This window comes from Streptomyces sp. NPDC006997 (genome assembly GCF_040635175.1).
Taxonomy (GTDB): Bacteria; Actinomycetota; Actinomycetes; order Streptomycetales; family Streptomycetaceae; genus Streptomyces.
The window spans coordinates 80,040-193,134 of the sequence record NZ_JBEYHH010000002.1; the positions used below are offsets into that span (position 1 = coordinate 80,040).

Genomic DNA, 113,095 nt, shown 5'->3' on the forward strand with positions numbered 1-113,095 from the left:
GGTCCTGGGTGGTCTCGGTCCCGGACTGCGGGGTTGCCGGTCCCCGGCCCTCGGGGGTCGCGGTCCTCGTCTGCGCGATGCCCGGTCCCCGATGATCCGGGTCCTGAGCTGCTACTTCTCGCGTGCTGTGGCCGGTCCTCATGGCCGCTGCGTCCCGAGCTGCGGCTTCCGGTCCGGCGAGTTCGGTCCCTGGGACCGCACCGTCTTCAGAGGGCTTGGTCCCCGCGGGCGTTCCCGATTCGTCGCCCCCGGTCCTTACGCCGACCTCGGCTTCCGGGTCGGCCTTCTCGGGGACCGGTCCCCGAGGAGCCCTCGGTCCTCGGTCCCGGACCGGCTCGTCGGAACCGTCGGAAGTGGGGACGGGGACCGGCACAGTCGACGTCACCGTGGCCGTCGATGCGCTGCTGTGCGCCGGGGACCAGGGAGAGGGGAGCGGGACCGTGGCGAGCGCCAGCGCGTGTCGCCGGGCGGCGAGCTGGTCGAGCAGCTGCGCCCGCTGGAGAGGGTCGGTGCCGACCGAAGCCCTGCCGACCGCCTTTGATAGGCGTCGCGTCAGCCGCCGGCCGCGACGGCTCTGCTGCTGCTCGGGTGTGCGCTCGGCGAGGCGGGCGGCGAGGGTGACCGCACGGGCGGTGGCCCGGTCCCGGGTGATCTGCGCGGCGTCACGGTCCCGCGCGGCGATGCCCAGGCGGGACAGCAGCCGCTCGCGTGCCTCCCGGCCCAGGACGGCGAGCAGTCCGTTGGAGGCTGCACCCGGGGTGCGCAGGCGCAGCTCGATGCCCATGGCCAGGTGCCACAGCATCGCCGCCATGACCGGGCCGACGAAGGCACGGACCGTGCCTCCGACGGGGCCGCTCTCGGCATAGGCGGGGATCACCTGCACCGTGGTGATCACCCAGACCAGCGTGCCCGGCAGGCCGGGAGCGCCCTGGACGGCCAGATTCTGCCGTGCCATCAGCGCGGTGGCGAACAGGGCGAGTTCGGCGGCGGCGAACATGCCGGCACGCTCGGCGGTGCCGGCCATGTCGAGGTAGTCGGCCGCGAAGCGCCAGCTGGTGTCGGCGCTGTAGGCGGTGCAGCCCAAGGCGGCGACGGCGGCGACCTTGACCGCCGGGCCGCCGAGACGTTTCTGCGAGCGGGCCCCCCGGCGCCGGATGGCCCAGGCGGTCAGCACGAGCGCGAGGGCAGCGGGCACGACGGCGGCGAGGAGGAGAGGGAGGTCCGAGGTAGCACCGAAGGCGAGGACAGGGTGGGTCATGCTGCCTTTCCGAGAGGGGCGCGCGCCGGGGTCGACGCCGCCGGGCGGCCTGTCGGCTGCTGAGTGCCGGGAGCTGTGGGCGCGGTGGTGCCCTTGGCCTTGGAGGTCTTCTTCCGCTTCTTCTTGGAGCGGGGCACGCCGTAGTTGCGGTCGCGGTCGAAGACCTTGTTGGCCGCTTGCCGGAGCAGGTCGCGGGCGTGCTTGTGGCTGATCTGCAGGGCGGCGGCGAGCCGGTCGGGCTGCCAGCCCCGGACGTATGCGTGGTCGATGGCCACCTGCCGCTCGGCTTCCGTCAGGTGCACGTCGCGTCCCTGGAAGAAGGCGGTCACGCGCCGGTAGTCCAGGCGCCGGTGCAGGTTGTCGTGCAGCGGGCGCCGCTCGGCTTCGGTGAGCCCGCCCCAGACACCCTCCTTGAGGACGTTCTCCAGGGCGAAGTCCAGGCACGCGCGGCGTACGGGGCACCAGCCGCACAGCTCCTTCGCCTCCGCGATCTCCTCGTGATCCCGAGGGCCGGGGAAGAACACGGCGTCGGCGTCCTCGACGTCCATGCCGTGGCAGGCTCCGCGAACGTGCCAGCTGGTGTCTCCGATGCCGCGCAGGCCGGTGGCCGGCGCGTCATGGGTGGTGATGTGGCGCAAGGCGAGTCTCCGATGTGCTGCCACACCGGCCGGCTAGCGCAGTGCTCGGCGGGTGCGGCGTCGGGTGCCGGCTGCGGCGCGTGGGCGTGCGCCGCAGCCGGTGCGGGGTGAGGTTGCGGCGGTGCAGCGGACGGGATGCACGCGCCGGAGGCGCCGGTCAGGCCAGGGCGGGCTGCTGGGCCTGCTGGGCGGCGAGGTCCACACGGCCGGGGTGCGGGGTGGCGCGCGGCGTGATGGCGCGTACTCCGTCGTTGGGGCCGATCCGGCGGCGCCGGCATGGCTCGCCGACCGGGGCCAGGCACCACTCGCACCGCACGCTCAGTGCGTCAGGCAGCCCCTGCGCGACGGCGGCTTCGCGTGCTGCCCGGGCGGGCCGGAACGGTGCGAGAGCGGCTCGGGCGGCGGGTGGTATGCAGGAGCCGATCTGCTCCAGTCGAGCCTGCAGCCTCGGGTTGATCTCCTCCTGGCCGCTGGTGATGGCCCGGGCCTGTGCGGGTTGCGCTATGCCGTTGGCGACGGCGCGGCGGGTGCCGACCAGCTCGGCGGTCCAGGCGGCCTGGTCGTCCGGGTCCGCGGACGGTGTGGGGTCGGAGTGGAGGGCCAGGCGGTTGCGCCGGTAGCTCTCCCAGGGGCGGACCACGTCCGCAGGCTGGATCTGGTACGGCGAGGCGCGGTAGTGCTGGCGGACGGCGACGCGGGCGTCCCAGCCATGCGGGGTGGCCATCGGCACGTCACCGAGCAGCTCGTTCCACTGCGCGAGCTGGTCGCGGGCCTCGCCCTCGTCGGTGCGGATGCTGCGGGGGTCGAGCCTGCCGATGTAGGCCAACAGGGCAGCGATTTCACGGCGGTCCACGGTCAGCCCTCCGTTCCGGTCGGCTCGTCCAGGGCGGCGAGAAGGGCAGCGGTGTGCTTCTCGGCCCGCGTCATGCCACCGGGCGCGGCGGAGTTCTGGCCGGGCACGGCGTAGAGGTTCGGGCGGCTGGGGGCGTGCTCCCGGGTGATCCAGGCTCGCCAGTCGGCCGCCCAGGCTTCCGCCGGCCTCGGAGCATGGCCTGCTCGATGTGCACGCCACTTCGCGTCGGCGGCCTGCAGGCCCTGCTCGCCGAGGCGGTCGAGGTGTCCCTGCTGGCGGGCCCAGGTGTGGGTGGCTGGGGCGACCTGCCACTCGGCAGCCGAGGTGACAGCAGCACCACCACTGCTGTACCTCCGGTTCAAATCAGGTTCACTACGGTTCTGTGTGCCGGTGGCCGGTACATCGCTGTGCCGGTGGCCGGTACGCCGCTGTGCCGGTTTCCGCCTGGACCTGCCGGTTTCCGGTACTGCCGGTTTCCGGACCCTCGCGGGGGATTCCGGCACCTCACGCGGGCGGATTCCGTACCGCCGCAGGGCCGACAGCCGGAGCTTGGCAGGGCCAGCGGGCTCGTCCGGCGCCGCCGTGTCACCCGCTTCCTCCTGCTGCTCTCGCAGCGCCTGGGCGACCGCTTCGGCGGCGAGAGGCAGGCGGTAGACCGTGCTCCGCTGCGGGCCCACCAGGTCATCGAGCTGTTCCAGCTCGCCGGCGAGGACGAGGCGCTCGACGGCTTCGCGCACCGTGGAGACCGAGGCGCGCGTGCGCTTGGCCAGGCTGGACAGCGAGGCCCAGGAGATGCACTGATCGTCGGCCACCCGGTCGGCGATCGACAGCAGGACCAGACGCGCGGCCCCTCGGCTGGAGCTGTGCTCCCACACCCACTCGCGGGCTTCGCTGCTCATCGGCCGCTCCCGGCAAGCGGGCGGAAGCGGCGGCTCGCAGGGGCCTGGATGGTGCGGTCCGGCTCGGGGCGCTGAGGCGCCGAGGCGGAGCTAGCTGCCGCGCAGGCCGGACGGTAGGGCCTTTTGCGCAGGGCGGAGCGCATGCAAGAATCTCCTTTGGTGTTGCCACGCTGAGACGCCCCGTGGAAGGGATCAGCGTGGTGATGGTGGCGATCTCCGCCCTTGCCGGGGCGGTACAGCCGTTAAGCGTCCGGCGTCCGGGAGTTGCCGCTCTCGGGCGCCGTCGCTGTGTCCAGGTCCCTATGAGGCCCGGAGGTTGTGCACGTCATTGCTCCTGTGCTCGTCCATGCGGGCGGTCTGCCCGGCGGGGGACGACGAACATACGCACGGCTCCGCGTCAAGGTCCAGAGTTGGTTCTTAAACCCTGTAGAAGTCGCGTGAGCTGCTGCGACGGGGGTGGAGCGATCATGGGCGGTCCTAGCGCGTACGTAGGTCACGAAGGCCGGGCAAGGAGCGCTCACCGCGCTCTGCTGGCGTCGCAACACTTCAGTGAAGCTGTGATCGAGAACCTACGCCAAAGTGATCCCAGTCTGTCAACACTTAAGTGAAGCGTCTCGGCCTTTGGTCCCGGGAACTACACTGCAGTACAGTCCGGAGTCGGCGTCTAGATGAGAGGAGTCGGTGATGGTGGAGTCCAGCGGACCGGCGGAGGCGCCCGGCGGCGCGGCCGACGCTCGGCGCTCATTCGCCGACAAGCTCAACCACCTATTCGAGACCAAGAAGAACCCGGGGACCGGCAAGCGCTACACCAACGCCGAGGTCGCCCGGGCGATCTCCGTGTCCGAGAGCGCGATCTCGCAGCTGCGGACCGGCGCGAAGCCCAACCCCACCTACACGACGGTGGAACGACTTGCCGGCCACTTCCACGTCAAAGAGCAGTACTTCTTCTCGGACTACGACGCCGAGGAGGCCGAGAAGGTGCGCGCCTCCCTGGAGCTGATCGAGGCCGTAGCCGACAGCGACGTCCGCGGCCTTGCGCTTCGAGCCAACGGCCTCTCGGCGGACAGCTTGAGGATGATCACGGATGTGATCAATCAGGCGAGACGGTGGGAAGGGCTCGACAAGCCCGGGCAGTGATGTGACCTCCCTCACCTGCTGGGTGGATTTGACTGGTATGCCGCGCATGGATCATCAAGATCGCCTTGGGCAACCATCTGTACCTATGCAAAGCTCCGCTAGAACCACGCGGAATGGTGGGTTCCGGTTAGCGCAGGCCGTGTCAGCGCTCATTCGGGGGCTACAGCAAGGATCTCGTCCATGTTCAAGCGGCAATTCGCGCGCAGAGAGGCGCAGCTGAGGCGACTGTGTGAGGAGCAGTTGCGGGGGATCGAGATATCCGATCCCTACGCGGTGGATGAAATATGCCGGCAGCTCGCCGTCAAGCGTGGCCGCCCCCTGCACCTCCACGAATTGCCTGAGACCGGAGGGGCCAACGCTCCCTGCGGAATGGTCCTCTCGTTCGACCACGGGGATTACGTCTTTCACGTCGCGGCTACCAGCGAGCGGCATCGTGCACAAATCGTGCGCCACGAGCTAGCGCACCTGCTGCTCGGGCACGCCGGGAAGAACGAGAGCGTCGTCAGGTCTCTACTGGGAGTCCTGCCTGACGGGGTCGACCCCTCTGCCGTGCTCTCCGCTCTCGGCCGGACGAGCTACGACAGCGAGACCGAGTACGACGCCGAAATGGCCGCCTCCTGCCTGGGAGAGCTCTTTCACGATCTTGCCCACTCGGGCCGGGAACGCGGTCGGTCCGGTGCCGTGGCGCGGCTCGACGACGCCCTGGTCCACCCACGGAGGAACCGCCGCTCATGAGTACATCCACCCTCATCGCCGGCGTCCTCTGGCTGGTGGCTCTGTGGCGACTGCCGTCCCTCCGGCACTCTCGCAAGCAGCGAAGTCTGGCGCTGACCCTGGTGGCTCTCGCAGCTGCCATGACGTTCGAGGTTCCGCCGGTCAAAGAGGCAGTCGATGCCGCCGTCGGCGCAGACGCCAGGCTGTCGCCGCTGCTGAAGCACCTGCTCGGCGTTACCTCGGCGGCATATCTGCTCGACTTCGTCATCGCAGTCGTTCGACCGCAGGGCCTGGCAAGTCGCACCCGGCTGGTGGCCGCCGGCGTGACGTTGCCCCTCATGCTCGCCTTCTACGCCCTGGCCAACTGGACGTCAGGAGGGCCCGTCAGGCTTGGGGAGGGCCGTGGCGCCCTCTTTCCCGTCCTCTACATGACGGTCTTCACGCTGTACATCGGCATCGCCATGGTCGTCGCTACATGGCTGTTCCTCGGCGGCGTACGCCACAGCCGGACTCTCCTGGGGAAGGCCGGCCTCGGATTTCTGGGCTTGGGAACCCTGCTCGGAAGCCTGTACGCCCTCCAGCGCATCGTCTTCGTGACGGTTCAGCTTGCCTCCGGCACCAGCTATCCAGCCTTGGAGAACCTTCTCTCCACAACGCTCAAGCAAGCCACCGTCCTGTCGGTCGCAGTCGGCGTCTGCTTGCCTCCTCTCTCCGTCGCCGTGGAATACGTCGCCGCGTGGAGCACCCTGCGGAAACTGCGTCCGCTCTGGGTGCAGCTCACGGAAGCAGCCCCGTATGTGGTGCTGGCGACATCTGTAGGCAGGTGGCGTGTCCGCTTCCGGCTGGAGCGGTGCGTCATCGAGATCGAGGATGCCTGCCTGGCGCTTCGCGAGTACGTGTCAGTCGACATGCACACAAAGGCCCGGAGATTCGTCCGTCAGGAAGGGATCGCTGCGCAACTCTCTGACGCAGTGGCGGAAGCCTGCTGGTTGCGTGCAGCCGTCCAGAGCGCACGAAATGGGGAACGGCTGCGGGGAGTTGAATATCCACCCCTCGGCGTCACTGGCCGAGACAGAGCGAGCGAACTGTCATGGTTGCGCACCGTTGCCCGCGCGTACCTCTCCTCGCCAGTCGTTTCCGAATTCGTCCGGCAAGAACATTCGTCCGTTTCCCACGAGCAGGGCGCTTCGGAAAGGATCTCCTCAGATGACAACTGATGTCCGCCCCAGCGAGTCGCGGCTGGCCCGCCGCATTACAGACTGGCTTGAGCCGAAGAACTGGATCATCGCTGTCACGCTGCTGGTCGGCTGGCACACCGCAGAATGGACAGGTGTTGCTTGGGGTGTGGTCGGCGCCCTCTTCGCGGCCGTCATCCCGATCACCTTCATCAAGTACGGCATTCGCAAGGGTCACTGGGGCGACAGACACGTCGGAGCGAAGCCAGCACGGCTAGTCGTGATGGCCGTCATCCTGCTCTCCGTAGCCACCGGCATCGTCCTGATGCTTGTCGCGGGGGCGCCGCGCACCATGGTTGCCCTCATCGTCTCGATGCTTGTGACGCTCGCGATTCTCACCGCGATCACCTTCGCCTGGAAGATCTCCGTCCACCAGGCCGTGTCCGCAGGTGCCTGCGCGATGCTCGTGCAGACCTACGGCCCGTGGATGGCCCTTGGCTTCCTGTTGGTCGTCGTCGTCGGCTGGTCCCGCGTCGAGCTGCGGGACCACACACGCAACCAAGTGATCGCAGGCACCATCCTCGGCACCATCGTGGCTGCAGCCGTCTTCCACCTGGCGCGCTGATCCGAAGGAGGGGCGTGGTTGAGAGCGACCGCTACGGCTCCCAGGTATCTCACCCGGCTTTCGGGCCCTGCATCCCCGAGCTCGCGGGCCGGCAGGATCGGGTTTCAGTGCTCGTAGGACCAGGCCCGTCCGGTCTGCCGGTACTCGGTCACGGAGATGGGCTGCACTCCGGGGCGCATCCGGGCGGTGTACAGGTGGCCGTAGAGGTGGTCGATCTCGTGGTGGACCAGACGGGCGAGGCCGCGTTCGTAGTCAGTGGTCACGGTCGTCCCGTCGAGTGTCGTGGTCTCGACCGTGATCCGGAGGGGGCGAGGGACGAGGCCGCGTACGTCGAAGAAGCTCAGGCATCCCTCGTACTGGTCGTCGGTCTCCTGCGAGGCGGCGATGACCCGGGGGTTGAGCAGTACGATCGCGCCCGCTCCTGGCTCGGCGGGCTGGACGACGGCCGCGGCCCGGCGGATGCCGATCTGTGGGGCTGCAATGCCCATGCCCTTGGCGAACGTGTGGACGCCTGCGATGCGCGCCATGGAGGTGAACAGGCTTTCCACGGCTTGCTCGGCGGCCTCACGTTCGGCAGGGAGTGAGAAGGGGCGTGCTGGCTTGGCAAGGACGGAGGCGCCTTCCTGGACTACGCCGAGGTTGCGCATCTGCTCGCTGGGCCGCATCTCGTTCACGAGAACTCCTGTTGATTCGCGTGGTGTTCGCTCGGCCAACCGCGGTTGCAGTGGACATACGACGGGGTGCGCCGCTCGGGGTGCCGGTCATGCGGGCCAGGCGTTAGCTCGGCAGCTAGCGTGGCGTTGCCAGACATCCGCTGCGACTGTTGAAGCGTCCCGTATGGCCTGATCCAGAGGGTCGGGGATGCTGCCCCGTCCGAGGCCGGCGGAGGCGACTGCAGTGGAGAGCGTTCTGCGCTCGTCCTGGCTCAGCCCTTCGCGGCACACAGAGTGGGCCAGGACGTCTCGTGCGACGTACCCGTCGGGATGCGTCGTCGCTTCGCTGGTGAGGCGGCGCATCAATTCGGCTTGTCGGGGCTCTGGGGAGAGGTCGAGCACAACAAGTCCTACACGAGAGCGGAAGACGGCAAGGTCGGGGGCCGAGTCGAGAGCCAGGTAGTGCTGCACCATCTTGTTGATCGGCTCGACTGGCTGCTCGTCGGCTGCCCTGTGGCAGAGGACGGCAAGGGCTGCCGCGACGGCGTGCTCCCATGGCTCCACCAGGGTGCTCTCGTGTAGGAACTTCAACGCATCGCTGGGCTGCTCGCCGAGGCAGCGGACGAGCACCTCGACTTGGCGCCCGTCGAAGAGGCGCTGTCCCACGCCCCGGTGTTGCCTACTGTGCGCCCGGGCGTAGTCCCATTCGCCTGCTGCGACGAGGGCACGGGTTCCGTCGCCGAGGAGTACGGCCCACAGCCATTGGCATACCTGTTGATGGTCGGAAGCCGACTTCGTGAGGCGCTGGAAGGACGTGGCGCGGTCGTCGATGACCGCTTCCGTCTTCGATCTGACTGCTCGGTGCAGGGAATCGAGCAGATGATACGCGCCAGTCCCGTCGCCGTCGCGGATGCGCAGTCGGGCCAGGTTGACCAGGGGTTCCAGGGCGTACCGGGCTTCCTGCGCGCCCAAGGGCTGGGCGCGCAGGACGGCCTCGGCGTGGCGCCAGCACAGAGAGCGTGCCAGGTCCGGCATGCCGCAGTCGCTTGCGATCAGTGCCGCCTTGTTCAGGGCGACGGTTGCGGAGGTCACGTTGTCGTCGCGCTCGGCGGCGGCAGCGAGGTCGGTGATTTCGCGGATGCGTTCAGCGAGAGGCGGGCACGCTGGACGTGGACGGGCAACGAGCGGGAACCGCTTCGCTATCTGGCTGACGTCCATGTCACTGCCATTCGATGACGATGCGGTTCAGCGGGTTGTCGAAGGTGAAGCGGCCGGGCTTCGGGGCGAGCGGGGTCGCGTCGAGTGGTTGGATTTCGAACCCGACGTCGAGCGCCCGGAAGCCCTGGTTCCAGGTGCGGACCTGGTCCGCGACGTCCGAGGCGAGGGCTTCGGCGTCAGGGCCGTGGCCGATGACGCCGAACTCGTACAGGGTGGCGCCATCGGGGGCCTTCTTCGCGTAGGGGCGCCGGGTGAGGTAGGTGAGCGTGCCACCCTCGAAGACCGCGGTCGAGGACGGGTAGGGCGCGGTGACCAGGCCCTTCTCGATGGCCTCGTTGTTGGCGGGCATCCGGCTCAGGCCGTTCGGCATGGCGCAGGCGAGCCACAGCTCCAGGTACTCCGCCGATTCCGGGCCCCGGAAGGTGACGTCCGTCCACGCCTCGGCGCGCGGCTGGCGGAAGATGTCGCGCAGGGCGTCCGCGTCGACCTTCTGGTCTCCGTTGGTGACGAGCGTGACGGTGTTGTCGGTGTCCAGGGGAACGAAGACGCGCGGGTCGTCGGCGATGCCCCTGCGCAGCGGCATGAACGTGTTCATCTGGCTGCCGACGCTGCGCCAGGCTCCGTCCTGGTTCTCGAAGGCGATCGAGCGGGAGACGCTGCCGCGCAGGCGTAGTGGCGAGAGGAGTCGTCCGCCGGGGGCGAGCTGGTCGAGCCAGGCGTGCGGAACGCCGTGGGCGCCGACGGTGGCTTCGATCCGGTCGTACGGCGCGTTGGAGGCGTGGCCCACGGCTCCGTCTCCGAGGACCACTTCGACGTTGTGGATGCCGGCGGCGGCCAGCCCGCCGCGCGCTCCGTCCACGATGTCCTCGTCCACGTCGATCGTGGTGACGTGTCCCGTCTCGCCGACGAGGTAGCCGAGGAGTCCGGCGTTGAAGCCGGTGCCGGCCCCCAGCTCCAGGATCTTCTGGCCGGGCTGGACGTCGAGTTGTTCCAGCATCATGGCGACGATGTCGGGCTGGGAGGCGCAGCTGATGGAGCGGCCGGATCCGTCGAACTTCGTGTCCACGGGTGTGTTGCCGTACGCCTTTTCCAGGGGGGCGTTGGGGACGAAGAGGTGGCGGGGTACGGTCCGCATGGCCTCCTCCACCCGGGGCGTGCGCACGCACCCGGTCTCGACCAGGTGGTCGATCAGCTGGGCGCGCAGACGGTCTGCGGAGGGGGCTTCGATGGTGTCACTGTTCACCCCGTTGACCGTAGTGCTCGCCGTCCCCTCAGCTCGGGTGGACGCGGTGTTGTCGCTCGTTCCCATGACTACCTCTTTCGCGAGTGTTGACAAGGTGCGCTGGTCCTGGGCGGCAAGGCCCAGGCGGTTGAAGTGGAAGATGCCGTGGTGGGCGATCACGGCCCGCAGCCCTCGTTCCAGGCGGCCCTGACGGTTGAGGTCTGCGAGCTGCTGGCCAAACCACTCGAACGTGGCTATCCACTCGGCCAGCGGCGCGAGTCGGCCCTGGGTGACGCTGCGGCTGGTGGTGCTGACGTCGACGGTCATCAACCGGTGGACAGCGGCCCGGTGCCGTTGCGGACTGCAGACCTCGTCGCCGGGGCGCTCGGCCGCGATCCTCGCCCAGACGTCGCCCTGCTCGTACCAGTCGAGACCCGCCGCGCGCATCGCCACGCTGAGCAGGAGCACCGCCAGCTCGCGGCGGCCGAGCTGGGGACCGGTGACTGCCTGCTGGCGGGCCGCCTCCTCCAGCAGGTGACGGCTGTCGTAGTGGAACAGGGTGTGGGCGATCTTCATCGCGGCGGGGCCGCCGAAGGCTGTCTCTTCCGGCTCGTAGATGCCTCGCGTCCAGGAAGCGAGGACGCCGGCGTCGACCAGCTCGTCCAGGGCAGCGTCCAGGGCCTTCGCCGTGTCCGGGCCCGCGGCCCGGTATCGCAACCGCCACCAGGGGAACTTTCGCAGGAATGACCACTGGGCCAGTTCCGACTCCTGGGCGATCAGCACTGGGAGCAGATGCTCCACGGCGGTGGCCTCCGCGCGGCTCCAGTCGGTGAACCGGATGAGGCGTTGCGGCCATTCGTCCGCTGCCATGTTTCCTCTTCTCGTCGGCTAGTTGATCAGGAAGCAGGTGTCCCACCCGGACGCGGACGGCGTTCCGGTGTGGAAGGAGTGCAGGGCGAGGGCGGTGCCAGCGGCACCTTCGAGGAGCCCAATGTCGCCGCCGCCGGGAGGGTTGATCAGGGAGTCCGCCAGGGCGCCGGGTGGGGTGTCGGTCATCGGTGCCAGGAGCCGGGGCAGGCATTCGGTGAGGCCGGGAGTGCGGGCGTCGTCGGCAGCGAGTTGTGTGATGTGCGCCAGGCCGGCGAAGCCGTGGCACAGGGAGACGTCCACGGTCGCGTCGAGTTGTCCGGGGTTGGTCATGGCGCGCAGGAGGGCGAATTCGGCGGCGTGTTGGCGCGCCGGGTCCTTGAGGGCGAGGGCGGCGAGCTGCTGGGCGCGGGCGAATCCGGCGGTGCCGTAGCACCAGGACGGCCGGGATGGTCCGGGGCCGATCGTGCCGGAGCGTAGTTGCTCACGGGTGATCCAGTACGGCCACCACGGGCCGGCGGGGCCGTCCTGCTGCCAGTGGTCGAGCCAGGCCAGTATGCGGGTGATCGCGTCGAGGTGGCCCTCGACGGTGACGCTGCGGCGGGCTGCGAGGGAGAGCACAGCGAAGGGGCCGCCGATGCCGTGGGCGACGCCGTTATTGGCGTGCCCTTCCGGATACTCCGGGGAGATCGTGCCGGAGGGAGCTAGGGAGCTCCACCAGCCGGGCAGAACTTCCCCGTCCTGCTTGACCGGCTCGGTCAGGCGGACCAGGTAGGTCAGGATCTCGCGGACGACGTCGGTATGGACGTCGCGGTGCAGCAGGAGCCCGCCCAGCCCGCTCAGGCCGCGGATCGCGTCGAACTCCGCCAGCGCGGGCATCTCGCCGCGGTCCATGCGTGCGTGGGCGTCCGCGAGCCGGTCCCGGATCGCCTTCGTGACGTACCGGTCGAGGGTGTCCAGGGCGCGGGCGTAGCGTCCGGGGCGGTCGGCGGCGGCGTGCAGGGCGAAGGCGAGCGCGGGCGCCCCGTAGTAGAGGTGGCTGTCCGGGCCGCCGACAGCGGGTTCGGCTGCGGCGCAGGCGAGCCAGTCGTGGGCGCGCTGCCACGGACCCAGCTCGGTGCGGGCCCGCTCGATGTGCAGCAGCGCGACACCGACCGCGCCGTGCGCGAGCGACTGCGGCCACCAGCCCTGGCGGTGATGCAGCCCCCGTACATCCTGCGGCGAGGCAAGCCGCTCGGCGATCGTGTCGGCGGCTGCCCGCGCGCTTTCACGCAGATTCATGGGGATCTCCTCGGTGAGTCCAGGCCATGGCGGCGGCGTGGGCCAGCCGTACGCACATCCGCTCGTCGTCCTTGTCGATGCCGGCGGCGCGGATGTGGTGGGCGTGCAGCAGCGAGTCGAGAACGACGTCCGGGTCGATGCCACCGAACGCGTCCAGCTTCTGCCGGTAGCGGGCCAGGGCCGCGTCGCGCTCGCTCCAGGCGCTGGCGATGGCGTCGCCGCCGGGAGCCGCGCGCAGGGCCGCCCAGCCGTCGGCCGGGTCGGCTAGGCGCAACGCCTGACCGCGCACGGTCCGGTCCATAGGACGCGGGTCAGTGATCCGGCCGTGGGCGATCAGCCAATTCATGCCGCCTGCGGTGCTGCCGGTGAAGGCGGCGGCGACGGAGACGAAGTTCGCTGCGGCGAGGACCTGTTGGTGCGGACGGGAGCTTTGGGCGAACTGGACGGCCAGGGCTCGGGAGTCAGCGGCGAAGACGTCCTCGGCCAGGCTCATCAGCGGCCCGGGGGCCCACCGGCCGGTCTCCGGGTAGGAGGTCGCGAACTGCATGTCGGTGAGGAGCCCGGCACGGCGCAGTCCGTTCGCCCAGGCGCTCACGCGTTGTGCGGTGAGGGCGAAGTCCTCCTCGCTGGGGACCGCGATGCGCAGGCGCAGGTGCCAGCGGGGATCGCGGTAGCGCATGTACCACCAGGTCGGCGGCTCGTTCCACTGGCCGAGCAGCGCGGGCAGGTGGTCGGCAAGGATCTCGGGCTGCCGTTCGACGTGCCCGTACAGCTTGACCAGCAGCCAGGAGGCGGCGCCCGGAAGGTGACCGTGGTCGCGGGTGACGAGCTGGTCCGCGGTGACGGGAGGGACGGCCGGCCACTGCGGCGGGCGGACGGCCGTCATCGGGGCGATGATCTCGTGGGACCGTCCGTCGAACCAGCCTTCCTCGGATTCCGCTTCCGTCAAGATCACCGATTCATGAGTGTCCAGGTGGGCGCGCAGCAGCGCGAGGTGCGCGCGCTCGGAGAGGTCCAGCGGCAGAAGCTGGTCGCCCTCGGCCAGCTCGACTTCGTCCGGAACTCGGCGGCGTGCGCGCCACTCGTCGGCTGCCTTGTGCCACTCCCCCCAGGAGGCGCGGCGGTCGGGCAGCTCCGACCGGTTCAGTCGCCACCTCGCCGGAGAGAGGATCGCGCGGCCGTAGCGCACCCGCGGCAGGTACGGCAGTGCGGTAGCGGACGCCCAGGGGAAGACGGTCAGGACGGCGGTCTGGGCCCGGCTGATCTCGGTGAGGAAGCGTGCGAGCGGCGGCGTGTGGCCGCGCAGGTCCAGCGCGTGCAGCGTCATGGGGTCCAGCAGGCAGGCGCGGGAGAGGGAGACGAGGTAGAGCCTGCGGCGGTCGCAGCCCACGGCGAGGTCGTCGAGCGGGATGGTGCGCGCGTCGACCGGACGGTGCTCCGCCAGGCTGATGACGGCCGGCAGGAGTTCTGTAACGCGGGTGACGTTGGTGTCGCCCCGGTCGAGTGGGGTGAAGGAGACCTGCGTGGGCACCGCGCCGGGCGTGTTGACCGGCAGCTCTTCCAGCATGACGGCCACGCGGGCCTGATCGTCTGATGCGAGCAGCCCCAGGCTGCGGCCGATCGTGGTGCCGATCCCGCGGGACGGGGCGATGCCGTGGAGAACGAAGTCTCCACTCTCCAGGGCCTCTTGCGAAGCGGCACGGATTCGAAAGCGCAGCTCCGTGTGGGCCGGTACCTGCGGGGCGTTGCGATCTCCGACCGTCAACGTGCGGATCAGGTCCTCGTCCAGGCGGATCTCGTCGCGGCCGTCGAGGACGGCCGCTTGGGCGAGGGAGAGCAGCCGCTGTTCACGGGCGGTCAGGGCCTCACCCTGTTCAGGTTGCGCATCGCGGTATCCGACCGGGAACCCGAGGCCGACATCGGGGTCCACCAGGTCCCGGACCGGGACGAGTGAGTTGATGCCGTACCGCTCGAAGAATCGGTTGTGGAAGTCCTTCCATGCCGGAGTGCCGAAGGGGTACGCGCTCAGCCGGGCCAGCACTGTGGCGGCCTGCTCCGCCTCGCGGGCAACCTGTGGGGGCAGAGTGAGGGAGCAGTCCATGCGAAGGTCCAGCGTGAACGGCTGAGCCTTGACGCTACTCAAAGCGGTCATTTTCCGACGTAAGGCGGTATGCAGGTGCCGGCCGTCCGCCGGGGCCAGTACCTGGTTGTGCCGGGCGATGGCGTCGCGGACCGTCCGCAGGTCGGCCACGAGGTCCGTGGCTGATGAGGCGGCGGCTGCTTCGGCCTGCTCGACCAGGTGGTCCAGGGCGTCGAGGGTGGCAGAGGGCGCGTGCAGGCTGCTGATGAGCACACCGCGTTCGACGAGGCTGCTGACGAGCCCTTCCACCCGGTCCGCGGGAACGTCGGGGAACTCGCTCCTCATCAGTGCGACCACCGCATGGACGGGGACGGGCGAAACGGTGGCATCAACGGCGATACGTACGGCGCTGGTGTACCGGAGGGACACTTCGGCCGCTGGGCTGCCGTCGGTACGGCATGAACGGGGCGGGTAGGGCACGATCAGCCGATCGCCCCGTACGAAGATGGTGTTGTTGGCCATCACATGCAGGTGCCGCAGGAGTTCAGGATCTGCTTCCAGACGGGCGACCAGGTCCGCGATCCAGTCGCCGTCGGCACGGATGACGGGTCGATGCCACTCACCCCAGGACCATCCCGGTCGTTCCCCGAACGAGGCGGAGGCGATACCGGCGAACAGACCGTTCGGGGTCGCCCGGCCCGTCATACGCAGCAGGTACCGCATGACCGACACCACTGCGCGGCGCAACTGACGGGTCTCGGGACTGGCCACCGAGCACAGGGTCTGAACCTGCTGCGCGAGCAGAGGGCTGGCCTGCTCGATGGAGTCGGCGGCCTCGGACAGCGACCAGACGTCGCGCAGCCACGTCTGCCACCGCACCTCGCAGTCCGGGGTGTCGTCGGTGAGGTCCGGCCACGCGGGAAGCCGCAGCCTCGAGGAACGGGAGGCGCGCACCAGCGCAGTATCCGCGCACCGGTACAGCGGGCCGTCCTTCCGGGTACCCATGCACCCTCCCTGGTTGTGGTGTGTTGGGGTGGGTGCCAGCCCGCGCGGCGCAAGGCCGCGCGGGCTGGCAGATCAATGCGCCGAGGTCAGGCCACGTTGGTGGCGCAGGACCCCTGGCAGCTCGGCTTGCAGCCGTCGTCCGTCAGGTTGATCACCGTGGCGGAGCCGTCGCCGGACTCCAGGACGCTGATGTCCAGATCGAACGCGTCACCGCCCGCCGTGGCGGCCGGGGACTGTGCCTGGCCCTTGATCGTGTTCGCGTTCATGCGGGTTTCTCCCTACTCGTCGTGCGGTGGAAGATGATCAGGCCACGTTGGTGGCGCACGGGCTGGAGCAGGTGCTGCCGCAGCCGTCGTCGGTGAGGTTGATCAGCGTGGCGGAGCCGTCGTCGGACTCCAGGACGCTGATGTCGAGGTCGAATTCGTCGTTCTGCATGTGGTGATTCCTCCGTTGTCGTGCGCGGCTCCGATCGAGCCGCGAGGGACGTGCCGCGTGGGCGGCGCCGACAGGACATGGGCGTCGTGCCGGTGGTCTGGTGCGGTCAGGAGCCGCTGGAGATACAGGCGTTGCCACCGCAGGTTGAGCCGCAGCCGCCGTCGGAGGCGATACTCGCCCCGACCGTGCCACCCGATTCGATGACGCTGATGTCGAGGTCGAACGGGTCCTGCGCGGCAGAGGCCGAGGCGGTCCTCATGCCCTGGTCGGTCACCCTGGGAGTCACGGGAATCCTCCTGATTGGTCCGGTGGAACACTTCGATTCGGTGTGTTGCGGTACGGCCGACCCCGGTGGGCAGCAGCTGTGTGGCCTGCGCCAGTCGGGTCCTCGCCGGCCACCTCTTCAGACACGAGAACTGCTGTCCGGAAGAGGAGTTGGGGACGGGACACGGAAGTCCGAAAGGTGAACCGAGATACGCCGTCAGGCTGCCGCGGGCTGCGCTTGAGGATGGTTCTTCGCGGCCTGGTCCAGCACCCGGGTGAAGTGCTCGGCCCGCTTGTCGCCCCTCGGCCTCCTGAGCGCGGAGGTCGCCGAAGCGCTGCCAGTAGCGCCGGCAGACGTCACTGCTCATGACCATCTCTGCGTAGAACGGCAGCTGTCCGTCGCGGACGCGGCCGAGGCAGTGTCGGAGGCTGAGGGCGCAGATGAGTCGGTTGGCCGACATGAGCTGCATGTACTCCTCGGCCTTCATGTCCTCGGGCTTCCACAGCTCGGCGAGGTCGGCGTTGGTGGACACCCGGTTCAGCCAGTCGAGCTGGTTGCCCGCGAGGAGCGCCTCGTGCTGCTCGGCCTGGTGCCGTGCGTTCTGCCTGAGCCGGGCGGCTCCGACCACGGCGGTCGTGAGGGACAGGGCAACACCGGCAGCGAGGACGGCGGTAGGGAGCTTCATCGATCAACAACCCTTTCGCAGAGCGGATGTGCGGCATGAAGGCCGAATGGTGGGGACCGCGGTGTTCCGCGTGTTCACGCGGCTTCCGCGAGGACGATGCTCGGGACTTCATCGGTAGAGCCGTTAGGCATGTACCGGCTACGCACCGTCTCCAGTGCGACAGCGATCGGCGGCAGACCGACCGTGGCCCTTCGTTTGTCGACGGATCCCGGCGCGCGCAGTGGGCACAGCTCGATGCGGTCGGAGCTCAGCAGGAGCTGGGTGCCGTACTCCTGGTCCTGGCCGGTGTTGATGAGGGTGCGGTCGTGCAGGTGTGCCCAGTGGTGGACGAGCGCGTCGCCGACCTCGACCGCACGTCCGAGCAGGATGGTGGCGGCGCGCTGGAAGACGAGATCGTGGTCGCTGTGCAGGGCGATGCTCCAGGCGGCTCGGGCAGCAGCAGGGCCGACGAGGCGGTGGCCGGGCCACTCGTATTCGCCCAGGACGCGGTGCAGAAACTTGGCGTTGGCGTAGTCGGTGTGCCGACCACGGCCGAGTTGGACGCCATCGAGCTGGTTGCGCACGCGTGTGGCCCGGTGCGCTGCCGATTCCGTGGCGCGGGCGATCAGCTCGCGGGCGATGTCGGGCCGCTGCGGCTTTTCGGTTGTCACGTGCTGCTCCCTTCTTCCGCGGCAAGATGGGGAGCTTGGGTTTGGCAGCTGATTAGTGTGCTGAGTCGGGGGCGGTGCTCGGCGGCCAGTTCGAGGCGGGCCACTCGGTCACCCTCCCGTCCCGGACCGGAACCCCGCACGTCCCAGCCCATGTCCGTGAGCCGACGCAGCAGGGCGGCGATGGGTTCGGCTTGCAGGGTGTGGCCTGCCAGGATTTCGGCCCGTACGAGCGGGAAGCTCTGCCGGGCGGCGAAGTCGGAGGCCCACAGGGTGATCAGCCGGGTGATGTCGTCGGGCTGGTCGGGCAGGGTGTGGACGTGGCCCAGGCGGAGGCAGGGGCCTTCGCCCCAGCTGAGTCCGGGGTCGCGCGCGGGGACCATGCAGGCGAGCAGCTTTCCGTCCTCGAACAGACCGGCCGACGTCGTGTGCGGGTCGCGGAACAGGGCCGGCACGTCGGCTTGGGCGGGCACGGGGAGGCCGCGCAGGGTGAGCCAGCGCTGCCGGTCCTGCACGAGGGCAGCGGCTTCCGCGCGCTCGGCGTCCGTACGTAACCTGCGCACCGCGTACACGGCGCCCGGGTACTTCGCTGCGAACGAGGTGGAAGCCGGAGCCTCCTCGTTGGCCAGGGGAGTGGGGGGCCTTCTCACTGGCTCGCTCCGCTCCGCGCCGCCGGGTCGGTCGGCAGCAGCTTCCAGCCGTGGGCAAGGATCACCAGGTGGGTGGTGTCCCGCGCGCCCGTGTCGGCGAGGAGTTGGTCGAGTGCGGCGCGCTGGTCGGCGGGGGCGAGCTTGGCGGCGACGGCGATGTCACGGGGGTCGCTGTGCTCGGCGACGGCTCGGAGCAGCAGCCGCTGGTCCGGGGTGAGGGATGGCGCTGGCCGGTCCGCCGTGGGTGAGGCCACCTGCTGGGTGGTGAACAGGCGGTGCACGATCACCGGGGGCTTGCAGCGGGGCGGGCAGTGCAGGCTCTCACGGATGTCGCGCATGTACTGGCGGACGGTCACGGCCGACAGGCTGGTCTCTGCCGCAATCTCCTTGGCCGTGAGGCCGTTCGCGAGGTGCTGGGCGACGCGCTGCAGGGTCGGCGTCAGGGGCGTGATCGGTGCGCTGGTCGTCACGGGCGGGGTCACGGTGTCTCTCTCGGCTGAGTGGATGGTCACTGGGAGGGGTGCCGCCGGTCCCCGCGGGGGACGGGGGCCGGCGGCACGGGCCCGTGCGCGGCGGTGGGGAGTCACGGGGTGCCGCGCACGGGGGCTCATGCGGCGGTCGGATCGGGTCGTGCCCAGGCGGCTTCGGCGGCGAGGCGCTCGGACCACTGGATGTGGTCCTCTGCGAAGGCGGCGTCGGCCAGGCGTATGCGCTGGACTTCGCCGGTTCCGGCCGGTGGGTAGGTGTGCTGGATGTCGCGCCACAGGCGCTGGACGATGTAGTCGCCATCGAGGGCGTTGGCGCCGTGCAGTTCCATGGCGTCCTGGGCGGACTGGACGGCCCACTGGTGGCCGAGGTATTTCGAGTTGATCAGGTCGGCGTCGCAGGGCAGGCCCTGGTCGAGGAGGTGCACGGCCTGGTAGGCGAGTATCCGGGCGGCGCGCAGGCGGGCTTCCATGTCGCCGACGCGGTCCCGCAGGACGGGCAGGTCGGACAGGGCGCCCTGGTAGCGGGGGCGGGTCTTGAGCCGGGCGGTGGTGGTGTCCACGACGGCTTCGTGGATGCCGAGGCTGACGGCGGCCAGGTTGGGGCGGCCGTAGAGGATGCTGCTGCTCTGGGCCACGGCCAGTCCCTGGCCGATCTCCCCGACCACGTTGTCGGCGGGGACGCGGACGTGATCGAGGTCGAGGCGGCCGGCGGAGAAGCCGTGCAGACCGAGGCCGGCACGGTGGTCGGGGACGGAAAGTCCGGGGCGGTCGGCTTCGACCATGAACGCGGTCAGCGCCTGCGAGGTGCTCACTCCGGCCGTTGCGGTGCGGGCGACGACGAGGTGGGCTCCGGCGAGGTGGCTGTTGCCGATATGGATCTTGCTGCCGGTGATCACCCACTCGTTGCCGGAACGTTCGGCGGTGGTTTCGATGCCGCCGATGTGTCCGCCGGCGAGCGGTTCGGTCACGGCGATCGACAGCAGCACGGACCCGTCCGCGACCCGGGGAAGCCAGTGGCCCTTCTGCTCGTAGGTGGCGTAGTGCAGCAGGGCGCCCACGGGGATCAATGTGGCCTGCAGGATGGCCGCGGCAGCCGCCGAGACCCGTGCGATGCGGTGGACCAAGACGGTCCTGGCTACGTGTCCGGCGCCCAGCCCGCCGAAGACGGCCGGGACGGTGACGGCGAACCACCGCCGGGCGGCCATCAGGTCGGCGACCTTGCGCTCCACCCTGCCCGGAGCGGCCTCCATCCGCGCGGCGCGCGGCGCGACGTGCTCGGCCGCGAAGGCGTCCGCCTCCTGCCACAGCAGATGGTGGCGGGCGGTGAGGTAGGGACGCAGCGCCGGTGGAGGCGTGGTGGGTGTGGCGGACATGGTCTCCCTCTCCCTGGATGAAGGTCGCAACGCGTGGAGCGGCCGGGGATCGCCTACGGCTCCCGGGTGGGGGTTGTGGAACGGCCTAGCGGACGGGGGCGCGGGCGATGTGGTCCATCACCTGTGCACTGGCGTTGATGACGATGTCCCGCAGACGGCGGGCCTCGGCCAGGGGCCGCTTCTCGGGGTCGATCACACACACCGTGCCCAGCACCGTGCCGCTGTCGTGGATCAACGGAGCGCCGAAGTAGGAGCGGATCCCGACGGCGTCGACCACCGCGTTGCCGCTGAAGCGCGGGGACGCGTGCACGTCGTGCAGCGGGAGGGCCTTCCTGCGGGCCATGACCTCCGGGCACCAGCCGTGGTTCCGGCTCATGGTGCGGCCGACGATCACGAACCCGCTGTCCGCCGGCGGCTGGTGCAGCCCGACGAAAGTCTGCTCCTCCAGGAACAGGTTGACGAACCCGTACAAGAACCCGGCCTGTGTGGCCATGTCGCGGGCCAGCTCGTCGAAGTCCTCGTTGGCCACCGGGGGCACGCCCAGGCGGTTGAGCAGCTCGTCACGCTGAGCCAGTTCCAGCGACTGCTGAGGTCGCTGGCTGGTGAGGGCGGTGCCGGGTGGGGTGAACGGGCCGGGGGTGGTGTCCCGCATGTCGCGCCGAGGCAAGGACCGGGCGGGCGGGGCAGTCTGCGGCGTGCGGTAGGGGTCGCTGGGGTGCTGTGACATCAGACGTCCTGGAGGGTGGTAGAAGGGGTGTGACCAGCGCGATTGGTGGTGGCGGCGCAATTGACGGCGTGGTCGACGAGGGCCAGCAGAACGCCGGCGACGTGATTCGTGTCGCGGGCGTCGCAGGTGACCACCGGCACGGCAGCGGGGAGTTCGAGAGCGGCGCGGACCTGCTCGGGGTGGTAGCGGTGCGCCCCGTCGAATTGGTTGACCGCGACGACGAAGGGCAGGCCGATGTCCTCGAAGAAGCTGACGGGCGTGAAGCTGCTCTCCAAGCGGCGGGTATCGACCAGGACGACCGCGCCGACGGCGCCGCGGGAGAGGTCGTACCAGAGATCGACGAACCGGTCCTGGCCCGGCGTGCCGAACAGAAACAGTTCCAGCGGCACGGGCGCATCGGGCAGGCTCAATCGGCCGAAGTCGAAGGCGACCGTGGTGGTCCGCTTGGACGCCAGGCCAGCCAGGCTGTCGACGTCCGCGCTCGCCTCGGTCAGGTACTCCTCCGTACTCAGCGGCGTGATCTCGCTGACGGCGCCCACTGCGGTGGTCTTGCCCGCGCCGAAACCGCCGGCAATCACGATCTTCAGCACAGTCGGCGCACCGGCCTGCGAGTGCGGCGAAACCGTGGATGGGTCATCCGGCCTGGGGATAGGCGACGGCATCAGGCCACTTCCTCTTCAGGCCGGCGGAAACCGCTGCCAGCAGTTGGACAGACGGACCGGATCCTGCGCCGGTATCGGCATAGGACTGGGTCAGGGGGACGACGAGGGCGCCGGCGTCCAGGAGGTCGGAGATGAGCACTTTGACGGCGGTCACGGGCCGGCCGAGGCGACCCGCCAGCTCGACCACCGACCGCCGGCGCTCCCGGCACAGGGCGAGAATCTCCCCGCACTCCTCGGCCTGCGCCGGGCCCGGCCTTCCCTGCCCGGCCTCCAGGACGGTTTCCAGAGCGAGCAGGTGCCGCGGCTTGGTACGCCCGCGCGTCACGGCGTAGGTCCGCACGAACGCCGACTCCTCGGCCGCGCGGCCGTACGTGGTCACCGGACCTCTCCGCCCGTGCCAACGCGGACGGGGATCAGCATGTACGGGGCGAACTTCTGGACCAGGCGCCCCATCTCGAAGCCGACGGTGCCCACGTCGGCGTCCCTGGTGGCGATGACAGCGAGGATCGTGTCCACCTCACCGCGTTCGGCCCCGGGGTGGGTGTCGAAGGCCGCGCTGCGCCCGGCGCTCTGGACGAAGAACAGGCAGTCGTCTCGCTCGATGATGACCTGCCGGGCCGGCCTCTTCTTGTGGCTGGGGCCGGTGATGTTCGCCGCGAGGGAGGCGACCCCGCTGAAGGCGGCCGACAGTTCGTCCGCCCAGTCCTTGTCGACGTCGCTGTCCAGCAGCCGCAGTCCGTCGCGCGAGAGCAGGACGGCGTGCGTGACGCCCGGCGTCTCGGAGGCGAACTGACGCAGCAGCCAGGCCATGTTGTCCCGCTGTCCGCTTGTCGTCGCGGATGCGGGCGTGCCGTCGGTCACGTTGTTCATCGCGGGGTGGGTGCTCATGGGGATCGCTCCAGAAGGGGGGAAGGGCCAGTGGGTGTACTGGGCCGCCGACAACGCGGAAGAAGCGGGTCAGGGGGTGGGGTGTTCTGTCGAGGCGGGAGGGGGACTGGCGGTGCCGCCGGCCTGGAGGCCGCTGCGGAAGGCGGCTGCGAGCCCTGGCGTCGCCGCGGACACGGGGGCTTGCTCCCGCTCCTGTGGTGGACGGAAAGGTTCCGACCGACGCGTGCGCGTGGGAAGAGCGGGCGCGTCGGCCGAATGACCCGCCGAGGTCGATGCCCCAGCGGCGCCGGGGCGTGCGACCTGCCCCACCCCTGGGGCGGCAGGAGCCGCGGCCACCTGATGCGGCTGCTGCCCGGACATGCGAGCTTCCTCGGGCTGCGGCGCACCAGCGTCCTCGACCGATGGAATGGCTACCAGGAGCCGTGCCGGTATGACGACCAGGGCGGTGGTGCCTCCCGTCGCGTTCTCCTGCAGGAGGACGGACAACCCGTGTGACTGGGCGATCTTCGCGGCGACCAGCAGGCCGAGCTGTCCGGCCCGGACCTGGCCGCTGACGTCGACCTCATCCGGGGCTTTGAGCAGGTCGTTCATCTGTGCCCGCGTCTGCGGGTGCATGGGAATGGCGCGGTCCTCGACCTCGATGGCCAGCCCGTGTGGCACCCGCTGCGCGCGCACCATCACCCGCGTCGCTGGATCCGAGCACTCGCAGGCGTTCTCGATCAGCTCGGCCAGCAGGTGCGTCAGGTCCGGCCCCACATGGCCGGGCAACCCCAGCTCGGCGCCCACGGATCCGGCCGCGACGGCCACCCGCGGATACTGCACAACCTCGGAGACAGCGCCACGCAGGGCCGTCGTGACGGGAACGGGCCGGCGCACGCTGCGCAGGGACTGCCCGCCCAGGACCGCCGTGCTCTCGACCTGCCGGCGCATCCGCGTCACGAGGTGATCGATCTCGAAGATCTTGGCCAGCAGTTCCGGGTCGTCGGTCAGCATCTCCAGCTGGCTCAGTGCCTGGAGTGCCTTGCTGACCAGGGCGTGCTCGCGCATGGCCAGGCGGCGAAGCACTTCCAGGAGGACCACGGACTGGGACTCGTCGTGCACGCGGATCAGCGACATGATGGCCTGCGCCTGGAGGGCACTCAGCGCGTTGTCGATCCCGGCGTTCGCAGTGGGCGACTGCGCGGTGTGCGGGTCCGGCAACGCTGGACGTTTTCCGCGGCACAGCTCGTCCGCCGACCACTGCACCGACTTCTCAACGGCTGCCGCTGCCCCTGTGACCGCTGTCAGCGCTGCTGACTGGGACTCCTCCACTGCCGACCGCACGGCACTGGCCACGGTGCGCGTTCCGTGTGCCGCCACCGCGACGACCGCCGCCAGTCCGCAGACCAGGCCGGCCAGGACCCAGCCGGGGCCTACGACGGACCCCGACCGGAGAGCGAAGGCGGCGAGCAGCAGCGCGGCTAGGAGTGCCAGGGGCAGTGCCACGGCGCGACGGGCGAGGTACAGCGTGGTCGCGTCGACCGGGGGCCGCCGTCTGCGGTGGCCGGTCGCGGCCGGCCGTGCCGTCAAGGCGCTGTCAGGCATGGGAATCCTCGTCAGGGGTGGGGTGGCTATGCGTGCTGCGGCGTCAGGTCGGCGGTGGACTGGCGCGTGCTGCGGGAGGTTGAGCGGGGTGCGGGGACCGCGAGCGCGGCGTGGCGGGGGGAGGACTGCGCCGCCATCTGCTGAAGGAGCAGGGCGCTTTGGATCAGGCCCATGTGGCTGAACGCCTGCGGGAAGTTGCCGAGCTGGCGCTGCTGGACGGGGTCGTACTCCTCCGCCAGGAGCCCGAGGTCGTTGCGCAGAGCCAGGAGGCGTTCGAACAAGGCACGGGCCTCGTCGGGGCGGCCGGTCAGGGCGAGGCCGTCGACGAGCCAGAAGTTGCACAGGAAGAAGGCGCCCTCGTCGCCGGTCAAGCCGTCCACCCCGACGTCCTCACCGCAGGTCGGGTACCGGTACACGAGCCCGTCCTCCGTGGAGAGTTCACGACGGACCGCATCCACGGTGCCGATGACGCGCGGGTCGTCGGGCGGCAGAAAGCCGGTGCGGGGGATGAGTAGCGTGGCAGCGTCCAGCTCCTGCGAGCCGTAGGACTGGGTGAAGGTGTTGCGCACCGGGTCGAAGCCCTTGTCACAGACCTCCCGGTGGATCGCCGCCCGCAGCTCGACCAGCGGGGCCACGTCCATGTCGAGCGCGCCGGCCTCGGCCAGGCGGATGGTGCGGTCGACCGCCACCCAGGCCATCACCTTGGAATGGACGAAGTGCCGGCGGGCCCCGCGGATCTCCCAGATGCCCTCGTCGGGCTCCCGCCAGCGCTGGACCAGGTGCTCGATGAGCCGCTGGTGCAGGACCGCGGTGTCGGCGCAGTGGGCGACTCCGCTCTGGTGCGCGAGGTACAGGGTGTCGATGACCTCGCCGTACACGTCGAGCTGCAGCTGGTTCGCCGCCCCGTTCCCGACCCGTACCGGAGCCGATCCCTCGTACCCGGGAAGCCAGGGAAGCTCCCGCTCCCGCAGGTCACGCTCCCCGGTGATCCCGTACATGATCTGCAGGTTCTCCGGGTCCCCGGCCACAGCGCGCAGCAGCCATCGCCGCCATGCCTGTGCCTCCTTCCGGTATCCGGTCCCCAGCAGCGCGGCAAGCGTCGTGGCTGCGTCGCGCAGCCAGGTGAAGCGGTAGTCCCAGTTCCGGTCGCCGCCGATCTCTTCGGGCAGCGACGTGGTCGGCGCCGCGACGATCCCGCCGCTCGGCCCGTAGGTCATGGCCTTCAGCGTGATCGAGGACCGGACCACGGCCTCGCGGTAGGGCCCGTCGTAGGTGCTCTCCTGCGTCCAGTCCTGCCAGAAGGCGAGCGTCTCGGCGAGCGCGGCCTCCGGGTCGGGAACGTCCGGTGCGGGGGCGTGGGACGGGCACCAGCTGAGCACAAACGCCACGCTCTGCCCGGCGCTGATGGCGAAGGCGCTGACGACCACACCGTCCTTCTCCAACTGCGGGACGCAGGTGTCGAGCCACAGAGCGTCCGCGCCGGCCTCCGCGACCATGCGCCCACCGACCTCGTGGTTCCACGGGCTGACGCTGCCGTACCCCGGCCGAGGACGCATGGCCGAGACCATCTCCACTTCGCCAGTCAGGCCCTCAGCGATCCGGATCACCTGTGGGGCCCCGTCGCGCGGCGGCATGAAATCCAGGACCCGGACCGAACCAGTCGGGGTGCGCCACAGCGATTCGAGAACGAGCGAGTCACCTCGGTACCGGCGTTCAGCCACTCTTCCGGAGCCGGACCCGCCTGCGGACGAAGCCGGGGCGATCTGCCAGGTGCCGTGCTTCTGTGTGCCGAGCAGACCGGCAAACACGGCCGGTGAGTCGAAGCGGGGCAGACAAAGCCAGTCGATCGTGCCGTCGTCGCAGACGTGGGCGCTGGTCTGTGTGTCGCCGATCAGGCCGTACTGCTCGATACGCGGAAGGCGTTTCATCGTGTGTGGATCTCCGTTAAGCCCCGCTGGTCTGGGGGTGTTATCGGGGCCGCCGAAGCGGCCGGGGACAGGCCGGGAGTCAAGGAGTCAGCGGTCAGCGCGGGGACGCAGGCTCGCTCGGAGGTGGTGTAGAGGCCCTGTCTGCGGGATCGAGGCCAGTCGCACGAGTGCCTCGGCACACCAGCCACGCCATCGCGACGAGGATCAGTCCGATGAGGAGCGCTCCGGTGAGGGTCATGTCCGGGGCACCGAAGCGGCCCACACCAGGCAGGTGAGGGCGACGGCGAAGACCGCACCGCGCAGCACGTTGATCTGCGGCGTCCATCGGGCCAACCTCCGTGCCGGTCGACTCACTCCGACGTCGTCCAGCCGGATCTTCGCGATGAGTTCCTGCGTGGCCTCGGCGAGTCTGACGAGGTGCACCCGGCTGGGCAGATACCCCTCCGGGAGCCCGACCGAGCAGAGTTGCTGCGCACGGAGCAAGGCCGGCTCCTGCGAAGGCATCAGGGTTCCGAGCTGGTTGACGTGCCCTCGCAGCCGCAGGACGAGGTCCTCCACATCGGCGGCGGTCTCGGGCACCGGGGAGTCCTCGCCCAGCACGAGCGTCACCGTCTCCGTCGCGGACACCGCTTGGTCACGCCCGGCACCCGGATCACCGAGTCTCCGGCCCTGACCACTGCGCTGGCAGAACGCCCGGCGAGGGGCCAGCGAGAGACGCATGACACAACTCCTATGTGAATCAAGCCAAATTGAGTGAGAGACGCCGTGCACCACAGTCGGTCGGCGTGCATGGTGAGTGATCCGGCCGCTACGTTGAGCGAACCGCGAATCCCCGCTGGGGGGTATGCCTGTGCGGCCCGCAAGGCCGTCAAAGGCGTCAAAGATCATTTCGGACCTGAGGGGCAGCCCATGGCCCGTGAGCGAAACGTCGCCCTCGCCGCACTCCTGCGCGAAGCGGGCTGGTCCCAGCCCCAAGCAGCCGCCGCGGTGGCTCGTGTCGCCGCGGAGAGCGGTGCTCGCGAATTGGAGGCCATCTCGCGCTCGCACATCGCCATGTGGGTCCAGGGCACCAAGCCCAGCGGACGAGCGCCTCATATCCTGCGTGAGACGCTGTCCCGCAGGCTCAGTCGCCCCCTCACCCTCGCTGACCTCGGGCTGGAAGACGGGCCGACAGGCTCGCCCGACAGCAGTTCCGACTGGAGCGTCGACCCTCTGACCGTGCTGGCCGAGCTGGGAAGCGACGACCTGGACATGCACCGACGCAAGCTGCTGGCGACCGCCGCGTACTCGGCCGCCGGCCTCACTCTGCCCGCGAGTTCGTGGTGGACGACCGCCCCAGCCGCTGCAGCATCGCGCCCAGCAGTCTCCCCACGGTTGGTGACCCAGGCCGACATCGATGACGTCCGCAACCTGACAGCCTTCTACTCCGCACGGGACCAGCAGCGTGGTGGAGCCTCTGGGCGCTCGGCTCTGGCCGGCCACCTTCGCGACGAAGCGGTGCCCCTGCTGGGCAGCAGGTTTCGAACGGAACGGCACCGACGGGACACGTACTCGGCCGTGGCAGAGATGACCTACATCGCCGGCTGGATGGCGTTCGACGCCTCGGAGCACCGCACCGCCCAGCGCTACCTCACCCTCGCCGCCCGCATAGCGGCCGAAGCCGGAGACGGACCACTGGGCGGCCACATCCTGCGCGCCCTCGCCCACCAGGCAGTCGACCTCGGACACCCACGCAGGGCCCTCGACCTGGCCGATGCCTCCATGGCCCGCACTCACTACGGCCAGGCCAGCTCGCGCGAGAAGGCCCTGCTCTCCATCGTCCACGCCCGCGCCCTGGCCGCCGACGGCGACAGGCCCGGCACCCTCGCGGCCATCAGCCGAGCAGAGCGGGACCTCGCCCGCGCCGACAACGAGGACGCCCCCGACCGCGTCGGCTTCTTCCAGGAAGCCTCTCTCGCCCACGAAACTGCCTGCGCCCTGCGCGACCTGGGCAACCCCGTCGAGGCGGAGATCCATTTCCAGCGCAGCGTCCGCACCCGCCGCCGGCAGCAGTACGCCCGCACCCACAGCGTGACACTCGGCTACCTGGGCGCCGTCCAGGTCCAGCAAGGGCGTCTCGACGAGGCATGCGGTACCTGGGGACAAGCTCTCGATGCCATGGTCGGCGTCCAGTCCGGCCGCGCTCGCGACGTCATCGTCCGCATGCAGAGCGACCTGTCGCCCGTCCGGCAACGCGGAGGCCGCCACGTTGTTGAATTGGACCGCCGGGCACGGGAAATGCTGCGCGCCATAGGCTGACCATAGGGCAGGTCCGCAGGTGTGGCTGGCGGTTGCTGCACACGCGACTTCATGGGAGAGGAACGAGCGCCGATGGCGACGTACGAGGTCGGATCGATCGCAACGGTCGTAGGGGGCCACACCCGCGTCCAAGACGACTACCAGGGCGGAGTGGAATCGATCATCCGACTGAACGACGCGTTCCCGCTCGAAACGCTGCAGGGCATTGAGGAGTTTTCCCACCTCACGGTGACCTGGCGCTTCCACCTGGCGCGTCCCGAAGACGTGCAGCTCCACGCCCGCAGCCCAAGGGGAAACCCGATCTGGCCGGCGACCGGAACCTTCGTCCACCGCAACCACCGGCGCCCCAACCAACTGGCGATCAGCTATCCGCGACTGCTCAAGACGGACGGCCGGGACCTCGTCGTCACCGACCTGGACGCTGTAGACGGCACTCCCGTCCTCGACATAGCGCCGTACTTCACCCAGATGGGGCCCCGAGGACCGGTTCATCAGCCAGCCTGGCCGGCCGAAATGCTTGCCACGTACTGGCTGGATGTCTCGGAGCGTCCGTAAGCCGACCTGCCGTAGTGATCTGTCGCTCGCGGCAGCGCTCATGAGGGCCCCGCTCGCAGAGATGAGAGGGGCGCACCAAGTAGTCGGCCGTCCTCGCTGATACTCCGCTCCCCGAACGGGAATTCGGTCAAAGCCTCCGGCCGGTACCGGCAGAACGGACCAGGCGGCTGTGCGAGCGCCACGGCTGAGGAGGTTCACGACGTAGTCCCTTCACCGGGGACGTCCAGCTCCATCCAGACCGTCTTGCCCCCGCCCGGGCCAGGTCGGACTCCCCAGTTCGCGGCCAACGCGTCGACCAGGAGCAGGCCCCGGCCTCCCTCACACTCGTCGCTCGGTAGGCTCTGGAAAGGCTGTCTGCCGGAGGGGTCCTGCACTTCGGTCCGGAGACGTCCGCTGGAGTGGGTGACCTTCAGCGTGAACGCCTTCACCGCCTGGTGACGGCACCCGTGGGTCACTGCATTCGCCATCAGCTCATGGGCTCCCAGAGCAACTGCGTCCGCGATGGCCGCCAGTCCCGTTAGCAGCATCAACTCGTGAAGTTCGCGCCGGCCCCGCGAGACTGCTGCCACCTCCGCCGGGTACACCGCCACAATCTCGAAGGCACGCCTCCGATCCGCGATCGGCACGGTTTCGACGGGGGCACTGGGATGGGGACCCACGAGGTTGTGAACCGCCACGTCAAGAACTTCGTCCGGCCGCTGAAGAGCGGCGTCGGAGAAATGCACGTTCATCAGCTCCCCTAAGCGGTCCCGACAAGGCACAAATCCGGTCACCATCTGTGCGTGAAGGCGTTTCTCGACCGGCACCGGGTGAGCTGGTCGACGTCGAAAGTCACGTCGCGCTCCTCCAGGCGGTTTTGGACTGAGCAGGGCGGCCGGGGACTGCACCTGCGGCGAGACCGTGTCGTGCGGGTCGCTCCACGGCAGCGTTCGGCCGTTAGGCGCCGACGGGCCCGTTAGTCACGGCGCGGGCCAGTGGATCTGAGACGGGAAGCCTGGGGGTATCGGGGTGCGGGGGTCGCCCAGGGCCCGCAGACACACACGGTCGCCGGAGAAGCCGGTGCGGGCGTGGAGCCAGCGGCTGTTGTCGATCAGATAGCCCTGGCCGGCGTCGAGAGTGACGCGCTGCTGGAGCGCTTCGATCGCCGTGCGGAGGTGGGGCAGGTGGGGGGTGAGGAGGGGGCTGAACGCGGCGAGGGCGTCCTGGCGCAAGCGGATGGAGACCCGCTCGCCTCGGTGGCGGGTGAAGATCCGAGAGGGGTGTCCGCCGCCGTCGCCGTAGAAGGCGGTACCGGGCACGGCCATCACTTCCAAAGCCCGGGGCGCGCGTTCCATGAGGAGGGCGTGCAGGGCGCGGCCGTCGGTCAGGAGCACGTCTCCACCGGACGCGGCGGGCTGCTGGCAGACCAGGAGCATCAGACGGGGCGGACGGGGAAGACTGGAGCGCTCGGTATGCGCGAGGAGTTCCCCGGTGCCCAGCCCCGCCAGCCCGGGGCGTCGGGAGGCGGCGCCTCTGTCACGGATAGTGGTCAGCGCATCCGGGTCGCTGTCGGGGTGCGGTACCAGCGTCATCACCTGCTGGGCGAAGGCGAGAACCTTGGCCCGGGTGTCCAGTCCCTCGACGGTGGCGACACCCCGCGCCCGCAGGAGTTCCATCACGGCGGAGGTTCGGCCGAAACCGCCGACGAGGGGCGTGACGTGTGCCTCGAACAGGGTGAGCGAACGGGTCGTCATCGACGTGCTCCTCTGAAATCGGGCTGGACGTCCAGCGTCCGGACGAATAGCGGGCGGCGTAAAGCGACAAACTGTCGACCCGGACAAAGGCGGCAAGCCCGACTTCGTCTTGCGGACGGGTGCTACGTTCCGGAGGACATGCCCGCCCTCACGACTCAGGGACAGCCCATGTACAAGCCGTCGTTGTGGCCGGTGTCCGTCAAGGGTGTTGCTCTCGATGCCCGCGAACGCGTGTTGCTGCTGCACAACGAGCGCGGCGAGTGGGAACTGCCGGGCGGCCGACTGGAGATCGGCCCCGCAGGTAATGGGTCGGCGCCGGCCGACGTGAGTCCCGGTGCGGCGCTGGAGCGCGAGGTGGCGGAGGAGAGCGGCTGGATGGTGAAGGCCGGGCCTTTGCTCGACGGCGGGACCTGGATCTACGAGCCGATCCCCGACCGTCGGGTCCTGATCGTCACCTACGGCTGCACGGTCCTGTCCCCAGACCGTGTGCCGGTCCTGAGCCACGAGCACAAGGAGATCGGGCTCTTCGACCGGCACGAGGTCGATGGCCTGACCATGCCCGAGGGCTACAAGCAGTCGATCGCGGCCTGGTACGACCACCCCGGAAGGTGACCCGGCATGGACGCCTTCACTCCTGTTTCCGGGCCGGCCACGCGCCGGTCGTCGCGGCTGGTCTCCTGGCGCTGGGCGACGCCGGAGGCTCAGGCCGTCCTCGCTACGCGCGACCTTGCTTCGATCCTGAAGTACTACCGGCACGTCCACGGCACCAGCCAGTTGGAGACCGGTGAGCTCCTGGGCTATGACAAGACCTACATCTCGGCCCTGGAACTGGGCAAACGGCATCTGAGCGATGTCGGGAGCTTGCGTCACGTCGCCGAGCGACTCGCTTTGCCCGCGCATGTCCTGGGCGTCACCGATCCGGCCGACACCGACCACCGGGCGATGATCCAGTTCGGCACCTCCACCGTGCGGCTCGCCGAAGTCGCCCGCCAGTGCGGGCGAGCGGCCGAGGCCGTCGCCGAACTGTGGCCGCTTGTGGCTCGCTTGGAAGCCCGCGCCCGGGACGGGAGCACCGAACGAGGTGTCCTTCGGCTCCTTGCGCACGCCCGGCTGAGTCTCGGGACGGCTCTGGGAAACGTGCTGCCCGAGGAACGGCTGGCCACCGCCGCGCTCTGGACCGCCAAGAGCCTGGACGTGGTGCGCGCCTTCGATGACCGGGCTTTGACTACCACCGCTCTGCGCATGCACGGCAACGAGCTGCGCAAGGCCGGCCTGCTCGGCGCGGCCGTCGACCGGCTCAACCAGGCTGCGGTCACCGCACCCGGCACCGAGCAGCGAGCCGCGGTGCTGCCGCTTTTGGCCCGTGCTGCCGGTGCCCTCGGCAATGCGGTGCTGTTCGACCAAGCCGTCCGTGAGGCCCACCAGCTCCTTGACATGGTCGAGCACACCAGCCTCGTCAACCCCAGTGCTCTCTACGAGATCCATCTTCGGGGCCTTATCTCCACCGGCCGCACCCGCGATGCGATACGGCATGCTGAGGCGGCTCCGCCCGCCCCAACCATCGCGGTCGCACCCCAGTGGCGTGTCATCGAACTCATCACCACGGGCCGCGTCCGCCTTCTCGCCGGCGACAGTCATGGTGCTACCCAGCTTCTGGCCGCGGCTGTACGGGAAGCACAGGCCCAGCGCCTTCCGCACCAGCTCCAGCGCGTCCAGCGCACCACCGTTGGCAGGCTCCCCGATATCCATGACGCCGCCACCTGTGCCCTGGCCCAGCTCCGCACGGAGATCGCGGCATAGCCGAGGGCAGGTGCCATGTGACGGGTACACAGCCAGGTGTCCTGTTCCCATCGGGCGTCTCCTCTCCGAGCCGGCGGTTCAAAACGGCTTGCCACCAGCGCAGTTGGACGCTGAGTGGCCGGTGCAGTGTCATGAGTTTGAAGCCGCGTCGGCTTCGAGGGCATCGCTGTGGCGATATCGCTGCAGCGATATCGATCTCCACCTAGCCTGGTTCTCACGGCTGGGGCGAGCTGGATCGCGAGAAGGAGAGCCGAGGTGACCATGTCAGGGGGACCAGGGCGCACGTGCGTGCGGTGCGGACTGCCGATCAGCCGGTACAACCCGGAGACACGCTGTTCCACCTGCGCCCGGACCGATGCGACACCGACGATCCCGGACCGGGCCTGGCGCGACGAGGAAGTGCACAGGGCCCTTGCTGCCTGGGATTTCGGGACGGTTGTACGTCTGGTCCGCCGCCGCTCCGGGCTTTCGCAGAAGGTCGTACGGGAGCTGACCGGACTCACTCAGGGCTTCATCTCGGACCTGGAGCGCGGCCTCAAACAGGTCAACGGCCGCGAGACGATCATCGACCTCCTGACCGGACTGGGGCTTCCCGCCGACCTTCGCCCGCTCCTCCTCGCCCCCTTCGCGCAGGCCGAATCGCAGCGACTTGTCGAGGTCATCGACCCGGCTCTGCCATGGACGGCGGCTCGTATGGTGACGTCACTGGAAGCAGCAGTCGGAGGAGCCATGACCGGATTGAACCGTCGCAGCGTGATCGCCCTGGGCGGGGCCGGCCTCACGCAGTACATCCTGCAAGCAGCCGTCGCCCCTCCCGAGGCCGTCGCCTCCACCGCGCGGAACGGAATCAGCGTCTCCGAGCAGCTCCTCACCAGCCTGCAATCCACTACTGACGCTCTGCGCCAAGCCGACGCCAGTCATGGCAGCGGTAATCTCGCCCGAGCAGCCACAGCGCACCTCAAGGTCCTCCTCCGGTTCCTGAAAGAAGGGGACTTCAACGAGGCGACCGGGAAGCGCCTCGCAGCGGTGACCGCGGACACCGCCATCCAGACCGGCTGGTACCACTTCGACAGCGGCGCCCACACCGTCGCCCACAACCTCCTCGTCGGAGCCCTCCGCGCCGCTCATGCCAGCGGCGACAGCAGGCTCCGGGCCGGGGCGCTGTCCTTCATCGCCATCCACGGCTACTCCGCCGGCGACCCCCGCGACGCAGTCACCGCCGCGCGCACCGCCCGCCAGGTGATTGCCGACCAAGATGCGCCCGCCCTGAACGCGATGCTCCTCACCCGTCAGGCCCGCGGGCACGCCCGTCTACGCGAAGACTGCCAGGCTCGCACTGCCCTGGAAGAAGCACAGGCACTGTGCGCCCGCGGACGCGGAGAGGACGACCCACACTGGCTCTACTGGATCAACCCCGGCGAGATCATGGGTCAGACCGGCAGCTGCTTGCTCGACCTCGGCCGCCCCAACCAGGCCGCCCAGGCGTTCGCCGACGCCCGCAACGCCTTCAGCCCGGACGAGATCCGCACCCGCGCCCAGTTCCTCTCCCGCGCCGCCACCGCCCAGATGCGCGCCGGCGACGTCGACGCCGGATCTGCCACCGGACACGAAGTCCTCGCTCTCGTCTCCGGAGTCCGCTCCGCACGCTTGGACGACAACCTAGACACGATGCTCGCCGAGGCCCGCCGCTACTCCTCGGCGACTTCCGCCCGGGAGCTTTTGGAGCGTGGTCAGGCCGTCATGGAGGAACGCGCCGCATGAAGCGCACGATCCTGGTCCTGTGGGACATCGACCGCACTCTCGTCTACACCGGTGACATCGACCGACGTGTCTACAAGGAGACCTTCACCAGCGTCGTCGGCCGTTCCCCGATAGCCCTGCCGGCCCGGGGGACCGGAGTCACTATGCCCCTGGCCGTCCGTGAACTTCTACGCGCCAACCAGGTACCCGAACAGGACGTGGAGACGTTCGCAGCCCGCATCGTCGACGAACTCCCCGAACGCCTCGCCGGCCACCGGGAGCTGCTGTTCAACGACGGGGTCATCATGCCGGGCGCCATGGACGCGCTCGCCGCGGTCCAGCAGGCGGAGCACCTGATCCCAACCGTCGTCACCGGAAACCTACGGGGCAGCGCCGAGACCAAGCTGTCCGCGCTGGGCCTCATCGACCACCTCGACACCACCATCGGCGGCTACGCGTCCGACGACCCTCACCGCCCGGCTCTCGTACGCATCGCACAAGAGCGGGCTACCGCGAAGCATGGCTACTCGTTTAACCGGGACAACACCGTGATCGTAGGTGACTCGCTGGAAGACGTGCGAACCGGCTTGGAAGGAGGCGCCAGGGTGATCGCGGTCGCCTCGGGCACCACCACCGAACAGCAACTACGCGCTGCAGGTGCACAACACGTTCTGGCCGACCTCACCTCCACCACCTCCCTGCTCCGCCTCATCGACCAGGACGAGGCTCTCTAGGTCTCATCTGACCGGGGTGGTTCCCTGCGGACCGTGTTGTCGCGCCAGTCGAGCCACGGTCCTTCCTTCGTGACCGGCCAATCATTGGTGAGGCAAGCAGCACGCTTCCTCATCGCTGTGACCGGCACACGCGTCCACACAGGGGAAACTCGCTGCGGCGTTGAGGAGCTCGCGAGCAGTGATGTCGCGCCGCCGGGAACACCGAGTATTCCGGGGGCCAAGTAGAGCGCAGCCGCTCCGGTTTCGCACATCCTGGCTTTTCGGACGGTCTGTTCAGGCAGAAGGATTTGCCGGGGGATCACGATCGTCTGGCGGACCCGGTCGAGGCGCAGTCCCCGTCGGGAGCGCTGCGCGGCAGGCGGTTAACGGACGCCGAGCCCGGCTTGACGCCCCGTGTCCAGCACGGGAAGTGCTTGTTCTTGTAACCGAAGCGGGCTTCGTGGGCGGTCCGGCAGACAGTCATAGCTGGTGATGTCGTGCACGGACATCCGTCCGGCTCGGCCGAAAGCGAGGGCGGGCTCCGCGTGCTCGAAGAACACCCGGGAGGGTTTCCAGCCGAGCCGGGAGTGACATTCGCCCACGGCAGACAGCTCCTCACTGCCCAGCGCTGGTGAAGCTGGCAGTACCCCAACGCGGTGCTGGATTGTGCTGATTCGCCGACGGCAGACACATTGAGGGCGCATTTGACTGGAATGACGCGTCGAAGCAAGCAAACCTAGAACAGTCCGCAGCAGCGCGACTACGCGCCGCTTTCACGCGTGTGCGTCAGGGGGGGGCGAGGGCATCGAGCCGGGCGCAACATAGCCGACGATCGCCGGTTAGCCAAACCGGCGTTTCTCCAGACCATTGAACTACCCGCTGATCTGCCGGGCGTGTTCCGTCGTTCCCGCAAGGAGTTCAAAAGTATGTCGGTCGAAGTCATGGAAGAAGAGTGGCTGTATTCCGAGGAGCAGGTTCGAGCTCTGCTTGCCCTGACAGGGTTGACTGACCGCCCCTTACACCGGCCGACGTTCTGATAGCCGTCTCGCCGGATGCCCAGCCCTTCCCCCAGTACTTCGAGGCCCCCGCTATGCCCGCACGCCTGCTGTCCATACCCACCGTCGCCGCTGCCCTGGACGTCGACCGTCGGACCGTCTATCGCTTCATCGCAGCCGGCGACCTGCCTGTCGTCGACCTCCGCACCGGGCCAGGCCGCTCCCGTGTGCGGGTCCCAGCGGCCAGCTTGGACGAGTTCCTCAGCCGTCGCGCCGTTGTCATGCCGACGACACGCCGCTGATCCCGATCACGGCAGCCCCGTAGTCGAGCAAGGAGTAGAACCTGTACCTCCGCAAGTTGAAGTCCGGCAACTGGCAAGTAACCGTACGCAACCGGGCAGGAGGCCGGTACAGCGAGTCGTTCCCCCTCAAGGCGCAAGCCCGCGCCTGGGGCACCGAGATGGAGACACAGTCCGCCCGCGGAGGCATGCGCGACCCACGCGCCGGCGAAATCACCTTCCGTGAGTGGCACGATCGCTGGTGGGATGCCCGCATCGTTGAGCCCCGCACCCTGCGCGGCGACGCCTCCACCATCAAAAACCACGTCATGCCCCACTGGGCGGATTGGGAGATGCGGGCCGTTACTCGCATGGACGTCCAGAGCTGGATCCGCTCCCTGGTGGAGAAGGGCGTGGGCGCCGCCGCGATCAAGCGGGCGTACAACCTGACCTCGTCCATCATGCGCGCGGCCGTGGATGACGATGTGATCGCGTTGAGCCCGTGCCGCCGCATCGACCTGCCTCAGATCGCCGTCAAGCCGCCGCAGTGGTTTACGACCGACCAGGCGCAGAGCATCCTCGACGAGCTTGCCGCCCCCTGGAAGACGATGTGCCTACTGGGCGTCTATACAGGACTGCGATGGGGCGAACTTTCCGGCCTTCACCGTCACCGCATCGACCAGCGTCGCTCGCGCCTCTTCGTGGTCGAGGTCAACACCAAGCGGGGCATCAAGGAGTATCCCAAGAGCTCCAGGAGCCGCCGGGAGGTCCCACTCCCGGCCCATGTCCTTGAAGCACTTGAGCGTCACATATACCGGCTCGACCGGGACTCCGTGGTGTTCACCACCGTCACCAAGGGCCGGTCCGGACGGCTTCTCGACGACGGTAACTGGCGCCGACAGACCTGGTGGCCAGCCATCGAGGGAGCCCGCTACTTCGATGACGACGGCGAGCAGCAACTCGTCCCGCACTACCCGCCCCACTCCATGCGCCACACCTGCGCCTCATGGCTGGTCCAGAAAGGGGTCTCCCTCTACGAGGTCCAACACCTCCTTGGCCATGAGAGCTTCCAGACCACCCAGCGCTACGCCCACCTGCAGCCGGATGCGCACAAGGCCGTCCTCGGGGCCTGGGAACGGATGGAAACCCCGCTCACGATCGCCGCATAAACGGTTCCTTAGCCCCTGTCCTGCTTGGACAGGGGCGAAGCCGGTTGCGAGCGGAACATGGACACGATCACGCTCACGATCGCGACTTCGAGTCGGGCGGCTCATCGTGGGGGAGCACCCTGAGGCCGACAGCGCCGAACGGCCACGGATAGGCGTAGGCATCGACGTCGTCTCTATGCCCCGCACCCGCAACCGAGCCGCGCCGCTCAGGCGCGGCAGCGAGCGACCCGGCCGAGCGGGAGAGCAGGGGCCGAAGGCGACGTTCGTCTCCCGCGGAGTCATCTATGCTCGCGCCCAGTCGGTATGACCAGTTCGCTTCAGGGGGCAGAGAGCCGCATGGCCGATGAGATCAAGTACGAGTACAAGGCCGTGCAGACCGTTCGGGGCACCGACGGTTTGGTGATCTCGAAGATGCAGAAGGACGGATGGGAGCTCGTGGAACAGCTCCCAGGCAGACTTCGCACCACCCTCAACTTTCGTCGGCCGAAGAGGCCACTGCCTTGGCGTCTGATCGGGGCGGGGGCCGCCGCCCTCGTGGTCTTGGCCGCCATCATCGGCACAGGCGTTGCACTTGGCGACGGCGACGAGGAGAAGGGCGCGTCAGCCAGTTCGCCGGCCGCCAGTGAGAAGTCTTCCGCTACGCCGCCCGCAGACGCCCCGACCACCGCTGAGGTGATCACGGCGCAGAACAGCCCCGAGTTCGCGACATTGTTGAAGGCGGATCCGTGTGGCGGAGCGAACGTGAACTTCGCCACCAAGCGCGCGGGGCAAACGGTCGCCTTCGACGGGTCAATCAGGCACATGGCGGCCCACGCGGATGACCGGACCCGCTACGACTTTCTTCTCGGCCCGGGCGACAGGGGGCCGCAGACGACGGACGGCCCGAACTTTAAGTATGAGGACGTCAACACCGGCAATCTGCACCTGACCGGCAAGCAGGTCCCTGCCACTGTTGCCGTTGGCGACAAGTTCCGCTTCGTCGCCGAGGTGATCGAGTTCAACACGGTCCAGTGTGTCTTCCGCCTCGCCCCAGTCTCGACGGAGACCCGGTAGCCGAAAGGGCAGCCTTCCCATCATGGAGGAGGGACAGGTTCCGGCAGATTGCCGACTACGACCGTGTCTGGCTCCTCGAACTCCGCCACCTCACACGCGTCGCATTAGTTGGTCTGGGAGTATCGGGCCGTGTCAACCATGAAGAGCACCACAAGGCCCCTGTTTGCCGCGCTTGCTGAAGCCGTACGGCTGCTGAGCGACGAGCGCGACGGAGTTGATCGAGATGCTGTTTCGACGAACAGTCGGATACGCGAAGTTCTCGCTGGTTGCCTTCAGGGCATAGACAGCGACTTCCGTCTCAAGCTCCGCGTAGCTCCCGTGCGGCAAGGCCCGGGAGGCGTACTCGCTTACCTGCTGCACGAGGCCGATCGTCTGAGTCAGCTGGTCAAAGCATTGCCTCACACGCATGAGGTGGACCCTCACGAGGAAGCCGCCCGTGTCTCGCTCACCTTCCTGTTGCACGCTGGCAACGAGCTGTCAAGGGTGGCCCGGCGCCGCACGGTAGAACCTCACGAAGGTGGTCGTCGGACCATGTTCGACGAGCTGCCGTTCCACTCACTGCGAGGGCTAGTTCCCATCGCTCTCAGCATGGAGCGAGTCAAGACACTCAAGGCTCGGGTGACACGTCTGGAAAAGGCAGCGAGCTCCGGGCTGCTCACCATCGCCGAAGAAGAGACCACACAGGCCGTAGGGGGTGAGGAGCTCGGCTTCTTCATCGACCGTACCCGGAAACGGCAGAAGTGGGCCATGCCTCTGTGGGTCGCACCGACGCACGTTGCCGCTGCCAAGTCCGAGCCGACACCGCCGTCCTTGAGTGAGGAACAAGCGCTGCTCGACCAGTTGGAAGCTGAGGCAGCACACTCCGTCGGACTCGACGCGGAGGCGTTGTCCAGGCTACGGACGAGATTCAGGGTGAACACGAACGAGCTGGCTCGGGAAGAGCAGAGAATTTTGCGGCAGGCAGCCACCAGGCTCGCGCGGGTCGCCGCCTCCACAGCTCGCACAAAGACACAGAGCAGGGCCGCGCACCTGACAGACGTGTATGTCACCGTTGCGCGTGAGCCGAGCGAACGTTTCTCCACCAGCATGGCTGCTGACATCCTTGATGCCCCTGACACCGCTCGGCAGGCAATCGACCGGGAGCGGCGCATCCGCGAAGAGACCGTGGAGGCCGCGAGCGCGCTGCCCGGTGGAAAGCTCCAGCAGATGTGTGAAGTGGACTATCTCCAGCTGGTCGGCGACCAGGTCGCCGAAGCATTGCACGGGATTGGTTACAGAGTGCAGAGCAAGCGCATGGTGGTTCTTACCCCCGCAGTGTCGGAGGAGACGGCCCAGACAGTGCTGCAGCAGCTCGTCAACGTCTTCGGAGATACCTGCGTACTCCTCAAAGGCATCGACGGCGTGGCGATCAGGATCCCGCGCCCGAGCCAATTCGGCATCAGTCTGCGCCGCGCCCGCAGTTGCGACTGCGGGCGGCATCCCGTCTATGGGCCGGACGGAGCAGAACTGTGAACCGTCCCTTTCTGCAACGGCTCCACAAGCATCTGGCAGCCAAGGCGCAGGAATCTTGGTTCAGCCGCCAGTGCGCTGGCTGTTCGGCTGAACTCAATCCGTCCTCCGAGGAGGAGTACTGCGGTGACTCATGTCGTCCAGACCTGAGCGAGCCGGTGCCGGCGTTCATCAACAGCTCACCGGCCACACGCATAGCCAGCTTCCGGTCCACTGCCGCCTATAGAGCCCTTGCCGGCGCCTATTTCGAAGACGTGGACCCACTTGAGATCATCGAGGCAGCGGGCTGGCGATGCGAACTATGCGGCGGTGAAATACCACGGTTCGTCGACCGCTTCGATCCGCAGGCCGCAACCGTAGACCACCACATGCCGCTCGCCCTGGGCGGCCATCACGTCTACAGCAACATGCGTGCCGCGCATCGCCGCTGCAACAGCAGCAAGAACGCCAAGCACCCCCACGACCTCCGGTCTGTGATCGAAGGGCGTTGACTCAAGGCCCGTCATGGATGTCGCCTCCGGAGTCGGTGCGGATGAGTGTCCGGCGTCCGCGCCGGTAGGTCTTCGGTAGTTGGTCCAGGATGATCCGGGCGGTCTCGATGTGTCGGCCGTGGTGTTGGAGCCGGCGTTCCCGGGCCGCAGCGCCCGCAGCTGTCCAGGTGAGCAAAGTGCAACTCGAGGGCCGTGGAGTTGTCGGTGTCGCCCGTTACCCTCAAATGTCATTCCAGCACCGAATTTACGCAAGGAGAGTTGACATGGCATCTGTCAGCTTCGCTGAGCGATTGCGCGCACTGCTGTCCACTGCGGACGCGGCGGCCGACCTGGAGCGCTATTTTGGCCTCGATGTGGTCGATGGCGTCGTCACGCCTTCCCTTACGGGTTCCCGTTTCGAGCACCTGGACGGTGGGGGTGACCGAGCCGACATCGCCAACGTTGTCACTGCAGCAGACTTGATCGCCGTTCAGACGCTTTCCGTTCAGGTGCCGCCCCCGGCAGCGCTCGCCTTGTTGGAGGGCCACCTCGCCGGGAAGATTTCAGCCCTACTTCGCCAAATACCTGCCGATACAGACATGGCGAACGCAGAACCTACTCTGCTGGAACCCGGTTCTCCAGCCGACCGGGCCTGGCACCTCCTCAAAGGTGAGAAGGGGCTTGGCTGGGTGACGACTAACAAGCTTCTGGCCCGCAAGCGTCCGCGCCTTCTGCCGGTCTACGACCAGGTGGTGCGCTGTGTAGTCGGACACCCGGAGTCCTTCTGGCTGTCGCTGAGGGCAGCGCTTGCTGCCGATGGCAATGCTCTGCATGAGCAGCTGCACTCGTTGCGGGATGGCGTTGGTGTCCCGGAGACGGTTTCGGCACTGCGGATCTGTGACGTAGTGCTGTGGATGAGCCATGTGGCAGGCCATAAGGAGAAGGACTGCGGGGGCGTCCCAGACTGACCTTCCGTCCCCGCCTTCGCATGTTGATCGGGTGCCCGGACAATCCACCAGCGCCGGTCTCACGACGGTTGGCACCGTCGGCTGTGTGGTAGCTGCGATGTCCCGGCCGTCTGCCTCGAGTACGTCCGTACCCTGGACGCCTTCGCCTTTGGCGAGGAGGCTGCAGCCGGGCTTGGGGTACGGCTCGCGCGCACCCGCCTGGCCCTGCTCTCGGCGACCGCGCTGCTCACCGCCGCCCTGGTCAGCTGCGTCGGCGTGATCGGCTTCGTGTCCCTGATCCTCCCGCACACCACGAGCGCCCTCACCGGCTCCGGCCATGCCCGCCTGCTCTCGGTCACGGCACTGACCGGAGTTATCTTCCTGGTGCGGGTCGACACCCGCACCCGCGCGGTCCTCGATCCCCCAGGAGGTCCTGGTGAGCGTGGTTACGTCCCTCATCGGCGTACCGGCGTCCTGGGCTGTGCTATACCGAGGATGAAGAAGGGCAAGACCAGCCTGCACGCGGACGGCGTCGTACGGCACGTGGGAGACAGTGTCGTCGTCGACAATGCCACCCTCACTCTGCGCCCCGGTGAGACCGTCGGTCTCCTCGGCCCCAACGGCTTGATAAGGGCAACCCTGTTGGGTCTGCTGGCCGGGGTCCTCGCTCCCACCGCCGGAGTCGTGACCCTGGACAGACGTCCGCTCGCCGAGGTCGGACGCCGGGCCACCGCCCGCCGCATCGGACCGTCGAACAACACGCCGACACCCAGACCGAACTGACCGTCCGGGATGTCGTCGCCCTCGGACGCATTCCGCACCGGTGCACCTGGACGCCCGCTACGGCTGGCGACGCGGAAGCCGTCACTGAGGCCCTCGCGCGCACCGACCGGGTCGACCAGTTATGGCACACCCTGTCCGGTGGCGAACGCCAGTGCACCCATATAGCCGGCGCCCTCGCCCTGCACGACCTCAACCTCGCCCGTGACGTACTGCGACCACCTGCTGGTCCTGCGCGACGGCCAGGCTGTTGCGAAAGGTACCCGACCGAGGTCCTAACGTCCGCCCTCATCGAGCAGGTCTACCGGGTTCGCGCTGAGGTCACCCACGACCCCGGCCACCCCGCGATCCGCTTCCTGCGTCCCGCAGCCCGCGAGGGATCACTCCGCAAGAGGAACACGACGAGCGATGCCCCGACGGCAACCTGAAGAACGACGTTCCGCGCACGCCCCGGCGGCACCGGCACTCTTCCGCATCGTTGTCTGCCGGGACTGCTGCTGGGGAACCTCCAAGGTGCCCGAAGCCGATCACGACTGGCAGATCGCGTGCCTGGCCAACGCCCCCGTTCGCGTCTCGGACTGCCTCGACGTGTGCGAATAAGCCAACGTGATCGTCGTCCAGCCTCCGCCGCCGCACACGCCGCTGGCGCCCGCCCTGTCTGGCTCGACCTCGGCAACGACCTCGACGCCACCGAGGACATCGCTGCCAGGGTCCAGGATGTCGGCCCCGGGTAGCGCCCCTGCCCCGACATCCTCGACCTATACGTCTTTACGCCGCCCCGGAGGGCGCGTTGAGCGTGGAAGCCGGACCGGTTCCGGCCTACAGAAGCCTGGCCTGGCGTGCTGCGCCGCGAAAGCGCTGTTGAGGATGCTCGGGCTGTTGAGGGCGCCCTTGCCTACATGTAGTAGGCGTAACGGGTGGCGATGCGGGCATTGGGCGGGACGTGCTTGAGGATCGAACCGACTCGGTAAGCGGTGCGCAAGGTGAGGGGGTCACGTTCGTCGAGTTGGGCGTTGTTCCAGTTCATCTTAGTCAGGGCGAGGATGTCCATGCCGGCGGTCAGTAGATCCGTGCCGTGTGTTGCGGGCCGGATCAGCAGTGGCTGGGGGACGTACAGGCCGGGGTAGGTCCGGAAGTACGGCACTGAGCCGCGGGTGTACAGGAGCAGGGAACGAGCGTCCAGCTGGACGCTGGTGCCGCGCAACGGGGGGAGTTGGCCGGTGCGGTACAGGTGTGGGGCGCCGCGCCGCTGAATCCACAGCAGGTCGACATGGTCGATCTCACGCAGGTCGGCGGCTTCGTGGAATCCGTCGACCTCACTGGCGGTGAAGTTCGAGGTCTTGTGAACGACGATGCGTGCGGGCTGGTGGCCGTGGGTGGTGCGGTACTCGGCTAGGGCGTCCAGCAGCAACTGCCGGGCGTCTGAGAGCGTCAGGTGGGGCTGGCGGTCGGTCTTGGAGATCTGCGCGGTTCCGCCGCGGACGACGACGCCGTCGCCGCGTTCGTTGAACACCTGGGCGACGGCCGTGTGCAGCTCGTTTCCACTCGCGCTGCGGTAGAAGCTGACCCCGACGTAGCAGGTGGCCAGGTCGGAGCTGTGACGCTGCATGCGCCAGGGGGTCCCACCGGCCTTGTAGTACAGGGCGGTATGCAGGTTCCAGGCCCGTGTTGCCTCGTCCTGCAGCGGGCGGACGGTTTGACCGTTGGTCTTGGCCGGGATCCCGGTCCAAGTCTCCTTGCGCATCAGTTGCAAGGGGGCCGGCAGCGTTAGCGCGGCGGCCTTGAGCAGGTCGTGGAAATCACCTCCGGCCCCTTGCTCGCCCTGTTCCTCCTGGCGGTCGGTCACGACCTCCTCCGAGGGAAGATGGTCTTCTCTGTCCTGCAGTTCTTCAGGGCGAGCGCAGATGATGACCCGGCAGCGCCCGGTCTCGGCCAGCGACCGGGCGGCGTCGGCGTAGAGCTCGACCGCATCGGCGGTGGCGGAGGCAATGTCGACGCGGGCAAGGCGGCGCAGCTGGCGTTCGGGGATCTCGCGGACGAGGGCGTCGTCGAAGACGAGCTGGGCACCGAACGGGGAGTCGCCGCTGAAACCGGGGAACGGTTGGTGAAGATTCTCCTGCCCGGGCTTCGTCTCCTTCGCTTCGATTGGGTCCTGGCAGCGCTGCAGCCAACTCCGGATGCCGTCGACCGCATGGGCGGGGCCGACCAAGGCGATGGGGATCTGACGGGGTCCGGTAGGGGAGTCGGCGTCGGCCGGTCCGAACACGCTGATGCCGTAGCGGGGATCGATGTGACGGTTTCCGGCGCGGAACTCCAGTTCCGGCTCATGAAGCACTGGTGCTTTCATTGCGGCAGCTCCCACAGTCCCTCGGCCAGCCCGTTCACGCTCGGCTTCGGCGCTGGTTCTTGCGGAATCCAGACGCTTTCGTCGATGGCGGCATCGCAGTCGAGCTGTAGGAGCTGGCCGAATCGGATGCGCTCATCCCGGCTCCTGAACAGGGTGTCATCGCCTTGCAGATAGTCGGCCCAGGCGCGTACGAGCTGGTAGACGGCATTGTTGCGTTCCAGCCGCTTGATCTTCTGGACGTACTCGGCGTCGAACAGGGAGTCGCGGTGACCGTCGATGGTGAAGTGGTAAGTGGGGTTGATCTCCAAGAACCACTGCTCACTCCAGCGGCGGAAGTACAGGCTGGCAGCGTAGTGACGGCAGAAGCTGATCTTGGTCTGGTCGTCCTTGCCGAAATACGGGGTGAAGAAGGTGCGTCCGCGGCTGCCTCGGTAGCGGCCTTTGATCTTCCGGCGGGACCGGTCGGGCGGGGCCTGCATATAGACGACCTTCTTGGTGGGATGCCAGACCAACTCGGGATGGTGGGCGGAGCGCAGCGTGAAGTTCAACAGGGACACGAAGCGCCGCTGCAGGTCGGGGTCCTCGGTGGTCGCCCATTCCTCACTGAGGACGGAGGTGACCGGCCCGTCGCAGAGCACGGCCAGCGGGCCCTCGTCCAGTCGGCACAGCGAGAAGATCCGTCCGGCAGCCAGGACGAAGCCGCTCTCGAACTGGTTCCCGTTCGATCGCATCCGCTCCCAGGCATCGCCGCGGTCACGACAGGGCGTGGACGCCTCGTAGATGAGTGGGGCGAAGCCCTCAACCTTGAGGAGGTTCGAGACCAGCTGTTCGCTTCCTTCGAGCCGCGGCAACGGCTCCCCCACGGGTACGCCCAGGGCCGACAGTCGACTGAAGGCGTCGAGGTCGAAGCGGTCTGCGGCCTTGTCGAACTGAACGACCCGCCGGGCTTTGCGTTCAGGGTCGGCGAACCAGGTGTCGACGCGCTTCCACCATGCTTGTTGGATACGCAGGTCGACGCAGATGAGCACGACTGGTCGCCCCAGCCGAAGCCAGTAGGCGATGTGGTCGGCCTTGCACGTGAACTTGAATCCCGTCGCCGTCTCGCCCCGAAATCCGACTTCTGTGCCTTTCACTTGAGCCAGGACGGCGACACCGGTGACTTCCCGGTCGACATCCACGAACTCGATCTGCCCGTCGACGGCGAAGTCACGTTTGGTGTCGTTCCACACATGGCCGGCATCGGAGACGGCCTTGTCGACGAATGCTTCACCCCGGTACCCAGCCCGCTGCTGGACACTGCGCTTCGGCATCCGATCAGTGCTCCGAGAAACGCACACATGTGTGCTCCGCAGCCCTGCTGAATCTGGGCGGCCGACGGCGCGCTTTGTTGTCCCACCCCATGCAGTGATCCTCCGTCGTTCGCGCGTGGTCCGAGTCAACTCAGGATAAGAGGGACCACTGACAATGACCTGTGCACGTCCTTCGGGAAGAGTGAACCCGGAGGCTGGGTACCTGAACGTTTCGAGGTCCACACGGCAGCGGGGCCTGCTGAATGATCAACCTTTGTTTGGCTTGGGGCGAAGCGGCCGCGGGCGCGGCGACGGCCGAACTCCTCGAGTTCGGCCGTGGTCAAGAGGCGGCACGCAGCGAACACGTCGATCAGATCACGCGGCACTCCGCAGTCGGCGAGAGCGCGGATCTTCGTCCCGATCACGTCCTCCTCCGCGAGGACAAGCCTGTACGGGTTCTGGGGGACGGCCGCCAGAAGATCTCCTTGAGAATGCCGACCTCACGTCCTGCCCGGTGGCTGGGCCGGTTACGGTTAAACGGGCGGCCAGCGGGGCGGTCTCGAGCGCCTGCACCTTCCAGTCCCGGCTTCCAGACCCTACGGAGGGGCTGCGATGGCGGCCGCGGGCGCCGGGTTGTCGGTGGCGACATCGAGGTCCTGGCGGGGGCGGTTTACAAGGTGGTGCGCCCGCACGGTGTATCCGCCAGTGAGGACCAGGGGTGTACGGGGAGCCGAGCGCAGTCACATCCGCCAGCAGCCACGTGTGGAGCCCCGACATGTCCGTCACGAGGCTGCCCGAGTGCGGGAGGCGAGCTCGGGGAAGGTGTCCTCCCAGACAGTGCGCACGGTGCGACCGACGAGTGTGCACAGCATCGGCCACAGCTGGAGGAGCAGGTCCTGGTTGAGATAGAGGGGCAGATCATCGTGCAGGCCCTCGTGTAGGACGGTGCGCTGCAGGCCCATGCGCTGGCGTGGCTTGCTGGGGTCGTACGAAGTCATCCCGGACCAAGCCATGTGCGGCGGCAGCGCCACGCCCCCTGAGTGGGTCCCTGCAGCTCGGCCAGCGACTCCGGTAGGCGCCGCCGCAACTTCTCCCGGTACAACGCGAGATCCTCGGCCTTCGCTCCCGAAGAGCCCTTGGCGCGGATCGGGGCGCTGTGGGCTGGAAGGCAGGACTCCATTGTCGTGGCCGGCCAAGTGGTGCGGATCATGATGTGCGAGCCGGTGTCCGCAGAGAACGCAGTCGAGCTCACGCAGGGGGAGCTGGTCGTGCCAGCCAGTTCCGCCCCAGGAGAGATGGCTAGGTCGTCATGACGCTCGTTTGACGCTCTGGGCGTCCGTACGCAGGACAGCGAGCCGAGAAAAAGGCTTTGACCTGGCCTTTTCCGAGACTAGCTCAGGCCGACATCTTTCCGATGACGTCGCACGTGGAATGCGTGGCGATTTTGGAGCCTGCGCTGAAGGGGCTCTGACCTGCGGTTTTGTAGGTTTCTCAGGCGAGGCCGGGCGCGCTCGACCTGTTCTCCGAAGTACAAGGCGTCAAGCGCGTCGTCTGCTAGCGAACGTTGTTTGACCAGGTGTTCCAGTAGGCGTGCGGGGATGGTGGTGCGGTCTCTGCGTTCCTCGGTACGAGGGAAAGCCGACCACCTCGACGCTCGGTTGACGCTCGTTCTGATGGCTCGTCATTCGAGTGCGGTGCCGGTGCGCTGACGGTGTGAATTCGTCGGCCGCCGCAGTCAGGTATGCGGCGGTCCGTCCTTCGGGTGTGGCTCCTGAAGGACGGATGGCCGGAGTCGATTCGGCGCGTACCGCTCCAGGCGATCAGCAGGTCGGAGTCGGGAGGGACAAGCGTCCGTCGTGGACTTCGGCGATCTGGTCGACGGCGGTCGACGGCCGCGGTTTCGACCCCGCCTTCCCGCTCGTCCCCGACCCGGCGGCCGGCGGCTTCGGTCGGGCTGGCCGCCATGCGCGCCCGCGCCAAGGCCCTCGGCGGCACTCTGACGATCGAGTCCGTCCCTGACCACGGAACTGCCCTGGCCGCCCAGCTGCCCCTCAAGCCGACCGAGACCGAGCCCGAGGCCCGCCCGTGAGCTATGACACTCCCATCCGCCTGCTCCTGGCTGACGACCACCCCGTCGTGCGAGCCGGACTCCGCGCCGTGCTGGAGACCGAGCCCGGTCTCCTCGTCGTGGCCGAGGCAGCCACCGTCGAGGACGCCGTCACTCGCGCCGCCGAAGGCGACATCGACGTCGTGCTGATGGACCTGCAGTTCGGTAAGGGCATGGGCGGCGCCGAGGCCACCGCCCGGCTGCCCCTTGCGTGCTGATCGTCACCACCTACGACTCCGACACCCTGCCCGCGATCGAGGCCGGCGCCACCGGCTACCTCCTCAAGGACGCCTTGCCCGAGGACCTGGCCGCCGCCGTGCGCACGGCCGCCGCCGGACGCACGACACTGGCACCGACCGTCGCGGACCGCCTGATGAACCGGCTGCGCACACCGGGCACCGCCCTGACCCGGCGCGAGACCGAAGTCCTCGTCCTGGTCGCCGACGGCCTGTCCAACCAAGCCGTCGGCGACTGCCTCCACCTGACCGAAGGCTCCGTCAAGTCCCACCTGGCTCGTGTCTACGCCGAACTCGGCGTCGACTCCCGCACCGCAGCGGTCGCCACTGCCACCGACCTCGGCCTCATCCGCCGGTGACCACACCCGCTTTGCGGCGCCCCGTCCCGTCTCATCCGGGGTGAGGGCGTCACCGCCAACCCGGCGGGACGGTAGTCTCCCCGCCCCGCAGGAGCTGCCCCGTGGCCCGAACCGGTCGTCAGACTCTCGGAGGTCCGCTCCAGGGGTGACATCACCGACGCGACGAGTTCCGGCGGGCCAAGGAAAAGATCCTCCACTGAACCCGGGCCCCGAGCCGGACGTGTCCCTGCTCGTGTCCTGCCACCGAAACCGTGCTGACCGTGGTTGCTTGGGAACGTGATCATCGCAGTTCGTACCCGTGTCCTGCCAGCCTCCCAGCGCCGCTCGCTGGACGAACTGAGCCAGGACCTGGACTTGTCGACCGGGGACACCACATCCAAGCGTTCTGCCTTCTGGACCATGCTGACGCTGTCGTCGGTCATCGCGGCCGGCGGAGTGCTCACGGACTCGACGGCCACCGTGATCGGCGCCATGATCATCGCGCCGCTGTCCACACCGATCATGGGCATCGCCCTGGGCTCGGTGCGGCGCCGCCGCACCGGGTCGGCCAGGACCGTACTCCTCGCGTGCCTGTTGGTGATCGCCGTCGGGATGGTGATGTCGGTGGCCCTCCCCAGTGATTACGACCTGCTGTCCAACAGTCAGATCTCGTCGCGTACGTCGCCGGGCCTGATGGACCTGGTCGCCGCCCTGGCTACCGGTTTCGCCGGCGCGGTGGCGCTGGCCCGCCGGGACGTCGCCGCCGTGCTGCCCGGGGTCGCGATCGCCATCTCTCTCGTCCCGCCCCTGGTGGTGGCCGGGGTGTGCCTGGGGCAGCTGTCGGGATGGCTGGCGCTGGGCGCGCTGGTGCTGTTCGTGTCGAACCTGTTCGCCCTGGTCTTCGGGGGCATGGTGGTCTTCGCCTCGCTCGGCTACAGCGTGGAGGCCGACAAGGCTGCCGGACGGCCCGCCCGCAGCGCATACGCCGCCATGGCCTTGCTGTTCGCCGCGGTGACCGTTCCGCTGACGGCCAACACCGTGCTCACGTTCCTGCTCAACGCATGGACCGGCAGCACCAGGGACGTGGCGCAGCAGTGGCTCGCCGAAACCCCTGGCGCGTCCGTCACGAGCGTCGACGTGAATTCCCGGACGATGTACATCCACGTACGCACCCCGCAGGACCTCCCGCCGGTGGAGTCTCTGCTCGACCGGCTCGAGGGACGCATCCCGGACGGCATCCCCGTCGTGGTGGACGCGTCACGTGGTCGGCGCATCGACGCCGGGGTGGTCGGCGACTGAGCGTCGCACGGCGGCTCATCCAGCCGTCCCGGTCCCACGGTGTGAGCGCTTCAGCGCCACCCCGTCCGGCTGCGAGCGAGGTTCACTCCTGGACGCGCGTGCGCTGGCCGCCCTCGCGGAGGCAGAGGGTGCCGGGCCGGTGCCGGGCAGTGATGGTATGCCGCAGAGGGTCTTTCTCCGTCGTCCGGGACTGCGAGGACGTGGTCACACAGCTCGCGGCGGCGTCCCGGGCTCTGGACAAGGCGGGCTTTGCGATCATCGCCACCGGTCTTCAGCATTGCCTGACCGATGCGGACATGGCCGCTTCCGGTGACCGGGAACAGATGCGAGCCCGGCTGGAGAAGCTGTTTCTCTCGCTGGCCTGAGCCGGACAGTCACTGCACATCAAAGGCCGGCCGCCCCTGGGACTCGGCCCGCGTATCGCCAGATCGTTGCAGGGCTTCGGCCCGCGGCGGACGGCGCTGGCAGGCGGGCGCCGTCCGGGCTCGGCGGTGTCGGTGTCCGCGCTGGGCACGGTGTACGAGCTGGCGGAATTCTGGGCGGCGCCGATCTCGGCTCCGCCCTGACCGTGGCGGCCGTAGAAGGCGACCCCTTGCACGGACGGGGCGCTGCCGGCCGTCCATGCGCTGGGGGTGTCGGTTCCGATGTTCGTGCGGCGTTGGGGGAGGTCCGTCTCGATCCGGGCCGCAGGCGCTGCCTTCGAGGCCCGGACCTTCCCGGCGGGTCTGGTGCCTCCGTAGAGCACGTCGGCCCTCGGCGGCGTGCTGTACGTGGCGCTCGGTGCTGCTTACCCGGCCTTCGAGGGCACGCCCACACTGCCGTCGGTGCTGAGCCGTCCGCGTGAGGGTAGGGGGCCGTTGGCCGCACGCCCTGGCAAGCGAAAGGGGGGAGGGGGAGGCTCCGCATCCCTGTCCCTCCCCCTCTCGCGTAACTCAGCGGTTGCGCAGTGCGGCCAGGGTGTTGTGGAGGTCGGCGGTGCGGGGACGGTTGTGGGGGAGTTTGGCGAGCAGGGCGGCCATGCCGCAGGTGTTGGTGAGGGCGGAGAAGACCAGACCGCCCGCGATGCCGGCGGAGAGCAGCTGGAAGGCGGGGTGGACGACGAGTCCGAGCAGCAGGCTGAGCAGCACGATCGCTCCTGCGGTGAGCCTTACCTGCCGTTCCATGCCCCAGGTGGCACGTGAGGCGCCCTGCGGGTGGTGCAGCTCGTGGCCGTCGGCGGCCCAGGCGCCGGTGCCTCCCGAGAGGGTGGCGGTGGTGACGCCGTTCTCCGCGAGGATCCTGCCGGCGTTCTCGGAGCGGGCGCCCGAGGCGCAGACGACCAGGACGTCGCCGTGCTCGGTGGCGTGACGGAAGTCGGGCAGCGCGCGCTGGATCCGGTCGAGGGGGATGTTGAGCGCGCCGGGGAGGTGGCCGCCGGCGTATTCGCCCGGGGTGCGCACGTCGATGACGGTCAGCTCGTGCAGGCGGGTGCGCGCCTCGTCGGTGGCGAGGGCGGTGGGGGTGGTCATGGCTGGAGTCTTCCTTATCTGTCGGAAAGTGGTGTGGACCGAGCGGTGGCGACCGGAAGAAGGGCGGTTCTGGACCGGCGGTGCCAGCTCAGGGACGGCCCCCGGAGATCTGGGCAGGGGCGTGGTGAGGCGGTCGATCGCGGCTTGACGTGAGCACGTCGGGCACGGTGTGGCCGCTAGACGAGGACGTCTACGAGCATGAAGGCAGCCACCGCCAGCAGTACGCCAGCAAAGGTTTTCTGCAAGGTGGTGGCGGAGATCTTCGTCGCGAGCCGTTTGCCGTCCCAGGCGCTGAGGATGGCGGCTCCGGTGAAGGGGCCGATGATCTCCCAGTGGAGCCCGCCAGTGGTGCCTGTGCGAGCGGCGAGCGCGGCCAGGGAGTTCACCGTGATGACCAGCAGGCTGGTGCCCACCGCCCGCCGCATGGCCAGTCCCAGGACGCTCACCAGGGCGGGCACGGCGAGGAATCCCCCACCGACGCCCAGGAAACCCGTCACGGCGCCGAGTCCGGCACCGGCGCCGGCCGCCTTGCCGGGACGGATCCGGTCCGGTGGCTCGGACGCGGACGGGCGGAGCATGCGCAGGGCCGCCAGGGCGGCGATGACCGCGAACGCCGACGTCAGGACGGCTGCGGGCAGGCGTCCGGCGACGGCCCCGGCGAGGAAGGCGGGGACGATGCCCGCCGCGGCGAACAGCGCCCCTGTCTTCCATGCCACGTTCCCGTCCCGGGTGTGGGCGTACAGGGCCGTGACGGAGGTGGCGGTGACGATGATCAGGCTGGCTGTGGTGGCGGCGGCCGGAGTGAAGCCGAGCAGGTAGATCAGCGCCGGCACGGCAAGGACGCTGCCACCGCCGCCGAGGGCTCCGAGAGCGAGACCGATGACGGCCCCGGCGACGAGGGCGAGAACAAGTACGGTCACGCCATCCGGCCGCTGTTCCCGCGTTCGTCGACGACCGGGTGCCCGGCAGCGGCCCACGCGTTCATGCCGCCTTCGACGTCCACCGCCTGCGCTCCGCGCTCGGCGAGGAGCTTCGCCGCTTGCTGGGAGCGGTGTCCGCTGCGGCAGATCACCACCAGCGGTCGCCCCTGCGCCTCGGCCGGCAGGATGCCGTCGGCGACCAGCTTCGTCAGCGGCACGTGGACGGCGCCCGGGGCATGGCCGGCGGTCCATTCGGGCTTCTCACGCACATCCAGCAGGACGGCCTCGGGCTGCTCGCCGCTGGTGCGGCTGCGTGCCTCGTCGACCGTGACGCGGGGCCCGTTTCGGCGAAAGAGGAACATCACACGCTTCCTTCCTTGCGGGGGAACGGTCGGAAATCAGCCGGAGGCCAGGGACAGCCCGGCATCCGTCGCGGCGTCGAAGCCGTCGTCGACGGCGACCACCTCGCGGCCGACCGCGTCCAGCAGGGAGGCGGCGATCGCCGCGCGCATCCCGCCCGCGCAGTGCACCCACACCGTCGTCCCCTCCGGCACCTCGCCGATACGGCCGTGCAGCTCGTGGATCGGGATGTGCACCGAGCCCTCGATGTAGCCGCCCGCACGCTCCGAGTCCCGGCGCACATCCAGCACGACCACCTCGTCGCCGCGCTCGCGCGCCTGGGCGAGGTCGGCGAAGCGGGCCCGCGGGAACGAAGCGAGCTGCTCACCCTCACGGGCCCAGCCGGTCGGGTCGCCGGTGGCGGCGGCGGCCGGGCGGTCGATGCCCACCCGCGCCAGCTCCCGCTGCGCATCGGCGATCTGCTCCGGGGTGTCGGCGAGCAGGGTGACGGGCTTGCCCCATGGGATCAGCCAGGCCAGGTAGGTGGCGAGCTTGCCCTCGCCCTCGAAGTTGAACGATCCGGCCACGTGCCCCTCGGCGAAGGCCACACGGCTGCGCAGGTCCACCACCCACTCGCCCGCGGCCAGCCGGGAGGCGATCTCGCCTGCGTCCGCACGCCTCGGCGGGGTGAGGTCGACGGGTGCGGGGCCCGCGGCGTTGGCCGGACCCATGTGCGCGTAGTAGGCGGGCACGTCCTCCAGCCCGGCAAGCATCCGCTGAACAAAGGTGTCCACGTCCAGGGTCAGCGCGTCGTTGCTGGTGCGTTCCTTGCCGATCGTGGTCGCGTCCCCCTCGGCCTGGGAGGAGGAGCAGAAGCTGCCGAACCCGTGGGTGGGCAGCACCGGCACCTCATCGTCCAGCTCGGCGGCCAGGCGGTGGGCGGAGGCGTACTGAGCCCGGGCCAGCTGCTCGGTCAACCTTGGTTCGACCAGGTCAGGGCGGCCCACCGTGCCGATCAGCAGCGAGCCGCCGGTGAACGCCGCCACGCCACGCCCGTCCTCTTCCAGGACGTAGGAGGTGTGGTGCGGGGTGTGCCCGGGGGTGGCGATCGCCCGCAGCACCAGGCCCTCGTCCACCGTGACGGTGTCGCCGTCGGCGACAGGGGTGCGGTCGAAGGACACCTGTGCCCCGGCCGGCACCAGGTATCGGGCGCCGGTGACGCGGGCCAGCTCCAGGCCGCCGGTGACGTAGTCGTTGTGTAGGTGGGTCTCGGCCACGAAGGCGATACGCACCCCCCGGCGGGCCGCCGCGGCGACGACCTGGTCGATGTCGCGCGGCGGGTCGATGGCCACCGCGGCGCCGGGTCCGCCGGCCAGATAGCTGCGGTTGCCCAGACCCTCGAACTCCAGGGTGTCGACGAAGAACACGGCTCACGACTCCTCTCGGATACTTTACCCCGGGGGGTATTCCATGCTGGGGAATCACCCCGCTCAAGGCATCGCCTCGCACCCTGCGGGTACCCAGCGGGGTATGGGGGAAGCAAGCGTTCCGCACTATCCGGGAGTATCCGTGCCCTACGACCGCACCGTCCGTCTCGACGCCGACTTCGACACGGCCGTTTCCGCCGTACGCAAGGCCCTGGCCGATCAGGGCTTCGGCATCCTCACCGAGATCGACGTCAAGGCCACCCTCAAGGCCAAGCTCGGCCACGACATGGAGGACTACCTGATCCTCGGCGCCTGCAACCCGCCGCTCGCCCACCAGGCACTGGAAGCCGACCGCTCCATCGGCCTGCTCCTGCCCTGCAACGTCGTCGTCCGCCGCGACGGGGACACCACGCTCGTCCAGGCCCTCGACCCGGGCACCATGGTCACCCTCACGGGCCTGGCCGCCCTGGAGCCGGTGGCGGCCGACGCCACAGCCCGGCTTGACGCAGCCCTGAACGCCGTCAGCTGATCTTGCCGCGCCCGGCCGACGGGTGGTCCGCACCGGTCGGCGGGTACGGCGCGCAGGGCGTGGTCGAAGGGGACCGAGCGTCCGTTCCGCCGGTGGGCGGGCGCCGGTCACGCGGGCAGGTCGGCTCCCTCGCCGGCCTTTCGGGGCACGACCCGGACCCGCGGGACGCGGCGGCTCCACCCGAACGCGAGCCGATGACCGGCGGCCCTGACCAGGAGAAGGCCGGTCGCCGTCGCGGTGACAGCCGCCACCGCGCCGGCCGCCCCGAGGCCGAGCCTGGCGCCGAACGTGTCGGTGACCAGGCCGACCACCGGAGCGCCCAGAGGCGCGCCGCCGAGGAGGACCATCATGTACAGCGCCGTGACCCGGCCTCGGAATGTCGGGGCGGTCGAGGTCTGCATGGTGGCGTTGGTGGTGACGTTGACGACCATGGCGAACAGGCCCATGGGGACCAGGAGCAGCGCGAAGCTCCACAGGGTCGGTGCCACGGCGGCCACGGTCCCCAGTGCGCCGAAGGCCAGCGCGGCGAGGAAGGGCAGCCTTCGCCGTGCTCTCTCGTGTCGGGCGGCGAGCAGCGCGCCTGCCAGGGAGCCCGTCGCGACGAGGGTGTTGAAGAGGCTGTAGGCGCCCGCACCGGCATGGAAGACGTCATCGGCGAAGGCGGAGAGGTGGACGGGGAAGTTGAGGGCGAAGGTCCCGAAGAAGCCGACCAGGACGATGGGCCAGACCAGGTCGGGGCGGCCGGCGACGTAACGCAGACCCTCGCGCAGCTGTCCCTTTCCGTTCGGGGCGCGCTCGACCGGGTGCAGTTCGCGGCGCCGCATCAGCATCATGCAGGCCAGGGGTGCGGCGAAGGACACGCCGTTGAGGAGGAACGCCCAACCTGTGCCGAGGCCCGTGATTAGCAGACCCGCGACGGCGGGACCGATCAGCCGGGCGGACTGGAAGTTGGCGGAGTTGAGGCCCACGGCGTTCCGCAGCAGTTCCGGGCCGACCAGTTCGGAGAGGAAGGACTGGCGGGCGGGGTTGTCGAGCACGGTCGCGAGGCCCACGGCGAACGCGGCGGTGTACACATGCCAGACATGGACCCGGCCGGTCAGGGTGAGAACGGCGAGCGCGAGCGCGGTGAGGGCCATGGCCACCTGGGTGGCGACGAGTATGGGGCGCTTGGGCAGGCGGTCGACGAGTACGCCGCCGTACAGGCCGAAGAGCAGCAGGGGCAGGAACTGCAGAGCGGTGGTGACACCGACGGCGGTCGACGAGCCGGTGAGACCGAGGACCAGCCAGTCCTGGGCGATGCGTTGCATCCAGGTGCCGTTGTTGGAGACGACCTGGCCGAGGAAGAAGAGGCGGTAGTTCCGCACCTTCAGCGCGGACAGCAGCGGGGCTCTGGGCGAGAGGGGGCCGTGCGGATCGCGGGTGTCTGATGTGGGGGCGGAACCGGTTCCGGGTTCCGTACTCAATCGGGTTCGCCTCCTGGTCGTCGTCCGATGGGGGCCGACAGGACTTCCGCACCGGTGCGCGGCTCCGGCGCCACCGAGGACACCGACGGTGTCCGCACTTGAACGGGGGCCGACAGCGGCAGGGCCCACCCGTCGGCTGTTGGGTGTCGGCCCGTCATGCCGCGTCGTGCGAGGTCACCGGACGCGCATGCGGTTGCGGTGGTGAAGAGCCGCGGGTCCGGTCACGGCGAGGAGACGCGGCCCGGGGACATCGCGGGCGCCGAGGTCGAGTCGCGGACCACCAGGGTGGGCCGGTGCAGGATGGACTGACCGGTCTCACCGCCGTCACCGTCCATGACCTGGCGCAACCTGGCGAACGCGGTGGCCGCCATCTCCTCCACCGGCTGCCGCACCGTGGTGAGCGCCGGCATGGCCATGCCCGCGAGCATGATGTCGTCGTAGCCGGTGACGGAGACGTCGCTGCCAACCACCAGACCCGCCTCCCTGGCGCCCGCGACGACGCCGAGCGCGCACATGTCGTTGATGGCGACGATCGCGGTCGGGGGACGGGGCGCCGAGAGGATCTCCAGCGCGGCGACACGTCCGAGTTCGGCGGCGTCCCGGTCGTCGAAGTCCACCGTGTCGGCTCCCGACCACACGATGCCGGCCGACCGGGGGAGGCCCGCGGCGTCGAGGGCCTGCCGGAAACCGCTGTAGCGCTCGGCCCGGTTGACACTCCCGATCGAGCCCGACACGAAGGCCAGGCGCGTGTGCCCCAGGGCCAGCAGGTGCTCCGTCGCCAGGCGCATGCCGAGAACGTTGTCGGTCCCGATGTTCACCGCGCGGTGCGGATCACCGGGCTGGGCGGTGCGGTCGAAGGCCACGAGGCCCAGTCCGGCCTCGACGGTGGGCTTCACATGGTCGAGTGAGGGAAGGGACGAGCACAGGACGACCCCGCCGATGCCGTCGCCCCAGAGCTCCTCCACGTAGCGACGCTCCCGTTCCGGGTCTCGCTCGCTGTTGCACAGGAGCATGTAGAAGCCCTCTGCCAGCGCCGCCGCTTCGAGATGCCGGGCGAACGTGCCCCAGAACGGATTGGCCACCGACGGCACGATGAGGCCGAGCATCTGGATCCGGCCGGTGCGCAGCTGCTGGGCGGCGCGGTTGGGGCGATAGCCGAGGCGCCGGATCGCCGACTCCACCCGGGACCGTGTCTCGGGCAGCATCTTGCCGGTCCGGCCGTTGAGCAGGTTGGAGACCGTGCTCGGGGAGACCCCCGCTTCCTGTGCCACCTGGTAGATCGTTACCCCGGCCACTGACCCTCTCCCTGTGAATCGGACACCAAATGTTTCCGCTCTGTTGACAGCCCGTACTGCCGTTCCTAGTCTCGTGCATCGAAACACCAGTAAATCGATGCACTAATCAAAACGCAAGTTCGTCACCTGCTCAGCACGTACCTCTCAGCCGGGAGTCTCCTATGCGCCCACGTACGTCGCCCCTCTCCAGAAGAAGACTCCTCGGACTGGGTGCCGCCACCGCGGCAGGCGCCGCACTGTCCGCCTGCGGCGGTCCCGCACCCCAGAAGGAGGGCGGCGGTGACGCCTCCCTGCGGCTGCTCACCCCGATCTTCGACCGGGCGGACGGGCAGAAGCTGCTCACCTCGCTGCTCGCTGACTTCAAGAAGGATCACCCGGGCGTCAGTGTCCAGGTGGACTACACGGAGTACGGGAAGCTCAACGAGAAGCTCGCCACATCGATCGTGGGGGGACAGCCCTACGACGTCATGCTGATGGGTGTCGGCTGGATCCCGCCCTTCGTCGAGAAGGGTGTGCTCGCCGATCTCGGGACGAGTCAGTCAGAGCTGGAGCGCCTGTACAACCCGCGTGTGGTGCAGCCCGGGATCTACGAGGGCAAGACGTACGCCCGCCCCATCCTGCTCGACACCCGTATGGGTATCTACCGCAAGGACATCCTGGCCGAGGCGGGGATCGACGCGCCGCCGAAGGACCTGACCGAGCTGAAGGAGATGGGCAAGGAACTGACCGTCCGCAAGGGCGGCAAGCTGACGCGGGCCGGCGTGGACATCCTCAGCAACGACCTGCGCCAGACCTACCTTCCCGTCATGTGGGCGCACGGCGCCGACCTGTTCGCCGACGGCAAGCCCGTCTTCGACTCGGACGAGGCCGTGGACGCTCTCCAGTGGATGGTCGACATCATCCGCACGGAGAAGATCGAGGACTACGGCTTCACCCAGAAGGGGGCGGTCGTCGCTCCCCTCGTCCAGGGCCGGGCGGCGATGATGGTCGGGCACAACGACATGTGGCGGCAGGTGTCCGAGAGCGCGCCGGAGCTCATCGCCGAGGACAAGATCGCCGGCTTCATGCTGAACCAGCAGCGTCCGGCGCTGTTCCAGGGCGGCACGCTGGCCACTCTGTCGGCCAAGACGCGGTATCCCGAGCAGGCCAAGGCCCTGGTGGAGTTCCTGTCGGGGGAGAAGGTGTCGCCGCAGGCGGCCGAGCAGCGCGGCAACATTCCCGCGGTCCTCAGCGCGGCGGACTCCGAATACGTGAGGAGCAACAAGCTCGTCTCGTTCGCGGTGGACAACCTGGACCACGCCTTCTCCGAGGGCGGCGTGCCGACCTGGCTGGAGATCCGGGAGGAGTTCAAGCCGGCTCTGGAGAGCGCCCTGCTCGGCAAGTCCAGTCCGGCCGACGCCCTGCGGGGACTGGCCGAGAAGGCCGAGGCCATCATCGCCAAGGGGGCGTGACCCTCGTGCCCAGTCATCCGGCCGCAGAAACGACAAGTCGGCGCCCTTCCGCAGTGCATCGATCTACCAGATCGCCGACGTCGATGCCGCGCAGCGAACGGCCCGGGCGTAAACGGAAGTTCGGACACGAACGACGCCGGGTGGCCCTCCTCCTGCTGGCTCCCTCGGTCATCCATCTCGTGTGGTGGATCGGCCTCCCGGTCCTGGCCACCTTCGCCCTGGCGTTCACCGACTACGACATCCTCGCGGGCACGGTCACCTTCAACGGTCTGGACAACTTCCAGGAGATCTTCGGCGACCCGACCTGGAACTCGTCCATCTGGCACACCGTCGTCTTCACCTTCTTCACCGTGCCGGTGGCCATGGCGATCGCGGTCGTCCTGGCGCTCCTGCTCAACGTGAAGATGCGAGGGTCGGCCTGGTACCGGACGGCGGTCTTCATGCCGCACGTCACCGCGACCGTGGCGATCGCCCTGGTGTGGATGTGGATGTTCGAACCCCGGCTCGGCGTCGTGAACACCATGCTCGGCTGGGTCGGCATCGACGGGCCGGTCTGGCTGGCCGACCCCGACTGGGCGCTCACCGCCGTGATCGTGGTGAGCATCTGGAAGGGCATCGGCATCAAGATGCTCATCTACCTGGCCGCGCTGCAGGCCATGCCGAACGACGTGTACGAGGCGGCGAGGATCGACGGCGCCTCACAGGTGCGGCAGTTCTTCTCCATCACCCTGCCGCTGCTGAAACCGGCGACGTTCTTCGTCCTGGTGGTGTCGATCATCGACTCCTTCCAGGCGTTCGACCAGCTGTACGTGCTGACGCCCGACGGAGGGCCCGGCAACTCGACGACGGTCATGACGTACGAGATCTACCGCACGGCGTTCAAGGAGTTCAACATGGGCGCGGCCTGCGCGCAGAGCGTGGTGCTGTTCGCCTTCCTGCTGGTGCTCATGCTGATCAGCCGACGTCTCACCGGAAAGGAAGAGGATGTCCGCTGAGAAGCTCGCCGCCGCCGGCGCCGCCACCGCGGTGCCTCCGCGCACAGGCAGACCGCTGCTGACCCGGCGACTGCGGCGCGTGGCACTGCACCTGGTGCTCGCCACCGTGTCGCTGGTGATGGCCATCCCCTTTCTGTGGATGATCGTCACCTCGCTCAAGACCGACCCCGACCTGGCCTCCTACCCCCCGGGGCTGCTGCCCCGGATCTGGGACTGGGACAACTACCCCGAGGCCCTCGAGTACGCCCCCTTCGGTACCTACTTCCGCAACAGCCTGTTCATCTCGATCGGGCACACCGCGCTCAACCTGGCGCTGGCCTCCATGGCCGGATACGCGCTGGCCCGTATCCCGTTCCGGGGCAGCACCGTGATCTTCATGGGCGTCCTGGCCACGATGATGATTCCGACGTACACCAAGATCGTGCCCCAGTACCTGATCGCCAAGGGCATCCCGTTCTTCGGCGGTAACGACTACCTGGGCAGGGGCGGCCACGGCTGGCTCGACTCGTGGTGGGGTCTCATCATTCCCGGCGCGCTCACTCCTTTCGCCATCTTCCTCTTCCGGCAGTTCTACCTCTCGCTGCCACGCGAACTGGAGGAGGCCGCACGCATCGACGGCATGGGGGAGTTCGGCATCTACGCACGGGTGATGACACCCCTGGTCAAGCCGGCCATCGCCACCGTCGGCCTGCTCACCTTCGAGAGCAGCTGGAACAACTTCCTCTGGCCGCTGATCATCACGACCGACACCGACCTGCGCGTCATCCAGGTGGGACTGTCCGCCTTCCAGCAGGCCGACCAGAACGCCTGGGCCTACATGATGGCCGGCACAACGCTCGCCACCGTCCCGATGGTGGCGCTGTTCCTGCTCGCCCAGCGGTACTTCGTGCAGGGCTTCGCCAACTCCGGCATCAAATAGCCCTGTCGTCCCGTCCCGACATATCAGATCCGACATATCAGATCCGACGTATCAACCGGAGAACTCCTCATGCCTTTTGACCTCACGGGGCGCCGTGCGCTCGTCACCGGCGCCGGGCACGGCATCGGCGCGGCCGTCGCGCTCGGCCTGGCCCGGGCGGGCGCCGACGTGATCGTTCACCACGGTCACTCCGCCGATGCGGCTCAGCGCGTCGTGGCCGACATCAGTGCGCTCGGACGCAAGTCCACCGCCGTCGCCGCGGACGTCACGGACTCCACCGCCGTCGAGCGCCTGGTCGACGAGAGCGTCACCTTCCTCGGCGGCCTCGACATCGTCGTCGCCAACGCCGGGCATCTCGTCGGACGGGTCCCCGTCTCCGACATGACCGACGAACACTTCCGCAGCGTGATCGACGTCAACCTCGTCTCCGCCTTCCGGACGTGCCGGGCCGCCCTGCCCCACGTGCGGGAAGCCGGGCGCGCGGGACGGATCATCCTCATGGCCTCACAGGCGGCTCACGACGGCGGCGGCCCCGGCGCGACCGCCTACGCGGCGGCCAAGGCCGGAGTGATCGGCTTCGCCAAGGGGCTGGCCAAGGAGATCGGCGGTGCCGGGGTCACGGTCAACGCCCTCGCTCCCGGATACATCGGTGAGACCGCCTTCCACGGCACGTTCACCGCGCCCGAGGCCCGGCGCGGCATCGTCGAGAAGCTGCCCATCGGCCGGGCGGGCACCGTGGAGGACGTCGCGGGCACCGCCGTCTACCTGGCCTCCGACGAGGCCGGATACGTCACCGGTGCCACCTTCGACATCGGTGGCGGCGCATGGCCGCGCTGACCGTTCCGCAGGAGCCCGGCGGGTGGTGGCACGCCTACGTCTGCCCGGCACACGGCGTGGAACTCGACCACGGCGACCTGCTCGGCGGCGCCTTCCCCGCCGGCGGTGCCGCCTGCCGCTACGGCTGCCGCCTGGACACCGACGCCATTCGGGGCGCGTGGACCGTTCTGGCGCACCAGGAGATCGCCCGGTACCTGCGGCACCTGTCCGCCGGCCCGCCCGACGAACGCCACGAGGCCGTGGCGGTGCTGCGCCAGTACGCGGAGCTCTACGCCGGCCTGCCGGTGACACACGCGGGCGGTGACGACTGGATGCTGCGCGGAAGGCTTTTCCACCAGGCGCTGACCGAGGCCATCTGGGCTGTCAACATCGCCCACGCGGCACGCACGCTGGCGGCGGACCCGGAAGGCCCCGGACTGGACGAGCTCGTCCCCTTCCTCGAATCGCTCCGGGAAGCGGCCGGAGCAGCGCGGGGCGAGCTCCTGAGGAAGGGAGAGGCCCGTTCGAACTACACCGCCTGGCTGGCCGCCGCAGAGATCTCCTGCCGCTGTGCCGCCGATCTGATCGCCGGAGAGGAACCCGACGCGATCGGCCTCGCGCAGGAGTACGGACTGGCCGCCCACATGCGGACAGCGGTCCATCGGGACGGCTGGGAGTGGGAGGCAAGCACCTACTACCACCTGTTCGTCCTGCACGCCTACCTGCTCGCGCTGCGCGGCGCCCGCCCGGAGCAACTGCCCGACGACATCGCGGCAGTACTGGGCGCCATGGTCTCGGCGCTTGCGGGCGTCGCCGCTCCGGACGGCACCCTGCCGGCCCTGCACGACGGCCCCTACCGGCGCGAGGCACAGGCGGCCGAGATCAGAGAGGTGGCCGCGCTCGCGGCCCAACTGTTCGCGGGCGCACCGCTGAAGGCCGTCGCCCAGGCTGCCGAACGCGACTCGGCCGCCCCACTCCCCGCGGACCTCGACGGGTGGTTCGCCGGCGTCCCGCTCCCCACGACGTCACCGCGGCACACCTTCCCCGACGCCGGATTCGCGGTCTTCCGGTCCGCGGGCGTCCACGCCCTGCTGGACGCCGGACCGCACGGCGGAGGACACGGGCACCAGGACAAACTGTCGCTCTACCTGTACGCGGACGACGGCACTGCCTGGCAGCCGGACCCCGGCCAGGTCCCGTACGCCCACCGGAAACTGCGTGCGTACTACGCGAGTACGGCGGCCCACCCCACCTTCCGCGTCGACGAGACGGAACAGCGACCCTGCGACGCCGTCCTCGACGGCGACACCGGCCAGTGTGAGCAGGCGTACGACGGAGTCACGGCGACACGCCGCGTCGTCACCGACCGGCGTTACCTGCTCGACATCCTCGTCATCGAGGCGGCCACCGAGCGCCGGCTCACCGCCCAGCTGCGTCCGGGCACCGATCTCGACGTCGTGGCCAAGGGGCCCGACCGGGCCCGCACGGTCTGGGGCGACGGCGAGTCCGCAATCCTGACGGGTTGCCACGCCTCGCGTCCGCAGGCGGAGTTCACCGTCGTCGCCCATCCCGGTCCCGCGGATGATCCGGCGCGGAGCCGGCAGGGTGTCGACTGGTCCCTCACCAGCCGGCGCGCCGTGTTCGTCTCTGTCTACCAGTCCGCCGAGACGTCCCCACCCGTCCGCCGGGTGAGCCTGTCCGAACGGACCGTCCACATCGACCTGGCCGACGGCACCGTCGCCACCCATCCCATCGGAGCGTGAGAACGCATGCTGCTTCTCGAGGGACGACTCGACTCACTGCGCGGCGAGCTGAACGGCACGCACGCCGCCCAGTGGCGGAGACTGCACGAGCAGTGCGACTGGTACCGCCGCCAGAACCCGCCCACGGAACACCCCGAGGCGAGCATCACCTACTTCGGCCCCGCCGCCGCGAACCTGGCGCTCGCCTACCGGCTCACCGGTCAGCGCGGGTATCTGGAAGAGGCGTGGCGCTGGATCTCCACCTGCGTGGCCTTCCCCCACTGGGGCCGCGCCCACATGCCCGACCACGACTTGGACGCGGGCTGGCTGCTGCACGGCCTCTCCCTCGCGTACTCCTGGCTGGGGGAGGACCTGGAGCCGGAGCGGCGTGAGATCCTGCGCGCCAAGCTGGAACTCCAGGGCGAGCGGCTGTACTCCTTCGCCGAGGAGACCACGGGCCGCTGGTGGTCGAGCGCGTACTGGCAGAACCACAACTGGATCTGCTGGACCGGTATCGCCACCGCGGGCTACGCGCTGGGACGCTCCGAGTGGAGCAAGGCCGCCCGGGCCAACCTGGAGACCGTCCTCAGGATGCTCCCCGAGGACGGGTCGGACTCGGAAGGTGTCGTCTACTGGCGGTACGGAGTGCCGTGGCTCGCCATCCACACCGACCTCGTCCAGCACCAGGAGCGGTCCGATCTGTGGTCGGTCGGCGGTTTCCTGCGCAACACCACGCGCTGGCGCCTGCACCAGAGCGCGCCAGGCTTCGAGGAGAACATCGACCACGGCGACTGCCACGACCGGCGCAGCGGCCACAGCGTCGCCCTCTACTACCGCCTGGCCTCCGCCTACCAGGACGGCACGGCGCAGTGGCTGGGGAACCTCGTCGCGGAGCGTCACTTCTGGCGCGAGGCGTACGAGTCGGGTGTACGTCCCGGTGTCATGCCCGAAGCCTTCCTCGAATTGCTCTGGTACGACCCGCGGGTGACACCCGCGGCACCGGACCGGGAGCCCGGCACCGCGTACTTCCCGGATCTGGGGCAGATCACCGCGCGCACCGGCTGGGACAGCGCCGCGACCTGCGTCAGCTTCAAGGCCGCCCCCGGTGGCGGCCACCGCGCCTGGGACGAAGGGCACCGGCTGAAGGCCGCGGGCGGCTGGGACGCCATGAGCGCGGGCCACCACCACCCCGACGCCGGCGCCTTCGTCCTCCACTCGCACGGCGCCTTCCTCGCGGTGGACGAGGGCTACAGCAACCACAAGCGGGCAGCTCACCACAACCTGGTCCTGGTCGACGGAGAGGGCTGGGCGGACGAGGGCCGCTACCACGTGTACGAGGGGATACCCGAGGAGCGCCGGGCGCGTGTGCGTGACGTGCTCGCCCAGGACGGATTCGCCCACGCCACGGCGGAGTCCGCGGCGATGTTCTCCGAACGGCTGGGTGTACAGCGCGTCGACCGCACGCTGGTGGTGACGCCTCTGGGGCGCGTGGTCATCCTGGACGAGCTTGAGGCCGAGGGACCGCGCGAGTGGACGTATCTGCTGCACTCCGACTGGCCCACGACACAACTGGACCCCGACGGCTGGCGACTGGAGTCCGGGCCGGCGAGCGCACGGCTCACCCGGCTGCTGCCCACGGACGCGACGGCCACGCGTCACCGCACTGTGGTGGAGGCGAACCCGACCTCCAGCACCCCCAGTCTCAAGGTCAGCAAAGCCATGCACACCCTGCGCCTCACCACACCCAGGGCCCGCACGGCCACCTTCCTGACCGTCCTCGACAGCACGGGTTCGCTGGATCCGCGGCCGGACCCGGCCGTACTCCTGGCCTCGGACCAGGGCCACGCGGTGTCCGTCGGCCAGGGGGACGAGAAGGAACTGGTCCTCCTCGCTCCCCGCGCGCGGGTCATCGAGACGGGCCGGGTGAGCGCCGACGCGGCGGCGATCGTCCTCTCCGGCACACGCGTCGCCGCCGTACGGGCACGCCGCGTCGACATCGACGGCGCCGTGGCGCTCCGGTCCGACGAGCCGTTCACCGGCGTACTGCCCACCGAGACCACCGGCGCGTAGGGAGCACACCATGAAGGGCTGGGAGCGAGGTGCACTGCGCGCCATGGAGTTCGTCGCACAGCCGGCACTCGCGGGAGCGGCGTTCTGCCTGCTGGCACTCGGCGTCGTCACCTGGCTCCCGGCCCTGGCCGCCGCGGCGATCGCGTTGCAGGACTGGCGCCGGGACGGCGGTGGCCGACCGTTCACCGGGACTCTGCGTGCCTTTCCGCGCTGCTGGCGCGCCCTGTGGAAGGACGCACTCGCAGCCAGCTCGCTGATCGCCGTCCTGGCGACGAACTGCCTCTTCCTGCTGGGCCGGGGAAGTGCGACCGCATGGGTCCTGCTCCCCGTCCAGTTCGCCCTGCTGGCCGCCCTGGCGGTCTACGCGCTGTCGCTCGCCGCCGCAGCCGCGGTCGGCACCGACGACGGGTTCCGCCGCCGCGCGGCCGTCCTCGCCTTCGCCTCGCCGCGACGCGGCCTGGTTCTGCTACTGGCCCTGCTGCTGGTGCCGCCGGCGATGCTGCCCGTTCCCCTCGGCCCCCTGCTGCTCGGGCCCACCGTTCCCCTCCTCCTGGCTCTGTCCCTGCACGCACCCCTGAACCCGAGGAAACCAGCATGAGACTCATCCGGTACATCGCTTCTGCGGCTGCCCTCTTAGCCGTCACAGGGACGTCCGCGCCCGTGGCATCCGCCGCCGAGCCCCGGGGCGGACACGACATCTACGTCTCACCGCGCGGCAGCGACACCAACCCCGGGACCCGGCAGGCTCCCTTCGCAGGTATCCAGCGGGCCCTGGATGTGGCCGGCCCCGGATCGACCGTGCACCTGGCACCGGGACGCTACCTGCAGGACTTCGTCAGCCGGAGTCCCGGCGTCACCCTCACCGGGCCCCCGTCCGCCGTGGTCCAGGGATCCGGTGAGGGCCGGGCCGTCGGGGAGATCCAGCACGACCGCGTCCGGCTGACAGGTTTCACCATCGACGGTCTGGTCGGCGACGCCACCGAGAAGTCCGACTACCGCAAGAAGCTGCTGTATGTCATGGGCCTGACACCAGGAGACGGTGTCGACGGCCTGCGCATCACCCGTATGACCTTCCGCAACGCCGGCGAGGAGTGCGTACGGCTGCGCTACCTCGTCACCGGCGCCGAGGTCGCCCACAACCGGATCACCGGATGCGGGGTATGGGACTTCCGCTTCGCCGACGGCGGCAAGGTCGGGGAGGGCATCTACCTCGGCACGGCCCCCGAGCAGCAAGGGCTCAACGGCGCCCCGGACGACCGGCCGGACGTCAGCCGGGACAACTGGATCCACCACAACAGGATCGACACCCAGGGCAACGAGTGCGTGGACATCAAGGAGAACTCCACCGCGAACCTCGTCGAACGCAACGACTGCACGGGCCAGCGCGACCCCAACTCCGCGGGCCTGGACGCACGCGGCAGCGGCAACACGTTCCGCGCCAACCGCTCGTACGGCAACGCCGGCGCCGGAGTCCGGGTCGGCGGCGACACCCCCACGGACGGCACCGGCAACACCATCGAGGGCAACGTCCTCCTCTCCAACGCTGCGGGGGGCATCAAGTTCGAGGCCACCCCGCAGGGCCGGGTGTGCGGAAACACCCTGGCCGGCAACACCGGCGGCGACGCGACGGGCACGTACGGCAACGAGTACGAACCGTCGCGTCCCTGCTGACCGCAGAAGAAGACACCCGACACACCAGACAGTAAGGAAGCAGCAGACATGAGCCGCACCCGCAAGCGCACTCTCGCCACCACCGGCGTGGCCGCACTCTCCGCCCTGGCCGCCCTGACCCTCCCGCTCACCACCGCCGGCACCGCCACCGCGGCCGCCCCCTGCGACTACCCCGCCCAGCAGCTCAACCTGACCAACTGGAAGGTCACCCTGCCGACCGGCTCCAGCGGCTCGCCCACCGAGGTCAAGCAGCCCGCTCTCGCGACCTTCTCGTCCAGCCCCTGGTTCACCGTGAACTCCAAGTGCACCGGCGTCCAGTTCCGGTCGGCGGTCAACGCCGTCACGACACCCAACTCCAGCTACGGGCGCGCCGAGCTGCGCGAGATGACCGACAACGGAACCAAGAACGCCTCCTGGTCGGCCACCTCCGGCACCCACACCATGACCTTCCGGGAGGCGTTCAACAAGCTGCCCAACGACAAGCCGCACGTCGTCGGCGCGCAGATCCACGACGGCGACGACGACGTCACCGTCTTCCGTCTGGAAGGCACCAGCCTCTACATCACCAAGGGCGACACCACCCACCACAAGCTGGTGACCAGCAACTACCAGCTGAACACGGTCTTCGAAGGCAAGTTCGTCGTCAGCGGCGGCCAGATCAAGGTCTACTACAACGGCGTCCTCCAGACCACGATCCCGCACACCGCGTCCGGCAACTACTTCAAGGCCGGCGGCTACACCCAGGCCAACTGCGGCAACTCCTCCCCGTGCAGCAGCTCCAACTACGGGCAGGTGAGCATCTACAAGCTCCAGGTCACCCACACCTGAGAGACGAGGCGGTGCCGGGCCTCGGACTAGGAGGCCCGGCACCTCCCGGCACAGTACAACGAGCGGACTCAGCATCCCGCGCCGCCTGCCGGCTGCTGGACGCCCCTCCGAGGAGCAGGTGCTCCCGGACGGGCGTCCCCCCGGCTGGCGGAGCGGACCTCCTGCCGATCCCCCTCTCCTCGGTGCACACGACCCGCCACCGCCTGCACGCGGGGCCGGTCGCAGAAGCCAAGCATCCACCCCAGAACAGGACATCAAGCGGAATGACCAGTGGCGACGCCCCGGCGCCCACGCAGCCGGAATGCCAGATCACCACGGAGATCACCTCCCGAGGTCTGATCGCGATCCTGCGCGCCCCCACCGCCGAGCACTTCCCCGCGATCGCCGACACGCTGTTCGACGCCGGGATCCACGCGATCGAGATCACCCTCACCACTCACGGCGCCCTGCGGTGCATTCGCGAGCTCACTGCCGCCTACGGCCGGGAGGCGGTCATCGGGGCGGGTACGGTCCTGACCGCCGACCAGGCGCAGACCTGCGTCGATGCCGGTGCCCGCTTCCTCGTCTCGCCCGTCGCGGCGCCCGACGTCGTTCGAACGGCCCGCGCCGCCGGCGTGGCAGCCTACCCCGGCGCGCTCACACCCACCGAAGTTCACGCCGCCGGCCGCGCCGGCGCACCCGCCGTGAAACTCTTTCCCGCCTCGGCCGTCTCGCCCCGGTACGTCTCAGACCTGAGCGGTCCGCTTCCCGGCATCCCCCTCATCCCCACCGGCGGCATCTCCCTGACCGACATCCCGGCATGGACCGCGGCCGGGGTCGCCGCAGTGGGCCTGGGCACGCCACTGATCGGCACCGCGGTGAGGGAGGGCGTCGACGACCGCCTCACGGCCCGCTGCCGCCAGGCCCTGGCAGCCGTCTCGGAAGGCAGGGCCGCCCGGTGACACGCTCCCCAGCCACGCTCGCACAGTGGGCCGACGGCGGTCTGCTCACCTTCGGCGAGACGATGGGCCTGATCACCGCGACCACGATCGGCACCCTTGAGTACGCACGCGACTTCACCTTCGGTATCGGCGGTGCCGAAAGCAACGTGGCCATCGGCGCCGCGCGCCTCGGGGCCCCGGTCACCTGGATCGGCCGGGTGGGGAGCGACGCGGCCGGAGATCTCGTCGTACGCCGCCTCGGAGCGGAAGGCATCCAGACCATGGCGGTCCGGGACGCCTCCTTCACCGGCCTCATGGTCCGCCACCACCGCGCCGCCACCGTGGTCCATGTCGACTACCACCGCGCCGGATCGGCCGGCTCCCGCCTCACCTCATGCGACATCCCGGTCGACGCGGTCCGGAGGGCCGCGATCCTGCATCTCACCGGCATCACTCCGGCCCTCAGCGCCTCCGCCCGCCAGGCAGCTGGGGACGCGGTCGCCGCGGCGAAGGCGAACGGCGTACTCGTGAGCATCGACGTGAACCACCGGAGCAAGCTCTGGGATCCGGACACCGCCCGGCGTGAGCTCCGCCGGTTCGTCGCGGAGGCGGACATCGTCTTCGCCGGGATCGAGGAAGCCCAACTCGTTCTCGATTCGAAGGCGGACGTTCCCGAGTCTCTGGCCGCGGACCTTGCGGCGTCGGGGCCGCGGGAGGCCGTCGTGAAGACCGGCGCCAGGGGATGCACTGCTCACATCGACGGCGCGATCCATGAGGAACCGGCGCTGTCCGTCCCCGTCGTCGACACCGTCGGGGCCGGTGACGCGTTCGTTGCCGGATACCTGGCAGAACGCCTGCGCGGAGCCGGCCCCGTCCAACGGCTCCGAACAGCCTGCGCGATGGGCGCCTACGCCGTGTCCGTCCCCGGCGACTGTGAACTGCTCCCAAATCGCGGTGAACTGGAAACCTTTCTGAGGACCGGGGATGTCCTGCGATGAGCGGGTGCCCGTGAAACCGTGCACCCGCTCGGCTTCCGCCGAGACGATCAGCCCATGAGCCGACGCCCGGTGACTCTGCGCAGGATCGTGTTCACCGACTGGCAGGCGGTCCACTCGTGGGCCGGCCTGCCCGACGCCTGCCGCTTCCAGCCCTGGGGGCCGAACACCAAGGAGCAGACACGCGATTTCGTGAGGGCGGCGGTCGAGTCCTGGACACACCAGCCGCCGCGGAGGCTGGCTCACGTGGCGCGCGTCGGGAACGACGTTGTCGGTATGGGCGTGCTGCACCTCCGCAGTCACACACAGCACCAGGGTGAGATCTCCTACATCGTGCACCCGAGGGTGTGGGGACAGGGCATCGGCACGGAGATCGGGCGCTCGCTGCTCTCGTTGGGCTTCGACCGGTGGGGACTCCACCGGATCCGCGCCACGTGCGACCCCCGGAACCAGGGATCTTCCCGGGTGCTGGAGAAGCTCGGCATGACGTACGAGGGGCACCACCGGCACACGGCGTGGATCCGGGACGGCTGGCGGGACAGCCTGATGTTCAGCATCCTCGAAGAGGAATGGCATGCCGGAACCGGGAGTGGTGTTGACGCAGACGCGGAGGGACCGCCTCCCCCGATGGATCGATTCCCGTGACGCTCGTCTGACGCTCTGGGCGTCCGCATGCCGCACAGCGAGCCTAGAAACGGGCTCTGACCTGGCGATTTACCGCCTGCGTCCAGGCCGACCTGTTCCCGATGACGCACCATGTGGAGTGTGTGGCGATTCTGGAGCCTGCGGGAAAGAGCCGCTGACCTGCGTTTCAGTAGGAGCGTCGGTGGGTCTCGACCTGTTTCGCGGTATCCAGCAGATCGAACCCTTCGAGCCCGCCTCACCTGCGGGTTCGTACTGGAGTGACGGGCGGGAGCGGCTGCGTGATGCCCGGTCTTCGGGACTCTTGACGCTCATGTGACGCTCGACTCCCGTCGGCGAGGCCGACCGGAGCAAGGTGTCGCGACATACGCAACAGCCTTGTCGGGGAGTCGCTGACACAACTCTGCGACGATCATCGTGAGTGACTCCGGTTGCCCGTCTTGAGGAAAGTCGAGCTGGACGGATCCTGTCTAAGTAGACTTAGACAGGTCGTTGTCGATCCAGGCTGGTGGGGAGTTCCGGTGGACGAGGGCATGCTGGCCAAACCCGAGGACGTGGTCGACCGTGATCGTGAGTGGGGTCTGCTCACCGAGTTCGTCACGGACCCGGATCCGGCGATGCGTCTGGGGATCGTGTCGGGGCGCAGGCGGCACGGGAAGTCGTATCTGCTGCAGGCACTCTCCGAGAGGGTCGGGGGTCTGTACGTCACCGCGGTGCGGGAAGAAGGACGGCTGCCGGCGATCCAGCGGTTCAGCGACGCCATCGCGGCCCACGCGGGTCTGCAGCCCGGCACGCTGCGGTTGACCGACTGGCGTGAGGTCCTGTCCAACGCCCTTGACGTGACCGCGCGTGCACGGACTCCGCTGCTGGTGATCGACGAGTTGCCGTATCTCCTCCAGCACTCTCCCGAGATCCCCGGCCTGCTGCAGCAGCTCTACGACGAGCGCCAGCGGGGCACCGGGCCCGGACCCGGAGCGCGTGTGGTCCTGTGCGGGTCCGCGATGAGCGTCATGCACGAACTGCTGTCGGGGACGAAGCCGTTGCGCGGCCGCGCGGTGATCGATCTACGGCTGGGGGCCTTCGACTACCGGGCCAGTCGTGCCTTCTGGCAGATCGACGACCCGCTGACCGCTCTGCAGGTGCACGCCGTCCTCGGGGGTGCTCCCGGTTACCGGCCGGTGGCGGCCCGTCCGCACCCCAACGACGGCTTCGCCTCCTGGCTGACGCGGACGCTCCTGGACCCGGGGCGGGCGGTGTACTCGCGCACGGAGACGGAGTATCTGCTGCGCGAGGATCCGCGGATCACCCAGCACACCCTCTACTACGACATCCTCACGGCGATCGCCCAGGGCGCCACCACCCCCAGCAAGATCGGTGCGGCCCTGGAACGACAGCGCAACGCCGTCACCCACCCGCTCGACGTCCTGGAGTCCACCGGCTACATCCAGCGCGAGCAGGACATCCTGCGTCCTCGCCACCCCGTCATCACCCTGGCCGACCCCGTCATCCGCTTCAATCAGCTGATCACCTTGCCGCAGGCGGCCACTGTCGAGCAGGGCTTCGCCGAAGAGGCGTGGCAAGCCGCCGCGCCGACCTTCAACTCCAAGATCCTCGGCCCCCACTTCGAGGACCTCGCCCGCGCCTTCACCCGCCGCTATGCCCACACCCTGCTTCCCGGCGGCCTGCCCGGCCCGGTCGGCACCACCGAGGTGGCGGACCCCGGGGCCCGCACCAAGCACGAGGTCGACGTCATCGCCCTGGCCCTGGGCGAGCGCCCGCAGGCCCCCCGCGCCCGGATCGCCCTCCTCGGCGAGGCCAAGGCCACCGCCGCCCGCCGCGGTACCGGCGACCTGCGACGCTTGGAACACATCCGTACCCTGCTCGCCGGCCAGGGTTACGACACCACGGGCACCACCCTGGCCCTGTTCTCCCTGCACGGCTTCTACCCGGACCTGATCGAGTTCGCGGCCGGCCGCGACGACCTACTCTTGGTCGACCTGCCGGGTCTCTACGGGAGCGAGTAACCGCCGACTGAACTGTCCCGGGTTCGGTAGAGATCTCGGAGTGTCTACCGAACCCGAACGGTCCAGCCCCGTGGCTTCCGCTGAGCTGGATCGACGTGTGGACCGAGGACGGCTCGTTGCGTGATCTTGCGGAGTGCGGCGAGGCGACACGCGTCACCGAACTCGAACGGGCCGGACTCGACGCCCTGAGGATGCTTGCGGCCGAGCAGGGCGATCCCATCGAACTGGGCGTCGAACAGCGGTGCCGCTTCCGTGCGGCCGAGAGCGAAGCGCTGGGCCCTCTGGCTAGGGCATACGGCGACCTTGCACGGACGATGGTCGCACTGCCCGACGACGACCTGGATGCGCTGAGGCGCATCCAGGGGGAGTGTTCAATGATCGGCGGATCCGATGATCACGGAGACGCCAGATGAGCGACACCACCATCGAGCAGATACCGGGCAGTGAGGCGGCGGTGGAGGCCGTGCCGGCGAGTGACGAGCAGTTGGTCGCGATGCTCGTGGACCGGGCCCGTAGCGAGGGCCTGCAGCTGACCGGGGAGGGTGGGCTGCTCCAGCAGTTGACGAAGCGGGTGCTGGAGTCCTCCCTGGAGGGCGAGATCACCGATCACCTCGGATACGAGAAGCACGGTGCCGAGGGCAGGGGCAGCGGCAACAGCCGCAACGGGACCCGGGCGAAGACTGTGCTGACCGATGTCGGCCCGGTCGAGGTCAAGGTCCCCCGTGACGTGGCTGGTTCGTTCGAGCCGCAGATCGTCAAGAAGCGGCAGCGGCGCCTGTCCGGGGTGGACGAGATGATGCTGTCGCTGTCGGCGAAGGGGCTGACGCACGGGGAGATCTCCGCGCATCTGGCCGAGGTCTACGGCGCGAGCGTGTCCAAGGCGACCATCACCACGATTACGGACAAGGTGATGGACGGGATGGCGGAATGGTCCAATCGCCCGCTGGCTTCCCCAACGGATGCGTCGGCCGACCGCGTTCAGTGCCTCAGCGGTGGTGCTGTTGTCCGGCACGGCGTTCGGGTTGGGTTCAGTGCGCTGGCAGATGGCGCCCGTCCTGGCCGGCGCGGCACTCGTCCTGCCGTTCGCCGTCGCAGCCGAGTTGCGCATGCGTAGCGGGCAGGCCGCCGCGCAGGGCCCGATGGTGGGCGGCCTTGCCGGCGTCGCTGGTGTGCCTCTGTCTGATCGCGGTCGGCCCGGCCGCCGCCTGGGCCTTTCCCGTACCGGTGTTCCCGGCGCCGTCCGGCCCCTTCGCCGTGGGCACCTCCGTGGTGCAGTGGACCGACGCCGACCGCCCCGAAGACGCCACCCCCAACGCTGACGACCGGCGCACCGTGGTCGTGCAGTTGTGGTACCCGGCGCGAAGGGGCCCGGCGGATGCGCAGCGTGCCGGCTACCTCGGGCGCACGAACCGCGAGGCGGACCTCGTCTCCGATGCCCTCGCCGACTACGTCGGCATACCCGGCTTCCTGCTCGACGGCCTGCCCCGCGCCCGTACCCACGCGGCGGCCGACGCGCCGGCGGCCGACGGCGACGAACGCTTCCCGGTCGTGCTGTTCTCCCCGGGACTGGGCGGAGTGCGCACCCAGAACTCGGCGTGGGCGCAGGAGCTGGCCAGCCATGGCTACGTCGTCGCGGCCCTCGACCATCCCTACGACTCTGCCGCAGTCGTCCTCGCCGACGGCCGGACCCTCCGCACGAAGGTCACCGCCACGGGCTACGCCGACCGTGACGAAGCACGGGCGGTCGAGTGGACCGCGGTCCGGGCCGCCGACCTGAGCTTCGTCCTCACCCGGCTGGACCATGTCGCGCGAGGCGAGATCCCAGGCCCCGTGGGCCGCCGGATGGACACCGGCCGGGTGGCCGTCGCCGGCCACTCCCTCGGCGGAGCCGCAGCCCTGCAGGCGGCTCGGCAGGACGGCCGGTTCGACGCCGTGATCGACCTGGACGGCTTTCCGCACGATCCCGCCCCGACACGCTTTCCGCAACCGGTGCTGGCGCTGACCCAGGACACCAGGGGGGACATCGACCCCGACTACCTCCCCCGCCTCGACCAGGTACTCACCCTGAGCGGGGCGACCAGTTACCGGCTCGCCGTCCCCGGCGCCGCGCACCTGACGTTCACGGACGCGCCGCTCTACCTCCCGCCGGTGGAGTCGATCGTCGGATCACGCGGCCGTACCGATGGGCCGTGTGTCACCGCCGCCGCGTCCCTGGCCTCCCTCGACCACACGCTGCGTGGCCGGCCGGGTGACGTGTCCATCGTTCTGGGAGCCCACGGTGACCTCAGCGTGTACGGGCCGGGCGGCGGTACGTGAGTGAGGACGAGGGGATCGCGGTTCCGTACGCCGCCACCCGCTTCTCCCGACGACGGCCCGCCCGAGTGCCGCTCGGGCACGGTCCGCCGGCCGGGAGCCGGTACGGTGGGCGCGGAGCCATGGCCGACGGTCGGCGGGCATCGTCCACAGGGTGACGTCGCCGGTGAAGGCGGTTGGCTGGAAGGCCACTTCCGACTGCGTGACACCAGCGCTGGCATCAGTTCTCGGCCCGCCAGGGGCGGTTCCGCTGTGCGGACCGGCCCCTGGCGGGCCTACGGCGGGCCGCGGTCAGGCGAAGGTCGCCGCCCAGGTGTTGGGGCCGACGATGCCGTCCACCGTCAGGCCCCGGTCGGCCTGGAAGTCGCGGCACGCGGCGTCGGAGCCGGGGCCGTACTGTCCGTCCACGGCCAGGGCGTACCCGAACCGGGTGTTCATCCGGTACTGCCAGGTCGCCACGCTCGCGTGCACGAACGTCGGGGGCTGCCGGAAGCTCACCCCGGGGTACGGCAGGGGTCCGCCGCCGGGGTTCACCTCGCCGTTGAGGACCCGGGTGTAGAGGGCGCCGGGGCACTCCGTGGAGTGGTGGTCGCGGTGTCCGGTGATGGCGCGGGCCGCGCCGCCCGACACGCGCAGGCGGTTGACGCCGTACCGGATGGCGTCGATGAGCTGGGGGGTGATGGTGTCGTAGGTGGTGGCGGTGCCGCCGGTGAGCGCGCACACCGCGTACCAGTCGTCGTTGCCCTGGGTGGTGCCCTGGGCGGCGGTGCGGACGTACTCGCCCCGGCCCTGGAAGAGGTAGCCGTGGACGCAGGCGAGGTGGCTGTAGGCGACGTCCGACCAGCCGCGGGTGTCCATGTGGTGGTTCTGGATGCCCCGTACCTGGGCGGCGCAGTCCGCGTGGTTCGTGCGGGCGACCCGGACCGCGTCGACGTGGTGGACGACGACGCCGCCCTGGGCGGGGGTGATGTTGCCGCTCACCTCACGTGGTGCGCGGGCGCCCCACTGGGCGCGGGTGACGAAGGTGGCCATCAGTCGCGTGCCCCCTGCCCCAGGGCGCAGTCGACCGTGGCGTTGAGGGGTTCGGCGTGTGCCCTGCGGGCCGCGTCGGGCGCGTACTGGGCTGCGGGGTGCCGGGAGTGGGTGGCCGGCGACGGCTCGCGCGGTGGCGCCGGGGCGGTGGCGGTGTCGGCGGCGTGCGCGGTGCCGGGGCGCAGGACGGGCACGACGAGCGCGCAGCTGGCCGCGGCGAGCAGCGTGGCGCGGCGTGACGGACCGTGTCTCAACGGGCCTCCAGGTGACGGTGGGGGGAGGGGGTGGGGGGTGGGGGGAGGGTCTCGTCTCAGCCGAAGGCGCGGACGGCCTGGTAGTACGTCCAGGCCGTGCTGTTGCACGAGGTGAGCGTGGCGCCGGAGTAGCGGGAGCACACGCGCTTGAGGTCCTCGTAGAACGCGCTGTCGACGCGGGACTTGTTGGCGGAGAAGGTGCCCATCGCCTTGTAGTTGCGGTAGCCGAAGTCGTGGCGCTGGCAGGCCCGGGCGAAGGGGAAGCCGAAGGGGTTGTCCGGGGAGGAGCTGCAGTAGTCGGTCGACCAGTTGAAGGCGTAGGCCGACCATGCGGAGCGGTTGGACTCGGCCGCCGACCAGGCGTTGTAGCTCGTGGCGGAGGTCTGGGTCCAGCTGGCGAGGACCTGCGCCTTGTCGGCGGGGACGGCCGTGGCGGTGGAGGCGGTGGCGAAGACGGTCGCCGAGGTGATGGCGGCGGCGACCAGACCCTTGAGCGCGGTGCGGGGCATGGGACTCCTCACGTGGTGCACCGGGTCGCGGTGCGTGGCCTGGGGAGGTAACAGCCCTACGGTCGTAGGGAGTTGCGTGCCGGACGGAGCTGACGCTATGCGCGTAGCGTGGCGCTGGAGGAACTGTCCCTTGACATGAACCTGATGGCAAGAGGGTGGCGTGGTCCGGTGGGCCTGAGGGCCTCCGCGCCTCCGCTGTCCCGCTGGTTCCGCCAGCCCTTTCGTGCCGGTTGGTGGGGTGTTCCGGCGTCCGGGCGGGGTTCCGCTTCGAGTGGGGCTTGAGTGCGGGCGGCGGGTTCCGCGAGGGGCTCCTGGTCCTCGGGAGCGGGGCCGACGGGCCCCGGCCGGGGGGCCGAGATGCCCAAGTGCGACGAGTAAGGGAAGGCTAGCCTCATTCATGCCCCGGGGTGGGATCGTGCCCGCGTGGGGCGTGGGAGAGGTGGATGAGCAGCGTCGATCAGGGTGGTGAAGAGGCCGGTGCCCGGGTGGCCGCTGGCGTGCGGCGGGAGTCGCTCGCCCTGGCCGACCTGGCGCCCGGGGCGCGCGCCGCGGTGGCGGAGGTCGTGGGCGGGGAGACGCCTGCCGTCGCCCGGCGGCTGGCCGACCTCGGGTTCGTCCCCGGCGCGGTCGTGGAGGTGGTGCGGCGGGCGCCGCTGCGTGACCCGGTCGTCTACCGGGTCCAGGACTACGAGGTGTGCCTGCGTCGGGCGCAGTCCGCGTGCGTGTACGTCGTGGAGGTGGAGCGGTGAGCGCGGGGTGCCACGACGCTTCCCCGGGCGCTTCGTCGGAGGCCGGGACGGCCCTGGCGGAGGCGCCGCGCATCGCGCTCGTCGGCAGCCCCAACGCGGGGAAGACCAGCGTCTTCAACGCTCTGACGGGACTGCGCGCCAAGACCGGCAACTATCCCGGCGTGACCGTCTCCCGGTTCGTCGGGACCTGCCGGGTGGACGGGCGCGGGTACCTGGTCGAGGACCTGCCGGGCACCTACGGCCTGGAGCCGGTCAGTCCGGATGAGCGGATCACGGTCGACGTGCTGGAGGGCCGACTGGAGGGCACGCGGCGACCGGACGCCGTACTGGTCGTGGTGGACGCCACCACCCTGCGGCGGTCACTCGGGTTCGTCGCGCAGGTCCTGGCCCGTGGGCTGCCGACCTGCGTGGTGGTGACGTTCGTCGACGAACTGGCGCGCCGTCAGGGACGGTTGGACGTCGAGGCGCTGGGCCGGGCGCTGGGCGTGTCCACCGTCGCGGTGGTCGGTCACCGCGGGTACGGCGTCGAGCGACTGCGGGAACGGCTCACCCGGTGGCGTGACTGGCCGCCCCCGGTCGTGGCGCCGCCCACCGACCCGGGCGAGCGTGACGCCTGGGTGCGGTCGGTGCTGGCGTTCGCCGACTTCCGGGCCCCGGACCGGCACCGGGCCACCCGGCGGATCGACGCCGTGCTGCTGCACCCGGTATGGGGGACGGCGGCGTTCTTCGCGGTGATGGTGCTGTTCTTCCAGACCGTCTTCACCGTGGCCGCCCCGCTCCAGGACGGTGTCGAGGCGCTCTTCGTCCGGCTGTCGGGCCTGGTCGCCGAGCACGTCGGGCCCGCGTGGCTGGCCGGGCTGCTGGGCGACGCCCTGATCGGCGGCGTCGGCGGGGTGGTGGTCTTCGTACCGCAGATCGTGCTGCTGTTCCTGGTGCTCGCCCTGCTGGAAGGTGTCGGGTACCTGGCGCGGGCGGCGTTCCTGATGGACCGGGTGATGGGCCGGTTCGGGCTGGAGGGGCGGGCGTTCGTGGCGCTGCTGTCGTCGTTCGCCTGCGCCATCCCCGGCATCATGGCCACCCGTACCCTGCCCTCGGCCAGGGACCGTCTGGCCACCATGATGGCCGCCCCGCTGATGACCTGCTCGGCGCGGCTGCCGGTCTACGTCCTGCTCGTCGGTCTGCTCGTCGACCCGTCCGACCGGTTCGGCCCGTTCGGCGCGCAGGGCCTGGTCATGTTCGGCCTGTACCTGCTCGGCGCGGTCTCCGCGCTGCTGGCCGCCTGGGTGTTCAAGCGGCTCGGCGACCGGCGCGGGCAACCGGTGCCGTTCTACATGGAGATGCCCCCCTACCGGCTGCCCGCCCCGCGTGCGGTGCTGGTGGCGGTGTGGTCCTCCGCGCGGGCCTTCCTGCGCAAGTGCTCGACCGTCATCGTGACCACCACCATCGTCCTGTGGCTGCTGCTCAACCTGCCGCTGCACTCCGCCGCGCAGCTCCACGCGGCGGGCGTCGACCCGGACGACGCCGTCGCCGTGTCCGCGTACACCGTCGACCACAGCTACGCCGCCGACGTGGGCCGTTCGGTCGCCCCCGTCTTCGAGCCGCTGGGCTTCGACTGGCGTGTCAACATCGGTGTGCTGTCCGCGCAGGGCGCCCGGGAGACCTTCGTCGCCACCCTGGGGCAGGTCGCGGCGGCCGAGGACCCGGAGGACCCGGCGCGGGCGCTGCGGACCATGACGTACGCCGACGGGCCGCACGCCGGGGAACCGGTGTTCGCCGCGCCCACCGTCGCCGCGCTGCTCGTCTACTTCGTCTACGCGCTCCAGTGCATGGCCACCGTGGCGGTGCTGCGCCGGGAGACCGGGACCTGGAAGTGGCCGGGGATCGCCCTCGCCTATCTGACGGCGCTGGCCTGGCTGATGGCCTTCCTGGCGCGGACGGTCACCGTCCTGCTGGGCGGGTGAGGTGAGCGTGATCCCCCTCCACCCGCAGCGGATCGCCGACGAGCCCGACGCGCTGCGCTGGATCATCCCCGCCGGGACGCTGTCGTGCACCGGCGCGCCGGCCGACGTCCCCGCGCCGCTGGCCGCGCTGCTGGCCGACGGCACCCTCGCCGGGATCGCGGTGGAAGCGGGGGCGGTCGTCACCCACCTCGGCGCGGGGCGTACGTGGGCCACGGACGCCGCCCCGGTCCGTACGGCGTTGCACGCCGCGCTGGCCGACCCTGCGGGGTGGGTGTCCGGCGGAGGCTCTGGTGGTTTCGGTGGTTCTGGTGGTTCCCAGGGCTCCGGCGGTGTGGGGGGCTCCCGTGGCTCGTCTGAGGACGCACTGCTGCGGGGTGTCGCCCGCGACGTCCTCGCCGGGACCGTGGGGGACTTCGCCCGGTCGCACGGTGGCAGGATCGAGCTGGTCGGCGTGGACGACGGTGTCGTCACCGTCCGCCTGGGAGGCGCCTGCCACGGCTGCCCCGCCGCCTGGCGCACGCTGCACCAACGTCTGGAGCGCGAGCTGCGCCGACACCATCCCGGTCTGGTGGGGGTCCGGGACGTCGGGTCGCGGTGACCGCGACGTATGGGCGCTCCCGAGGTACGTGAGGGCCAGTGGGCCCTGGTGCCGTGCCTGTTCGGCCCAGGCGTACGGGTGTACGGCATCGCCATGCTGGCGTGTGACCGGTCCGGGGCCGCCGGGGCAGCCCCGCCGTCGGAGACCGTGAGCGGTCGCAGAGTCGGGAGGTGGGGTCAGTTGCGATGGTTCAGCCGCCCCGGCGCCGGGGGCGAGCGGTGAGCGGCGCCAGCACGGCACCGCGCAGTGTGGCGCGCGGTGACCTCGCCGCGCCAGCCGTCGCGGTGACGAAGCACGGGGTGGTCGAGGACGTCCTGGGAATCCTCACCGGGACCTTCCTCGTGTCTCTCGGGCTCTTCCTCCTCCAGGACAGCGGGACCGTCACGGGCGGCACCGCGGGGCTCGCGCTGCTGCTCAGCTACGCGGTCGACCTGCCGTTCGGGGTGCTCTTCCTCGCCGTCAACCTGCCGTTCTTCGCGCTCGCCGTCCGGCGGAAGGGCTGGAACTTCACGGTCCGCACCGCGCTCTCGGTCGGCATCGTCTCCCTGCTGGCCTCCCTCCACCCCGCCGAGATCACCCGGCTCGACGTCGACCCGGTCTACGCCGCGCTCGTCGGCAACCTGCTCGCCGGGGTGGGGCTCCTCGTCCTCTTCCGGCACCGGTCCAGCCTGGGCGGCTTCAACATCCTCGCCCTGATCACGCAGGAACGGTTCGGGCTGCGCGCCGGGTACGTGCAGATGGTGCTCGACGTCGTCATCGTGGTCGCGTCCCTCACGGTCGTGCCGCCGCTGAAGGTGCCGCTCTCCGTCGCCGGGGCCGTCGTCCTCAACACCGTCCTCGCCCTCAACCACCGGCCGGGGCGCTACACGGGATCGTGACCGGGCGCCGTGTGGCAGGACGCGGGTGACGGACGCGGAGGAACGCCGGTGTGGACCCGAGGGTCCGAGTCCGGGGCGGGCCCGCCACTGTGACCGGGGAGCCGTCTCCCGCTGATGGCCACTGGCAGCCGGTGTGAACCGGCCGCGGGGAAGGCCGGGAGCCGACGCCGGTACCCATGCCGTACGTGCCGTACGTGCCGTACGTGCCGTACGTGCCGTACGTGCCGTACGCGCGGGGTGCCGAGAGCCGGGAGCCGGGATATTCCGGCCGTCCCGTAGCCGGGCGGCACCTGCCCGGGCGCGGGCTCGTGCACGGCGGCGTGGAGAACCGCCGACAGCGGAAGGAACGCCCTCGTGGTGCCCTCGACCGGCTCCGAACCAACCCGCCGCCCCGCCGTCGGACTGCGGCTGGAACGCACCCTCCCCGCCATCACCCCCGCGGACCCCGGCGCCCTCGCGGCGGCCCGTGACCGCCAGAACCGTCTGACCAAGCCGCCCGGCTCGCTGGGCCTGTTGGAGGACGTGTCGATCCAACTCGCGGGGCTGGCGGGTAGTTGCCCGCCGCCGATGCCGACGCCCGCCGCGCGCCGGGTCCCGGTGATCCTGGACGGTGTGATCGCCTCGTCGGCGGCGCTGGTGGCGGCGGCGCTGTCACCGGACGCCCTGGCCGCCTGCGTCGCCGGACACCGCTCGGTCGAGCCCGGCCACACCGTCGCCCTGCACCACCTCGGCCTGCGCCCGCTGGTCGACCTGGGGTTGCGGCTCGGTGAGGGCACCGGCGCGCTGCTGGCCCTGCCGCTGGTGCAGGCGGGGGTGCGGGCGCTGCGCGAGATGGCCACGTTCGACTCGGCCGGGGTCGCGAACAAGCAGGGGTGACCTCACGTGCCGGGCCCGGGCCGGGGTGGGGTCCGGTGCCGGGTCTGGCGCCGGTTGGGGGCCCTGCCCGGAGTGCGGTCCTGGTCCGAACCTGGTCCCTGGAGCGAGGGCCCGGCCCGGTCGATGGCTTCCGGGTGGCGCGGGGTGACCGTTCGGCGCCCTCGCCGCCCGGCGCGGACGTGTCCTCGGCACGCGGCCTTGGCCGACCCCGGTCCCGGTCGTCCGCTTCTACGCGGGTCCGACGTGGCCGGAAAGCCTCGTTCGCCTGCTGCTCTTGCCTAGAGTGACTGTTCCTGACACGGGAGTGGCGACGCCCACGCCGTGGCCGACGGATGGCGGAGTGGGGGAGTTCATGACATTCGAGCAGGAATGGGCCGAACTGCGCGCGGCGGCGGCCAAGCGCACCTCCACGCAGCTCAACAGTCTCCCGGCCGAAGGCGGTGGCGGTGGCGGTGGCGACGGCAAGGATCTGGTCGTCAACCGGGACGACCTCGGTGCCATCGGCAACGACGCGTACGACCTGCTGGGACGGCTGGCGAAGGAGGGTGACATCGCCCGGCCCGCCACCTTCGACGCGGCGACGGCGCTGACCAACGGGAACTTCGTGAGCGGGTCGGCCGTGCTGAAGGTGCACGACTACTGGCAGACCCACCTGAGGACCCTGCTGGACGCCTGCGCGCAGATCTCGAACCACCTCGATTTCAGCAAGGCCCAGCACGCCAAGGACGAGGCGAAGATCGAGGGCGACCTGACGCGGATCTCGGTGCTCACGGAATACATGAAATAGGGCCGCGTGAAGGCTAGGGGGAAGCGCGCGACGTGCTGACGTACGAGGACTTGATCGACGCCCCGGTGGCGAAGCTGAAGGCCGCCGTCGACGACTGGTCGGAGATGGCGGGGAAGCTGGAGACACTCGCCACCGACGCCACCGACGGAATGAAGGCGAAGGCCGACAAGGCGGCCTGGGAGGGCGTCAACGCGGGGGTCACCAAGACGTTCATCGGCAAGACGGCCAAGGAGTTCGCCGACGCCGCCGCCGAGGCCAAAGGCGTGAGGCTCATCCTGGAAGAGGGCTACGCGGCCATCAAGAAGGCCAGGGACGACCTGCTCGGCATCCGGGACCACGAGGCGCACGCGGCCGGTGTCCGCGTCGACGGCAAGGGCAGGGTCACGGCACTGAAGCCGTTGTCCGAGATCCCCGCGGCGCGACGCGACCCCGACTACGCCGACCTCCTGCGGGAGGAGGCGCGGAACGTCGAGTCGTGGCAGAAGAGGATCGACCTCATCGTCGACACCTGCAACGACGCCGACCTCGCCCTCAAGAACGCCCTTGAGGCCAACGTCACCGACCGCAAGGACTTCAGCGCTCCGAAGTACACGAAGCTGGACCAGGAGGAGGCCGCCCGCGCCGCCGCGCTGGCGGGCAAGGGCAGGGACCTGACCCACTCCGAACTCACCCAGCTCAACGAGCTGTTGAGGGACAACAAGTCGTCGACGGAGTTCGCCAAGGGTTTCTACGAGAAGCTCGGCCCCGAGAAGTCGCTCGCGTTCTTCGGCCAGCTCTCCACGGACACGTACGACCTGGGCAAGCTCGACGCGCAGCGACTCAAGGACGTCCAGGAGCTCCAGAAGAACCTCGGCCTCAATCTGGCCACCGCCTCCCACGACAAGGAGTTCACCGCCAAGTGGGGGCCGGAACTCCGCAGACTGGGTACGGAGCACATCCCGCTGAGCAAGTACGACTACGGCGGGCCGTTCGGATACCAACTGCTCGGCGGGATCATGCGGTACGGGAACTACGACGCGAAGTTCCTCAACCCGATCGCCGAGCACGTGGCGCAACTGCACCAGAAGGACCCGGGACTGTTCGCCGGTACCAAGGTGGTGAACAGCGCGTTCAAGAACCCGTACAACCCCTCCGGCGTCAACGGAGCCGGCTACGACCCGGCCACCGCCATGCTGGAAGCGCTCGGCAACAGCCCGGAGGCGGCGAAGAAGTTCTTCACCGACACGCCGACCGCCTACAACGAGGACGGCACGGTCAATGCCGGGGCCGCGGCCGACCTCGGGAAGGACAAGGACGGGGAGCCGATCGACAACTACCTCGACTTCTTCGGCAACGAGGAGTGGGAGTCCTTCCCCGACGTCAACTCGCTCGACCCGGACGAGGGTAAGGCGTCCCTCAATCACATGCCCGACGCCCTCGGTCACGCCCTGGAAGCGGCCACCCTCGGCTACCCGGCCGGGCACCCGGACGCCGGTGTGGTGCGGGACGCGGACAACGCCGCCGTCATGCAGCAGGTCATGGAGAAGTACGCCGCCGACCCGGGCTTGCTCAAGGAACACCACGAGGCGCTGGCCGACAGCCTGGGCGTCATGGGCGCGGGTTACGTCGACGACATCAACTGGGCGCTGGAAAAGAACGATTCGAGCAGCGTGTTCGCCCCGACACGGAACCCGGATGGGCACGTCACCTTCGGGGGCACCGAGGAAAGGAACGGGCGGGGCGTCGTCCGCGGCTTCCTCAGTACCCTGGGCCAGCACCCGGACGCCTACGCGACGCTCTCGACCGCGGAGCAGGCATACACCCGCAGTGTGCTGGAGGGGACGGTGAACCCCGACGGGACGATCCAGGAGGGCGCCGCGCGGGCGACCGTACGGGTGGGTGCCGAGGTGCAGGGGATGCTCGACCAGTCGAGGGCCGACCAGGTGGAGGCGACGAACCTCAAGACCCACGAGGACTACGAGAAGGCGGTCGCCAAGCGGGCGGGTTGGGTCGAGTTCGGAGCCACGGCGGGCATCGCGGCGGGCGTCGCCTTCCTGCCCGCGACGGCCGCGGTGGGGACGGCCGCGGTACTCATCCCGCTGGCGACCGACACCGCCAGCGGTGCGGCGGAGCACGTTATCGGCCAGATGGTGGGCGACATCTCCGGCAGCTCGGTGGATGAGCACAAGGAGAAGATGGAGGAGCTGACCGACAAGGAGAGGGAGAGGATCTACTCCGCTGGCGAAGCCATGGCCGAGGCCCCCATGGAGGATTTCCTGGAGCGGAACGTCACGAATCTTCGCGACAGCACGTTCGCGCAGGACCTGCGGGAATCGATGCTGATCGGCTACGGAGTCGGCAACGACCGTGAGAACCAGCAGGGCAACCGCCCGGAGACCGGCTGAGGTCAGTGGACAGCCGAGGGAGAGTGAGGATACGAGCAGTGGTCAGGCGTAGATCGGCACGCGGCGAACTCCTCGCGGCGGTCGTGGCCTCGTTGCTTCTCGGGGTCACCGGCTGCGGAGGAGGGGGCGACGAGGCTTCGGCCAAGGAGGTGGCAGGGACTGAACTCTGCGGCGGCGAAGCTGTTTCCGGCGAGGCGTCCAAGGCGCTGAAGGTGATCGCGGGGTCGTCGCGGTTTGAGGCGTCAGAGGAGAAATACACCGTCGCGCGGGCCGCTTCGGACCTGGTCGAGACGTGGCCACGCACCACCATAGGTCGCGAAGTCCTCTGCCGTATCTTCACGTCCGGTACGCCACGCATCCAGCTCAAGATCACCTGGGGCGTGGGCGCCAGTTCCCCGACGGGCGATCCGGGCCCGAGGTTCACCGTGCTGAAGATGGGGGAGGGGACCCTGGTGGCGGAGGACAAGGCGTACCTCCACTTCGCGTGCCGCAGCGACGGGCTTCCCACCGCGAGGAAGACGGCCCACGTACTCATAGGCGTCGAGCGCTGGAGTATGCCGAAGGTGCCCGATGTGGATGTCGAAACGCTGAAGAACGCCTACGTCACCGTCGCCCACTCCTTCTCCCTGGCCATGGCCAAAGAGCTGCGCTGCGAGAAGAACGGAGGGCTTCCCGCGCGGCCCGTGCTCGATCCCGCGTAGGGCGGCGTACCGGGGCGCGGGTGTGCGTGATCGCGGGGTCTTCGTCGATACTTCAGCCGGTGCGGTACGCGACGGAGCCCCTGCTGCCCGCGAAAGGCCCCCGCAGCTGCCCCAGGAAGGCTGGACCACCGTGACGACCGCCGCATACCAGGGTGAACCCGGATCCAACTCGGCGACCGCCGCGCGCGCCCTCTACCCCGGGGCCGACGGTGTGCCCTGTACGGGGTTCGAGCAGGCGCTGGACGCCGTGACGCTGGGGGCCGCCGACGTCGCCGTGATCCCGGTCGACAACTCCGCGGCCGGACGCGTCGCCGACGTACACCACCTGCTGCCGGAGTCGGGGCTGTTCATCGTCGCGGAGTACTTCCTCGCCATCCGGTTCGACCTGATGGGCGTGCCCGGCGCGACCCTGGACCAGGTGGAGTGCGTACGCAGTCATGTGCACGCGCTGGGGCAGTGCCGCAAGCTGCTGCGGGAGGGCGGCTGGCGCACCCTCGTCAGCGACGACACCGCCGGGGCGGCGCGTGAGGTGGCCGAACTGGGCGAGCCGGCGCACGCGGCGCTGGCCCCGCCCGCCGCGGCCGAGCTGTACGGCCTGGACGTGCTGCGCGCCGGGGTCGAGGACGCCCCGGACAACACCACGCGGTTCGTCGTCCTCTCCCGGGACGCGGCCTTCGCCCCGCACACCGGGGAACCGACGATGACGAGCCTGTTCTTCAGCGTCCGCAACATCCCCAGCGCCCTCTACAAGGCGCTCGGCGGGTTCGCCAGCAGCGGGGTGAACCTCACCAAGATCGAGAGCTACCAGATCGGCGCCGGGCTCAACGCCAGCCGCTTCTACGTCGAGGTCGAGGGCCACCCCGACGACGAACGCGTCGCCCTCGCCCTGCACGAACTGCGGTTCTTCTCCACCGAGGTAAGGGTCCTCGGCGTGTACCCCGCGCACCCCCACCGGCACAGGTGACCGACCCGCGAGGAACAGGCCGTACGGCTACGACGCACCGAGGCCGTTGAGCAGGGTGTCGACGACGACGTCCGCCGCCCGTCCCGCGCTCAGCTCGGGGAGTTGGCGGGAGACCAGGTGCATCAGCTGGGGCAGCAGCGCGCTCGCCCAGCCCTCCGGGAGGCCGGGGCGCAGCAGGCCCTCGTCGGTGGCGCGCCGCAGGAAGGTGTCGACCTCCTCGATGGCCGTGTCCCGGCGGGCGTGGACGCTCTCGTCGGCGAGCATCCGGGCGAGGTCGACGGGCCAGGTGCGGTTGACGGTGATGATGTTCTCGACGTAGCGGTGCAGGGCGACGGCGACGGGCGCCTCGCGTAGCCGGGCGTCGGTGATGGCGTGCTCGATCGCGCTGAGGCGGGCCTCGTAGATGGCGGCGAGGAGGTCCTCGCGGGAGGCGAAGCGGCGGTAGACGGTGCGCCGGTCGACGCCCGCCTCGGCGGCGATGCTCGCGATGCTAGCCCCGGGGTCGGCGGCGAGCATACGGGCCCCGGTGGTCAGGACTGCTTCCAGATTGCGCGCTGCGTCGGCTCTCACCGCACCGAGTCTAGCCGCGGTATGTGATGCCTGAGAGATTTAACGCCTCTTGAGAGTAGAAGACCGGGCTTTAAGTGCTGCGTTTTTGTGGCAGATGATGGGCTGCTAGAGCCAGGCCTCTGAGTCTTCTGGAAGGGCACCTCCTGGTGTCCAAGGCAGACAACTCCTCCTCACTCCGGGGGGTGTCGCCGCCGCCATGAGCGCGCTGGTCCTGGCGGTCCTCCTCGCCTCCCTGGACCAGGCGATCGTCTCCACCGCGCTGCCCCGGATCGCCGAGGACCTGGACGGGTGCGACGGCATCGCGTCGGTCTGCGCCGCCTACCTGCTCGCGTCGACGGCGGTCACCCCGCTGTGGGGCAAGCTCGGCGACGTGTTCGGCCGCAAGCGGCTCTACCTGGCCTCGACGTCGGCCTTCCTGGCCGCCTCCGTGGCCTGTGGCCTCGCCCGGAACCTGCCCGAACTGATCGGCGCCCGCGTGCCCCAGGGCGTGGGCGGCGGCGGCGTGATCGTGCTGACCCTCGCCCTCGTCGGTGGCCTCGTCACCCCGCGCGAACGTGGGCGCGTGCCGGGCCGCAGGAACAGGGCGAGGAGGACACCGACGGCGAGGGGGGCGCGATCCACCCGCACCCCGTCCGGGTCCGGTCACTCCGAACCGGCGCCCACGGCGGAGTCCGTCCCCGCCCGCTGAGCCGTCCACCCTCGCTCAGGAATGTTCCCGGCCCGTACGGCGTTCCGGCCTTGCCGGGATGTGGTCACTGCTCTGGATGGTGACGCATCTTCCCGGCGTTCCGTCACCTGGCAACGGGGTGACGTATGGGGAGCCGTGCTGTTCGGGCCGCCGCCGTGCGAGCCTGGGAGCCTGCGTGAACGACGCGAAGTGAAAGGTGAGGTGCCATGAGCGACGTCGAGGAGAGGGCGCTGCTGGCGGGCGGCTGCTTCTGGGGGATGCAGGAGCTGATCCGGGCGCTGCCCGGGGTGACCCGTACCCGGGTGGGCTACAGCGGCGACAACGACAAGCCCAACGCCACCTACCGCGACCACGGCAGGCACGCGGAGACGATCGAGATCACCTTCGACCCCCGGGTGACCGACTACCGCACGATCCTGGAGTACTTCTTCCAGATCCACGACCCGAGCACGAGGAACCGGCAGGGCAACGACATCGGCCTCAGCTACCGCTCGGCCATCTTCTACTACGACGACGAGCAGCGCCGCGTCGCCGAGGACACCATCGCCGACGTAGACGCCTCGGGGCTGTGGCCGGGGCCGGTGGTGACCGAGGTGGTACCCGCGGGGCCGTTCTGGGAGGCCGAGCCGGAGCACCAGGACTACCTCCAGCGCTACCCGGACGGCTACACCTGCCACTTCCCGCGCCCGAACTGGCGTCTGCCGAAGCGCGACGAGGCCTGACCGTCCGGCGAGGGACCCCTGCGGCGCCGCAGGGGTCCCTCGTCAGAGTGACAGTGCCCCATCGGAGTCGACCCTTACCTTTCGCCGCCGCGCACGCGCTCCCGCACTTCCTACGAAGGCACTGGCGCCCGCCCTGCTATGCACCCGCGCCGTGTGGTGTGGATTACCGGGAGGAGGTGGCGGCGTCCGGGGTCAGCGGCTGGCGTCGGACCTCTTGCGGGCGCGGTAGGCGGCGGCCTTGATCTTGTTGCCGCAGGACTCCATGCCGCACCACTGGCGCCGCGTCCCCCGGGAGCGGTCGATGTAGACGCGGGTGCACTCGGGGTTGCCGCACTCCTTCAGCAGCGGCACGTCCGGGTCGCTGAGCAGTTCCACGGCCTGCCGGGCGACGGTCGCCAGCGCCTGCGCGGGCGTCGCCTCCGTGTGCCGCCCGGCCGGGGTGAGCTGGGGCGTCACCGGCGTCCCGCGTGCCGCGGCGTTCAGCGTGTCGAGCGCCTCGGCGTCGAACTCCTCGCCGAGTCTGCGGTCGGTGACCAGCCGGTAGACCGCCTCGCGTACGGCCCTGGCGTCCCGGACGTCGTCCTCCCCGCCCGGCGTGACCGTGTCCACCAGGCCGGACTCCAGGTACCAGGCGTTCAGCCGCTCCGGCGTCGCGAACATCTCGAACCGGGTCGAACGCCGGGCGCGGAGCGTGGCCGCGAAGTCGAGGGCCGGGTGCCCGCACACGAAGACATGGTCGAGATTCACATCACCATCCTGACAGGTGACTCGCGGCAGAGGCAAGAAGCGTCAGCGGCGGCGCAGGGGGACGCCGTCGAGGACGCGGACGACCTCGTGAGTGATCAGTGCGGATACCGGGGTCTCCCGGGGGTGAGCGGTGCCTCGGGCGCGCGCCAGGGCGCACGTCAGGCGCTCACGCCCCGGGCGCCCCGGTCTCCGTGAGGGTGCCGTCCGTCAGCCGCAGCCAGCGGTCGACGCCGATCTCGGTGAGGAAGCGCTCGTCGTGGCTGACCACCATGAAGGCGCCCCGGTAGGAGTCGAGCGCGCTCTCCAACTGGGCCGCGCTGACCAGGTCGAGGTTGTTGGTCGGCTCGTCGAGCAGCAGCAGGTGCGGGGCCGGTTCGGCGCACAGCACGCAGGCGAGCGTGGCGCGCAGCCGCTCGCCGCCCGAGAGGACGCCGACCGGGAGGTGGGCGCGGGCGCCGCGGAAGAGGAAGCGGGCGAGCAGGTTCATGCGCTCCGCCTCGGGCCGCTCGGGGGCGAACGCGGCGAAGTTCTCGGCGACCGTACGGTCCAGGTCCAGCAGGTCCAAGCGCTGGGAGAGGTAGGCGATCCGGCCGCCGTTGCGCCTGACCTCCCCGGCGTACGGGGTGAGGTCGCCGGTGACCAGCCGCATCAGGGTGGTCTTGCCCGCGCCGTTGGGCCCGGTCAGCGCGATCCGCTCGGGGCCGCGGACGGTCAGGTCGACCCCGGCCGGGCCGAACACGTCCCGCTCCCCGAGCCGGACCCGCATCCCCGCGCCGAGGAAGAGGTTGCGCCCGGCGGGCACCTGGGTGTCGGGCAGTTCCAGGGTGAGCCGCTGCTCGTCGCGCAGCGCGCGCCCGGCCTCGTCCAGGCGGGCCCTGGCCTCGCTGACCCGGGCGCCGTGCACCGTGCCGGACTTGCCCGCTGCCTCCTGCGCGCCGCGCTTCATGGTGCCCGCGAAGATCTTGGGCAGACCCGCGTTCTTGAGGTTCCTGGAGGCGTTGCTCATCCGGCGCTCGGCGCGTTCGCGGGCCTGCTGCGCCTCCCGCTTCTCTCGCTTCAGCTCCTGCTCGGCGTTGCGGACGTTCTTCTCGGCGGTCTCCCGCTCGGCGCGCACGGCCTCCTCGTAGGCGGTGAAGTCGCCGCCGTAGAGGCGGAGTTCGTCGCTGCCGAGTTCCGCGACGCGTTCCATCCGGTCGAGCAGCGCGCGGTCGTGGCTGACGAGGAGCAGGCAGCCGGTGAAGTCGGAGAGCACGTCGTAGAGCTGGTGCCGGGCGTCGGTGTCGAGGTTGTTGGTGGGCTCGTCGAGCAGGAGGACGTCGGGACGCTTGAGGAGGTGGGCGGCGAGGCCGAGGGAGACGACCTGGCCGCCGCTGAGCGTGCTCAGCACGCGGTCCAGGGCGAGGCCGGTCAGGCCCAGGCGGTCGAGCTGGGCGCGGGTGCGCTCCTCGATGTCCCAGTCGTCGCCGATGGTGGTGAAGTGCTCCTCGCCGACGTCACCGGACTCCACGGCGTCCAGCGCGCGGATCACGTCGGCGACGCCGAGCACCTCGGCGACGGTGAGGTCGCCGGTCAGGGGGAGGCTCTGCGGCAGGTAGCCGAGGGTGCCGACGACGGACACCGAGCCGGTGGCGGGCCGGAGTTCACCGGCGACCAGCCTGAGCAGGGTGGACTTGCCGGAGCCGTTGGGCGCGACCAGGCCGGTGCGGCCGGTGGGCACGGTGAAGGACAGGTCGTGGAAGACCGGGGTGTCGTCGGGCCAGGCGAAGGAGAGGCTGGAGCAGACGATCGCGGCGTCGGACATGGGAAGGCGACCTCGGAGGAGACGAGGGCAGAGCTGTGGTCCTCTGCCCTGGGCAGACGGGGAAGAAGAGGGGAAGGGGTACGACGGGCCGGACCACCTCGGCAGCGCTCCTGGGCGCCCGCCGGTGGCCGTCAGCTCCGGATCTCATCCGGAGATGTCGTCTTCACCCACCACGTCTGCGACTCCTCTGTCGACGGTCGACGTCCTTCTCAGGCTAACACCCGCGTCAGCGGCCCTGTCGTGGCACGCCGTGCACACCCACGGCGCGGCCCACATCGGGCGGCTGCGGGAGACGGCGGTGCGGGTGGGCGGGCGGCCGGGCGGGGTGCCGTCCGAGGCGTGAACGCGGGCGGCCGGGCCGCCGTGACCGGCGTTAGGGTGGCCGCATGGTCAGCGACTTACGGTCGGGTGCGGTGCGGCACGCGGTGCTCCCCCCGGCGTTGCGCGGGTGGCTGGGGCCGGTCGTGGTCCTCGCCGCGCTGGTGGTCGCGCTGCTCGGGGGGCGGTACGCGGGTGACGGCGAGCCGGGCAGGGTGGACGAACGGGTCTGGTCGGCGCTTGAGGGGGTCCCCTCGCCCTGGCGGGACGTCGCCCGTGCCGTCGACTTCCTGGGGGAGCCGGTGGGCGCGGCGGCGCTGGTCGTCGCCGCCGTGGCCGGGTGCCTGCTGCTGCGGCGGCCACGGGCCGCGGTGCTCCTCGTCGTCTCCGTCACCCTGGCGGTGGGAACGGCGACGGGGCTGAAGCACCTGGTGGGGCGCACCATCCACGGCGCCGACAACCTGTCCTACCCGAGCGGGCACACCGCCTTCCTCACCGCGTTCGCCCTGGTGCTCGCGCTGCTCGCGGCCGGGCGCCCCGGCCTCGGCGGGACCGCCGGGACGTCGCTCGTGCTCGGCGCCGGACTGGCCGCCGGTGCCGCGATGGGCTGGGCCCAGGTCGTCCTGGGCGCCCACTACCCGACCGACGTCCTCGGCGGCTGGTGCACCGCGCTCGCGCTGGTCCCGGCGTCGGCGTGGTGCGTGGACCGCGTCGCCGACGCCGTTCGTCCCGACGGGGAGTGACGGTACGTCAGGCCCGGCGCCGGAACACCGGCTTCACCGGTCGTTTTCGACCGGGAGTGACGGTACGTCAGACCCGGCGCCGGAACACCGGCTTCACCGGTCGTCCGCCCAGCCACGGCGTCGGGTCCCCCGCGTCCAGCGCCTTGCGGTACACCGCGCACGCCCGGGCCACCACGTCCACGGTCTGGTCGATGTCGGCCTCGGTGAGCGCGGCGCTCACCACGAACGACGGGGCCAGCACCCCGCCCGTCAGCAGGCGGCGCAGGAACAGGGTGCGGTACTCCTGCGACGGCCGCCCGTGCTCGTCGAGGGTGGCGAAGACCAGGTTGCTGGCCCGGCCCCGCACGACGACGTGCTCCCCGACGCCCATGCCCGCCGCGGCGTCCCGCACCCCGGCGGCCAGCCGCTCACCGAGGGCGTGCAGCCGGGCGGTGATCCCCTCCTCGGTGTAGGTGGCCTGCACGGCCATCGCGGCGGCCAGCGAGTGCGTCTCCGCGCCGTGCGTCGTGGACAGCAGGAACACCCGGTCGCCGGAGTGCCGCAGCCCGCCCCGCTCCATCAGCTCCCGGCGCCCCGCCAGCGCGGAGACGGCGAACCCGTTGCCCAGCGCCTTCCCGAACGTCGACAGGTCGGGAGTGACGCCGTACAGCCCCTGCGCGCCCGCCTCCGACCAGCGGAAGCCGGTGATCATCTCGTCGAAGACCAGGACGCAGCCGTGCCGGTGGGCCAGGTCGCGCAGGCCCGCCAGGTACCCGGGCTCCGGCTCGGTGTGGGTCGCGGCCTCCAGGATCAGGCAGGCGATCTCGCCCTCGTGCCGGGTGAGCAGCTCCTGCGTCGCGGCCAGGTCGCCGTACGGGAACGCCACCGTCAGACCGGTGTCCGGGATACCGGCGTTCATCGGCGTCGTCCCGATGAACCAGTCGTCGGTCGAGAAGAACGGGTGGTCGGCGCAGAGGGCCACCTTGGGGCGTCCGGTCGCGGCGCGGGCCAGGCGCACGGCGGCGGTGGTGGCGTCGGAGCCGTTCTTCGCGAACTTCACCATCTCGGCGGTCGGCACCGTCGCCAGGAAGCGCTCCGCGGCCTCGACCTCGATGAGGGACGGCCGGACGAAGTTGGTGCCGCGGTCGACCTCCCGCCGCACCGCCTCGGTGACGCGCGGGTGGGCGTGGCCGAGGCTGACCGACCGCAGACCGGAGCCGTACTCGATGTAGCGGTTGCCGTCGACGTCCCACACGTGGGCGCCCCGGCCGTGGCTGATGACCGGGGCCAGGCCCTCGGGGTACTGGTCGTCGCCCTTGGCGTAGGTGTGCGCGCCGCCCGGGACCAGGGCGTGCAGCCGCTCGTTGGCCGCCCGCGACCGGGGCAGCGGGAACTCTCCGGTGTCCATGCCCGACCTCACTTCTCCCACTGCTTCAGCACCTGGGCGAGGCTCGGCGCCTCGCGGTCCCGCGGGGACGCCGACGTCACCGGCAGCGGCCAGGGGATCGCGAGGTCCGGGTCGTCGTAGGCGATGGTCACGTCCTCGGCCGGGTCGTGCGGGCGGTCGATCCGGTACGAGGTGTCGGCGGGGTCGGTCAGCGCCTGGAAGCCGTGCGCGCACCCCGCCGGGATGTAGACGCTGCGCTGGGTCACGTCGGACAGGTCGAAGAACGCCCGGCCCAGGTAGGTCGGGGAGTCGGGCCGCAGGTCCACCACGACGTCGAAGATCCGCCCGTACGAGCACCGCACCAGCTTGGCCTCGCCCGCGCCGGACCGCAGGTGCAGCCCGCGCAGCACGCCCCGGGCCGACCGGGAGACGCTGTCCTGGACGAAGGCGTCCGGGTCGACGCCGACCGAGCGGACCACGTCGGCGTCGAAGGTACGGGAGAAGAAGCCGCGTTCGTCGGCGTACGGCGTCGGCTCGAACAGGTAGGCCCCCGCGATCGCCGGGACTTCGGTCGCCTTCATGACGTCTCCTGCAGGGTGTGCTCGGGCGCCGGGAACAGCGCCGCCGTCAGGGCGGCGAACTGCCGCTCCAGGTGCCGGGTGGTGGCCGCGTTCCGCTCGGCGAGGATCCGCCGCGGCTCGGCCGACTCCCGTTCCAGCGCCCGGAACTGGTCGAGGAGCCGTTCGGCGTCGACCTCGCGGGCCGGGTGGCGGTACGCCGCGAGGCCCATCCGCGCCATCAGCGCGTCGCTCTTCGCGGCGTAGCTGAGGGCGAGCGTCGGGGTGCCGGTCCGCAGCGCGCAGACCAGGTTGTGGTACCGGGTCGCCACCACGGTGTCGGCCGCCGCCGTCTCCCGCATCAGGTCGGCCAGCGAGGCCGCCTCGACGGCGGTGACCAGCGGCGAGTCCACCGCGGCGCGGATCGCCGCGACCACCGGGGCGTCGCAGGCGTCGCCGGTGAGCAGCCGCACCGGCCTGCCCTCCGCGACCAGCGCGCGCACGAAGCGGATCGTGCCGTCGAGGTAGCGGCGGTGGATCTCGTCGGCGCGGGCGCGGTCGTCGTCGCCGCCGTGGAAGTCCATGACGCCCAGGCAGACCGACCCGGGGCGGCGCTCGGGCGTGCCCGGCACCGGCAGCGCGAACGCCAGGTCCGGGTAGACCTCGTCGCGGGCGGTGTCCACGCCCATCGCCCGCAGCGCGTCCCGGGACTGCTCGTCCCGGTACGACCGGTACGCCGCCAGCCGGGCCGACCAGCGCACCAGGGCCCGCGTCGACCGGTTGCCGATCGGGGCGGCGCCGACGCTGACCAGCGCCACCCGGGTGCGCAGCAGCCGACCGCTCGCGCAGAGCAGGAACAGCGCGTACGGGAAGCCCCACGGCCGCAGCGGCAGCGTGGCCTCCAGGACGCCCATGCCCGGCACGATCACCACGTCGTGCCGCCGCACCCAGGCCGCGGTGCGGAACACGTCGACCAGCTTGCCCAGGCCCTTGCCCGCGACCGCGCCCAGCCGGGACGCCGTCCGGTACTCCCCGCGGTACCAGTGCAGCCGCGTCGCGGGGATGCCGTACCGCGCGGTGACCGCCTCGGGCCCGCCGCACAGCGCGTCCACGGCCGCGTCCGGGTGGGCGTCCCGCAGGTACCGGAGGACGGCCTCCAGCGACCCGTCGTTGCCGAGGTTGCCGGAGCCGAGCAGCCCGAACACCCCGACGCGCACCGGGGAGTTCACGCCCGCCTCCCCTCACGGCCCGCCACCAGGGCGTCGACGGAGACGTCGAACCCGGCCGGGTCGACCGGCGCGCGGTCCTCGACCCGCTCGCCCGCGCCCGGCCGGACCCGGCTCGTCATCCACGCCGCCAGGTGCCGGTAGCAGGCCCGCCGGTCGGCCGGGGAGAGCGGCGCCCGCCGGATCGCCGACGCGAAGCCCCACACGTACTCGGCGAGCAGCCGGGGCGTCGGGTGCAGCGGGCCCGCCCGGCGCGGGTCCAGGTTGACGCACCGGGAGCGCTTGGAGGGGTTGGCCCGCTCGGCGCGGGTGGGGTGGTCGCGGCGGAAGTACAGCAGCTCCGGCACCTGGTGGAACGGCCCGTGCAGGGTGATCTCGGCGACGAAGACGCGGTCGGCGTGGTGGAAGCTGTCGTGCGGCCTGACCTTGCGGAGCACGTCCGCGCGCATCACGCCGTAGAAGTCGTCGCCGCCCGGCTCGAACAGCAGGCTGCGGAACCGCTCCGGCGCGTGCGGCGAGGCGGTGTCGAGCCCGTACGCGTACGGCACCTTCACCCGGCCGTCGCCGTCGATGACCGCCTGCTCGGCGTGGGCGAGGATCACGTCGGGCCGCTCGTCCAGCGCCTCCACACAGCGGCGCAGCAGGTCACGGGCGTACAGGTCGTCGTGCGAGGCCCACTTGAACAGCTCGCCGCGGCACTCGGTGAAGACGTGGTTGTGGTTGGGGGCGGCGCCGATGTTCCGGGGCAGCCGGAGGTAGCGGACGCGGGGGTCCTTCGCCGCGTACTGGCGGCAGATGTCCTCGGTCCCGTCGGTCGAGGCGTTGTCGGAGACGACCAGCTCGAAGTCCTCGTAGGTCTGGCCGAGCAGCGCGTCGAGCGACTCGGCGAGGTACTCCTCGCCGTTGTAGACGGGCAGGCCGATGCTCAGCCTGGGGTGGGCGGTCATGGCGTCCTCACTTCGGAAGAGTCGGGGTGGTGCTCGCGCAGGCCGGACCTCAGGTGCAGCCACCACACGGCCGAGCCGCCGACGGTGGCGGCGGCGACGCCCCAGGCCGAGCCGACCACGCCGCCGACGGCCGCGCCGCCGAGGCCGCCGCCGACGTAGCAGGCGGAGGTGAAGAGCTGGGCGCGCAGGCTGCGCCGGGCCGCGCCGAGCGCCCGCAGTCCGGCCGCGGCGCCGGTGCCGAGCCCGGCGCCCGCGACACCGAGGGTGGCCGGGAGGATCAGTTCGGCGGCGGAGGGCCAGACGTCGCCGAGCACCAGCTCGCCGAGCCGGTCCGGCATCAGCAGCAGCGCCGCGCCCCACAGCAGCGCGGCGACGGCCTGCCCGCCGCCGAGCAGGAGGCAGAACGCGCCGAGGCGGTGCGGTGACCGGCGCAGCACCCGCGCCGCCTCCGCGACGGTGACCAGGGACAGCCCCATCAGCACCGCCAGGAACGGGCCGAGCAGCAGTTCCGCGCCGCGTACCGCGCCCACCGCGCCGACCCCGACGATGACGCCGAGGCCGTACGCGCGCAGCTGGCTCGCGCCGCTGACGCAGGTGTTCTCGACGAGGTAGCGGTAGCCGAGGTCGCGGTGGTCGCGGACCCAGGCGCGGGCGCCGGTCAGCCGGGGCCTGATCCCCGACTGGACGGCTCCGTACACCGCGGCCACCGCGGCGGAGGCGCCCCAGGCCAGCACGAACGCGGCGACGGTGCCCACGCGGGCGGCCACCACCATCGCCGGGACCAGGCCGGCGCCCCACACCACGTCGTTGACGAACGCCTTCCGCCCGGCACCGGCGGCGAAGAACGCGTACCGCCAGGCGTCCTGGAGCATCAGCCCCGGCAGCACGACGCCGAGGCAGGCGAACGCGTCGCCCACCGGACCGCCGACCGCGAGACCGGCCACCAGGCACCCCGCGCCGACGGCGGCGCCGACGCCGAGCGCGGTGCCCGACGAGCGGGCCACCGCCGGACGCCAGGAGCCGTCCGGCACCCCGCTGAAGCGCACCACGAGCGGGTCGGTGGCGAGTCCCCGGGAGACGCTGAGCACCACGCCGTAGGTGACCCAGGCCAGGCTGAACGCGCCGAACGCGGTCAGCCCCAGCGAGCGGGCCACGTAGATGCCCACGGCGAAGTTGGTCAGGCTGGACGCCGCCTGGTCGGCCAGGCCCCAGGACAGGCGGCCGACGACGGCCCGCCGGGCGGACCCGGCCCGGCGCGTCGCCTTCTCCCCCTCGGCGGTCACCGGTGTCATGCCTTGATCAGCCCGGCGTCACGCAGGGCGTCGGCCGCGGCGGCGACGGTGTCGAACGGCAGCCCCGCCCGCTCGGCGACGTCGAGCAGCGCGTGCTCGCCGTCGGAGAGGCTGAGCACCCACAACATCGCCATCTGGGCCTCCTTGGCGTCGCTGCGCCCGCCGAGCGAGTCGTACAGCCCGCGTCGGCCGAGCTGCGGTTCGCCGTACGGGCTGAGGTTGACGTACCGCCGGTTGCGGTCCAGGACGGTGAACGCCTCCCGGCAGACGGCGAGCGTGTCGGCCAGCGCCGCCGGGGTGACGAAGCCGAGGTCGTCCGCCGAGGTGTGGTACTCGGGGTAGCCCGCGTACGGGGTCCGGCTGAGCGAGCCCACGCCGAGGTCGAACCCGGGGGAGCAGAACTGCCGCTCGTCGTAGCCGTACGGCGTGAACTCCCGGATCTCGTGCGGGCGTCCGGAGCCGGCCAGGACGTGCGCCAGCACCCGGTCGATCTCCGCGTCCCCGCGCCTGCTCCGCTTGTACGTCAGCTGGCCCGGGTCCCCGGCGCAGGCCAGCACCAGACCGTGCCGGACCCGGTCGATCCGCTCCGCGTTGCGGGCCAGCCAGGTGATCGCCCCGATGGTGCCGGGCGCGAACAGGAACCGGTAGGTGTAGTACGGCCGCCGGTCCGCCAGCCAGCGCGCCAGGTGCGTCGCCACCGCGATCCCGGCGAGGTTGTCGTTGGCCAGCGACGGGTGGCAGACGTGGCAGGAGACGATCACCTCGTCCGGGACCCGCCCCGGGACCACGTGCTCGGCGTAGGTGAGGTGGCCGTCCGTGAGCGTGGAGTCGATCCGGACCTCGTAGTCGCCGTCCGGCAGCGCGTCCAGGGTCTCCTGCGCCAGGCAGAACCCCCACTCCGGCCGGTAGTAGCTGGTGCGGTACGGCACCCAGGACGGGTGCTCCGGCAGCGTGTGCAGGTGCGGGCGCAGCTCGGACAGCGGCATGGTCCGGTCCACCGGCACGCTGTACCCGAGGACGTGCAGGCTCGACTCCTGGAAGTCGACGACCCGCCTGCCGTCGGCGTCCGCGACGTACGCGTCCCGGATGTTCCACTCCTGCGGCACCGTCCAGTCGAGGACCCGGGTCCCCGTCGGCACCTCGCGCACGTCCAGCGGGAGGTACTCGCCGACGATGTCCAGGGTGGCGCGCACCCCGTCGCCGGTGATGCTGCGGCACAGCGGGTACAGCCGCTCCACCAGCGCGTACATCTCCTCGCCCGGCGCGGTCACCGGCGCCACCGCAGGGTGTCGTCGACCGTGCCGGCGTCGGACGCCGCGCGCAGCACGGCGAGGCGGGTGAAGCGCCGGTCGAAGTCCTCCTGGGTGAGCCCGTGCGCCCGGTAGGCGTCGGCGAGTTCGAGGGCGCCCCGCTCGACCGTCCACGCGCAGTCGAAGCCGGGAACCGCGGCCCGGAACCGGGAGAAGTCCACCCGGTACGACCGCGGGTCGGCGCCGCTCTCCCCGGTGATCCGCACCTTGGACCCGGCCACCGCCTCCGCGACCTGTTCCGCGATCTCCGCGACGGTGACGTTGTTGACCTCGCTGCCGATGTTGAACGCCTGGTCGTGCACCGCGCGCCGGGGCGCGACCAGCGCGGCGGCGAAGGCCCGCGCGATGTCCGCGGCGTGCACCAGCGGACGCCACGGCGTGCCGTCGGACAGCACCAGCACCTCACCGGTGAGCAGCGCGTGACCGACGAGGTTGTTCAGCACGATGTCGGCGCGCAGCCGCGGCGAGAAGCCGAACGCGGTGGCGTTGCGCAGGTAGACGGGGCTGAAGTCGCCGTCGGCGAGCTGGCGCAGGTCGTCCTCCACCCGCACCTTGGACTCCGCGTAGGGCGTCACGGGGCGCAGCGGGGCGTCCTCGCCGACCAGCCCCTCGCCGCCCGCGGCGCCGTACACCGAGCACGTCGACGCGTACAGGAACCGCTCCACCCCGGCGTCCCGGGCCAGCCGGGCCAGCCGTACGGAGGCGTGGTGGTTGATGTCGTAGGTGAGGTCGGGCGCCAGCGCGCCCAGCGGGTCGTTGGACAGGGCGGCCAGGTGGATCACGGCGTCCACCCCGGCGAGGTGCTCGGCGGTCACGTCGCGCAGGTCGACGCGGTGGCCGGGCGGGTCGGCGGGCGCGGGGCCCAGGACGCAGTCGGCGAACAGGCCGGAGTCGAGGCCGACGACCTCGTGTCCGGCGGCGGTGAGGACCGGGGCCATCACGGTGCCCAGGTAGCCCTGGTGGCCGGTCAGCAGTACGCGCAAGGTTCAATCCCCCAGGTTGAGAGTGAGTTTGGTGACGGCGAACGCCTCGGCGTAGCGGGCGTGGCACTCGATGCCGCGGATCCGCGCGAGCCCGAGGAACGCCTCCCGGTCGTACCAGGGCCGGTGCCGCTGTGAGGGGTAGTGCTCCTGGAGCAGCCGCACCTTCCGCTCGGCGGTCTCCAAGGTCAGCGGCTGGTACGCCGTGGGGCGGCCGAGGTCGCCGTCCCACTTGACGATCTCGTAGCCGAGGACGAGGTGGTCGCGGAACGCCGTCGTCATCAGCCGGGCCAGGCCGCGGTGGTCCTGGTGCGCGTCGTCGGTGCGCGGCGCCAGCAGCAGGTCGGGGTCGGTGCGCTCGCGCAGCTCCTCGACCGCCGACTTGGCCTCCTCCCAGTGCGCGGGCAGCCGCCCGTCCGGCAGCTTCAGCACGGTCAGCCGCAGGTCGGCGTCCGGACAGAACGCGGCGAGCGCGGCCCGCTCCTCGCGCTCCCGCTCACCGCCCCCGCCGGACAGCACCAGCGCGTCGACCCGCAGCCCCGGCCGCGACTGGCACAGCGTCAGCAGGGTGCCGCCCGCGCCGATGGCGATGTCGTCGCAGTGCGCGCCCACCGCGGCGACCCGGTCCAGGCGCCCGGCGCCGAGCCGGATCACGCGGTCCTCACGGCGGCGCCGTCCCGCTCCCACACGGCCCACGGCCGGTCCCCGCGGGCGTAGGCGGCGTCCAGCGCGGCCCGCTCCTTCACGGTGTCGGTCGGCTTCCAGAAGCCCCGGTGCTGGTAGGCCAGCAACCGGCCGCGCTTGGCGAGCTGGCCGCAGCCGTCCGCGACCAGGTCGCCGTCCTCCGGTATGTGGTCGAAGACCTCCTGCCGGAGCACGAAGTAGCCGCCGTTCTCCCACAGCGGCAGCTCGCTCACCGCGGTGATGCCGCCCACCAGACCGTCGTCGCCGAGGTCCACGCAGTGGAACGACGACTGCGGCGGCACCACCATCATCGACGCCCCCGCGTCCCGCCGTGCGAAGTTCTCGATCATCGCGGGCAGCGGGGCGTCGGTGAGCACGTCGGCGTAGTTGGCGAGGAACATCTCGTCGCCTTCGAGGTGGTGCCGTACCCGGCGCAGCCGCTCCCCGATGGGGGACTCGATGCCGGTCTGCGCGAACGTGATCGTCCAGTCGGAGATGTCGGTGGAGAGCAGCTCCGTGCGCCCCTGGCGCAGGACGAAGTCGTTGGACGTCGTCTCCTCGTAGTGGAGGAAGAAGTTCTTGATGTGGTGCGCCCCGTACCCCAGGCACAGGATGAACTCGGTGTGCCCGAAGTGCGCGTAGTAGCGCATCACGTGCCAGATCAGCGGACGCGGGCCGACCATCGCCATCGGCTTGGGCACGTCGTCGGCGGACCCGTTGCGCATCCGCATCCCGTAACCGCCGCAGAACAGAACGACCTTCATCAGCTGACCTCGACAATGCTCAGTTCCGGGATGGGGAAGACGAGTCGGCCGCCCCACTCGCCGACGTAGGAGAGCTGCTCGACCAGTTCGGCCCGCAGGTTCCAGGGCAGGACGAGGACGTAGTCCGGCCGGTCGGCGGCGATCCGCTCCGGCGGCAGGACCGGGATCCGGGTGCCCGGGGTGAACCGGCCGTGCTTGTACGGGTTCCGGTCGACCGTGTACGCCAGCAGGTCGGGGCGGATGCCGCAGTGGTTGAGCAGGGTGTTGCCCTTGCCCGGTGCGCCGTAGCCGACGACCGTCTCACCGCGCTCGGCGGCCCCGATGAGGAACTTCAGCAGGTCCCGACGGACCTTGGCCACCCGGGCGCCGAACTCGGTGTACCCGGACAGCTCCTCAAGGCCGGCCGCCTTCTCCCGGGCCAGCACGTCGGCCACCCCCGCAGTCGGCTCACCGGCCACCTCGGCAGGACGCGCCCACAGCCGGATCGAGCCGCCGTGCGTGGGCAGCGACTCCACGTCCACCAGCGTGAGTCCGCCGCTGGCCAGCGCCCGGCTCGCGGACGCGACCGTGTAGTACTGGAAGTGCTCGTGGTAGATCGTGTCGTACTGGTTCTCCTCGATCAGCGTCAGCAGGTGCTGCACCTCGATCGAGACCCAGCCGTCGTCGGCGACCAGGGCGCGCAGCCCCTTCGTGAAGCCGACCACGTCCGGGATGTGCGCGTACACGTTGTTGGCGACCACCAGGTCCGCCGGGCCGTGCTCGGCGCGCACGGCGGCGCCGGTGTCCGGGCTCAGGAACTCCGTGAGCGTCGGCACCCCGGCGTCCCGGGCCGCGGCGCCGACGTTCACCGACGGCTCCACGCCCAGGCAGCGGATCCCCCGGTCCACCACGTGCCGCAGCAGGTACCCGTCGTTGCTCGCCACCTCCACCACGAACGCGTCGGACCCCAGGCCCAGCCGCGCCACGGCACCCTCGACGAACACGCGCGCGTGCTCCACCCAGGACGTCGAGTACGACGAGAAGTACGCGTACTCCTTGAACGTCTCCTCCGGAGTGATCAGCGGCGGCAGCTGCGCCAGCCAGCAGTCGGTACAGACCCTCAGGTGCAGCGGGTACGCCGGTTCCGGCTGGTCAAGCTGGTCCGCGGCGAGAAAGCTCTCACACGGTGGCGTCGCCCCCAGATCGACGACGCTCACCAGCGCCGCCGAGCCGCAGAGTCGGCATCGTGACATCTAAGTCCCCCCATTGATCGCGGTGCGGTACTCGTCCACCAGGCGCTCCAGCCCGACGGCCGGGCTGAAGTCCTGCTCGTAACGGCGCCGGGCCGCCTCACCCATCTCCCGGTTACGCGTCGGATCCGCGCTGATCCGGCGCAGGCCGGCCGCCAGCGAGGCGGGATCGCCCGGCCGGTGCAGCAGCCCGGTCACCCCCTCCTCGACCAGTTCGACGAAGGCGCCGTGACCGGCGGCGACGACCGGCACCCCGGCCGCCATCGCCTCCACGACCACCAGGCCGAACGCCTCCAGCCACGTCGAGGGAGCCACCACGGCGACCGCCGCCGCGATGGCCGTACGGCACTGGTCGGGGTCGTACAGGCCGACGTACCGGACGTCGTCCCGGCCCGCCGCCCACGCGGTCACCTCCCGCTCCAGCGGCCCCGTCCCGGCGATCACCAGCGGCACGCCCACCCCGCCGCCCGCGGCGACCTTGTCCCACGCGGCCATCAGCAGCCGCACGCCCTTGGTCTCCGCGAGGCGGCCGAGGTACAGCAGGTGCTCCCCGCGGCCCGTGCGGCGGGCGTCCGGGTCCGGCACGAAGTTGTGCTTCACCGCCAGCCGCTCCCGGGGCATCCCGGAGCGCACCAGGACCTCGCGCTGCGCCGCCGAGATGCACAGGAACCGCGCCACGCCGGTCCACCAGCGCCGCCGGTTGGCCGACAGGCTCACCGCCAGCGGCACCGTCGCCAGCCGGGAGCCCCGGTAGCAGCCGTGCCGGACGGCGGGCAGCGGCGACCCCCCGACGCACTCCGCGCACGGCCGGCCGTCCCGCTGGAGCGTGCCCGGCGGGCAGACCTGGGTGTAGTTGTGCAGCGTGGCCACGGCGGGCACCCCGGCGTCGGCGCAGGCGGCCAGCACCGCGGGCGACAGCAGCGGGAAGACGTTGTGGACGTGCACCACGTCCGGCCGCTCCGCCCGCAGCCGGGCCGCCAGCTCCCGGCGCACCGCCGGGTTCCACGGCACGAGCAGCGGCAGCGCGGCCTTCCCGGCGAGGGAGCGGGCGGCGATGTCGTCGCTGCGCCGCTCGAACAGGCCGACCCGGTAGCCGCCCTCCCGCAGCAGCGCCACCTCCTGGTCGACGACGTTGTTCTCGCCGCTCGGCTGCGCCGAGGCGTAGCGGTTGTGCACCACGAGCACACGCATGGTCAGGTCAGCTCCGTTCTGCGGGCCCAGCGCGGGGCGCGCCGCCGGGTGGCGGCGGGCGCCGCCGGGGCGGTGTCCGCGGCGGGCGCCGCGAGCAGCGACGCGGCCACCGCCAGGTGCAGCAGGTACGGCGAGGCGTCGCCAAGTCCGGCCTCCGTGTACGACGCGATCCCGCAGTAGCTGATCAGGAAGATCGCGCAGGCCCGCGACAGCGACGGCGGACGCAGCAGCGCCACCGCGCCGAGGACGAGGATGAGGGCCGCGACCAGGGTGACGCCCGTCCAGCCCTGCTCGTGGTAGACGGCCAGCCAGCTGTTGTCGATCGGCAGCCCGCCGAACGACTTGTCGCCCAGGCCCGCGCCGAACAGGTACTCCGACGTCGTCCGGGGCGCCGCCAGCAGCGCGTTCCACACCTTGGCCCGGCCGGTGAGGCTGGTGAAGTTCTCCTGGCTCTGCCCGCGCAGGAACCACGCCTGGAGCAGCGAGCCGAACCCGACCGCGACCACGGTGGCGCCCGCCACCGCCCACACGAAGAACCGGCGCGCGGCGGCGCTGGTCAGCACCAGCGAGAACACCGCCAGCGTCAGCCCGACGAGCAGCCCGACCGTCGCCGTGCGGGTGTGCGTCAGCGCGAGCAGGACCAGCGAGGGCACGATCACCACCGCCGCGCTGACCCGGTCGGTGCGGCGGCCGAGCAGCAGCAGCGCCGTCAGCCCGGTGATCACCGCGGCGTACTGGCCGATCTGCGGCGGCGTCAGCGGCCACAGCGCGCCGACCAGCCGCCCGCCGTACAGGTCGGGCAGCGCCGCGCCCGGCGAGATGGCCAGGCCCGCGGCGACCGACCCGAGCACCGCGAAGTACATCCGGACGTGGTGCCGTACGAAGGCCAGGCCGCCGTCCCACCAGCGGCCGAGCAGCCACAGCGTGCCCACGAACAGGGCCAGCCGGAAGCACCGGAACAGCGCGCCGAACCCGTTCTCCAGGTCGGCGCTGGAGATCACGCTCGGCACCAGCAGCAGCGTCAGCAGGAACACGTAGGCGCTGGGCCGGATCCGCAGCCGCGGGTTGACCGCGAGGGCCAGCGCGAACGCGGCGACCAGCGAGCCCATGGTGACCATCTGGATCAGGGAGCGGGGCAGCGGGACGATGGTCTTCGCCCCCGCCGAGCCGAGCGTGTTGAGGACGAGCAGTCCCCACACCGCCCCGACGACCTTCGGGTGGTTGTCGGACGCCATGTCAACCCCCCTCCCGCGCGCGGAAGGTGCTGCCCGCGTCCTGCTGGTACGGCGGGCCCTGCCACTGCCAGGAGTCGAGGATCCGGCTCGGGTCCTGGACGACGAACCTCCACGGGCCGACGTACACGTTGTGGTGCCAGCGGTTGTGCTGGGTGCGCGTGATCGCCCGGGCCACCGTGTCGCCCTGGTACGGCGACCAGTCCGGGTAGGTGCCGTAGTTGGCCAGCACCGCCATCCGGTCGCACTTCACCGTGCAGTCGACGACGGCCTTGTCCAGGACGAAGCGGTTGTGGTGGATGTCCACCCGCTGGGTACGCCACCGGCAGTCGGCGTACAGCGGCGCGCTCCCGATATCCGGCTGCCTGCACCGGCCGGTGTCCCTCACCAGTAACGTGCAGGCGCCGGAGGACGTGTTGGCGGGGCTGTTGCAGAACCGGTCGGCGTTCTCCCACAGGGTGATCCCGGACCAGTTGTTCTCCAGCACGTTCCGGTAGACCTCGATCCGGTCCGTGCGGGCCGGGACCCGGGGCTCGCCGCCGGACTCGGACAGGTAGACCGTCGCGAACGGGAAGGTGTCGCCCTTGTCGGCGTACCGGCGGCCCTCGACCCAGTTGTTCCGCCGGATGGTGTTCTCGCGGATGACCGCGTTGTAGCTGGTCTCGTAGATCAGCGCGGCGCCGTCGTTGTCCTCCAGCACGTTGCCCTCGATGCGGAAGTCGTTGTTGTTGGTGTCCGCCCAGAGCCCGGCCCCGCGGTTGTCGTGCACCCAGTTGCCGACGATGTCGGCGCCGTCGACGGCCCAGAACTTGGCACCCCCGGTGCAGCCGCAGCCCGGCCGCCGCCGCTCCCAGTCGCCGGTGCTGTTGCCGACGATCTCGTTGCCCTCGACGACCAGACCGGTGATCCGGCCGCCGCCCTTGTACGCGTTGATGGCGTACTGGCCGTTGCCGCGCAGACAGCTGGCGCGGACCCGCTGCCGGGCCCCGGCCATCAGCCCGGCGCCGGAGTTGTGCTGGATCGTCGCGTGCTCGATCACCCACCCGTCGGCGGAGTCGTGGTTGACGACGCCCTCGTTGTGCGGGGCGACGAACCCCTGCACCGTCAGATGGCGCAGGGTGACGCCGGGGGCGGTGCCGCCGAACGCGTACTGGTTGGTCTTCCGGCCGTCGAGCACCGCGCCGGGCGCGCCGAGGTAGGTGTTCCCGCGCTTCGGGACGACCTGGGCGTAGCGGTCCGGGGCGAGCCGGTGGGTGCCGGGGCGGAGCCAGAACGTGGTGCCCGGCGGGTGGCTCCTGGTCTGGTCGGCCAGGTCGCCGGGGACCGCGGGATCCACCGGCACCGCGCCCGCGGGCGCCTTCGCCGGTCCGGCCGCGGGCCGGTCGCACACCCGGGCCACCGGTGTGGTCGGCGCGGTGGCCGGCTTCGCCCGCGGGCCCGACGAACCCTCACAGCCGGTCACCGCGAGCACCAGCGCCAGCGGCACCACGCGCACCGCCCGACCCCGCCACTTGGTCGTCCCCACGCCTTCCCTCCCCTCTCGGCTTTCGCTGCTCGCCGCTCTGCCCTAGCCGCCGAACCCGAGCACGGTGGTGAACTCCCGGGTGCCGTCGGCGTCTCCGGTGCCGACCAGCGTGGTGGCGGGCTCCCGGCGTCCGAAGCCGGGGGAGTACCAGCCCAGCGGCGGCCCGGTCTCACCGCGGTGCGCCCGCCAGTCGAGCCCCTCGGGCAGGTCGAGGGTGGCGGAGCGGTCCTCGCCGTCCCGGGTCCAGGTGAGCCGCGCCCGGTGCCCGGCCAGCTCCGCGGTGACGGCCGGGCCCAGGTGGAACGCCAGGCGTACGGCCCGCCGCGGGCCGCCGCGGACCTCGTCGACCACCCGCAGCCGGCGGTCCGCGGCCGACAGCTCCACCCGGCGGCGGTGCGTCGTGGGACGGTAGCCGTCGTGCTCGGCGCACCAGCGGGTGTCGTCCGCGGTCAGGACGCGGCTGCCCGCGTGCCGGGTCCACAGGAACGGGCCGCCGGAGCCGGACTGGTCGGTGCCGTCCAGCTCCAGGGTGTTGTGGCCGAGGGTGGAGCGGAAGTACCGCCGCCACTCGGGCTGCCCGTGGTAGCAGTACGTCCCCGGGTCGGCGAGCACGTCGACGCCGTCGTGCCGCACCTCGATCGACAGCGCGTCGGCGTGCGCGTGCGCGGCGATGGACAGGAACCCGTGCGGGCCGCCGTCGCACCGGCACCAGATCTCGCCGGGCCCCCGCAGAATGGTCATCCCGGCGTACGCGAAGTGCCCCGGCCGCCGCGCCGGGCGGGCCACGGACGGCTCCGCGGGCCGGATCAGCGCGGCCAACAGCCCGGTGCGCACATCGGTGCCCGGCACCTTCGGCCACCAGTCGAGGCGGCCGAACACGGCGTCGCCGGTGGCCAGCAGCGAGCCCCAGCGGTCGGTGCCCGCGCCGTCCACCACCAGCCCGTGCCCGTCGTCCGCGTCGCCCTGCCGCGGCGGGCGCAGCCGGTTGTCGACGACGGCGGCGAGCGCGTCGGTCATCCGCAGCAGCGTCCCCCGGAGGGCCGCCGGTACCGGCACGCCCGCCGTGTCCGCCTCGGCCAGTGCGGCCAGGCCCAGCTCCAGCACCAGCCCGTGGTACTCGGTGGCCAGCTCCCGGTTGAGCCCCGAGCCGAAGGTGTTGGCGTCCAGGTGCCGGGTCAGCGACCGCAGCGCGTCGGACCGCCACCGCGCCGACTCCGGGAACCACCCGAACGCGCACGCCGCCGCGAACTGCCCGGCCGTCTCCGCGATGACGTGGTTGTTCGCCGACGAACCCCGGGACGGGAACGCGGCCAGCCACCGCTGGTGGTGCCAGAGCTGCTCCCGCGCCACCGGGTTGTCCTCGAACAGCCCGCCCGCGCCCGGCCAGCCGTCGAGCAGCCGACGCGTCCACACCCACGACAGCAGCCGGATCCCCAGCTCGATGCCGCTGGTCCAGTGCGCCCCGCGCAGCGGCGGGTTGGCCGCCCACCACGACCGCAGGTGCGCCGCCACCCGCTCGGCGTACCGCTCGTTCCCGGTGACCGCGTAGGCGGCGGCGAGCACGGTCAGGTACTGGTGCCGGGACAGCTCCCAGATCTGCTTGATGTCCCCGACCGCGTCCTCGTCCCGGTACGGCACGTCGAAGGCGTACCCGTCCGGCGTCCGCCGCCCGGTCTTCGGGTCGTACGACCAGTCCGGGTCGGCCAGGTCGGCGCGGGCCACGCCGAAGAACGCGGCGTGCCCGGCGAGCAGCTGGTCCGCCTCGGCGACCAGCCGCTCCGCGGCGTCCGGCGGCACCGCGGCGAGCGTCCCCGCGGGCAGGACGGCGGTGAAGCGGGCGCCGGTCACGGCCGGGACGTCCGGCCGCGCCGACCGCCACCGCCGTCGGCGCACCGCGTCCCCGACCCGGCCGCCGACCTCCCGCGGCCCCATCGCCGAAAGGCGCCGCAGGTACCAGCCCGCGCCCATCGTCATCGCGGGCCCGCCAGCGTCACCGGCGCCCCGCTGGCCAGACTGGCCCGCACCGCGAGGGTGGCCGCCGTGGTGGCGACCAGCGACGCCAGCGGCACCGGCATCGGCCCACCGGTCCGCACGGCCGTCAGGAACGCGTCCAGCTCGGCCCGCTGGCCCTTGTCCCGAGCCTTCGGCAGCCGCGAACTGACCCACCGCTTACGCCCGTACACCGAGGCGCGCACGAAGTCGTCGAGCCGCAGCGCCCGGCCGTCCGCGACCAGGTCGAGGGTCTCCTTGGGGAACGCGGACGGGCCGCTGGTGACATAGCTGAGGGTGGCGGTGGAGCCGCCCGGGTAGCGCAGCACGACCTGGAGGTCCTCGCCGCCGGGCGCGGTCACCGCGTACACCGACTCCGGGTCGGCGCCGAGCAGCCAGCTCGCGGTGTCGACGAAGTGCCCGCCCTCGCCCTCGAAGCGGGAGCCCTCGGTGCCCTGCTGGAGGTACCAGCTGCCGTGGTCGAGACGGCCCGCGTTGACCAGGTAGCGCAGGTTCGCCGGGCCGGACCGGGCGCCGAACCGTGCCCTGGCCTCCGTCAGCAGCGGCGCGAACCGCCGGTTGAAGCCCACCTGGAGCCGGTCGTTGCCGGACTCCTCGACCGCTTCGAGGACCCCGGCCAGCTCGTCCCCGGTGAGCGCCAGCGGCTTCTCCACGAACACCGCCTTGCCCGCCAGCAGCGCCCTGCGGGTCAGCTCCGCGTGCGAGCTGTGCCGGGTGACGACGAACACCGCGTCGACGGAGTCGTCCCCGAGGACGGCGTCCAGGTCGGTGGTCGCGTCGCGGAAGCCGAACTTCCGCTGGGCGTTGGCGCCGGACAGCGCCGTCGTGGTGACCACCGTCGACAGCTCGACGCCGTCCCGCCCGGTCAGGTGCGGCAGCAGCATCGACGTCGCGTAGTTCCCCGCGCCGACGAACGCCAGCCGCACCGGCCCGGCGACGGCCCGCGCCGGACGCGGTGTCACCTTCGCCGCGGGCACGGCCACCGACGGCGTCTCCGGCTCCCGCTGCTGGCCGGGGTACCGGAACAGCACCGCCACGGCCTTCAGACCGCCGTCCTTCAGGCTCTGGTACGTCTCCACGGCGTCGTCGAAGTCGGCGATGTGCGAGACCAGCGGGTCCACGTCCACCCGGCCCCGGGCGACCAGGTCGAGGAAGCACGCCAGGTTGCGGCGCTCGGTCCAGCGGACGTAGCCGATCGGGTAGTCCCGCCCCTGGAGTTCGTACTCCGGGTCGTAGCGGCCGGGGCCGTAGCTGCGGGAGAAGCGGACGTCCAGCTCCTTCTCGTAGTACGCGTTCCACGGCAGGTCCAGACGGCACTTGCCGATGTCGACGACCCGGCCCCGGTCCCGGCTCAGCCGCGCCGCCAGCTCCACCGGCTGGTTGCTGCCGCCACCGGCCGCCAGGTACACCTGGTCCACGCCGTGCCCGCCGGTGAGGTCCGCGACCGCGCCCGCCACCGCCGACGAGCCGGGATCCCCGGTCGCCGCCGCGCCCAGCCGCTCGGCCAGCTCGCAGCGGACCGGGTCGGGGTCGACGCCGACGACCCGGACGCCCGACGCGGTCAGCAACTGCGCCACCAGCTGCCCGATCAGCCCGAGCCCGATGACCAGCGCCACCTCGCCGAGCTGCGGCTCGCCCTGGCGGACGCCCTGCAACGCGATCGACCCGACCGTGCCGAAGGCCGCGTGCGGGGGCGCGAGACCGTCCGGCACCGGGGCGTACAGGTTCCTCGGCACCCAGTTCAGCTCGGCGTGCAGCGCGTGCTCGTTGCCCGCGCAGGCCACCAGGTCGCCCACCGCCACGTCGTCGATCCCGGCGCCGACCTGCTCGACCACCCCGCACAGCGAGTAGCCCAGCGGCGTGTACGAGTCCAGCTTGCCCATCACCTTGCGGTACGTGGCGGGCACCCCGTTGGTGGCGACGCTCTGCAGCACCTTGGCCACCTGGTCCGGCCGCGAACGGGCCTTGCCCAGCATCGACATGCCCGCCTCGGACACCTTCATCAGCTCGGTGCCGGTGGAGATCAGCGAGTAGGCGCTGCGCACCAGCACACCGCCGGGCTTGCACCCCGGCACCGGCACGTCGAGCAGCGCCAGCTCGCCGCTCTTGTAGTTCTGCACGACCTGTTTCACCGAAGTCCCCTAAGTTCCCTACGCAGCCAAGTGAGCGTTCTGGCCGGACCCGGAGGTCGCGCCGCGGTACCAGTACTCGAGCGTCAGCACGTGCCACAGATGCTTGGAGAAGTCCCGCTGCCCGGCGGCGTCCTCGGCGACCAGCCGCTTCAGGACGTCCCGGCGCAGCAGCCCGGAGCTGACCAGGACGCCGTCGTTGACCACCTCGCGCACCAGCGGCGCGAGGTCCCGGCTCATCCACGCCCGCAGCGGCGCGCTGAACAGGCCCTTGGGCCGGTACACGATCTCCCGGGGCAGCACGGACGTCGCCGCCTCCTTCAGTACGGCCTTCCCCTGCCGTCCGACGATCTTGCGGTCACCGGGCACCGCGAACGCCGCCCTGACCACCTCGACGTCCACGTACGGCACCCGCACCTCCGTCGACGCGGCCATGCTCGACCGGTCGGTGTACGTGAGGTTGAGGCCCGGCAGGAACATGCGCGCGTCGGCCAGGCACATCCGGTTGACGAAGTCGTCCAGGGCGTTGTCCCGGTAGACGTCCGCGTGCTCGGTCAGCACGTCCTCCACCGTCCCCGCCAGGTCCGGGTCGAGCAGGGCGAGCAGCTCACCGCGGTCGTACATGGTGTAGCTGCGCCGGAACGCGGTCTCCTCCGGCAGGTCGGCGAAGGACAGGAACCGCTTCGCGAACCGCACCGACCGGTACCCGCGGCGGGCCGAGGCGACCGGCAGCCGGTCCACGGCCGCGTGCAGCCCGCGCCGCAGGGGCCGCGGGACGCGCTGGTAGCGCAGCGCGAGCAGGTTGGCCAGGTGCTTGCGGTACCCGGCGAACAGCTCGTCCGCGCCCATCCCCGACAGCATCACCTTCACCCCGGCCTCCCGGGCGGCCGAGCAGATCAGGAACGTGTTGATCGCGGCCGGGTCACCGATCGGCTCGTCCAGGTGGTACGTCATCTCCGGCAGCAGGTCGAGCACGTTCGGCGCGATCTCGATCTCCCTCAGGTCGACGCCGAACCGCTCCGCGACCTGCCGGGCGTACCGCAGGTCGTCCGGCATCGCCTCGAACCGGGCGTCCTCGGCGCGGAACCCGATGGTGTACGCGGAGATCCCGGGCCGGTCGCGGGCGGCCAGCGCCGTCAGATAGCTGGAGTCGAGACCGCCGGAGAGGAACGTCGCCACGGGCACGTCGGAGAGCAGGTGCGCCCGCGTCGACTCCTCCACGACGGCGGCGATGTCCGGCAGGTCCCCGCTCAGCGCCCGCTCGCGGCCCTCGGCGGCGACGTCCCGCAGGTCCCAGTAGCGTCCGCGCTCCACCCGGCCGTCCGGCCGCAGCCGCAGCCAGCTCCCCGGCGGCAGCTTCTCCGCCTCCCGGAACGCGCACCGCGAGTCCGGCACCCAGTAGTACAGCAGCGACGCCACCAGCGCCGCGTGGTCCACCTCAAGGGAGCCGCCGGTCACCGCGGCGAGCGCCTTCAGCTCGGACGCGAACACCAGGCCCGGACCGCGCCGCAGCAGGAACAGCGGCTTGACGCCGAGCTGGTCCCGGGCGAGCACCAGCTCACCCGTGCGCTCGTCGAAGACGCCGAACGCGAACATGCCGCGCAGCCGGGGCAGACAGTCCGTGCCCCAGCGCCGCCACGCCTCAAGCAGCACCTCCGTGTCGGAGGTACCGCGGAACCGCACCCCGGCCGCCGCCAGCTCGGCCCGCAGCTCGGGCGCGTTGTACAGCTCGCCGTTGTACGTCAGGACCAGGCCGTCGGAGACCATCGGCTGGGCGCCGGTCTCCGACAGGTCGATGATGGCCAGCCGCCGGTGCCCCAGGTGCACCTCGCCGTCCCCGACGGGATGGCTGTACCGCCCCGCGCCGTCCGGGCCGCGGTGGGCGAGGGTGTCGGTGAGCCGGTCGGTGACGGCCTTGCCGTCCGGCCACCGGTACGTGCCTGCGATGCCACACATGTCCTACCGCGCCTCCTGGTCGCTGTCCGGGACCCCAGCCGCCCACATCGGCTGTCGCTCCGTACGCCGTCGTCCGGTCCCGTTCTGCCGGGCCAGCCACTCGGTGTGGCCGCGCAGCGCGGTGTGCAGCCCGTCCCACAGGGTGCCGTCGGTCCGGTCCCGTGGGTCGGGGTCGATCAGCACCACGCCGAGCACCGGTATCCGCTGGTCGGCGAGTTGCCGCGCCACGGTGTGCAGCCAGGCGGCGCTGCCGTGCCCGGCGCGCACCACCAGCACGCTCTGGGTGCCGAGGTACCGCAGGTCGGTCCAGGCCGTGCCGGGCGCCACCGAGCCGACGCCGATCCTGATGTCCTCCGCGACGGTCGCGGCCCGGTCACCGCCCACCACGGTCGGCCCGCCCGGCTTCGGGCGGTACCGCGCGAGGTGCGGCCCCGGCAGCCCGTCGACGACGGCCACCGGCCCGTCCGCCGTCAGCGCCCCGGCGAGGTCCAGGGCGATCCCGCTGGTGGCGCGGGCGCAGCCCAGCTCCAGCAGCGACACCGGCTCCACGGAGCCCCGTACCGCGCGCGCCAGGGTCGTGGTGAGCCGCTTGCGGGCCGCCCGGGTCCGCCGACGCCGCCACAACCCGCCCCCGCCGCGCGGCAGTTCGGCGAGCACGGAGGCGCCCAGGTGCGCCGCGATGTCCCGGCGCAGCACCGGCCGGTCCGCGACCACCGTGCCGACCGCGGCCAGCGCGAGCCCGACGACGAGGCCGAGGACGCAGCCGATCGCGCCGTTGGTGGCGGCGTTCCGCGGCACGGAGTTCGTCAGCGCGCGCGGCTCGTCCACGATCTGCGTGCCCGCGATGAGCTGCGGCGTGCCGACGCGGGCGTCGGCGGCCCGCTGGTCGAAGTCGGTGATGCGGGAGGTGAGTTCGGCGCGGCGGGCGAACAGCG

The 113,095-nt window shown here is 70.6% G+C and carries 103 protein-coding genes and 10 pseudogenes (1 of these 113 running past the window's edge); 52 read left to right on the top strand and 61 right to left on the bottom strand.

The window, feature by feature from the left end:
- The 4 genes from ABZ659_RS01970 to ABZ659_RS01985 form a co-directional block, all read right to left on the bottom strand.
- Positions 1-1,258: hypothetical protein (locus tag ABZ659_RS01970; protein WP_360212425.1), on the bottom strand; the 1,258-nt coding region annotated here is incomplete at its 3' end.
- Positions 1,255-1,896 carry a WhiB family transcriptional regulator gene (locus ABZ659_RS01975; RefSeq protein ID WP_210962016.1) on the bottom strand — a complete coding sequence of 214 codons (642 nt, stop codon included), beginning with the start codon at positions 1,894-1,896 and terminating at the stop codon, positions 1,255-1,257. The genes ABZ659_RS01975 and ABZ659_RS01970, both read right to left, overlap by 4 nt.
- 157 nt (positions 1,897-2,053) lie before the next feature.
- Entirely contained in the window at positions 2,054-2,749 is a 696-nt protein-coding gene (locus ABZ659_RS01980; protein WP_054100443.1) for a hypothetical protein, read from the bottom strand.
- 2 nt (positions 2,750-2,751) lie between these two features.
- Positions 2,752-3,648 (bottom strand): helix-turn-helix domain-containing protein, encoded by an 897-nt coding sequence (locus tag ABZ659_RS01985; RefSeq protein WP_360212428.1) that lies wholly within the window; start codon positions 3,646-3,648, stop codon positions 2,752-2,754.
- Between the two features lie 684 nt (positions 3,649-4,332).
- On the opposite strand from ABZ659_RS01985, the gene ABZ659_RS01990 reads away from it, so the two are divergent.
- The 4 genes from ABZ659_RS01990 to ABZ659_RS02005 all read left to right on the top strand — a co-directional run bounded on the left by ABZ659_RS01990 (position 4,333) and on the right by ABZ659_RS02005 (position 7,299).
- Positions 4,333-4,785 carry a helix-turn-helix domain-containing protein gene (locus tag ABZ659_RS01990; protein ID WP_054100446.1) on the top strand — a complete coding sequence of 151 codons (453 nt, stop codon included), beginning with the start codon at positions 4,333-4,335 and terminating at the stop codon, positions 4,783-4,785.
- A gap of 180 nt (positions 4,786-4,965) precedes the next feature.
- A complete protein-coding gene (locus ABZ659_RS01995; RefSeq protein WP_360212430.1) occupies positions 4,966-5,520 on the top strand; it encodes a secondary metabolite protein in 555 nt (184 codons plus the stop codon).
- Positions 5,517-6,716, top strand: a complete 1,200-nt coding sequence (locus tag ABZ659_RS02000; protein ID WP_360212432.1) for an MAB_1171c family putative transporter — start codon at positions 5,517-5,519, stop codon at positions 6,714-6,716. Before ABZ659_RS01995 ends, ABZ659_RS02000 begins: the two co-directional genes overlap by 4 nt.
- Complete coding sequence (locus ABZ659_RS02005) at positions 6,706-7,299, top strand: phosphatase PAP2 family protein (RefSeq protein ID WP_054100449.1); 594 nt, start codon at positions 6,706-6,708, stop codon at positions 7,297-7,299. Before ABZ659_RS02000 ends, ABZ659_RS02005 begins: the two co-directional genes overlap by 11 nt.
- 104 nt (positions 7,300-7,403) lie before the next feature.
- Here ABZ659_RS02005 and ABZ659_RS02010 read toward each other — a convergent pair whose 3' ends face one another.
- The 20 genes and pseudogenes from ABZ659_RS02010 to ABZ659_RS02105 all read right to left on the bottom strand — a co-directional run bounded on the left by ABZ659_RS02010 (position 7,404) and on the right by ABZ659_RS02105 (position 26,677).
- On the bottom strand, positions 7,404-7,964 hold the full coding sequence (locus ABZ659_RS02010) for a peptide deformylase (RefSeq protein WP_360212814.1): 561 nt from the start codon (positions 7,962-7,964) through the stop codon (positions 7,404-7,406).
- A 96-nt stretch (positions 7,965-8,060) separates the two neighbouring features.
- On the bottom strand, positions 8,061-9,170 hold the full coding sequence (locus ABZ659_RS02015) for a hypothetical protein (protein ID WP_360212434.1): 1,110 nt from the start codon (positions 9,168-9,170) through the stop codon (positions 8,061-8,063).
- A 1-nt stretch (position 9,171) separates the two neighbouring features.
- Positions 9,172-11,262: a methyltransferase, FxLD system gene (gene fxlM, locus ABZ659_RS02020; RefSeq protein ID WP_360212436.1), complete on the bottom strand. Its 2,091-nt coding sequence runs from the start codon at positions 11,260-11,262 to the stop codon at positions 9,172-9,174.
- A gap of 18 nt (positions 11,263-11,280) precedes the next feature.
- Complete coding sequence (locus ABZ659_RS02025) at positions 11,281-12,540, bottom strand: lanthionine synthetase C family protein (protein WP_360212438.1); 1,260 nt, start codon at positions 12,538-12,540, stop codon at positions 11,281-11,283.
- Positions 12,527-15,625, bottom strand: coding sequence for a lantibiotic dehydratase (locus ABZ659_RS02030; RefSeq protein ID WP_360212440.1), 3,099 nt, complete (start codon positions 15,623-15,625; stop codon positions 12,527-12,529). Before ABZ659_RS02030 ends, ABZ659_RS02025 begins: the two co-directional genes overlap by 14 nt.
- Before the next feature lie 86 nt (positions 15,626-15,711).
- Positions 15,712-15,891: an FxLD family lanthipeptide gene (locus tag ABZ659_RS02035; protein WP_054100455.1), complete on the bottom strand. Its 180-nt coding sequence runs from the start codon at positions 15,889-15,891 to the stop codon at positions 15,712-15,714.
- A 37-nt stretch (positions 15,892-15,928) separates the two neighbouring features.
- Entirely contained in the window at positions 15,929-16,060 is a 132-nt protein-coding gene (locus ABZ659_RS02040) for an FxLD family lanthipeptide (RefSeq protein WP_011031314.1), read from the bottom strand.
- A gap of 106 nt (positions 16,061-16,166) precedes the next feature.
- Positions 16,167-16,346, bottom strand: a complete 180-nt coding sequence (locus ABZ659_RS02045; RefSeq protein ID WP_007491159.1) for an FxLD family lanthipeptide — start codon at positions 16,344-16,346, stop codon at positions 16,167-16,169.
- A gap of 322 nt (positions 16,347-16,668) precedes the next feature.
- A pseudogene (locus ABZ659_RS02050) lies at positions 16,669-17,010 on the bottom strand (DUF6082 family protein); the annotation flags it as partial.
- A 74-nt stretch (positions 17,011-17,084) separates the two neighbouring features.
- Positions 17,085-17,660, bottom strand: a complete 576-nt coding sequence (locus ABZ659_RS02055) for a DUF6624 domain-containing protein (protein WP_054100457.1) — start codon at positions 17,658-17,660, stop codon at positions 17,085-17,087.
- Positions 17,657-18,307, bottom strand: coding sequence for a hypothetical protein (locus ABZ659_RS02060; RefSeq protein ID WP_360212443.1), 651 nt, complete (start codon positions 18,305-18,307; stop codon positions 17,657-17,659). Before ABZ659_RS02060 ends, ABZ659_RS02055 begins: the two co-directional genes overlap by 4 nt.
- Complete coding sequence (locus tag ABZ659_RS02065) at positions 18,304-18,777, bottom strand: LuxR C-terminal-related transcriptional regulator (protein WP_233520684.1); 474 nt, start codon at positions 18,775-18,777, stop codon at positions 18,304-18,306. The genes ABZ659_RS02060 and ABZ659_RS02065 overlap by 4 nt, the downstream gene beginning before the upstream one ends.
- A 137-nt stretch (positions 18,778-18,914) precedes the next feature.
- Positions 18,915-20,168, bottom strand: coding sequence for an acyl-CoA dehydrogenase family protein (locus ABZ659_RS02070; protein ID WP_360212445.1), 1,254 nt, complete (start codon positions 20,166-20,168; stop codon positions 18,915-18,917).
- 85 nt (positions 20,169-20,253) lie between these two features.
- Complete coding sequence (locus tag ABZ659_RS02075; RefSeq protein ID WP_360212447.1) at positions 20,254-20,895, bottom strand: GAF domain-containing protein; 642 nt, start codon at positions 20,893-20,895, stop codon at positions 20,254-20,256.
- Positions 20,895-21,485, bottom strand: a complete 591-nt coding sequence (locus ABZ659_RS02080) for an ATP/GTP-binding protein (RefSeq protein ID WP_054100460.1) — start codon at positions 21,483-21,485, stop codon at positions 20,895-20,897. The genes ABZ659_RS02075 and ABZ659_RS02080 overlap by 1 nt, the downstream gene beginning before the upstream one ends.
- Before the next feature lie 43 nt (positions 21,486-21,528).
- Entirely contained in the window at positions 21,529-21,936 is a 408-nt protein-coding gene (locus ABZ659_RS02085; RefSeq protein ID WP_360212449.1) for a DUF742 domain-containing protein, read from the bottom strand.
- Entirely contained in the window at positions 21,933-22,445 is a 513-nt protein-coding gene (locus tag ABZ659_RS02090) for a roadblock/LC7 domain-containing protein (RefSeq protein ID WP_054100462.1), read from the bottom strand. The genes ABZ659_RS02085 and ABZ659_RS02090 overlap by 4 nt, the downstream gene beginning before the upstream one ends.
- Positions 22,446-22,514: 69 nt before the next feature.
- Positions 22,515-24,029 (bottom strand): ATP-binding protein, encoded by a 1,515-nt coding sequence (locus ABZ659_RS02095; protein WP_360212451.1) that lies wholly within the window; start codon positions 24,027-24,029, stop codon positions 22,515-22,517.
- 26 nt (positions 24,030-24,055) lie between these two features.
- Positions 24,056-25,957 carry a glycoside hydrolase family 15 protein gene (locus ABZ659_RS02100; RefSeq protein WP_360212453.1) on the bottom strand — a complete coding sequence of 634 codons (1,902 nt, stop codon included), beginning with the start codon at positions 25,955-25,957 and terminating at the stop codon, positions 24,056-24,058.
- Positions 25,958-26,191: 234 nt separating this feature from the next.
- Entirely contained in the window at positions 26,192-26,677 is a 486-nt protein-coding gene (locus ABZ659_RS02105; RefSeq protein ID WP_360212455.1) for a DUF6415 family natural product biosynthesis protein, read from the bottom strand.
- 189 nt (positions 26,678-26,866) lie between these two features.
- On the opposite strand from ABZ659_RS02105, the gene ABZ659_RS02110 reads away from it, so the two are divergent.
- Both ABZ659_RS02110 and ABZ659_RS02115 read left to right on the top strand, forming a co-directional pair.
- Positions 26,867-28,255, top strand: coding sequence for a Tat pathway signal protein (locus tag ABZ659_RS02110; protein WP_174720323.1), 1,389 nt, complete (start codon positions 26,867-26,869; stop codon positions 28,253-28,255).
- Between the two features lie 72 nt (positions 28,256-28,327).
- Positions 28,328-28,810 (top strand): SAM-dependent methyltransferase, encoded by a 483-nt coding sequence (locus ABZ659_RS02115; RefSeq protein WP_100458275.1) that lies wholly within the window; start codon positions 28,328-28,330, stop codon positions 28,808-28,810.
- Between the two features lie 194 nt (positions 28,811-29,004).
- Here ABZ659_RS02115 and ABZ659_RS02120 read toward each other — a convergent pair whose 3' ends face one another.
- The gene (locus ABZ659_RS02120) at positions 29,005-29,541 is read right to left on the bottom strand and encodes an ATP-binding protein (RefSeq protein ID WP_360212458.1); all 537 of its coding nucleotides are present in this window, start codon (positions 29,539-29,541) and stop codon (positions 29,005-29,007) included.
- Between the two features lie 228 nt (positions 29,542-29,769).
- The gene (locus ABZ659_RS02125) at positions 29,770-30,543 is read right to left on the bottom strand and encodes a TauD/TfdA family dioxygenase (RefSeq protein WP_100458276.1); all 774 of its coding nucleotides are present in this window, start codon (positions 30,541-30,543) and stop codon (positions 29,770-29,772) included.
- A gap of 168 nt (positions 30,544-30,711) precedes the next feature.
- On the opposite strand from ABZ659_RS02125, the gene ABZ659_RS02130 reads away from it, so the two are divergent.
- The 7 genes from ABZ659_RS02130 (at position 30,712) to ABZ659_RS02160 (ending at position 38,291) form a co-directional block, all read left to right on the top strand.
- Positions 30,712-31,155, top strand: coding sequence for an NUDIX hydrolase (locus ABZ659_RS02130; protein WP_360212460.1), 444 nt, complete (start codon positions 30,712-30,714; stop codon positions 31,153-31,155).
- Positions 31,156-31,161: 6 nt separating this feature from the next.
- Complete coding sequence (locus ABZ659_RS02135) at positions 31,162-32,343, top strand: helix-turn-helix domain-containing protein (protein ID WP_360212462.1); 1,182 nt, start codon at positions 31,162-31,164, stop codon at positions 32,341-32,343.
- A gap of 261 nt (positions 32,344-32,604) precedes the next feature.
- Complete coding sequence (locus ABZ659_RS02140) at positions 32,605-34,104, top strand: helix-turn-helix transcriptional regulator (protein WP_360212816.1); 1,500 nt, start codon at positions 32,605-32,607, stop codon at positions 34,102-34,104.
- On the top strand, positions 34,101-34,817 hold the full coding sequence (locus ABZ659_RS02145) for a haloacid dehalogenase-like hydrolase (RefSeq protein ID WP_360212464.1): 717 nt from the start codon (positions 34,101-34,103) through the stop codon (positions 34,815-34,817). The genes ABZ659_RS02140 and ABZ659_RS02145 overlap by 4 nt, the downstream gene beginning before the upstream one ends.
- Positions 34,818-35,886: 1,069 nt before the next feature.
- A complete protein-coding gene (locus ABZ659_RS02150) occupies positions 35,887-36,093 on the top strand; it encodes a helix-turn-helix domain-containing protein (protein ID WP_079080635.1) in 207 nt (68 codons plus the stop codon).
- Positions 36,094-36,278: 185 nt separating this feature from the next.
- Positions 36,279-37,238 (top strand): tyrosine-type recombinase/integrase, encoded by a 960-nt coding sequence (locus ABZ659_RS02155; RefSeq protein WP_234353216.1) that lies wholly within the window; start codon positions 36,279-36,281, stop codon positions 37,236-37,238.
- A 336-nt stretch (positions 37,239-37,574) separates the two neighbouring features.
- Positions 37,575-38,291, top strand: a complete 717-nt coding sequence (locus tag ABZ659_RS02160) for a DUF4839 domain-containing protein (RefSeq protein ID WP_360212467.1) — start codon at positions 37,575-37,577, stop codon at positions 38,289-38,291.
- Positions 38,292-38,423: 132 nt separating this feature from the next.
- On the opposite strand, the gene ABZ659_RS02165 is transcribed toward ABZ659_RS02160, so the two are convergent.
- A complete protein-coding gene (locus tag ABZ659_RS02165) occupies positions 38,424-38,651 on the bottom strand; it encodes a hypothetical protein (RefSeq protein ID WP_360212469.1) in 228 nt (75 codons plus the stop codon).
- A 171-nt stretch (positions 38,652-38,822) separates the two neighbouring features.
- On the opposite strand from ABZ659_RS02165, the gene ABZ659_RS02170 reads away from it, so the two are divergent.
- On the top strand, positions 38,823-39,803 hold the full coding sequence (locus ABZ659_RS02170; protein WP_360212471.1) for a hypothetical protein: 981 nt from the start codon (positions 38,823-38,825) through the stop codon (positions 39,801-39,803).
- Entirely contained in the window at positions 39,800-40,291 is a 492-nt protein-coding gene (locus tag ABZ659_RS02175) for an HNH endonuclease (protein WP_186780321.1), read from the top strand. Before ABZ659_RS02170 ends, ABZ659_RS02175 begins: the two co-directional genes overlap by 4 nt.
- 10 nt (positions 40,292-40,301) lie before the next feature.
- Here the strand turns inward: ABZ659_RS02175 and ABZ659_RS02180 are convergent.
- Positions 40,302-40,441: pseudogene (locus ABZ659_RS02180) on the bottom strand (IS1380 family transposase); the annotation flags it as partial.
- Positions 40,442-40,554: 113 nt separating this feature from the next.
- On the opposite strand from ABZ659_RS02180, the gene ABZ659_RS02185 reads away from it, so the two are divergent.
- The 4 genes and pseudogenes from ABZ659_RS02185 (at position 40,555) to ABZ659_RS02200 (ending at position 42,731) form a co-directional block, all read left to right on the top strand.
- Entirely contained in the window at positions 40,555-41,238 is a 684-nt protein-coding gene (locus ABZ659_RS02185; protein ID WP_360212473.1) for a DUF6308 family protein, read from the top strand.
- Positions 41,239-41,346: 108 nt separating this feature from the next.
- Positions 41,347-41,716 (top strand): annotated as a pseudogene (locus ABZ659_RS02190) (iron chelate uptake ABC transporter family permease subunit); the annotation flags it as partial.
- A pseudogene (locus ABZ659_RS02195) lies at positions 41,713-42,425 on the top strand (ABC transporter ATP-binding protein). The pseudogenes ABZ659_RS02190 and ABZ659_RS02195, both read left to right, overlap by 4 nt.
- 46 nt (positions 42,426-42,471) lie before the next feature.
- Positions 42,472-42,731, top strand: a pseudogene (locus ABZ659_RS02200) (hypothetical protein).
- A gap of 161 nt (positions 42,732-42,892) precedes the next feature.
- On the opposite strand, the gene ABZ659_RS02205 reads toward ABZ659_RS02200, so the two are convergent.
- The 4 genes and pseudogenes from ABZ659_RS02205 to ABZ659_RS02220 form a co-directional block, all read right to left on the bottom strand.
- A complete protein-coding gene (locus ABZ659_RS02205; RefSeq protein WP_360212475.1) occupies positions 42,893-44,344 on the bottom strand; it encodes a hypothetical protein in 1,452 nt (483 codons plus the stop codon).
- A complete protein-coding gene (locus tag ABZ659_RS02210) occupies positions 44,341-45,654 on the bottom strand; it encodes a DUF4365 domain-containing protein (protein ID WP_360212477.1) in 1,314 nt (437 codons plus the stop codon). The genes ABZ659_RS02205 and ABZ659_RS02210 overlap by 4 nt, the downstream gene beginning before the upstream one ends.
- Before the next feature lie 269 nt (positions 45,655-45,923).
- Positions 45,924-46,419, bottom strand: a pseudogene (locus ABZ659_RS02215) (hypothetical protein); the annotation flags it as partial.
- A pseudogene (locus tag ABZ659_RS02220) lies at positions 46,416-46,813 on the bottom strand (hypothetical protein). The pseudogenes ABZ659_RS02215 and ABZ659_RS02220, both read right to left, overlap by 4 nt.
- 707 nt (positions 46,814-47,520) lie before the next feature.
- Here ABZ659_RS02220 and ABZ659_RS02225 point away from each other — a divergent pair.
- The 4 genes and pseudogenes from ABZ659_RS02225 to ABZ659_RS02240 all read left to right on the top strand — a co-directional run.
- Positions 47,521-47,722, top strand: a pseudogene (locus ABZ659_RS02225) (sensor histidine kinase); the annotation flags it as partial.
- Positions 47,719-48,335, top strand: a pseudogene (locus ABZ659_RS02230) (response regulator transcription factor). The pseudogenes ABZ659_RS02225 and ABZ659_RS02230, both read left to right, overlap by 4 nt.
- Before the next feature lie 354 nt (positions 48,336-48,689).
- Positions 48,690-49,613: a TIGR00341 family protein gene (locus ABZ659_RS02235; RefSeq protein ID WP_360212479.1), complete on the top strand. Its 924-nt coding sequence runs from the start codon at positions 48,690-48,692 to the stop codon at positions 49,611-49,613.
- A gap of 185 nt (positions 49,614-49,798) precedes the next feature.
- Positions 49,799-49,978: pseudogene (locus ABZ659_RS02240) on the top strand (metal-sensitive transcriptional regulator); the annotation flags it as partial.
- Positions 49,979-50,545: 567 nt separating this feature from the next.
- On the opposite strand, the gene ABZ659_RS02245 reads toward ABZ659_RS02240, so the two are convergent.
- The 4 genes from ABZ659_RS02245 to ABZ659_RS02260 all read right to left on the bottom strand — a co-directional run bounded on the left by ABZ659_RS02245 (position 50,546) and on the right by ABZ659_RS02260 (position 53,807).
- Positions 50,546-51,121, bottom strand: coding sequence for a rhodanese-like domain-containing protein (locus ABZ659_RS02245; RefSeq protein ID WP_360212481.1), 576 nt, complete (start codon positions 51,119-51,121; stop codon positions 50,546-50,548).
- Between the two features lie 176 nt (positions 51,122-51,297).
- The gene (locus ABZ659_RS02250) at positions 51,298-52,041 is read right to left on the bottom strand and encodes a sulfite exporter TauE/SafE family protein (RefSeq protein WP_360212483.1); all 744 of its coding nucleotides are present in this window, start codon (positions 52,039-52,041) and stop codon (positions 51,298-51,300) included.
- Positions 52,038-52,403: a rhodanese-like domain-containing protein gene (locus ABZ659_RS02255; RefSeq protein WP_360212485.1), complete on the bottom strand. Its 366-nt coding sequence runs from the start codon at positions 52,401-52,403 to the stop codon at positions 52,038-52,040. The genes ABZ659_RS02250 and ABZ659_RS02255 overlap by 4 nt, the downstream gene beginning before the upstream one ends.
- A 36-nt stretch (positions 52,404-52,439) precedes the next feature.
- Positions 52,440-53,807: an MBL fold metallo-hydrolase gene (locus tag ABZ659_RS02260; RefSeq protein ID WP_360212487.1), complete on the bottom strand. Its 1,368-nt coding sequence runs from the start codon at positions 53,805-53,807 to the stop codon at positions 52,440-52,442.
- A gap of 142 nt (positions 53,808-53,949) precedes the next feature.
- On the opposite strand from ABZ659_RS02260, the gene ABZ659_RS02265 reads away from it, so the two are divergent.
- The gene (locus ABZ659_RS02265) at positions 53,950-54,336 is read left to right on the top strand and encodes a DUF302 domain-containing protein (RefSeq protein WP_360212489.1); all 387 of its coding nucleotides are present in this window, start codon (positions 53,950-53,952) and stop codon (positions 54,334-54,336) included.
- Between the two features lie 107 nt (positions 54,337-54,443).
- Here the strand turns inward: ABZ659_RS02265 and ABZ659_RS02270 are convergent, their stop codons facing one another.
- Positions 54,444-55,799, bottom strand: coding sequence for an MFS transporter (locus tag ABZ659_RS02270; RefSeq protein WP_360212491.1), 1,356 nt, complete (start codon positions 55,797-55,799; stop codon positions 54,444-54,446).
- Positions 55,800-56,020: 221 nt separating this feature from the next.
- On the bottom strand, positions 56,021-57,070 hold the full coding sequence (locus tag ABZ659_RS02275; RefSeq protein ID WP_360212493.1) for a LacI family DNA-binding transcriptional regulator: 1,050 nt from the start codon (positions 57,068-57,070) through the stop codon (positions 56,021-56,023).
- Between the two features lie 185 nt (positions 57,071-57,255).
- Between ABZ659_RS02275 and ABZ659_RS02280 the strand changes: the two genes are divergently transcribed.
- The 16 genes from ABZ659_RS02280 (at position 57,256) to ABZ659_RS02355 (ending at position 74,483) form a co-directional block, all read left to right on the top strand.
- Positions 57,256-58,545: an ABC transporter substrate-binding protein gene (locus ABZ659_RS02280; RefSeq protein WP_360212495.1), complete on the top strand. Its 1,290-nt coding sequence runs from the start codon at positions 57,256-57,258 to the stop codon at positions 58,543-58,545.
- A gap of 140 nt (positions 58,546-58,685) precedes the next feature.
- Positions 58,686-59,540, top strand: a complete 855-nt coding sequence (locus tag ABZ659_RS02285; RefSeq protein WP_360212497.1) for a sugar ABC transporter permease — start codon at positions 58,686-58,688, stop codon at positions 59,538-59,540.
- Positions 59,530-60,459: a carbohydrate ABC transporter permease gene (locus ABZ659_RS02290; RefSeq protein WP_258039668.1), complete on the top strand. Its 930-nt coding sequence runs from the start codon at positions 59,530-59,532 to the stop codon at positions 60,457-60,459. Before ABZ659_RS02285 ends, ABZ659_RS02290 begins: the two co-directional genes overlap by 11 nt.
- 69 nt (positions 60,460-60,528) lie before the next feature.
- On the top strand, positions 60,529-61,296 hold the full coding sequence (locus ABZ659_RS02295; protein WP_103542779.1) for an SDR family oxidoreductase: 768 nt from the start codon (positions 60,529-60,531) through the stop codon (positions 61,294-61,296).
- Entirely contained in the window at positions 61,284-63,038 is a 1,755-nt protein-coding gene (locus tag ABZ659_RS02300; protein ID WP_360212500.1) for a heparinase II/III family protein, read from the top strand. Before ABZ659_RS02295 ends, ABZ659_RS02300 begins: the two co-directional genes overlap by 13 nt.
- A gap of 6 nt (positions 63,039-63,044) precedes the next feature.
- A complete protein-coding gene (locus ABZ659_RS02305) occupies positions 63,045-65,087 on the top strand; it encodes a heparinase II/III family protein (protein WP_360212501.1) in 2,043 nt (680 codons plus the stop codon).
- Between the two features lie 10 nt (positions 65,088-65,097).
- Positions 65,098-65,685 carry a hypothetical protein gene (locus ABZ659_RS02310; RefSeq protein WP_360212503.1) on the top strand — a complete coding sequence of 196 codons (588 nt, stop codon included), beginning with the start codon at positions 65,098-65,100 and terminating at the stop codon, positions 65,683-65,685.
- 62 nt (positions 65,686-65,747) lie between these two features.
- The gene (locus ABZ659_RS02315) at positions 65,748-66,758 is read left to right on the top strand and encodes a DUF1565 domain-containing protein (RefSeq protein WP_360212505.1); all 1,011 of its coding nucleotides are present in this window, start codon (positions 65,748-65,750) and stop codon (positions 66,756-66,758) included.
- 48 nt (positions 66,759-66,806) lie between these two features.
- The gene (locus ABZ659_RS02320) at positions 66,807-67,586 is read left to right on the top strand and encodes a polysaccharide lyase family 7 protein (RefSeq protein ID WP_360212507.1); all 780 of its coding nucleotides are present in this window, start codon (positions 66,807-66,809) and stop codon (positions 67,584-67,586) included.
- A 182-nt stretch (positions 67,587-67,768) separates the two neighbouring features.
- Positions 67,769-68,527 carry a bifunctional 4-hydroxy-2-oxoglutarate aldolase/2-dehydro-3-deoxy-phosphogluconate aldolase gene (locus ABZ659_RS02325; RefSeq protein WP_360212509.1) on the top strand — a complete coding sequence of 253 codons (759 nt, stop codon included), beginning with the start codon at positions 67,769-67,771 and terminating at the stop codon, positions 68,525-68,527.
- Positions 68,524-69,504 carry a sugar kinase gene (locus ABZ659_RS02330; protein ID WP_103542785.1) on the top strand — a complete coding sequence of 327 codons (981 nt, stop codon included), beginning with the start codon at positions 68,524-68,526 and terminating at the stop codon, positions 69,502-69,504. Before ABZ659_RS02325 ends, ABZ659_RS02330 begins: the two co-directional genes overlap by 4 nt.
- 54 nt (positions 69,505-69,558) lie before the next feature.
- Positions 69,559-70,146, top strand: a complete 588-nt coding sequence (locus tag ABZ659_RS02335) for a GNAT family protein (protein ID WP_360212511.1) — start codon at positions 69,559-69,561, stop codon at positions 70,144-70,146.
- Positions 70,147-70,664: 518 nt separating this feature from the next.
- Positions 70,665-72,167, top strand: coding sequence for an ATP-binding protein (locus tag ABZ659_RS02340; protein ID WP_360212513.1), 1,503 nt, complete (start codon positions 70,665-70,667; stop codon positions 72,165-72,167).
- Between the two features lie 95 nt (positions 72,168-72,262).
- A complete protein-coding gene (locus ABZ659_RS02345; RefSeq protein ID WP_360212515.1) occupies positions 72,263-72,580 on the top strand; it encodes a hypothetical protein in 318 nt (105 codons plus the stop codon).
- Positions 72,581-72,660: 80 nt separating this feature from the next.
- The gene (locus tag ABZ659_RS02350; RefSeq protein ID WP_360212818.1) at positions 72,661-73,281 is read left to right on the top strand and encodes a transposase; all 621 of its coding nucleotides are present in this window, start codon (positions 72,661-72,663) and stop codon (positions 73,279-73,281) included.
- Positions 73,282-73,319: 38 nt separating this feature from the next.
- Complete coding sequence (locus ABZ659_RS02355) at positions 73,320-74,483, top strand: dienelactone hydrolase family protein (RefSeq protein ID WP_360212832.1); 1,164 nt, start codon at positions 73,320-73,322, stop codon at positions 74,481-74,483.
- A 288-nt stretch (positions 74,484-74,771) separates the two neighbouring features.
- On the opposite strand, the gene ABZ659_RS02360 is transcribed toward ABZ659_RS02355, so the two are convergent.
- From ABZ659_RS02360 to ABZ659_RS02370, 3 genes are read right to left on the bottom strand one after another with little or no spacing between them, the layout of a single operon-like run.
- Positions 74,772-75,512, bottom strand: coding sequence for a peptidoglycan-binding domain-containing protein (locus ABZ659_RS02360; protein ID WP_360212517.1), 741 nt, complete (start codon positions 75,510-75,512; stop codon positions 74,772-74,774).
- The gene (locus ABZ659_RS02365; RefSeq protein ID WP_360212519.1) at positions 75,512-75,766 is read right to left on the bottom strand and encodes a hypothetical protein; all 255 of its coding nucleotides are present in this window, start codon (positions 75,764-75,766) and stop codon (positions 75,512-75,514) included. The genes ABZ659_RS02360 and ABZ659_RS02365 overlap by 1 nt, the downstream gene beginning before the upstream one ends.
- 56 nt (positions 75,767-75,822) lie before the next feature.
- Complete coding sequence (locus ABZ659_RS02370; RefSeq protein ID WP_360212521.1) at positions 75,823-76,275, bottom strand: phospholipase; 453 nt, start codon at positions 76,273-76,275, stop codon at positions 75,823-75,825.
- A gap of 443 nt (positions 76,276-76,718) precedes the next feature.
- Between ABZ659_RS02370 and ABZ659_RS02375 the strand changes: the two genes are divergently transcribed.
- The 9 genes from ABZ659_RS02375 to ABZ659_RS02415 all read left to right on the top strand — a co-directional run bounded on the left by ABZ659_RS02375 (position 76,719) and on the right by ABZ659_RS02415 (position 86,173).
- Positions 76,719-77,024 carry a FeoA family protein gene (locus ABZ659_RS02375; protein ID WP_360212523.1) on the top strand — a complete coding sequence of 102 codons (306 nt, stop codon included), beginning with the start codon at positions 76,719-76,721 and terminating at the stop codon, positions 77,022-77,024.
- A complete protein-coding gene (locus tag ABZ659_RS02380) occupies positions 77,021-78,985 on the top strand; it encodes a ferrous iron transporter B (protein WP_360212525.1) in 1,965 nt (654 codons plus the stop codon). Before ABZ659_RS02375 ends, ABZ659_RS02380 begins: the two co-directional genes overlap by 4 nt.
- A gap of 7 nt (positions 78,986-78,992) precedes the next feature.
- Positions 78,993-79,583 carry a NifU family protein gene (locus tag ABZ659_RS02385; RefSeq protein WP_360212527.1) on the top strand — a complete coding sequence of 197 codons (591 nt, stop codon included), beginning with the start codon at positions 78,993-78,995 and terminating at the stop codon, positions 79,581-79,583.
- Positions 79,584-79,801: 218 nt separating this feature from the next.
- The gene (locus ABZ659_RS02390) at positions 79,802-80,461 is read left to right on the top strand and encodes a YitT family protein (RefSeq protein ID WP_360212529.1); all 660 of its coding nucleotides are present in this window, start codon (positions 79,802-79,804) and stop codon (positions 80,459-80,461) included.
- Between the two features lie 357 nt (positions 80,462-80,818).
- Entirely contained in the window at positions 80,819-81,337 is a 519-nt protein-coding gene (locus ABZ659_RS02395; RefSeq protein ID WP_360212820.1) for a nicotinate-nucleotide--dimethylbenzimidazole phosphoribosyltransferase, read from the top strand.
- Positions 81,338-81,689: 352 nt separating this feature from the next.
- Entirely contained in the window at positions 81,690-82,124 is a 435-nt protein-coding gene (locus tag ABZ659_RS02400) for a hypothetical protein (protein WP_360212531.1), read from the top strand.
- 32 nt (positions 82,125-82,156) lie between these two features.
- Complete coding sequence (locus tag ABZ659_RS02405) at positions 82,157-84,508, top strand: hypothetical protein (protein ID WP_360212533.1); 2,352 nt, start codon at positions 82,157-82,159, stop codon at positions 84,506-84,508.
- A gap of 38 nt (positions 84,509-84,546) precedes the next feature.
- Positions 84,547-85,209 carry a hypothetical protein gene (locus ABZ659_RS02410; RefSeq protein WP_360212535.1) on the top strand — a complete coding sequence of 221 codons (663 nt, stop codon included), beginning with the start codon at positions 84,547-84,549 and terminating at the stop codon, positions 85,207-85,209.
- Between the two features lie 130 nt (positions 85,210-85,339).
- Positions 85,340-86,173, top strand: coding sequence for a prephenate dehydratase (locus tag ABZ659_RS02415; RefSeq protein ID WP_360212537.1), 834 nt, complete (start codon positions 85,340-85,342; stop codon positions 86,171-86,173).
- A gap of 27 nt (positions 86,174-86,200) precedes the next feature.
- Here the strand turns inward: ABZ659_RS02415 and ABZ659_RS02420 are convergent, their stop codons facing one another.
- Positions 86,201-86,689, bottom strand: coding sequence for a TetR/AcrR family transcriptional regulator (locus ABZ659_RS02420; protein ID WP_360212822.1), 489 nt, complete (start codon positions 86,687-86,689; stop codon positions 86,201-86,203).
- A gap of 250 nt (positions 86,690-86,939) precedes the next feature.
- Here ABZ659_RS02420 and ABZ659_RS02425 point away from each other — a divergent pair, with 250 nt between their 5' ends.
- Both ABZ659_RS02425 and msrA read left to right on the top strand, forming a co-directional pair.
- Complete coding sequence (locus tag ABZ659_RS02425) at positions 86,940-87,431, top strand: MFS transporter (RefSeq protein ID WP_360212539.1); 492 nt, start codon at positions 86,940-86,942, stop codon at positions 87,429-87,431.
- A gap of 206 nt (positions 87,432-87,637) precedes the next feature.
- Complete coding sequence (gene msrA / locus ABZ659_RS02430; RefSeq protein WP_360212541.1) at positions 87,638-88,153, top strand: peptide-methionine (S)-S-oxide reductase MsrA; 516 nt, start codon at positions 87,638-87,640, stop codon at positions 88,151-88,153.
- Between the two features lie 192 nt (positions 88,154-88,345).
- Here msrA and ABZ659_RS02435 read toward each other — a convergent pair whose 3' ends face one another.
- Positions 88,346-88,900 (bottom strand): CGNR zinc finger domain-containing protein, encoded by a 555-nt coding sequence (locus tag ABZ659_RS02435; RefSeq protein ID WP_360212543.1) that lies wholly within the window; start codon positions 88,898-88,900, stop codon positions 88,346-88,348.
- Between the two features lie 166 nt (positions 88,901-89,066).
- Positions 89,067-90,701 carry an ABC-F family ATP-binding cassette domain-containing protein gene (locus ABZ659_RS02440; RefSeq protein WP_360212545.1) on the bottom strand — a complete coding sequence of 545 codons (1,635 nt, stop codon included), beginning with the start codon at positions 90,699-90,701 and terminating at the stop codon, positions 89,067-89,069.
- Positions 90,702-91,087: 386 nt separating this feature from the next.
- Here ABZ659_RS02440 and ABZ659_RS02445 point away from each other — a divergent pair, with 386 nt between their 5' ends.
- Complete coding sequence (locus ABZ659_RS02445) at positions 91,088-91,762, top strand: phosphatase PAP2 family protein (protein ID WP_360212547.1); 675 nt, start codon at positions 91,088-91,090, stop codon at positions 91,760-91,762.
- Positions 91,763-91,829: 67 nt separating this feature from the next.
- On the opposite strand, the gene ABZ659_RS02450 is transcribed toward ABZ659_RS02445, so the two are convergent.
- From ABZ659_RS02450 to ABZ659_RS02530, 17 genes are all read right to left on the bottom strand, one after another.
- Entirely contained in the window at positions 91,830-93,149 is a 1,320-nt protein-coding gene (locus ABZ659_RS02450) for a glutamate-1-semialdehyde 2,1-aminomutase (protein WP_360212549.1), read from the bottom strand.
- Positions 93,150-93,157: 8 nt separating this feature from the next.
- A complete protein-coding gene (gene rfbC, locus ABZ659_RS02455; RefSeq protein ID WP_360212551.1) occupies positions 93,158-93,709 on the bottom strand; it encodes a dTDP-4-dehydrorhamnose 3,5-epimerase in 552 nt (183 codons plus the stop codon).
- Positions 93,706-94,914: a polysaccharide pyruvyl transferase family protein gene (locus ABZ659_RS02460; protein WP_360212553.1), complete on the bottom strand. Its 1,209-nt coding sequence runs from the start codon at positions 94,912-94,914 to the stop codon at positions 93,706-93,708. Before ABZ659_RS02460 ends, rfbC begins: the two co-directional genes overlap by 4 nt.
- Complete coding sequence (locus ABZ659_RS02465) at positions 94,911-95,858, bottom strand: glycosyltransferase family 2 protein (protein WP_360212555.1); 948 nt, start codon at positions 95,856-95,858, stop codon at positions 94,911-94,913. Before ABZ659_RS02465 ends, ABZ659_RS02460 begins: the two co-directional genes overlap by 4 nt.
- Entirely contained in the window at positions 95,855-97,150 is a 1,296-nt protein-coding gene (locus tag ABZ659_RS02470) for a hypothetical protein (protein ID WP_360212557.1), read from the bottom strand. The genes ABZ659_RS02465 and ABZ659_RS02470 overlap by 4 nt, the downstream gene beginning before the upstream one ends.
- Positions 97,147-98,430, bottom strand: coding sequence for a DUF4910 domain-containing protein (locus ABZ659_RS02475; RefSeq protein WP_360212559.1), 1,284 nt, complete (start codon positions 98,428-98,430; stop codon positions 97,147-97,149). The genes ABZ659_RS02470 and ABZ659_RS02475 overlap by 4 nt, the downstream gene beginning before the upstream one ends.
- Positions 98,418-99,443, bottom strand: a complete 1,026-nt coding sequence (locus ABZ659_RS02480; RefSeq protein WP_360212561.1) for an SDR family oxidoreductase — start codon at positions 99,441-99,443, stop codon at positions 98,418-98,420. Before ABZ659_RS02480 ends, ABZ659_RS02475 begins: the two co-directional genes overlap by 13 nt.
- A 3-nt stretch (positions 99,444-99,446) precedes the next feature.
- Positions 99,447-100,094 (bottom strand): PIG-L family deacetylase, encoded by a 648-nt coding sequence (locus ABZ659_RS02485; RefSeq protein WP_360212563.1) that lies wholly within the window; start codon positions 100,092-100,094, stop codon positions 99,447-99,449.
- Positions 100,091-100,888: a glucose-1-phosphate cytidylyltransferase gene (locus tag ABZ659_RS02490; protein ID WP_360212565.1), complete on the bottom strand. Its 798-nt coding sequence runs from the start codon at positions 100,886-100,888 to the stop codon at positions 100,091-100,093. Before ABZ659_RS02490 ends, ABZ659_RS02485 begins: the two co-directional genes overlap by 4 nt.
- Positions 100,888-102,120, bottom strand: coding sequence for a class I SAM-dependent methyltransferase (locus tag ABZ659_RS02495; RefSeq protein WP_360212567.1), 1,233 nt, complete (start codon positions 102,118-102,120; stop codon positions 100,888-100,890). The genes ABZ659_RS02490 and ABZ659_RS02495 overlap by 1 nt, the downstream gene beginning before the upstream one ends.
- A complete protein-coding gene (locus ABZ659_RS02500) occupies positions 102,121-103,308 on the bottom strand; it encodes a glycosyltransferase (protein ID WP_360212569.1) in 1,188 nt (395 codons plus the stop codon). It abuts the gene before it with no gap.
- A gap of 2 nt (positions 103,309-103,310) precedes the next feature.
- The gene (locus ABZ659_RS02505; protein ID WP_360212571.1) at positions 103,311-104,543 is read right to left on the bottom strand and encodes an O-antigen ligase domain-containing protein; all 1,233 of its coding nucleotides are present in this window, start codon (positions 104,541-104,543) and stop codon (positions 103,311-103,313) included.
- A gap of 1 nt (position 104,544) precedes the next feature.
- Positions 104,545-106,035 (bottom strand): right-handed parallel beta-helix repeat-containing protein, encoded by a 1,491-nt coding sequence (locus tag ABZ659_RS02510; RefSeq protein WP_360212824.1) that lies wholly within the window; start codon positions 106,033-106,035, stop codon positions 104,545-104,547.
- 72 nt (positions 106,036-106,107) lie between these two features.
- Positions 106,108-108,039 carry an alginate lyase family protein gene (locus ABZ659_RS02515; RefSeq protein WP_360212573.1) on the bottom strand — a complete coding sequence of 644 codons (1,932 nt, stop codon included), beginning with the start codon at positions 108,037-108,039 and terminating at the stop codon, positions 106,108-106,110.
- Positions 108,036-110,207 (bottom strand): bi-domain-containing oxidoreductase, encoded by a 2,172-nt coding sequence (locus tag ABZ659_RS02520; protein ID WP_360212575.1) that lies wholly within the window; start codon positions 110,205-110,207, stop codon positions 108,036-108,038. The genes ABZ659_RS02515 and ABZ659_RS02520 overlap by 4 nt, the downstream gene beginning before the upstream one ends.
- An 18-nt stretch (positions 110,208-110,225) precedes the next feature.
- Positions 110,226-112,160 (bottom strand): asparagine synthase (glutamine-hydrolyzing), encoded by a 1,935-nt coding sequence (gene asnB, locus ABZ659_RS02525; protein WP_360212577.1) that lies wholly within the window; start codon positions 112,158-112,160, stop codon positions 110,226-110,228.
- Positions 112,161-112,163: 3 nt separating this feature from the next.
- Positions 112,164-113,095, bottom strand: the 3' portion of a protein-coding gene (locus tag ABZ659_RS02530) for a Wzz/FepE/Etk N-terminal domain-containing protein (RefSeq protein ID WP_360212579.1). Its footprint extends 595 nt past the window's final position; the window shows 932 of its 1,527 coding nt (coding positions 596-1,527); its start codon lies off the right edge, out of view; its stop codon occupies positions 112,164-112,166.

What these genes read in the sequence shown, in the direction of transcription:
- ABZ659_RS01985 (WP_360212428.1), bottom strand. Translation starts at nt 3,648, where the DNA reads ATGAGCAGCGAAGCCCGCGAGTGGGTGTGGGAGCACAGCTCCAGCCGA.
- ABZ659_RS01990 (WP_054100446.1), top strand. Translation starts at nt 4,333, where the DNA reads ATGGTGGAGTCCAGCGGACCGGCGGAGGCGCCCGGCGGCGCGGCCGAC.
- ABZ659_RS01995 (WP_360212430.1), top strand. Translation starts at nt 4,966, where the DNA reads ATGTTCAAGCGGCAATTCGCGCGCAGAGAGGCGCAGCTGAGGCGACTG.
- ABZ659_RS02000 (WP_360212432.1), top strand. Translation starts at nt 5,517, where the DNA reads ATGAGTACATCCACCCTCATCGCCGGCGTCCTCTGGCTGGTGGCTCTG.
- ABZ659_RS02005 (WP_054100449.1), top strand. Translation starts at nt 6,706, where the DNA reads ATGACAACTGATGTCCGCCCCAGCGAGTCGCGGCTGGCCCGCCGCATT.
- ABZ659_RS02010 (WP_360212814.1), bottom strand. Translation starts at nt 7,964, where the DNA reads ATGCGGCCCAGCGAGCAGATGCGCAACCTCGGCGTAGTCCAGGAAGGC.
- ABZ659_RS02015 (WP_360212434.1), bottom strand. Translation starts at nt 9,170, where the DNA reads ATGGACGTCAGCCAGATAGCGAAGCGGTTCCCGCTCGTTGCCCGTCCA.
- fxlM (WP_360212436.1), bottom strand. Translation starts at nt 11,262, where the DNA reads ATGGCAGCGGACGAATGGCCGCAACGCCTCATCCGGTTCACCGACTGG.
- ABZ659_RS02025 (WP_360212438.1), bottom strand. Translation starts at nt 12,540, where the DNA reads ATGAATCTGCGTGAAAGCGCGCGGGCAGCCGCCGACACGATCGCCGAG.
- ABZ659_RS02030 (WP_360212440.1), bottom strand. Translation starts at nt 15,625, where the DNA reads ATGGGTACCCGGAAGGACGGCCCGCTGTACCGGTGCGCGGATACTGCG.
- ABZ659_RS02035 (WP_054100455.1), bottom strand. Translation starts at nt 15,891, where the DNA reads ATGAACGCGAACACGATCAAGGGCCAGGCACAGTCCCCGGCCGCCACG.
- ABZ659_RS02040 (WP_011031314.1), bottom strand. Translation starts at nt 16,060, where the DNA reads ATGCAGAACGACGAATTCGACCTCGACATCAGCGTCCTGGAGTCCGAC.
- ABZ659_RS02070 (WP_360212445.1), bottom strand. Translation starts at nt 20,168, where the DNA reads ATGTCCGCCACACCCACCACGCCTCCACCGGCGCTGCGTCCCTACCTC.
- ABZ659_RS02075 (WP_360212447.1), bottom strand. Translation starts at nt 20,895, where the DNA reads ATGTCACAGCACCCCAGCGACCCCTACCGCACGCCGCAGACTGCCCCG.
- ABZ659_RS02090 (WP_054100462.1), bottom strand. Translation starts at nt 22,445, where the DNA reads ATGAGCACCCACCCCGCGATGAACAACGTGACCGACGGCACGCCCGCA.
- ABZ659_RS02095 (WP_360212451.1), bottom strand. Translation starts at nt 24,029, where the DNA reads ATGCCTGACAGCGCCTTGACGGCACGGCCGGCCGCGACCGGCCACCGC.
- ABZ659_RS02100 (WP_360212453.1), bottom strand. Translation starts at nt 25,957, where the DNA reads ATGAAACGCCTTCCGCGTATCGAGCAGTACGGCCTGATCGGCGACACA.
- ABZ659_RS02105 (WP_360212455.1), bottom strand. Translation starts at nt 26,677, where the DNA reads ATGCGTCTCTCGCTGGCCCCTCGCCGGGCGTTCTGCCAGCGCAGTGGT.
- ABZ659_RS02110 (WP_174720323.1), top strand. Translation starts at nt 26,867, where the DNA reads ATGGCCCGTGAGCGAAACGTCGCCCTCGCCGCACTCCTGCGCGAAGCG.
- ABZ659_RS02115 (WP_100458275.1), top strand. Translation starts at nt 28,328, where the DNA reads ATGGCGACGTACGAGGTCGGATCGATCGCAACGGTCGTAGGGGGCCAC.
- ABZ659_RS02120 (WP_360212458.1), bottom strand. Translation starts at nt 29,541, where the DNA reads ATGAACGTGCATTTCTCCGACGCCGCTCTTCAGCGGCCGGACGAAGTT.
- ABZ659_RS02125 (WP_100458276.1), bottom strand. Translation starts at nt 30,543, where the DNA reads ATGACGACCCGTTCGCTCACCCTGTTCGAGGCACACGTCACGCCCCTC.
- ABZ659_RS02130 (WP_360212460.1), top strand. Translation starts at nt 30,712, where the DNA reads ATGTACAAGCCGTCGTTGTGGCCGGTGTCCGTCAAGGGTGTTGCTCTC.
- ABZ659_RS02135 (WP_360212462.1), top strand. Translation starts at nt 31,162, where the DNA reads ATGGACGCCTTCACTCCTGTTTCCGGGCCGGCCACGCGCCGGTCGTCG.
- ABZ659_RS02140 (WP_360212816.1), top strand. Translation starts at nt 32,605, where the DNA reads ATGTCAGGGGGACCAGGGCGCACGTGCGTGCGGTGCGGACTGCCGATC.
- ABZ659_RS02145 (WP_360212464.1), top strand. Translation starts at nt 34,101, where the DNA reads ATGAAGCGCACGATCCTGGTCCTGTGGGACATCGACCGCACTCTCGTC.
- ABZ659_RS02150 (WP_079080635.1), top strand. Translation starts at nt 35,887, where the DNA reads ATGCCCGCACGCCTGCTGTCCATACCCACCGTCGCCGCTGCCCTGGAC.
- ABZ659_RS02155 (WP_234353216.1), top strand. Translation starts at nt 36,279, where the DNA reads ATGCGCGACCCACGCGCCGGCGAAATCACCTTCCGTGAGTGGCACGAT.
- ABZ659_RS02160 (WP_360212467.1), top strand. Translation starts at nt 37,575, where the DNA reads ATGGCCGATGAGATCAAGTACGAGTACAAGGCCGTGCAGACCGTTCGG.
- ABZ659_RS02170 (WP_360212471.1), top strand. Translation starts at nt 38,823, where the DNA reads ATGTTCGACGAGCTGCCGTTCCACTCACTGCGAGGGCTAGTTCCCATC.
- ABZ659_RS02185 (WP_360212473.1), top strand. Translation starts at nt 40,555, where the DNA reads ATGGCATCTGTCAGCTTCGCTGAGCGATTGCGCGCACTGCTGTCCACT.
- ABZ659_RS02205 (WP_360212475.1), bottom strand. Translation starts at nt 44,344, where the DNA reads ATGAAAGCACCAGTGCTTCATGAGCCGGAACTGGAGTTCCGCGCCGGA.
- ABZ659_RS02210 (WP_360212477.1), bottom strand. Translation starts at nt 45,654, where the DNA reads ATGCCGAAGCGCAGTGTCCAGCAGCGGGCTGGGTACCGGGGTGAAGCA.
- ABZ659_RS02245 (WP_360212481.1), bottom strand. Translation starts at nt 51,121, where the DNA reads ATGACCACCCCCACCGCCCTCGCCACCGACGAGGCGCGCACCCGCCTG.
- ABZ659_RS02255 (WP_360212485.1), bottom strand. Translation starts at nt 52,403, where the DNA reads ATGTTCCTCTTTCGCCGAAACGGGCCCCGCGTCACGGTCGACGAGGCA.
- ABZ659_RS02280 (WP_360212495.1), top strand. Translation starts at nt 57,256, where the DNA reads ATGCGCCCACGTACGTCGCCCCTCTCCAGAAGAAGACTCCTCGGACTG.
- ABZ659_RS02290 (WP_258039668.1), top strand. Translation starts at nt 59,530, where the DNA reads ATGTCCGCTGAGAAGCTCGCCGCCGCCGGCGCCGCCACCGCGGTGCCT.
- ABZ659_RS02295 (WP_103542779.1), top strand. Translation starts at nt 60,529, where the DNA reads ATGCCTTTTGACCTCACGGGGCGCCGTGCGCTCGTCACCGGCGCCGGG.
- ABZ659_RS02300 (WP_360212500.1), top strand. Translation starts at nt 61,284, where the DNA reads ATGGCCGCGCTGACCGTTCCGCAGGAGCCCGGCGGGTGGTGGCACGCC.
- ABZ659_RS02305 (WP_360212501.1), top strand. Translation starts at nt 63,045, where the DNA reads ATGCTGCTTCTCGAGGGACGACTCGACTCACTGCGCGGCGAGCTGAAC.
- ABZ659_RS02310 (WP_360212503.1), top strand. Translation starts at nt 65,098, where the DNA reads ATGAAGGGCTGGGAGCGAGGTGCACTGCGCGCCATGGAGTTCGTCGCA.
- ABZ659_RS02320 (WP_360212507.1), top strand. Translation starts at nt 66,807, where the DNA reads ATGAGCCGCACCCGCAAGCGCACTCTCGCCACCACCGGCGTGGCCGCA.
- ABZ659_RS02335 (WP_360212511.1), top strand. Translation starts at nt 69,559, where the DNA reads ATGAGCCGACGCCCGGTGACTCTGCGCAGGATCGTGTTCACCGACTGG.
- ABZ659_RS02350 (WP_360212818.1), top strand. Translation starts at nt 72,661, where the DNA reads ATGCTCGTGGACCGGGCCCGTAGCGAGGGCCTGCAGCTGACCGGGGAG.
- ABZ659_RS02360 (WP_360212517.1), bottom strand. Translation starts at nt 75,512, where the DNA reads ATGGCCACCTTCGTCACCCGCGCCCAGTGGGGCGCCCGCGCACCACGT.
- ABZ659_RS02370 (WP_360212521.1), bottom strand. Translation starts at nt 76,275, where the DNA reads ATGCCCCGCACCGCGCTCAAGGGTCTGGTCGCCGCCGCCATCACCTCG.
- ABZ659_RS02375 (WP_360212523.1), top strand. Translation starts at nt 76,719, where the DNA reads ATGAGCAGCGTCGATCAGGGTGGTGAAGAGGCCGGTGCCCGGGTGGCC.
- ABZ659_RS02400 (WP_360212531.1), top strand. Translation starts at nt 81,690, where the DNA reads ATGACATTCGAGCAGGAATGGGCCGAACTGCGCGCGGCGGCGGCCAAG.
- ABZ659_RS02420 (WP_360212822.1), bottom strand. Translation starts at nt 86,689, where the DNA reads ATGCTCGCCGCCGACCCCGGGGCTAGCATCGCGAGCATCGCCGCCGAG.
- ABZ659_RS02425 (WP_360212539.1), top strand. Translation starts at nt 86,940, where the DNA reads ATGAGCGCGCTGGTCCTGGCGGTCCTCCTCGCCTCCCTGGACCAGGCG.
- msrA (WP_360212541.1), top strand. Translation starts at nt 87,638, where the DNA reads ATGAGCGACGTCGAGGAGAGGGCGCTGCTGGCGGGCGGCTGCTTCTGG.
- ABZ659_RS02440 (WP_360212545.1), bottom strand. Translation starts at nt 90,701, where the DNA reads ATGTCCGACGCCGCGATCGTCTGCTCCAGCCTCTCCTTCGCCTGGCCC.
- ABZ659_RS02445 (WP_360212547.1), top strand. Translation starts at nt 91,088, where the DNA reads ATGGTCAGCGACTTACGGTCGGGTGCGGTGCGGCACGCGGTGCTCCCC.
- ABZ659_RS02450 (WP_360212549.1), bottom strand. Translation starts at nt 93,149, where the DNA reads ATGGACACCGGAGAGTTCCCGCTGCCCCGGTCGCGGGCGGCCAACGAG.
- rfbC (WP_360212551.1), bottom strand. Translation starts at nt 93,709, where the DNA reads ATGAAGGCGACCGAAGTCCCGGCGATCGCGGGGGCCTACCTGTTCGAG.
- ABZ659_RS02465 (WP_360212555.1), bottom strand. Translation starts at nt 95,858, where the DNA reads ATGACCGCCCACCCCAGGCTGAGCATCGGCCTGCCCGTCTACAACGGC.
- ABZ659_RS02470 (WP_360212557.1), bottom strand. Translation starts at nt 97,150, where the DNA reads ATGACACCGGTGACCGCCGAGGGGGAGAAGGCGACGCGCCGGGCCGGG.
- ABZ659_RS02490 (WP_360212565.1), bottom strand. Translation starts at nt 100,888, where the DNA reads ATGAAGGTCGTTCTGTTCTGCGGCGGTTACGGGATGCGGATGCGCAAC.
- ABZ659_RS02495 (WP_360212567.1), bottom strand. Translation starts at nt 102,120, where the DNA reads ATGTCACGATGCCGACTCTGCGGCTCGGCGGCGCTGGTGAGCGTCGTC.
- ABZ659_RS02500 (WP_360212569.1), bottom strand. Translation starts at nt 103,308, where the DNA reads ATGCGTGTGCTCGTGGTGCACAACCGCTACGCCTCGGCGCAGCCGAGC.
- ABZ659_RS02505 (WP_360212571.1), bottom strand. Translation starts at nt 104,543, where the DNA reads ATGGCGTCCGACAACCACCCGAAGGTCGTCGGGGCGGTGTGGGGACTG.
- ABZ659_RS02515 (WP_360212573.1), bottom strand. Translation starts at nt 108,039, where the DNA reads ATGACGATGGGCGCGGGCTGGTACCTGCGGCGCCTTTCGGCGATGGGG.
- asnB (WP_360212577.1), bottom strand. Translation starts at nt 112,160, where the DNA reads ATGTGTGGCATCGCAGGCACGTACCGGTGGCCGGACGGCAAGGCCGTC.